The 110,412-nt window shown below is 62.3% G+C and carries 118 protein-coding genes, 2 tRNA genes, 2 pseudogenes and 1 riboswitch (2 of these 123 only partly in view); of the genes and pseudogenes, 40 read left to right on the plus strand and 82 right to left on the minus strand.

Going from position 1 to position 110,412, the window contains the following annotated elements; genetic code table 11:
• Positions 1 to 1,073, plus strand: partial view of a selenoneine synthase SenA gene (gene senA / locus ACTG4K_RS03220; RefSeq protein WP_439112759.1) — the 3' portion only. 166 nt of this gene lie to the left of the window's left edge; the window shows 1,073 of its 1,239 coding nt (coding positions 167-1,239); its start codon lies beyond the left edge, outside the window; its stop codon occupies positions 1,071 to 1,073.
• A gap of 44 nt (positions 1,074 to 1,117) precedes the next feature.
• On the opposite strand, the gene egtD is transcribed toward senA, so the two are convergent.
• On the minus strand, positions 1,118 to 2,119 hold the full coding sequence (gene egtD, locus ACTG4K_RS03225) for an L-histidine N(alpha)-methyltransferase (RefSeq protein ID WP_439112760.1): 1,002 nt from the start codon (positions 2,117 to 2,119) through the stop codon (positions 1,118 to 1,120).
• Positions 2,120 to 2,300: 181 nt separating this feature from the next.
• Between egtD and ACTG4K_RS03230 the strand changes: the two genes are divergently transcribed.
• Genes ACTG4K_RS03230 through ACTG4K_RS03250 form a run of 5 tightly spaced genes read left to right on the plus strand, consistent with a single transcriptional unit; the run spans position 2,301 to position 6,106 of the window.
• Positions 2,301 to 3,176, plus strand: coding sequence for a putative selenate ABC transporter substrate-binding protein (locus ACTG4K_RS03230; protein ID WP_439112761.1), 876 nt, complete (start codon positions 2,301 to 2,303; stop codon positions 3,174 to 3,176).
• A gap of 25 nt (positions 3,177 to 3,201) precedes the next feature.
• Complete coding sequence (locus ACTG4K_RS03235; RefSeq protein WP_439112762.1) at positions 3,202 to 4,035, plus strand: phosphonate ABC transporter ATP-binding protein; 834 nt, start codon at positions 3,202 to 3,204, stop codon at positions 4,033 to 4,035.
• Between the two features lie 23 nt (positions 4,036 to 4,058).
• Entirely contained in the window at positions 4,059 to 4,901 is an 843-nt protein-coding gene (locus ACTG4K_RS03240; protein ID WP_439112763.1) for a PhnE/PtxC family ABC transporter permease, read from the plus strand.
• Positions 4,898 to 5,728 carry a phosphonate ABC transporter, permease protein PhnE gene (gene phnE / locus ACTG4K_RS03245; RefSeq protein WP_439112764.1) on the plus strand — a complete coding sequence of 277 codons (831 nt, stop codon included), beginning with the start codon at positions 4,898 to 4,900 and terminating at the stop codon, positions 5,726 to 5,728. The genes ACTG4K_RS03240 and phnE overlap by 4 nt, the downstream gene beginning before the upstream one ends.
• Before the next feature lie 21 nt (positions 5,729 to 5,749).
• The gene (locus ACTG4K_RS03250; protein ID WP_439112765.1) at positions 5,750 to 6,106 is read left to right on the plus strand and encodes a DMT family transporter; all 357 of its coding nucleotides are present in this window, start codon (positions 5,750 to 5,752) and stop codon (positions 6,104 to 6,106) included.
• Positions 6,107 to 6,196: 90 nt separating this feature from the next.
• Here ACTG4K_RS03250 and ACTG4K_RS03255 read toward each other — a convergent pair whose 3' ends face one another.
• From ACTG4K_RS03255 to ACTG4K_RS03275, 5 genes are all read right to left on the minus strand, one after another.
• Positions 6,197 to 7,075 (minus strand): patatin-like phospholipase family protein, encoded by an 879-nt coding sequence (locus ACTG4K_RS03255; protein WP_439112766.1) that lies wholly within the window; start codon positions 7,073 to 7,075, stop codon positions 6,197 to 6,199.
• 23 nt (positions 7,076 to 7,098) lie between these two features.
• Entirely contained in the window at positions 7,099 to 7,716 is a 618-nt protein-coding gene (locus ACTG4K_RS03260) for a YHS domain-containing (seleno)protein (protein ID WP_439112767.1), read from the minus strand.
• Positions 7,713 to 9,098 (minus strand): ATP-grasp domain-containing protein, encoded by a 1,386-nt coding sequence (locus ACTG4K_RS03265; RefSeq protein ID WP_439112768.1) that lies wholly within the window; start codon positions 9,096 to 9,098, stop codon positions 7,713 to 7,715. The genes ACTG4K_RS03260 and ACTG4K_RS03265 overlap by 4 nt, the downstream gene beginning before the upstream one ends.
• Positions 9,099 to 9,225: 127 nt before the next feature.
• Positions 9,226 to 10,401 carry a PQQ-dependent sugar dehydrogenase gene (locus ACTG4K_RS03270; RefSeq protein ID WP_439112769.1) on the minus strand — a complete coding sequence of 392 codons (1,176 nt, stop codon included), beginning with the start codon at positions 10,399 to 10,401 and terminating at the stop codon, positions 9,226 to 9,228.
• A 425-nt stretch (positions 10,402 to 10,826) separates the two neighbouring features.
• On the minus strand, positions 10,827 to 11,708 hold the full coding sequence (locus ACTG4K_RS03275; RefSeq protein ID WP_439112770.1) for an NUDIX hydrolase: 882 nt from the start codon (positions 11,706 to 11,708) through the stop codon (positions 10,827 to 10,829).
• 164 nt (positions 11,709 to 11,872) lie between these two features.
• On the opposite strand from ACTG4K_RS03275, the gene ACTG4K_RS03280 reads away from it, so the two are divergent.
• The 7 genes and pseudogenes from ACTG4K_RS03280 to ACTG4K_RS03310 all read left to right on the plus strand — a co-directional run bounded on the left by ACTG4K_RS03280 (position 11,873) and on the right by ACTG4K_RS03310 (position 17,856).
• Positions 11,873 to 12,109, plus strand: coding sequence for a hypothetical protein (locus ACTG4K_RS03280; protein WP_439112771.1), 237 nt, complete (start codon positions 11,873 to 11,875; stop codon positions 12,107 to 12,109).
• Positions 12,110 to 12,202: 93 nt separating this feature from the next.
• A riboswitch (TPP riboswitch) is annotated at positions 12,203 to 12,300 on the plus strand.
• Between the two features lie 55 nt (positions 12,301 to 12,355).
• Entirely contained in the window at positions 12,356 to 13,222 is an 867-nt protein-coding gene (gene thiM, locus ACTG4K_RS03285; protein WP_439112772.1) for a hydroxyethylthiazole kinase, read from the plus strand.
• A pseudogene (thiE, locus tag ACTG4K_RS03290) lies at positions 13,219 to 13,821 on the plus strand (thiamine phosphate synthase); the annotation flags it as partial. The gene thiM and the pseudogene thiE, both read left to right, overlap by 4 nt.
• A gap of 105 nt (positions 13,822 to 13,926) precedes the next feature.
• Entirely contained in the window at positions 13,927 to 14,757 is an 831-nt protein-coding gene (gene thiD / locus ACTG4K_RS03295) for a bifunctional hydroxymethylpyrimidine kinase/phosphomethylpyrimidine kinase (protein WP_439113130.1), read from the plus strand.
• The gene (locus ACTG4K_RS03300; RefSeq protein ID WP_439112773.1) at positions 14,747 to 15,508 is read left to right on the plus strand and encodes a 3-oxoacyl-ACP reductase; all 762 of its coding nucleotides are present in this window, start codon (positions 14,747 to 14,749) and stop codon (positions 15,506 to 15,508) included. Before thiD ends, ACTG4K_RS03300 begins: the two co-directional genes overlap by 11 nt.
• Positions 15,509 to 15,633: 125 nt before the next feature.
• Positions 15,634 to 16,656: a methionine synthase gene (locus ACTG4K_RS03305; RefSeq protein WP_439112774.1), complete on the plus strand. Its 1,023-nt coding sequence runs from the start codon at positions 15,634 to 15,636 to the stop codon at positions 16,654 to 16,656.
• 3 nt (positions 16,657 to 16,659) lie between these two features.
• Positions 16,660 to 17,856 carry a serine hydrolase domain-containing protein gene (locus tag ACTG4K_RS03310; RefSeq protein WP_439112775.1) on the plus strand — a complete coding sequence of 399 codons (1,197 nt, stop codon included), beginning with the start codon at positions 16,660 to 16,662 and terminating at the stop codon, positions 17,854 to 17,856.
• Here ACTG4K_RS03310 and ACTG4K_RS03315 read toward each other — a convergent pair.
• The 3 genes from ACTG4K_RS03315 to nadC form a co-directional block, all read right to left on the minus strand.
• Positions 17,835 to 18,374, minus strand: a complete 540-nt coding sequence (locus ACTG4K_RS03315) for a DUF2889 domain-containing protein (protein WP_439112776.1) — start codon at positions 18,372 to 18,374, stop codon at positions 17,835 to 17,837. The genes ACTG4K_RS03310 and ACTG4K_RS03315 overlap by 22 nt on opposite strands.
• Before the next feature lie 606 nt (positions 18,375 to 18,980).
• Positions 18,981 to 20,108 carry a quinolinate synthase NadA gene (nadA, locus tag ACTG4K_RS03320; RefSeq protein ID WP_439112777.1) on the minus strand — a complete coding sequence of 376 codons (1,128 nt, stop codon included), beginning with the start codon at positions 20,106 to 20,108 and terminating at the stop codon, positions 18,981 to 18,983.
• Positions 20,109 to 20,150: 42 nt separating this feature from the next.
• Complete coding sequence (gene nadC / locus ACTG4K_RS03325; protein WP_439112778.1) at positions 20,151 to 21,014, minus strand: carboxylating nicotinate-nucleotide diphosphorylase; 864 nt, start codon at positions 21,012 to 21,014, stop codon at positions 20,151 to 20,153.
• Between the two features lie 75 nt (positions 21,015 to 21,089).
• On the opposite strand from nadC, the gene panB reads away from it, so the two are divergent.
• Together panB and panC are read left to right on the plus strand one after the other, a co-directional pair.
• Positions 21,090 to 21,977: a 3-methyl-2-oxobutanoate hydroxymethyltransferase gene (gene panB / locus ACTG4K_RS03330; RefSeq protein WP_439112779.1), complete on the plus strand. Its 888-nt coding sequence runs from the start codon at positions 21,090 to 21,092 to the stop codon at positions 21,975 to 21,977.
• Positions 21,978 to 22,085: 108 nt separating this feature from the next.
• Positions 22,086 to 22,952 carry a pantoate--beta-alanine ligase gene (gene panC, locus ACTG4K_RS03335; RefSeq protein ID WP_439112780.1) on the plus strand — a complete coding sequence of 289 codons (867 nt, stop codon included), beginning with the start codon at positions 22,086 to 22,088 and terminating at the stop codon, positions 22,950 to 22,952.
• Positions 22,953 to 22,978: 26 nt separating this feature from the next.
• On the opposite strand, the gene ACTG4K_RS03340 is transcribed toward panC, so the two are convergent.
• From ACTG4K_RS03340 to ACTG4K_RS03355, 4 genes are all read right to left on the minus strand, one after another.
• Entirely contained in the window at positions 22,979 to 24,001 is a 1,023-nt protein-coding gene (locus ACTG4K_RS03340; RefSeq protein ID WP_439113131.1) for an NAD(P)H-dependent glycerol-3-phosphate dehydrogenase, read from the minus strand.
• Positions 24,002 to 24,030: 29 nt separating this feature from the next.
• Positions 24,031 to 24,489: a protein-export chaperone SecB gene (secB, locus tag ACTG4K_RS03345; protein WP_305335644.1), complete on the minus strand. Its 459-nt coding sequence runs from the start codon at positions 24,487 to 24,489 to the stop codon at positions 24,031 to 24,033.
• Between the two features lie 117 nt (positions 24,490 to 24,606).
• Positions 24,607 to 24,864 (minus strand): glutaredoxin 3, encoded by a 258-nt coding sequence (gene grxC, locus ACTG4K_RS03350; protein ID WP_439112781.1) that lies wholly within the window; start codon positions 24,862 to 24,864, stop codon positions 24,607 to 24,609.
• A gap of 46 nt (positions 24,865 to 24,910) precedes the next feature.
• On the minus strand, positions 24,911 to 25,321 hold the full coding sequence (locus ACTG4K_RS03355) for a rhodanese-like domain-containing protein (RefSeq protein WP_439112782.1): 411 nt from the start codon (positions 25,319 to 25,321) through the stop codon (positions 24,911 to 24,913).
• A 141-nt stretch (positions 25,322 to 25,462) separates the two neighbouring features.
• Between ACTG4K_RS03355 and gpmA the strand changes: the two genes are divergently transcribed.
• The 3 genes from gpmA (at position 25,463) to ACTG4K_RS03370 (ending at position 28,604) form a co-directional block, all read left to right on the plus strand.
• Entirely contained in the window at positions 25,463 to 26,206 is a 744-nt protein-coding gene (gene gpmA, locus ACTG4K_RS03360; protein ID WP_439112783.1) for a 2,3-diphosphoglycerate-dependent phosphoglycerate mutase, read from the plus strand.
• A 132-nt stretch (positions 26,207 to 26,338) separates the two neighbouring features.
• A complete protein-coding gene (locus ACTG4K_RS03365; protein WP_439113132.1) occupies positions 26,339 to 27,814 on the plus strand; it encodes a S41 family peptidase in 1,476 nt (491 codons plus the stop codon).
• Positions 27,815 to 27,848: 34 nt separating this feature from the next.
• Positions 27,849 to 28,604 (plus strand): HesA/MoeB/ThiF family protein, encoded by a 756-nt coding sequence (locus ACTG4K_RS03370; RefSeq protein ID WP_439112784.1) that lies wholly within the window; start codon positions 27,849 to 27,851, stop codon positions 28,602 to 28,604.
• A gap of 18 nt (positions 28,605 to 28,622) precedes the next feature.
• Here ACTG4K_RS03370 and ACTG4K_RS03375 read toward each other — a convergent pair whose 3' ends face one another.
• From ACTG4K_RS03375 to ACTG4K_RS03465, 19 genes are all read right to left on the minus strand, one after another.
• Complete coding sequence (locus ACTG4K_RS03375) at positions 28,623 to 29,204, minus strand: thermonuclease family protein (RefSeq protein WP_439112785.1); 582 nt, start codon at positions 29,202 to 29,204, stop codon at positions 28,623 to 28,625.
• 71 nt (positions 29,205 to 29,275) lie between these two features.
• Positions 29,276 to 29,929 carry a YitT family protein gene (locus ACTG4K_RS03380; RefSeq protein ID WP_439112786.1) on the minus strand — a complete coding sequence of 218 codons (654 nt, stop codon included), beginning with the start codon at positions 29,927 to 29,929 and terminating at the stop codon, positions 29,276 to 29,278.
• Positions 29,930 to 30,045: 116 nt separating this feature from the next.
• Positions 30,046 to 30,267, minus strand: a complete 222-nt coding sequence (locus tag ACTG4K_RS03385; RefSeq protein ID WP_439112787.1) for a hypothetical protein — start codon at positions 30,265 to 30,267, stop codon at positions 30,046 to 30,048.
• 90 nt (positions 30,268 to 30,357) lie between these two features.
• On the minus strand, positions 30,358 to 31,191 hold the full coding sequence (locus tag ACTG4K_RS03390) for a DUF429 domain-containing protein (RefSeq protein WP_439112788.1): 834 nt from the start codon (positions 31,189 to 31,191) through the stop codon (positions 30,358 to 30,360).
• A 61-nt stretch (positions 31,192 to 31,252) separates the two neighbouring features.
• A complete protein-coding gene (locus ACTG4K_RS03395) occupies positions 31,253 to 31,678 on the minus strand; it encodes a BLUF domain-containing protein (protein ID WP_439112789.1) in 426 nt (141 codons plus the stop codon).
• Between the two features lie 42 nt (positions 31,679 to 31,720).
• Entirely contained in the window at positions 31,721 to 32,449 is a 729-nt protein-coding gene (gene folE / locus ACTG4K_RS03400) for a GTP cyclohydrolase I (RefSeq protein WP_439112790.1), read from the minus strand.
• Positions 32,450 to 32,565: 116 nt separating this feature from the next.
• Positions 32,566 to 33,831 (minus strand): cardiolipin synthase ClsB, encoded by a 1,266-nt coding sequence (clsB, locus tag ACTG4K_RS03405; RefSeq protein WP_439112791.1) that lies wholly within the window; start codon positions 33,829 to 33,831, stop codon positions 32,566 to 32,568.
• 53 nt (positions 33,832 to 33,884) lie between these two features.
• Positions 33,885 to 34,613, minus strand: coding sequence for an endonuclease/exonuclease/phosphatase family protein (locus ACTG4K_RS03410; RefSeq protein WP_439112792.1), 729 nt, complete (start codon positions 34,611 to 34,613; stop codon positions 33,885 to 33,887).
• A gap of 55 nt (positions 34,614 to 34,668) precedes the next feature.
• On the minus strand, positions 34,669 to 35,127 hold the full coding sequence (gene nudB, locus ACTG4K_RS03415; protein WP_439112793.1) for a dihydroneopterin triphosphate diphosphatase: 459 nt from the start codon (positions 35,125 to 35,127) through the stop codon (positions 34,669 to 34,671).
• Positions 35,124 to 35,405 (minus strand): restriction endonuclease, encoded by a 282-nt coding sequence (locus tag ACTG4K_RS03420; RefSeq protein WP_439112794.1) that lies wholly within the window; start codon positions 35,403 to 35,405, stop codon positions 35,124 to 35,126. Before ACTG4K_RS03420 ends, nudB begins: the two co-directional genes overlap by 4 nt.
• Before the next feature lie 145 nt (positions 35,406 to 35,550).
• Entirely contained in the window at positions 35,551 to 37,353 is a 1,803-nt protein-coding gene (gene aspS, locus ACTG4K_RS03425; protein WP_439112795.1) for an aspartate--tRNA ligase, read from the minus strand.
• 48 nt (positions 37,354 to 37,401) lie between these two features.
• Positions 37,402 to 38,091 (minus strand): DUF502 domain-containing protein, encoded by a 690-nt coding sequence (locus ACTG4K_RS03430; protein ID WP_439112796.1) that lies wholly within the window; start codon positions 38,089 to 38,091, stop codon positions 37,402 to 37,404.
• Between the two features lie 10 nt (positions 38,092 to 38,101).
• Entirely contained in the window at positions 38,102 to 38,449 is a 348-nt protein-coding gene (locus tag ACTG4K_RS03435; RefSeq protein ID WP_439112797.1) for an FmdB family zinc ribbon protein, read from the minus strand.
• A 223-nt stretch (positions 38,450 to 38,672) separates the two neighbouring features.
• A complete protein-coding gene (ubiB, locus tag ACTG4K_RS03440) occupies positions 38,673 to 40,238 on the minus strand; it encodes a ubiquinone biosynthesis regulatory protein kinase UbiB (RefSeq protein ID WP_439112798.1) in 1,566 nt (521 codons plus the stop codon).
• Positions 40,235 to 40,882 carry a ubiquinone biosynthesis accessory factor UbiJ gene (locus ACTG4K_RS03445; protein WP_439112799.1) on the minus strand — a complete coding sequence of 216 codons (648 nt, stop codon included), beginning with the start codon at positions 40,880 to 40,882 and terminating at the stop codon, positions 40,235 to 40,237. The genes ubiB and ACTG4K_RS03445 overlap by 4 nt, the downstream gene beginning before the upstream one ends.
• A 68-nt stretch (positions 40,883 to 40,950) precedes the next feature.
• The gene (locus ACTG4K_RS03450) at positions 40,951 to 41,940 is read right to left on the minus strand and encodes a Tim44 domain-containing protein (protein ID WP_439112800.1); all 990 of its coding nucleotides are present in this window, start codon (positions 41,938 to 41,940) and stop codon (positions 40,951 to 40,953) included.
• 33 nt (positions 41,941 to 41,973) lie between these two features.
• Positions 41,974 to 42,705 carry a bifunctional demethylmenaquinone methyltransferase/2-methoxy-6-polyprenyl-1,4-benzoquinol methylase UbiE gene (gene ubiE / locus ACTG4K_RS03455; protein WP_439112801.1) on the minus strand — a complete coding sequence of 244 codons (732 nt, stop codon included), beginning with the start codon at positions 42,703 to 42,705 and terminating at the stop codon, positions 41,974 to 41,976.
• A 17-nt stretch (positions 42,706 to 42,722) separates the two neighbouring features.
• Entirely contained in the window at positions 42,723 to 43,136 is a 414-nt protein-coding gene (locus ACTG4K_RS03460; protein WP_439112802.1) for a gamma-butyrobetaine hydroxylase-like domain-containing protein, read from the minus strand.
• 131 nt (positions 43,137 to 43,267) lie between these two features.
• Positions 43,268 to 47,161: a DUF3683 domain-containing protein gene (locus tag ACTG4K_RS03465; RefSeq protein WP_439112803.1), complete on the minus strand. Its 3,894-nt coding sequence runs from the start codon at positions 47,159 to 47,161 to the stop codon at positions 43,268 to 43,270.
• A gap of 115 nt (positions 47,162 to 47,276) precedes the next feature.
• Between ACTG4K_RS03465 and ugpQ the strand changes: the two genes are divergently transcribed.
• Positions 47,277 to 48,047 (plus strand): glycerophosphodiester phosphodiesterase, encoded by a 771-nt coding sequence (gene ugpQ, locus ACTG4K_RS03470; RefSeq protein WP_439112804.1) that lies wholly within the window; start codon positions 47,277 to 47,279, stop codon positions 48,045 to 48,047.
• A 6-nt stretch (positions 48,048 to 48,053) separates the two neighbouring features.
• On the opposite strand, the gene ACTG4K_RS03475 is transcribed toward ugpQ, so the two are convergent.
• Entirely contained in the window at positions 48,054 to 48,323 is a 270-nt protein-coding gene (locus ACTG4K_RS03475; RefSeq protein WP_439112805.1) for a hypothetical protein, read from the minus strand.
• A gap of 48 nt (positions 48,324 to 48,371) precedes the next feature.
• Here ACTG4K_RS03475 and hemA point away from each other — a divergent pair, with 48 nt between their 5' ends.
• The 5 genes from hemA to ACTG4K_RS03500 all read left to right on the plus strand — a co-directional run bounded on the left by hemA (position 48,372) and on the right by ACTG4K_RS03500 (position 53,241).
• A complete protein-coding gene (gene hemA / locus ACTG4K_RS03480) occupies positions 48,372 to 49,643 on the plus strand; it encodes a glutamyl-tRNA reductase (protein ID WP_439112806.1) in 1,272 nt (423 codons plus the stop codon).
• Positions 49,644 to 49,728: 85 nt separating this feature from the next.
• Positions 49,729 to 50,817 (plus strand): peptide chain release factor 1, encoded by a 1,089-nt coding sequence (gene prfA, locus ACTG4K_RS03485; RefSeq protein WP_439112807.1) that lies wholly within the window; start codon positions 49,729 to 49,731, stop codon positions 50,815 to 50,817.
• A 10-nt stretch (positions 50,818 to 50,827) separates the two neighbouring features.
• Positions 50,828 to 51,676, plus strand: a complete 849-nt coding sequence (gene prmC, locus ACTG4K_RS03490) for a peptide chain release factor N(5)-glutamine methyltransferase (RefSeq protein WP_439112808.1) — start codon at positions 50,828 to 50,830, stop codon at positions 51,674 to 51,676.
• Positions 51,677 to 51,728: 52 nt separating this feature from the next.
• The gene (grxD, locus tag ACTG4K_RS03495; protein WP_439112809.1) at positions 51,729 to 52,052 is read left to right on the plus strand and encodes a Grx4 family monothiol glutaredoxin; all 324 of its coding nucleotides are present in this window, start codon (positions 51,729 to 51,731) and stop codon (positions 52,050 to 52,052) included.
• A 184-nt stretch (positions 52,053 to 52,236) separates the two neighbouring features.
• Positions 52,237 to 53,241, plus strand: a complete 1,005-nt coding sequence (locus ACTG4K_RS03500; protein ID WP_439112810.1) for an AAA family ATPase — start codon at positions 52,237 to 52,239, stop codon at positions 53,239 to 53,241.
• A 21-nt stretch (positions 53,242 to 53,262) separates the two neighbouring features.
• Here ACTG4K_RS03500 and ACTG4K_RS03505 read toward each other — a convergent pair whose 3' ends face one another.
• Positions 53,263 to 53,943 carry a lytic transglycosylase domain-containing protein gene (locus ACTG4K_RS03505; RefSeq protein ID WP_439112811.1) on the minus strand — a complete coding sequence of 227 codons (681 nt, stop codon included), beginning with the start codon at positions 53,941 to 53,943 and terminating at the stop codon, positions 53,263 to 53,265.
• The gene (locus ACTG4K_RS03510; protein WP_439112812.1) at positions 53,940 to 55,685 is read right to left on the minus strand and encodes a proline--tRNA ligase; all 1,746 of its coding nucleotides are present in this window, start codon (positions 55,683 to 55,685) and stop codon (positions 53,940 to 53,942) included. The genes ACTG4K_RS03505 and ACTG4K_RS03510 overlap by 4 nt, the downstream gene beginning before the upstream one ends.
• Positions 55,686 to 55,873: 188 nt before the next feature.
• On the opposite strand from ACTG4K_RS03510, the gene ACTG4K_RS03515 reads away from it, so the two are divergent.
• A complete protein-coding gene (locus tag ACTG4K_RS03515) occupies positions 55,874 to 56,500 on the plus strand; it encodes an RNA pyrophosphohydrolase (protein WP_439112813.1) in 627 nt (208 codons plus the stop codon).
• 92 nt (positions 56,501 to 56,592) lie between these two features.
• Positions 56,593 to 57,470, plus strand: a pseudogene (locus ACTG4K_RS03520) (IS630 family transposase).
• Positions 57,471 to 57,702: 232 nt separating this feature from the next.
• On the opposite strand, the gene proB reads toward ACTG4K_RS03520, so the two are convergent.
• The 4 genes from proB to rplU all read right to left on the minus strand — a co-directional run bounded on the left by proB (position 57,703) and on the right by rplU (position 60,708).
• Positions 57,703 to 58,869, minus strand: coding sequence for a glutamate 5-kinase (proB, locus tag ACTG4K_RS03525; protein WP_439112814.1), 1,167 nt, complete (start codon positions 58,867 to 58,869; stop codon positions 57,703 to 57,705).
• Between the two features lie 43 nt (positions 58,870 to 58,912).
• Positions 58,913 to 59,983: an Obg family GTPase CgtA gene (gene cgtA, locus ACTG4K_RS03530; RefSeq protein ID WP_439112815.1), complete on the minus strand. Its 1,071-nt coding sequence runs from the start codon at positions 59,981 to 59,983 to the stop codon at positions 58,913 to 58,915.
• Between the two features lie 142 nt (positions 59,984 to 60,125).
• Positions 60,126 to 60,383 carry a 50S ribosomal protein L27 gene (rpmA, locus tag ACTG4K_RS03535; protein WP_439112816.1) on the minus strand — a complete coding sequence of 86 codons (258 nt, stop codon included), beginning with the start codon at positions 60,381 to 60,383 and terminating at the stop codon, positions 60,126 to 60,128.
• A gap of 13 nt (positions 60,384 to 60,396) precedes the next feature.
• Positions 60,397 to 60,708, minus strand: a complete 312-nt coding sequence (rplU, locus tag ACTG4K_RS03540) for a 50S ribosomal protein L21 (protein ID WP_304831029.1) — start codon at positions 60,706 to 60,708, stop codon at positions 60,397 to 60,399.
• 279 nt (positions 60,709 to 60,987) lie between these two features.
• Between rplU and ACTG4K_RS03545 the strand changes: the two genes are divergently transcribed.
• Positions 60,988 to 61,917, plus strand: coding sequence for a polyprenyl synthetase family protein (locus ACTG4K_RS03545; protein ID WP_439113133.1), 930 nt, complete (start codon positions 60,988 to 60,990; stop codon positions 61,915 to 61,917).
• A gap of 875 nt (positions 61,918 to 62,792) precedes the next feature.
• Positions 62,793 to 62,972, plus strand: a complete 180-nt coding sequence (locus tag ACTG4K_RS03550; protein WP_439112817.1) for a hypothetical protein — start codon at positions 62,793 to 62,795, stop codon at positions 62,970 to 62,972.
• 225 nt (positions 62,973 to 63,197) lie between these two features.
• On the opposite strand, the gene ACTG4K_RS03555 is transcribed toward ACTG4K_RS03550, so the two are convergent.
• Positions 63,198 to 63,770 (minus strand): hypothetical protein, encoded by a 573-nt coding sequence (locus ACTG4K_RS03555; RefSeq protein WP_439112818.1) that lies wholly within the window; start codon positions 63,768 to 63,770, stop codon positions 63,198 to 63,200.
• 37 nt (positions 63,771 to 63,807) lie between these two features.
• Here ACTG4K_RS03555 and ACTG4K_RS03560 point away from each other — a divergent pair, with 37 nt between their 5' ends.
• Entirely contained in the window at positions 63,808 to 64,179 is a 372-nt protein-coding gene (locus ACTG4K_RS03560; protein ID WP_439112819.1) for a hypothetical protein, read from the plus strand.
• Between the two features lie 78 nt (positions 64,180 to 64,257).
• On the opposite strand, the gene ACTG4K_RS03565 is transcribed toward ACTG4K_RS03560, so the two are convergent.
• Positions 64,258 to 64,413, minus strand: a complete 156-nt coding sequence (locus ACTG4K_RS03565) for a hypothetical protein (RefSeq protein ID WP_439112820.1) — start codon at positions 64,411 to 64,413, stop codon at positions 64,258 to 64,260.
• Between the two features lie 188 nt (positions 64,414 to 64,601).
• Between ACTG4K_RS03565 and ACTG4K_RS03570 the strand changes: the two genes are divergently transcribed.
• From ACTG4K_RS03570 to ACTG4K_RS03600, 7 genes are all read left to right on the plus strand, one after another.
• Positions 64,602 to 64,678, plus strand: a tRNA-Pro gene (locus ACTG4K_RS03570).
• Positions 64,679 to 64,848: 170 nt separating this feature from the next.
• A complete protein-coding gene (gene pilB / locus ACTG4K_RS03575) occupies positions 64,849 to 66,582 on the plus strand; it encodes a type IV-A pilus assembly ATPase PilB (protein WP_439112821.1) in 1,734 nt (577 codons plus the stop codon).
• 32 nt (positions 66,583 to 66,614) lie between these two features.
• Entirely contained in the window at positions 66,615 to 67,832 is a 1,218-nt protein-coding gene (locus tag ACTG4K_RS03580; protein WP_439112822.1) for a type II secretion system F family protein, read from the plus strand.
• Entirely contained in the window at positions 67,832 to 68,692 is an 861-nt protein-coding gene (locus tag ACTG4K_RS03585; protein WP_439112823.1) for a prepilin peptidase, read from the plus strand. The genes ACTG4K_RS03580 and ACTG4K_RS03585 overlap by 1 nt, the downstream gene beginning before the upstream one ends.
• 8 nt (positions 68,693 to 68,700) lie before the next feature.
• Positions 68,701 to 69,306 (plus strand): dephospho-CoA kinase, encoded by a 606-nt coding sequence (gene coaE / locus ACTG4K_RS03590; RefSeq protein ID WP_439112824.1) that lies wholly within the window; start codon positions 68,701 to 68,703, stop codon positions 69,304 to 69,306.
• A gap of 55 nt (positions 69,307 to 69,361) precedes the next feature.
• The gene (zapD, locus tag ACTG4K_RS03595) at positions 69,362 to 70,117 is read left to right on the plus strand and encodes a cell division protein ZapD (protein ID WP_439112825.1); all 756 of its coding nucleotides are present in this window, start codon (positions 69,362 to 69,364) and stop codon (positions 70,115 to 70,117) included.
• Positions 70,118 to 70,125: 8 nt separating this feature from the next.
• On the plus strand, positions 70,126 to 70,329 hold the full coding sequence (locus ACTG4K_RS03600) for a DNA gyrase inhibitor YacG (RefSeq protein ID WP_439112826.1): 204 nt from the start codon (positions 70,126 to 70,128) through the stop codon (positions 70,327 to 70,329).
• A 49-nt stretch (positions 70,330 to 70,378) separates the two neighbouring features.
• Here the strand turns inward: ACTG4K_RS03600 and ACTG4K_RS03605 are convergent, their stop codons facing one another.
• The 5 genes from ACTG4K_RS03605 to ACTG4K_RS03625 all read right to left on the minus strand — a co-directional run bounded on the left by ACTG4K_RS03605 (position 70,379) and on the right by ACTG4K_RS03625 (position 76,921).
• Positions 70,379 to 70,831, minus strand: a complete 453-nt coding sequence (locus tag ACTG4K_RS03605; RefSeq protein WP_439112827.1) for an NUDIX domain-containing protein — start codon at positions 70,829 to 70,831, stop codon at positions 70,379 to 70,381.
• A gap of 24 nt (positions 70,832 to 70,855) precedes the next feature.
• Complete coding sequence (locus tag ACTG4K_RS03610) at positions 70,856 to 71,734, minus strand: ATP-binding protein (protein WP_439112828.1); 879 nt, start codon at positions 71,732 to 71,734, stop codon at positions 70,856 to 70,858.
• Positions 71,731 to 72,978 carry a bifunctional glutamate N-acetyltransferase/amino-acid acetyltransferase ArgJ gene (gene argJ, locus ACTG4K_RS03615; RefSeq protein WP_439112829.1) on the minus strand — a complete coding sequence of 416 codons (1,248 nt, stop codon included), beginning with the start codon at positions 72,976 to 72,978 and terminating at the stop codon, positions 71,731 to 71,733. The genes ACTG4K_RS03610 and argJ overlap by 4 nt, the downstream gene beginning before the upstream one ends.
• Before the next feature lie 63 nt (positions 72,979 to 73,041).
• Entirely contained in the window at positions 73,042 to 75,801 is a 2,760-nt protein-coding gene (gene secA, locus ACTG4K_RS03620) for a preprotein translocase subunit SecA (RefSeq protein WP_439112830.1), read from the minus strand.
• Between the two features lie 169 nt (positions 75,802 to 75,970).
• Positions 75,971 to 76,921 carry a M23 family metallopeptidase gene (locus ACTG4K_RS03625; RefSeq protein ID WP_439112831.1) on the minus strand — a complete coding sequence of 317 codons (951 nt, stop codon included), beginning with the start codon at positions 76,919 to 76,921 and terminating at the stop codon, positions 75,971 to 75,973.
• Between ACTG4K_RS03625 and ACTG4K_RS03630 the strand changes: the two genes are divergently transcribed.
• A complete protein-coding gene (locus tag ACTG4K_RS03630) occupies positions 76,916 to 77,290 on the plus strand; it encodes a DciA family protein (protein WP_439112832.1) in 375 nt (124 codons plus the stop codon). The genes ACTG4K_RS03625 and ACTG4K_RS03630 overlap by 6 nt on opposite strands.
• A gap of 39 nt (positions 77,291 to 77,329) precedes the next feature.
• Here ACTG4K_RS03630 and ACTG4K_RS03635 read toward each other — a convergent pair.
• The 6 genes from ACTG4K_RS03635 to petA all read right to left on the minus strand — a co-directional run bounded on the left by ACTG4K_RS03635 (position 77,330) and on the right by petA (position 81,625).
• Positions 77,330 to 77,405: transfer RNA gene (locus ACTG4K_RS03635), tRNA-Thr, on the minus strand.
• A 14-nt stretch (positions 77,406 to 77,419) separates the two neighbouring features.
• On the minus strand, positions 77,420 to 77,965 hold the full coding sequence (locus ACTG4K_RS03640; protein WP_439112833.1) for a ClpXP protease specificity-enhancing factor: 546 nt from the start codon (positions 77,963 to 77,965) through the stop codon (positions 77,420 to 77,422).
• A gap of 56 nt (positions 77,966 to 78,021) precedes the next feature.
• Positions 78,022 to 78,633 carry a glutathione S-transferase N-terminal domain-containing protein gene (locus tag ACTG4K_RS03645; RefSeq protein WP_159607845.1) on the minus strand — a complete coding sequence of 204 codons (612 nt, stop codon included), beginning with the start codon at positions 78,631 to 78,633 and terminating at the stop codon, positions 78,022 to 78,024.
• A gap of 115 nt (positions 78,634 to 78,748) precedes the next feature.
• Complete coding sequence (locus tag ACTG4K_RS03650; RefSeq protein WP_439112834.1) at positions 78,749 to 79,504, minus strand: cytochrome c1; 756 nt, start codon at positions 79,502 to 79,504, stop codon at positions 78,749 to 78,751.
• Between the two features lie 32 nt (positions 79,505 to 79,536).
• On the minus strand, positions 79,537 to 80,970 hold the full coding sequence (locus ACTG4K_RS03655; protein ID WP_439113134.1) for a cytochrome b: 1,434 nt from the start codon (positions 80,968 to 80,970) through the stop codon (positions 79,537 to 79,539).
• A gap of 46 nt (positions 80,971 to 81,016) precedes the next feature.
• Complete coding sequence (petA, locus tag ACTG4K_RS03660) at positions 81,017 to 81,625, minus strand: ubiquinol-cytochrome c reductase iron-sulfur subunit (RefSeq protein ID WP_439112835.1); 609 nt, start codon at positions 81,623 to 81,625, stop codon at positions 81,017 to 81,019.
• 271 nt (positions 81,626 to 81,896) lie between these two features.
• Here petA and mscL point away from each other — a divergent pair, with 271 nt between their 5' ends.
• The gene (gene mscL / locus ACTG4K_RS03665) at positions 81,897 to 82,325 is read left to right on the plus strand and encodes a large conductance mechanosensitive channel protein MscL (protein WP_439112836.1); all 429 of its coding nucleotides are present in this window, start codon (positions 81,897 to 81,899) and stop codon (positions 82,323 to 82,325) included.
• 53 nt (positions 82,326 to 82,378) lie between these two features.
• Here mscL and pdxA read toward each other — a convergent pair whose 3' ends face one another.
• The 3 genes from pdxA to ACTG4K_RS03680 all read right to left on the minus strand — a co-directional run bounded on the left by pdxA (position 82,379) and on the right by ACTG4K_RS03680 (position 84,510).
• Positions 82,379 to 83,386, minus strand: a complete 1,008-nt coding sequence (pdxA, locus tag ACTG4K_RS03670) for a 4-hydroxythreonine-4-phosphate dehydrogenase PdxA (protein ID WP_439112837.1) — start codon at positions 83,384 to 83,386, stop codon at positions 82,379 to 82,381.
• A 61-nt stretch (positions 83,387 to 83,447) separates the two neighbouring features.
• Positions 83,448 to 84,224, minus strand: coding sequence for a Nif3-like dinuclear metal center hexameric protein (locus ACTG4K_RS03675; protein ID WP_439112838.1), 777 nt, complete (start codon positions 84,222 to 84,224; stop codon positions 83,448 to 83,450).
• A gap of 145 nt (positions 84,225 to 84,369) precedes the next feature.
• A complete protein-coding gene (locus ACTG4K_RS03680) occupies positions 84,370 to 84,510 on the minus strand; it encodes a DUF3149 domain-containing protein (RefSeq protein ID WP_439112839.1) in 141 nt (46 codons plus the stop codon).
• 164 nt (positions 84,511 to 84,674) lie between these two features.
• Between ACTG4K_RS03680 and ACTG4K_RS03685 the strand changes: the two genes are divergently transcribed.
• Positions 84,675 to 85,823 (plus strand): trypsin-like peptidase domain-containing protein, encoded by a 1,149-nt coding sequence (locus ACTG4K_RS03685; protein ID WP_439112840.1) that lies wholly within the window; start codon positions 84,675 to 84,677, stop codon positions 85,821 to 85,823.
• 34 nt (positions 85,824 to 85,857) lie between these two features.
• Here the strand turns inward: ACTG4K_RS03685 and tatC are convergent, their stop codons facing one another.
• The 7 genes from tatC to hisI all read right to left on the minus strand — a co-directional run bounded on the left by tatC (position 85,858) and on the right by hisI (position 89,164).
• Positions 85,858 to 86,652, minus strand: a complete 795-nt coding sequence (gene tatC / locus ACTG4K_RS03690; RefSeq protein ID WP_439112841.1) for a twin-arginine translocase subunit TatC — start codon at positions 86,650 to 86,652, stop codon at positions 85,858 to 85,860.
• Entirely contained in the window at positions 86,652 to 87,149 is a 498-nt protein-coding gene (gene tatB / locus ACTG4K_RS03695) for a Sec-independent protein translocase protein TatB (protein ID WP_439112842.1), read from the minus strand. The genes tatC and tatB overlap by 1 nt, the downstream gene beginning before the upstream one ends.
• Positions 87,150 to 87,255: 106 nt before the next feature.
• Complete coding sequence (tatA, locus tag ACTG4K_RS03700; RefSeq protein WP_439112843.1) at positions 87,256 to 87,498, minus strand: Sec-independent protein translocase subunit TatA; 243 nt, start codon at positions 87,496 to 87,498, stop codon at positions 87,256 to 87,258.
• A 123-nt stretch (positions 87,499 to 87,621) separates the two neighbouring features.
• Positions 87,622 to 87,984 (minus strand): histidine triad nucleotide-binding protein, encoded by a 363-nt coding sequence (locus ACTG4K_RS03705; protein WP_439112844.1) that lies wholly within the window; start codon positions 87,982 to 87,984, stop codon positions 87,622 to 87,624.
• A 7-nt stretch (positions 87,985 to 87,991) separates the two neighbouring features.
• Positions 87,992 to 88,378, minus strand: a complete 387-nt coding sequence (locus ACTG4K_RS03710) for a DUF4870 family protein (RefSeq protein ID WP_439112845.1) — start codon at positions 88,376 to 88,378, stop codon at positions 87,992 to 87,994.
• The gene (locus ACTG4K_RS03715) at positions 88,375 to 88,761 is read right to left on the minus strand and encodes a phosphoribosyl-ATP diphosphatase (RefSeq protein ID WP_439112846.1); all 387 of its coding nucleotides are present in this window, start codon (positions 88,759 to 88,761) and stop codon (positions 88,375 to 88,377) included. The genes ACTG4K_RS03710 and ACTG4K_RS03715 overlap by 4 nt, the downstream gene beginning before the upstream one ends.
• 4 nt (positions 88,762 to 88,765) lie before the next feature.
• Positions 88,766 to 89,164: a phosphoribosyl-AMP cyclohydrolase gene (gene hisI, locus ACTG4K_RS03720; RefSeq protein ID WP_439113135.1), complete on the minus strand. Its 399-nt coding sequence runs from the start codon at positions 89,162 to 89,164 to the stop codon at positions 88,766 to 88,768.
• A gap of 109 nt (positions 89,165 to 89,273) precedes the next feature.
• Between hisI and ACTG4K_RS03725 the strand changes: the two genes are divergently transcribed.
• Positions 89,274 to 89,768, plus strand: coding sequence for a LapA family protein (locus ACTG4K_RS03725; RefSeq protein ID WP_439112847.1), 495 nt, complete (start codon positions 89,274 to 89,276; stop codon positions 89,766 to 89,768).
• Positions 89,769 to 89,809: 41 nt separating this feature from the next.
• On the opposite strand, the gene hisF is transcribed toward ACTG4K_RS03725, so the two are convergent.
• The 20 genes from hisF to ACTG4K_RS03825 all read right to left on the minus strand — a co-directional run.
• The gene (gene hisF / locus ACTG4K_RS03730; RefSeq protein ID WP_439113136.1) at positions 89,810 to 90,589 is read right to left on the minus strand and encodes an imidazole glycerol phosphate synthase subunit HisF; all 780 of its coding nucleotides are present in this window, start codon (positions 90,587 to 90,589) and stop codon (positions 89,810 to 89,812) included.
• A gap of 11 nt (positions 90,590 to 90,600) precedes the next feature.
• On the minus strand, positions 90,601 to 91,341 hold the full coding sequence (gene hisA, locus ACTG4K_RS03735; RefSeq protein ID WP_439112848.1) for a 1-(5-phosphoribosyl)-5-[(5-phosphoribosylamino)methylideneamino]imidazole-4-carboxamide isomerase: 741 nt from the start codon (positions 91,339 to 91,341) through the stop codon (positions 90,601 to 90,603).
• 33 nt (positions 91,342 to 91,374) lie between these two features.
• A complete protein-coding gene (hisH, locus tag ACTG4K_RS03740; RefSeq protein WP_439112849.1) occupies positions 91,375 to 92,037 on the minus strand; it encodes an imidazole glycerol phosphate synthase subunit HisH in 663 nt (220 codons plus the stop codon).
• A gap of 13 nt (positions 92,038 to 92,050) precedes the next feature.
• A complete protein-coding gene (hisB, locus tag ACTG4K_RS03745) occupies positions 92,051 to 92,662 on the minus strand; it encodes an imidazoleglycerol-phosphate dehydratase HisB (RefSeq protein WP_439112850.1) in 612 nt (203 codons plus the stop codon).
• A 5-nt stretch (positions 92,663 to 92,667) separates the two neighbouring features.
• Positions 92,668 to 93,768, minus strand: coding sequence for a histidinol-phosphate transaminase (hisC, locus tag ACTG4K_RS03750; RefSeq protein WP_439112851.1), 1,101 nt, complete (start codon positions 93,766 to 93,768; stop codon positions 92,668 to 92,670).
• A complete protein-coding gene (hisD, locus tag ACTG4K_RS03755) occupies positions 93,765 to 95,108 on the minus strand; it encodes a histidinol dehydrogenase (protein WP_439112852.1) in 1,344 nt (447 codons plus the stop codon). Before hisD ends, hisC begins: the two co-directional genes overlap by 4 nt.
• Positions 95,105 to 95,758, minus strand: a complete 654-nt coding sequence (gene hisG, locus ACTG4K_RS03760; RefSeq protein WP_439112853.1) for an ATP phosphoribosyltransferase — start codon at positions 95,756 to 95,758, stop codon at positions 95,105 to 95,107. The genes hisD and hisG overlap by 4 nt, the downstream gene beginning before the upstream one ends.
• Positions 95,755 to 97,035: a UDP-N-acetylglucosamine 1-carboxyvinyltransferase gene (gene murA / locus ACTG4K_RS03765; RefSeq protein WP_439112854.1), complete on the minus strand. Its 1,281-nt coding sequence runs from the start codon at positions 97,033 to 97,035 to the stop codon at positions 95,755 to 95,757. The genes hisG and murA overlap by 4 nt, the downstream gene beginning before the upstream one ends.
• A 20-nt stretch (positions 97,036 to 97,055) precedes the next feature.
• A complete protein-coding gene (locus tag ACTG4K_RS03770) occupies positions 97,056 to 97,295 on the minus strand; it encodes a BolA family protein (RefSeq protein ID WP_439112855.1) in 240 nt (79 codons plus the stop codon).
• A gap of 52 nt (positions 97,296 to 97,347) precedes the next feature.
• Positions 97,348 to 98,103, minus strand: a complete 756-nt coding sequence (locus ACTG4K_RS03775; RefSeq protein ID WP_439112856.1) for an ABC transporter permease — start codon at positions 98,101 to 98,103, stop codon at positions 97,348 to 97,350.
• Complete coding sequence (locus tag ACTG4K_RS03780) at positions 98,100 to 99,047, minus strand: ABC transporter ATP-binding protein (protein WP_439112857.1); 948 nt, start codon at positions 99,045 to 99,047, stop codon at positions 98,100 to 98,102. The genes ACTG4K_RS03775 and ACTG4K_RS03780 overlap by 4 nt, the downstream gene beginning before the upstream one ends.
• A 182-nt stretch (positions 99,048 to 99,229) precedes the next feature.
• Positions 99,230 to 99,535 (minus strand): STAS domain-containing protein, encoded by a 306-nt coding sequence (locus ACTG4K_RS03785; protein ID WP_439112858.1) that lies wholly within the window; start codon positions 99,533 to 99,535, stop codon positions 99,230 to 99,232.
• On the minus strand, positions 99,535 to 100,158 hold the full coding sequence (locus tag ACTG4K_RS03790) for an MlaC/ttg2D family ABC transporter substrate-binding protein (protein ID WP_439113137.1): 624 nt from the start codon (positions 100,156 to 100,158) through the stop codon (positions 99,535 to 99,537). Before ACTG4K_RS03790 ends, ACTG4K_RS03785 begins: the two co-directional genes overlap by 1 nt.
• Before the next feature lie 112 nt (positions 100,159 to 100,270).
• The gene (locus tag ACTG4K_RS03795) at positions 100,271 to 101,014 is read right to left on the minus strand and encodes an MlaA family lipoprotein (protein WP_439112859.1); all 744 of its coding nucleotides are present in this window, start codon (positions 101,012 to 101,014) and stop codon (positions 100,271 to 100,273) included.
• A gap of 91 nt (positions 101,015 to 101,105) precedes the next feature.
• Positions 101,106 to 101,585, minus strand: coding sequence for an outer membrane lipid asymmetry maintenance protein MlaD (mlaD, locus tag ACTG4K_RS03800; protein WP_439112860.1), 480 nt, complete (start codon positions 101,583 to 101,585; stop codon positions 101,106 to 101,108).
• Positions 101,586 to 101,603: 18 nt separating this feature from the next.
• Positions 101,604 to 102,383: a lipid asymmetry maintenance ABC transporter permease subunit MlaE gene (mlaE, locus tag ACTG4K_RS03805; protein ID WP_439112861.1), complete on the minus strand. Its 780-nt coding sequence runs from the start codon at positions 102,381 to 102,383 to the stop codon at positions 101,604 to 101,606.
• On the minus strand, positions 102,380 to 103,195 hold the full coding sequence (locus tag ACTG4K_RS03810; protein WP_439112862.1) for an ABC transporter ATP-binding protein: 816 nt from the start codon (positions 103,193 to 103,195) through the stop codon (positions 102,380 to 102,382). Before ACTG4K_RS03810 ends, mlaE begins: the two co-directional genes overlap by 4 nt.
• Before the next feature lie 243 nt (positions 103,196 to 103,438).
• Complete coding sequence (locus ACTG4K_RS03815) at positions 103,439 to 104,905, minus strand: glutamate synthase subunit beta (RefSeq protein WP_439112863.1); 1,467 nt, start codon at positions 104,903 to 104,905, stop codon at positions 103,439 to 103,441.
• A 33-nt stretch (positions 104,906 to 104,938) separates the two neighbouring features.
• Complete coding sequence (locus ACTG4K_RS03820) at positions 104,939 to 109,693, minus strand: glutamate synthase-related protein (RefSeq protein WP_439112864.1); 4,755 nt, start codon at positions 109,691 to 109,693, stop codon at positions 104,939 to 104,941.
• A 192-nt stretch (positions 109,694 to 109,885) separates the two neighbouring features.
• Positions 109,886 to 110,412: the 3' portion of a transposase gene (locus ACTG4K_RS03825; protein ID WP_439112865.1), read on the minus strand. The gene runs 175 nt beyond the window's last position; only the last 527 of its 702 coding nucleotides appear in the window; its start codon lies off the right edge, out of view; its stop codon occupies positions 109,886 to 109,888.

Below are 110,412 nucleotides of genomic sequence, written 5' to 3' on the forward strand. Positions count from 1 at the left end.
AGCTGAACCTGCCGCTGTGGGAGCTGGGCCATGTGGGTTGGTTTGCCGACTGGTGGTTGGCCCGCAACCCCGAGCGCCCGCGCGGCTTGCAAGCCAACCCCGACGCACCGCGCCACCCGGCCCGGCAAGCGCTGCGCGGGCTGGACGCGGACGGCCTGTTCAATTCCAGCACGGTGGCCCATGACCTGCGCTGGACCTTGAACCTGCCCAGCGCCGACGAACTGCGCGCCGACCTGGCTGAGAGCCTGAAACACACGCTGGCGCTGCTGCAAGACGCAGAAGCCACCGACACCGGCCTGTATTTCTTTCGCCTGGCCCTGTTTCACGAAGACATGCACGCCGAAGCGGCGGTGTACATGGCCCAAAACCTGGGCTTTGACCCCCTGCCCGGTGCTGTCGCGGCAACAACCACAGCGCACCCGCCGCGCACGCTGCAGGTGCCCGCCACCGCCTGGCAGCTGGGCCGCAGCAGACCGGGTTTTGCGTTTGACAACGAGCTGGGCGCCCACCCGGTGGGCGTGGCCGCGTTTGAGATCGACGCGCAGGCTGTGACCTGGGCGCAGTACCTGCCGTTCATTGAGAGCGGCAGCGCAGCGCAGCGCCGGTTTTGGAGCGATGCCGGCTGGGCCTGGCGCAGCCGCACGCAGCCCGCCTGGCCGCGTTATGTGCGCCCGTCCGGCTCCGGCTGGGAACAGCTGCGCCACGGCCGGTGGCAGCCGCTGGACCTGGCCGCCAAAGCCTGCCACCTCACGGCCCATGAAGCCCAGGCCTGGTGCGCCTGGGCCGGGCGGCGCCTGCCCACCGAGGCCGAATGGGAAGTGGCCGCGCACACGCTGCCCGGCTTTGCCTGGGGCGATGTGTGGGAATGGACGGCCAGCCCGTTTGTGCCCTTCCCCGGCTTCGCGCCGCATCCGTATGTGGACTATTCAGCGCCTTGGTTTGACGGCCGCCCGGTGCTCAAAGGCGCCAGTCCTGCCACGGTGCCGCGCATGCGCCACCCCAAGTACCGCAACTTCTTCACGCCCGAACGCAACGACATCGTGGCGGGGTTTCGCAGTGTGGTGATGGCCTGACGCGCTGGGGAAAGGGACCCGGCCAGGGACGGGGCCGTCTTCGTTCAGGCTGGTGCCCAGAACACACTGAACCAGCCGCGCGCATCCGTCCAGTGGGTGGGCGCACCAAAGCCTGCTTTGCGCAGCAGCGCCTCGAAATCTTCCGGCTGCCATTTGTAGGAATTTTCCGTGTGCACCTGCTCGCCGTCGGCAAACTGGCGCTCACCACCGGGCCAGCGCACGGTTTGCGCGCCCTCGGACTGCAAATGCATTTCAATGCGCGAATCGGCCTCGTTGAAAAAGGCCACATGGCGCCAGCGGGCGGGGGCAAAGTCGGTGCCCAGCAAGGCGTTGGTGTGCAGCAGCAGGTTGCGGTTGAAGGCGGCGGTCACGCCCAGCGGGTCGTCGTAAGCGGGCTCCACAACCGCCTTGGGTTTCACGCGGTCCACGCCAATGAGCAGCCCGCCGCCGGGCCCGCCCCCGGCGCACACGGCATGGGCCTGGCGCAGCAGCGCCAGCGCCTCGGCGGGGTTGAAGTTGCCAATGCTGGAACCAGGGTAAAACACGCAGCGCGGCGCGCCGGCTGCGCCCTGCCCGCCCAGCCAGTCGTTGGCCGCAGCCGGCAGGGCCAGCTGGGCAGAAAAGTCCAGCCCCAAGCCCAGCATGGGCAAGCTCGGGTGGCGCTGCTGCAGCTGGCCCATGGCGTGGCGCAGGTAGTCCACCGAAATGTCCACCGCCACATAAGCGGCCGGGCTCAGCGCCGAAAACAGGCCAGCGGCTTTGGCACAGCTGCCCGCGCCCAAGTCCACCAGCACCGCACCCGGCGGCACCTGCTGCGCCATGGCGCTGGCTTGCGCCTGGAAGATGGCCGCTTCGGTGCGCGTGGGGTAGTACTCGGCCAGCTCGGTGATGGCGTCAAACAGGCGCGAGCCCAAAGCGTCGTAAAAAAACTTGGGCGCCACATGCGCCGGCTGGGCGTGCAGCCCAGCGGCCAGCTCAGCGCGCACGGCGGCTTGGTCGGCCTGGTGCAGCTGAATGAAATGGGGCGCGGCGGTGGGGTGGTGCATGGTGCGGGGTGGGTTTGCTTGGGTGCGAAACGCTGTCGGCTTTATAAACCAGCGCACCATCACGGCGTGGCCGCAGGGGCCGGGTATTTCTTACAGGGACATGCCCCAAGGCCCCTCAAAACCAAAACGGACCTTTGGCGCGGTTTAATACGGGTCCCCCATCCTTTTTTATCGGATAACCATGCAAGCCACCTTTTCCCGCACCAAACGCGCACTCTTGACCTGCGCTGTGCTCGCCGCAGGTACCGCCTTCACCGGCCTGGCCCAGGCGCAAAGCGTCTTCCGCGTCACCACCATCCCCGAAGAAGCGGCCACCGAGCAGGTGCGCAAATTCACCCCACTGGCCAACTACCTGGAAAAAGCACTGGGCGTGAAGGTGGAATTCACACCAGTGAGCGACTACCCCGCCGCCGTGGAAACGCTGGTGAACAAAAAGGTGGACCTGGTGTGGTTTGGCGGCTTCACCTTTGTGCAGGCCAATCTGCGCTCAGGCGGCAAGGTGGTGCCTCTGGCGCAACGCGAAGAAGACACGAAATTCCAATCGGTGTTCATTGCCAAGACGGATTCGGGCATCAAAACCCTGGCCGACATGAAGGGCAAGCAGGTGTCGTTTGGCTCGCAAAGCAGCACCTCGGGCCACCTCATGCCCCGCAGCTTTTTGCTGCAAGCCAACATCAACCCAGAAAAAGATTTCCGCCGCATCGCCTACAGCGGCGCGCACGACGCCACCATCGCCTCGGTGGTGAGCGGCAAGGTGGACGCGGCCGCGCTGGACATCACGGTGTGGAAAAAGTTTGTGAACGAAAACAAGGTGGACACCCAGGCGGTGAATGTGTTCTTCACCACGCCGGGTTACTTCAACTACAACTGGTCGGTGCACGCCGACATGCCGGCCACCATGCAGACCAAGGTGAAAGCCGCTCTGCTGGCGCTGGACCCGGCCAACCCCGAGCACGCCGAAATCCTGCGGCTCAACCGCGCCACACGCTACATCGCCACTACACCCGACAACTACAAAGGCCTGGAAACCGCTGCCCGCAGTGCCGGCCTGCTGTGATCGGATCTGAAAGCGGAACCCCGTTTTGAAGATTGAACTGCTGGGCGTCAGCGCGCGCCACCCGGCCGCCCGCCCAGGGGCCGCACACGCGCTCAAAGGCTTGAATCTGCATTTCTCGCCTGGCGAACAGGTGGCTGTGATCGGTCCCTCGGGGGCGGGCAAAACCACGCTGCTGCAGGTGCTGGCCTGCGCCATGCCACCCGTGGCGGGCACGCTGGCCCTGGGCGGCACCAACCCGTGGCAGCTGCCGCGCAGCGCTTTGCAACGCCTGCGCGGCGGTTTGTTTCTAGCGCCCCAGGTGCCGCCGCTGCCGCCGCGCCAGCGCGTGGTCACCGCGGTGCTGGCCGGGCGCTTGCCGGCCATGAGCCTGCTGGCCAGCCTGCGCTCGCTGTTTTACCCAACCGACATTCCGGCCGCGTTTGACGCGCTGGACCGCTTTGACCTGGCCGACAAGCTGTTCGAACGGGTCGACCGCCTCTCGGGCGGCGAACGCCAACGCGTGGGCCTGGCGCGGGCGCTGCTGGCGCCAGCCCGGCTCTGGCTGATCGACGAGCCTTTGTCGGCCCTGGACCCCACCCGCTCGCAACAAGCCATCACCACCTTGCTGGCGGGTGCCCAGGAACGCAGCGCCACCCTGGTGGCCACGCTGCACCAGGTGGACGTGGCGCTGGCGCACTTTCCGCGCATCATTGGCCTGCGCGACGGCGCGCTGGCCTTTGACCTGCCCGCGGCCGAAGTCACCCGAGAACGGCTGGCCCAGCTGTACGACCAGTTTGAACACGAGCTGCGCGGCGAGGTACCTGTGGAACCGCTGGCGCCGCCCATGGGGCCGCAACCAGTTGTCATGCATTGCCGCTGAAACCGTCGCTTGACACGTCGCCCATGAACACCACCGCCTTGCCTGGCCCCCGTGCGCCCGACCGCGACCCAGCCTGGCTGGGTCGCGTGTTCTGGTCGGGCCTGTGCCTGGTGCTGCTGTGGCCGCTGGGTGTGGCCACCGAGTTCAAGCCCTGGGTGCTGCTGGAGCCCGAAAACGTCAAGATCAGTGCGCAGTTCATCGGCAGCTTCTGGCCGCTGGTGTTTGACGCCGAGTTTTTGGCCATGGTGGCCCGCGAGACCTGGCGCACAGTGGCCATGGCCACCGCGGGCGTCACGCTGGCGCTGGTGCTGGCGGTGCCGCTCACGCTGCTCAACACGCGGGTGTTGTCCATCTCGGCGCTCTCGGGCCGCATGGCGCGCGGGCCTTACTGGCTGCGCCAGAGCGTGCGCTGGCTGTTGATTTTTTTGCGCAGCATCCCCGAGCTGGTGTGGGCGCTGGTGTTTGTGCGGGTGGTGGGCCTGGGGCCCACGGCCGGTGTGCTCGCCATTGCACTCACCTACGGCGGCATGCTGGGCAAGGTATATGGCGAGATTCTGGAAAGTGGCGAAACCCACGCAACTGAGACGCTGCTGCGCAACGGGAGCGGGCGCCTGCAAGCCTTCTTTTACGGCCTGCTGCCCACCAGCGCGGCCGAGCTCACGAGCTACACCGTGTACCGCTGGGAATGCGCCATTCGCAGTTCGGTGGTGCTGGGGTTTGTGGGTGCCGGTGGGCTGGGCCAGCAGCTGGACAACTCCATGAAAATGTTTGAAGGCGGTGAAGTGGCCAGCATGCTGCTTGTGTTCATGGCGCTGGTGGCGCTGGCCGACCGGGTGAGCGCGTGGCTCAGGAAAGCACTCGGATGACCACCAGAACGCGCGCCGCCAACGACACCCACAAACTGCCACCGCCGCTGTTTGACGCGCGGTGCAAAGCCTGCTGGTTCACGGCCGCCCTGCTGGTCTTGGTGGTGGCCAGCTTCTGGTCGCTCGACCTGCAGTGGGGCCAGTTCTTTTCGCTGGAAGCCGCGCACAGCATGGGCCGCTTTCTGGCCGAGTTTTTCCCGCCCGACACCTCGCCCGAGTTTCTGAGCAAAGTGGCGCTGGGTGCCTGGGAAACGCTGGCCATGTCGGCCCTGGGCACGGTGCTGGCCGCTGTGGCGGGGCTGGCGCTGGCGCTGCCGGCCAGCCGTCTGCACCAGGACGACACCGCCTGGGCCCGCGCGCCCACCCGCCTGGTACTGAACGCGCTGCGCAGCATCCCCGAGCTGGTGTGGGCGGCGCTGCTGCTCATATCCGCCGGGCTGGGCCCGTTTGCCGGCACACTGGCGCTGGCCTTTCACACCACGGGCGTGCTGGGCAGGCTGTTTGCCGAAGCCATTGAAAACACACCGCCTGGGCCGGGCGCGGCGCTGCGGGTGCAAGGTGTGGGCAATTTCAGGGTGTTCGTTTACGCCACGCTGCCGCAGGTGCTGCCCCAGCTCATGAGCTACGCGCTGTACCGCTGGGAAAACAACATACGCGCCGCCGCCGTGCTGGGCGTGGTGGGCGCGGGCGGCCTGGGGCAGTTGCTGGCATTTCACATGGGCTTGTTTCAAATGAACAAGACCGCCACCATCTTGGGCGCCATGCTGCTCATGGTGGCGGTGGTGGACGCCGCCAGCCACACCTCGCGCCGCCTGCTCACGCGCTGAACCCTCGCCTCACACGCCCCCATGGCCCTGCCGCTGCTCACCCACAGCCAAGCCTGGGCCTTGCTCGGCCTGGCTATTTTGATGGAGGTGGCCGGCACCACGTCGATGCGCCTGGCCGAAGGTTTCACACGGCTCACCCCTTCGGTGATGATCTTTGTGTTTTATGGCATCTCGTTTGGCCTGAACACCATGATCATCCGCACGCTGGGCCTGAGCGTGGTGTACGGCGTGTGGTCGGGTGTGGGCACGGTGCTCACCGCGCTGATCGGCATCTACTACTTCAAAGAACCGGCCACGGCCATCAAGATGGTGAGCATCGGGTTCATCGTCATCGGCGTGATGGGGCTGCACTCGGCCTCGCGGCTGCCTGCCGCATAAGCCCGCCATTCGAGGGCCACACCCAAGGGCCGTGGTTGCAAGCCGCAAACGACCGAGCCAGGCGGTGTTATGTATTGGCGACGGCCCGCATCAGACAGCGTGCAAAGCCCGTAGCGCCGTGGCCTGGGCCAGGGTGTGCCGGTAGCCCGCTTCGATGGTGCGCTTGCGAAATTCGACCGACATACCAGCCCAGTAACCAAAGTCGGGTTTGAGCACGAGGTCGGCCAAGGCGCCGTCGGCGTTCACCAGCGCTTGTTTGCGCAGGTCGTCGGCGTGGTAGCGCTCGGCGCCCTGTGGCGTGTCGGTGGTGTGTGCCGACGCGTCCACCGCCAGCACGCGCTGGGCGCCGAGCGCGCGCGCCACGCGCACCGGTAGCGGGTTGATCCAGTCGGCGTCCATGTATTGATGGCCGCGGATGCGCACGGGCACAAAATGGCCTTCGATGGCGGCCGAGGCCTGCACGGCCAGGCCGACGTCGCCCGCAGTGAAGGCCACCGCCACACGGCCAAAGCGCTGCGACGCAACGCAGGCCATGGGCACCGGCATGGCTTCGAGCCGCTGCACCGGGCAGCGCTCACGCATCAGCCCGGCAATGGCGCTGCCGCTGAGGTAGGCGCCGCCCCCCAGCGCCAGGCGCAGCAAGCGCCAGGGCTGCAGCGCCAGCGCCAGCGCTTCGATCTCGCGGGCACGCAGACCGGCCGCAAACAGGCTGCCCAAGAGCGCGCCGACCGAGGCGCCGGCGATGAGATCGGGCACCAAGCCGAGTTCTTCGAGTGCCTTGAGCACGCCCACATGCACAAATCCGCGTGGCCCGCCGGAGCTGAACACCCAGGCGGTGCGCACCGGCTGGCGCAGGGGTTCGGCGCGCGGTGCGTCGGGGCCGTTGTGGTCTTGGTCAGGCCTGAAACTGCAGCCGGCCAGGCCAGCCGCCCCAGCGGCCAGCAAGACGCTGCGGCGCGGCAAACCCATGGTGGTGCCTGGGTGGCGGGGGGTCAGGGCTGGCGCGCCTTGGCTTCGGCCACCGCCTTGGCCAGGGCTTCGCCGCTTTGGTAGTGCGGCACGCGCACCACCATGCGCTTGGCGCGTTGCGCAAAACTGTTGCTGCCTTTGATTTCTTCGTTCCAGTATTTTTCGGCCAAGGCGAGGTTGGCTTTTTCGTCGAGTTCAAAGCCGTCTTTGCTGGCCTGGCCGCCAAAGATGTAGAGCTTGCCGCCGATCAGCTTCCAGGTGTCGGCGTCGCCCCCCCATGGGATACCGTAGACCACGCCATTGGCGCAGTAGCCACCGTACTGCGGCAGATAGCGTGCGGGTGCCTGGTCAAACGCGGCCTTGTGCTCGGCACTGGCGAAATAAAAACCCACGCCCTCGTAGCTGCTTTTGAAGGCGGGGTTGCCCTGCACAAAGGCGTTTTGGGTGAAGTACGCCACCACGTCCGCACCCTTGAGCATGACGCGCGCGTCGGGCGGCATCTCGACGGCATTGACGGGTTTGAGCGTGGACGACGGGTTTTGGGCCGACATGGCACCGCAGCCCGCCAGCATGAGCAGGCCCAGCGACAGCGCGGTGGCCGCGAGCGGGCGTTGCAGGTGGTGAAGCGCAGAGGTTTTCATGGGGAGATCTCGTGGTTGGACATAGCGGGAAGCGGCGGGTGCAAGGGAGCTGGCGCCGCCAGAGCGGTGAGAGCCAGCCAGTGATGCACAGGTTCCCCGCAGGGCGCGGGCCAACCGAGCAGCGCGCTTGCGACCTTGCAGCGTTCGTGCAGTTCGGCCAGGTCGCGCCCGCCCAGGTGCAAGATGCCGTAACGGTAGCTGCCCAGCCATTTGAAGTCGCGCGCCATGGAACCGCGCGGCTTGGGGTAGGCAAACAGCAGCGCGTCGGGAAACGCCTCAGCCAGGGCTTGCCGGCGGTGGGCGTCGGGCATGGCCACGGGCTGCTGGGCATCGAACACACGGTAGACAAAGCTGGCGGCCGCACCGGCCGTGGGCGCTGTGCGCGGCACGCTGGCCGGGTCTTGTCCGTGGGCCAGCGCCAGCGAAACGGCGTGCAGGTCGAGGCCTTGTGTGCGCAGGTAGAGGTCAGAAAACTGAGCGGCCATGCGCGGGTTGAATTCGATCACGGTGAGCCGCTCGGTGGCTGCATCGAAGAAAAATTCCATGTTGAACAGGCCGTGCGTGAAGCCCACGGCCTGCAAGAAGCGGTGAGCGACGTCCAGCGCCCGGGCCTGCACGCTGGCTGGCAGCTTGCTGGGCAGTTCAAAGCGCATAAAGGCCTGGGTGTTCGGGTACATCACCGCGTCCACCACGCCAATGGCGTGTACGTCGCCATTGAAAACGTAACCGTCCAGATTGAACTGATCGGCTTGCACCGGCGCTTCGAGCAACATGCGGTGGGCGCTGGGCAGCCCTGGCCCCAGGCGCTGCTGCGCCATGCGTTCAAACGGTTCCACCAGGCGCCGGATCACCCACAGCTCCCAGGCGCCAAAGCGGGTGTGGCGGTGCAGCTCGGCGTGGTTGCGCACCTCGCGCGCCAGCACGGAAAAAGCGGCCTTCACCGGCTTGACGAACTGCGGGTAAGCAATGCCCGACGGAATGGACGCGCCGTATTCGGCGTGCAACAAAACGAAGTCGAGGTTGGCCTCGGGCGCCACGCGCTGCAGCACCTGGCGCGCGTGCAGCTTGTGCTGACAGGCCAGCACGGCAGCCACCGGCGTGCCGGGCCAGCCCATGCGCTCGGCCAGCAAGGCAGCCGCCAGGGCACCAAACTGCTCGTGGTTGGAGGTCACTGCCGTCCAGCCCTTGGACTGTGCCTGGCCGGCCAGGCGCCGCACGAAGCGGGCCATGTCAAACCAGGCCAGGCGCGCGTTGCTGGGAAACGAAAACAGGTCAAACCCTGCCTCGTCAAACGCCATGCCCCGCGCTGCGCCAGCGCGTTGGTGGCCCACAGCGTCCCAGTCGTAATTGAAAAGCAGCAGCGTGCGTTGGCTTGAGGACATGCGGTCAGCGAAAGGGGATGGATACGCCAAGGCGTAGTTTAGTCAGGTGACTGACCGCCCTGCTCCACCGGCACACCCCCGTGTGTCGCGCGACCGGCGTTTTTCTTACACGGTGGACCTGAAGGCCTTACCGGGGCACCAAGCGCAGCAGTTGGCCGTTTCGGTCATCGGTCAACAGGTACACGAAGCCGTCGGGGCCTTCGCGCACATCGCGCACACGTTGGCCCAGGTCGGGCAGCAGCTTGTCTTCCTTCACCACGCGGGTGCCGTCCAGCTCCAGGCGCGCGAGGTAGCGGAATTTGAGCGAACCCACCAGCAGGCTGCCCTGCCAGGCTTTGCCATAACGCTCGCTTGTCAAAAACGCCATGCCCGACGGCGCAATCGACGGCGTCCATTGGTGCAGTGGCTGTTCCATGCCGGCTTTTTCGGTCAGGCCCTGGCCAATGGTGCCGCCGCCGTAGTTTTCACCGTAGGTGATGACGGGCCAGCCGTAGTTTTTGCCGGCCTCGGGGCGGTTGATTTCGTCGCCGCCCTGCGGGCCGTGCTCACTGACCCACAAGCGGCCATCAGTGCCGAGCGTGGCGCCTTGCGGGTTGCGGTGGCCCACGCTCCAAATGTGGGGCAAGGCGCCGGAGCGGCTGCGAAACGGGTTGTCGGGGTGAGCGCTGCCATCGGGCAGCACCCGCACCACTTTCCCGTGGTGGTTGTCCAGCGTCTGGGCGTCGTTCATGCGCTGGTAGCGGTCGCCCAGGGCAAGAAACAGGCTGCCATCGGTGGCCTGCACGATGCGGCAGCCAAAGTGCAGCCGGCTGCTGACCTTGGGCTGCTGGCTGAAGATGACCTTGAGGTTTTCAAGCCGGCTGGCGTCGGCAGACAGGCGGGCCGAGGCCAGTGCGGTGGAATTGCCGCTGCCCTGCACCGCCGGCTCGCTGTAGCAAAAGTACAGCACGCGGTTGCGGACAAAGTCGCGGTCGGTGATGAGATCGAGCAAGCCGCCCTGCCCCACCGCATCCACCGTGGGCACACCGGCCACGGGCTCGCTCAGCGTGCCGTTGGGCGCCACCACGCGCATGCGCCCGGGCCGCTCGGTCACCAGCATGCGACCGTCGCCCAGAAAGGCCACGGCCCAGGGGTTTTGCAGGCCAATGGCTACCACCTCGGTGCTCACGCTGCGGGGCTGGGCCAGTGCAGCCCCGCAGCTGAACAAGCCAGCGCACACCGCCACAGCGGCAAAGAGCTGGCCTGTGCAGGCAGCGGGCAGGGGCAGGGGCAAGGATTCAGAGCGGATGAGGCGTTTCAACATGGTGGTCTCCGTGGGGTGCACTTGAACAGCTTACCCATGGAGGCGCACGCGGGCGCCGGGTTCCCCGAAGACCCCCACAGGGCCGAATCGCCGCCGGCGGCGATGACGGTGTCTTCCACCGGGTGACCACGTTGATGGCAGGCACCACAGCGGGCGGTTTTCAACGTCTTTGCTGCAACCCGCGGCGAGGCCGACAGTGGGCAAAAAAAGGGGCGCGTGCTTTCATCGTTGTCCCTGGTGTGCAGAAAAAAGAGCTGAAAGGCACGCGGCCAGCGCGCTCGGCCACGCGGGCGGGTTGCGGTGCCTGCAATACGCCATGCGCCGTGGCGATCAGTTTGAACACACTTTGGCCCGGCAGGCCGTTCACGTCTGTGCGGCAGCCGACCCAAGCCCTGCGCTGCTGCGGTGTGAGCGCTCGGACGCTGTCAGCCCAGCAAGGCCGCCAGCCCGCCGTCGGCCTCAAACCGCTGGTTGCGGTAGGTCAGCCGCGTGGGCCCCGGCCACACCCGTTCGGGAATGCTGTGGCGCGGGTCGCCGGGGTAACAGATCACGCGACAACCGGCCTCGTCAAACGGTTCGGGTGCGATCAGCGCGGGTCGTCGGCTGCGGGCGGCGGCCAGCACCTGGTCCACACTGCCCAGCCGGCTGAAGTGGCTCAGCGTCATGATCTGCGGCGGCGCCAAATCGATCTCGCCGGCCCAGTAGCGTTCCAGTCCGGTGCGCGGCGCCAGCCACACGGCTTCAGTGGCTTCGAAGGTGCAATGTTCGGCGGCCTGCCCCTGCGGTGCAGCGGCCACAAAAAAGCGGGTGTCAAAGCGCTTGTTGGTGACCGAGGGCACACGCGGCGTGATCCAGCGCGACCAAGGCACCAGACTGGAAGCCGCCAGCGGCAGGCCCAGCTGCTGCAGCGCGCCGGCAAACCCCAGGCCAGCGAGCGTGTGCGAGCGAATCTGCTGCACCAGGCCCGGCGCCGCGCGCCCCTGGCCCAGCAACAGGCCGCACTCTTCAAAGGTTTCGCGCAGCGCGGCCACATGCAGGCCCAGGGCGGTGGGCAGGTCCAAGCCGGGCTCACCCAAGGCGTGCAGCAAGGCCTGCGCGGGCAGGTCAAGCGCAGCGGCGTCCACCTGCTGGTCGGCCACATCGAGCTTGCCGCCAGGGAACACGTGCACCCCGCCCAGCACTCCCGAATTGCCGTGCCGGCGCACCAGCAGCACCTCCAGCCCGCTGGGGCTATCGCGCACCACCATCACGGTGGCTGAGGGCACGGGCGGTGTGTGAACGGTGTCGGAATTGATCGGTATGGCCATGCGCGCATTGTCGTTCGGCACCTCCTGCGGCTGTGGCACGCGCAAGACAGGTCACCCGCATTCACCCCCGTACCACAGGGGACAATTGCCAGGCCGTGGCGCCCATTGCGGCAACTGGAAACAATGCACAGGCCAGTATGTCCTGGCCGAGTTGGAGTTTTGTCATGAAAAAGTTGTTGTTGTCTTGCGCGCTGGTGTTTTCAGGCGCGGCCATGGCACACGGTTGCCCCGGCGAAATGAAAGCCATCGATGCCAAGCTGCTGACCAAGCCCGCCCTGGCTGCTGCAGACCAGGAAAAAGTGGCCGCGTTGCGCAGCGACGGTGAGCGCCTGCACAAAGCGGGCGAGCACACCGCGTCCATGAAAGCACTGGCCGACGCCAAGAAGATCCTGGGTCTGTAAACTTCCGTGGCCTGGCTGATGCACGACGCGCATCACGTCGGGAAACTGTCAATGAAAACCTGAAAAAACGCGTCCAGTGGGTTGAAAGACCCACGCCATTGCTAGGGGTGCCCCGCTTGTTTCGGGGCTGAGAAATACCCTTTAAACCTGATCTGGGTCATGCCAGCGTAGGGAAGCAAACACCGCCTCACGGCGCGTGCCCGCATCACCGCACCTGACATGCCCGCTTTTTTGCAAAGCTGATGTATGTCATTGCCCGCTGATTGCGCCGCGCCCGCACACCCTTCTCTCCTTTCCCCGGCCGACCTGTGGGCCGACGTGCAAGCCGTGCGCCAGCAGGCGCCGCTGGTGCACAGCGTGACCAACTTCGTGGTGATGAATTTCAACGCCAACATGCTGTTGGCCGCGGGCGCCTCGCCCATCATGGCCCACGCGGTGGAAGAAGTGCCCGACATGGTGGGCATCGCCCAGGCCGTGGCGGTCAACATTGGCACGCTGGACGCGCAGTGGGTACCGGCCATGGCGCTGGCGCTGCAAACCGCACGCTCGCTGGGCAAACCCGCCGTGCTGGACCCGGTAGGCGCTGGCGCTTCGGCCTACCGCAACCGCACCCTGGCTGACCTGCTGGCCCAAGGCCGACCCAGCATCATTCGGGGCAACGCCTCGGAAATTTTGAGTCTGGCCGGCGTGGCGGGTGCGTCGCGCGGCGTGGACAGCGCGGCAGCATCGGGTGACGCGTTGCACAGCGCACGCGCCTTGAGCGAGCAGTTCAACTGCGTGGTGTGCGTGTCGGGCGAAAAAGACTACGTGCTCGGGCCAGCGGGCGCCTGCGCCGTGCTGGCCAATGGCCACCCCTGGATGACCCGGGTGACCGGCGTGGGCTGCTCGGCCACCGCGCTGGTGGCGGCTTTTGCGGCGGTGCAGCCCAACGCCTGGCGGGCTTGCACGTCGGCCATGGGCTTTCTCGGTGTGGCGGGCCAGCTGGCTGCGCACCGGTTGGCGGCACAGGGCGGCGGCGTGGGCAGCTATGCAGTGGCCCTGCTGGACGCCGTGGACCAGCTCAGCGAAGCCGATTTTCTGGCCACCCTGAGTCTGCGGGAGGGCCAGGCATGACAGCCCATGCGCTGCGCGCGCAACTGGCGCTGTATTGGGTGACCGACCCCGCAGGAATGGATGAAGCCACTTGGCTGCAACAGGTGCACGCCGCCGTGCGCGGGGGCGTGAGCTGCGTCCAGCTGCGCAGCAAAACCGCCAGCACCCGCGAGCTGGTGCGCTGGGGCCATGCGCTCAAGACGCTGCTGGCCCCGCACGGTGTGCCGCTGGTCATCAACGACCGGCTGGACGTGGCCCTGGCGGTGAACGCCGAGGGCCTGCACCTGGGCCAGAGCGACCTGCTGCCCGCCGACGCGCGGCGCCTGATGCCCGCCGGCATGTGGCTGGGCTGGTCCATTGAGCGGCTGGAGCAGCTCCAACTGGCGCAGGCACAACCGGTGGACTACCTGGCCATCAGCCCGGTGTTTGCCACCCCCACCAAGGGCGACGCCGCCGAGCCACTGGGGCTGGCGGGTGTGCGCTGGGCGCGCCAACACACCGCTTTGCCTTTGGTGGCCATTGGCGGCATGCACGTCGGCTGCCTGGCCGAGGTGGTGGCTGCCGGCGCCGACAGCGTGGCCGTGGTGCGCGCCATCAGCGAAGCGCTCGACCCCCAGCACGCGGCGCAAGTGCTGCGCGGGCTGCTGGACAGCGCGCTGGCGGCCCGGGTGGCCCCGGCCGAAGCGCGCACCGACCGTGAAAGCCCCCCACAGCCCCGTCTCACCGTGCCGCGCGTCCTGTCCATCGCGGGTTCCGACTCGGGTGGCGGCGCGGGCATTCAGGCCGACCTGAAAACCATCGCCGCGCTGGGTTGCTTTGGCACCACCGCCATCACCGCCGTCACCGCGCAAAACACCCTGGGCGTGAGCGGCATCCACGCGCTGCCCGCCGCGTTTCTGGCGCGCCAGATCGACGCCGTGCTGAGCGACATCGGTGCCGACGCGGTCAAGATCGGCATGCTGCACGACGCGGCCGTGGTGTCGGTGGTGGCGCAGGCGCTGGGCCGCCATGCGGTGCGCCATGTGGTGCTGGACCCGGTGATGGTGGCCACCAGCGGCGACGTGTTGATGGCGCCCGACACCATGGGCGTGCTGGTGGAAACGCTGCTGCCCCAGGTGAGCCTGGTCACCCCCAACCTGGACGAACTCGGCCTGCTGTGCGGGCAAACCATCACCACCGAAGCACAGGCGCTGGACTGCGCACAACAGTTGCTGCGCCGGGGTGCCCGCGCCGTGCTGGTGAAGGGTGGGCACCTGCCCGGCGACACCGTGGTGGACACCCTGGTGGACACCCAGGGCGTGCGCCTGCGGCTGGCTGCCCCGCGCATTGCCACCACCAACTTGCACGGCACGGGCTGCACGCTGTCTTCGGCGATCGCTTCGTTTCTGGCCCGCGGCTGCACGCTGGACAAGGCCGTCACCCGTGCCCACGCCTACGTGCGCGCGGCTTTGCACGCCTCGCGCCAAATTCACTGGGGCCAGGGCCATGGCCCGCTCAACCACACCCACGCCCCCGTGGCGCTCATCACCCAACCGGAACCCCACCATGCTGCTTGATTCTTCCCCCATCCTCGTCACTGGCGGCGCGCGCGGCCTGGGCGCTGCCATTGCCCGCAGCCTGCACCGCCACGGCGCGTCGGTCGTTATCAACTACCACCAAAGTGAGCAGGCCGCCCACGCGCTGGTGGCCGAGCTGGGTGAACGCGCCTGGGCCTTGCGGGCCGATGTGCGCGACGCAGCCCAGGTGCAGGCCCTGGTGGCGCAGGCCCAGCGCCTGGCAGGCCAGCCGCTGGCGGGCGTGGTCAACAACGCGCTGGTGGGCTTCTCGTTCAACGGCGACGCCCGCGACAAGCTCGACACCATCCGCTGGGAAGCGTTTGATGCCCAGCTCAGGGGCGCGCTGCAAGGCGCGTTGAACACCCTGCAAGCCTGCTTGCCGGGCTGGCAGGCACGCGGCGGCGGCAGCGTGGTCAACGTGGGCACCAACCTGTTTCAGAACCCAGTGGTGCCCTACCACGACTACACCGCGTCCAAGGCCGCGCTGCTCGCCCTCACCCGCACCGCTGCCCACGAGTGGGGCCCGCACGGCATCCGGGTCAACATGGTGTCCGGCGGGCTGCTGCGCACCACCGACGCCAGCCGCGCCACGCCCGACTTTGTGTTTGACCTGATTGCCAGCGAGACGCCGCTGCGCCAGGTGAGCACGCCCGAAGACTTTGCCGACGCGGTGGTGTTTTTCATGAGCGGCCTGAGCCGCGCCGTGACGGGCCAAAACCTGGTGGTCGATGGCGGGCTGGTGATGAACTGAGCCTGCTCAGCCCAGGGCGGGGAATACCACCCGGGCCACAAGCCCGACGCGCAGGCGTCAAGCACAACTGCGCCCCGCTGATTAAGATGCGGGCAAACCGACCCACCTACACAGGAGACACCCCCATGTTTGACACCGCCATTGCTGGCAGCCTGCCCAAACCCGCCTGGCTGGCCGAGACCGAAAAACTCTGGCCACAGTGGAAGGCGCAAGGCGCCGAGCTGCAGCAAGCCAAGGCCGACGCCACGCTCTTGTGGATCAAGGCGCAGGAAGACGCCGGGCTGGACGTGGTGGGCGACGGCGAGCAGGCGCGTCAGCACTTTGTGCACGGCTTTCTGGAGCAGGTAGAAGGCATCGACTTTGAGAACAAGGTCAAGATGGGCATTCGCAACAACCGCTACGACGCCATGGTGCCGCAGGTGGTGGCGCCGCTGCGCCTGAAGGGCCGGGTGCACGCCTTTGAAGCCCAGCTGGCCCGCGCCCACACCAAGAAGAAACTCAAGTTCACCCTGCCCGGCCCCATGACGATTGTGGACACCGTCGCCGACCGCTTTTATGGCGACAAGGTGAAGATGGCCATGGCCTTTGCTGAGCTGCTGAACCAGGAAGCGCTGGCGCTGCAGGCCGACGGGGTGGACATCATCCAGTTCGACGAACCAGCCTTCAACGTCTACATGGCCGAGGCGGCCGAGTGGGGTGTAAAGGCGCTGGAACGCGCCGCACAAGGCCTCACCTGCACCACCGCTGTGCACATTTGTTATGGCTACGGCATCCAGGCCAACGTGGACTGGAAGCAAACGCTGGGCGAAGAGTGGCGCCAATACGAACAGGTGTTTCCGGCGCTGGCCAAGAGCAGCATCCAGCAGGTGAGCCTGGAGTGTTTTCACTCGCACGTGCCGCCCGACCTGATGAAGCTGCTGGAAGGCAAAGACGTGATGGTGGGCGTGATCGACGTGGCCAGCGACGTGATTGAAACACCCGAACAGGTGGCCGACACCATTGGCCTGGCGCTCCAATACGTGCCCAGAAAGCACCTGATCGCCTGCACCAACTGCGGCCTGGCCCCCATGAGCCGCGAAGTGGCCCTGGCCAAGCTGGACGCCCTGGCCAAAGGCGCTGCCCTGGCCCGCCAGCGCTACGGAGACTGACCCATGCCCACCCCGCTGCCTGGCCCGCTGCCACGGGCCGAACCGGCCGACCTGGGTCTGTGCCCAGACCGCACTCAGCGCCTGCTGCAGGCGCTGCAAGCCGAGGTGGACCGCAACCGACTGCCCGGTGCTGTGGTGCTGTTGGCGCGACACGGCCGCGTGGCCTTGTTTGAAGGCCTGGGTCTGCGCGACCCGGCCAGCGGTGCGGCCATGGCGCGCGACGCGGTATTCCGCATCTATTCCATGACCAAACCCGTGGTGTCGGTGGCGGCCATGATGCTGGTGGAGCAAGGCCGCCTGCTGCTGAGCGACCCGGTGGCCAAGCACCTGCCCGAGTTCAGCGACCAGCGGGTGGCGGTGGAAACCGCCGACGGGCTGCAACTGCAACCGGTGGCGCAGCCGGCCACCGTGCAAGATCTGCTGCGCCACACCGCCGGGCTCACCTACGAGTTTCTGGGCGAAGCCCACGCCCAGCAGCGTTACGCAGAGGTGCACATTGCCTCCCGAGAGCGCAGCAACGCCGAGTTCAGCCGCACCCTGGCGGCGCTGCCCTTGTACCGGCAACCCGGCACCGAATGGGCCTACAGCCGCGCCACCGACGTGCTGGGGCGTCTGCTGGAAGCGGTCACCGGGCAGACGCTGGGCCAACACCTGCGCGAAACCATTTTTGAGCCGCTGGGCATGGTGGACACCGCGTTTGTGGTGCCCGAGGCCGACCACGGCCGACTGGCCGAACCCTTCGCCCACGACCCCGACGGGGGCGTGCCGCTGCGCGTGCTCGACCCGCGCCAAGTGCCCGCCCTGGAAAGCGGAGGCGGCGGGCTGATGTCCACCACCGCAGACTACGCTCGGTTTTTGCAATGCCTGCTGAACGGCGGCACACTGGGCGGCATGCGCCTGCTGGGGCCGCGCACGGTCGAATTTATGACCGCCGACCACCTGGGCACCATCCCCAGCCACGACCCGCTGCTGCCGCCCGGCCACGGCTTTGGCCTGGGCTTTGCGGTGCGCACGGCCGCCGGCCTGGCCAGCATGCCCGGCTCGGTGGGCACTTACCACTGGGGCGGCATTGCGGGCACCACCTTTTTTGTGGACCCGGCAGAAGACTTCTTTGGCATCCTCATGACCCAAGCGCCCAACCAGCGCGACCACTACCGCCTGCTGTTTCGCACGCTGGCTTACGCGGCGTTGGTGGACTGAGCGGGCTTTGCTGGCGGCTGCCAGCGAAAAAACATGGGGTACACCTTTTCCACCACCGGACCGTTGAAGTCCCAGGCCAGGCACTGACCCAGGTGCATGGGCGGTCGGCCATCAGCCGGTGGGGCAAACGAAGCCGAACGGGTTTGAAACGCCGCCGTGGCCAAATTGAACAGCAGTTCGCGCAGGTGGGTGCAACCCTGCACGCCGCCCAAGTGGCGTTCAATGGTTTTGCGCCAGCCGCGGCCCAGCGTCTCACCCACCAGCTCCTGCATGGGCGGCACCGCCTGCGGGCAGGGGTCGTGCGGGTGGGCATCCATGGCCACAGCAATATCGCGGATCACCATCTCGTCGTCCAGCGTGACGCGGATGTGCATGTGATGGATGGCTTCGTGCGGCGCCCACTCGCCCTCGCCTTCGATCTCGAACGCATGGGGCTTGCTGTCATGCATTTCGCCTTCAATGTCCCACAAACCATCGTCGCGCTGAAACCCCCGGTATTCGACGCGGCGGGTGTGCATGGGTTGGCGGGACTGGGGGGTGGGCAATGGCAAAACGGAACCTCAATGAAACAACGTAAACGTTGATTTTCCTCGATTCAGCATGGGGGCGTACACCACGGATTCCCAAGACGCCTGTCGGAATGGGGACGCGAAGAACATGAAATACCGGTTGCGCGCCTACCTGGCGAGCCGATTTCTGGCGATCCATGCGTCAACGTGGTAACGGCTGAAAAAATGCCCCCCACGCCACGGTTTGGCACCCACAAAGGTGGTCGACTGCATGGCTGGCGCTTTGAACGCACACACCAGACCAAGGACGAAGTCTGGGTCTAGCTCTGGCACAACAAGGTCTACACACACCCGACGCTGTCTTGCGTCAGCCCGATGCTGTTTGAGAAAAACAGGCCTGCCGCCCACTCCAGACAAGCCAGCTCATGAGGTCGGTCACGGAATATGCAGCCGAGGCACAGGGTGACTGGAGCGGATAAAAAGCCCGATAGCGGGATAGCGGGATAGCGGGATAGCGGGAGGGGACGTTGGCACAAGACCGGGCCAGATCCACCGCCCACCCTGGCGCACACCAAGCTCGGGCACCTGCGCTGCTGTGGCGCAGGGGCTCGCTATTCAAGCCGCGCCGATGTTGGGCACCAAGGCGCCAGCGTCTTGCCCGCCACGCAAGGCAGCGGTGAAGGCCAGCATGCGGTCAATGGGCTGGCGGGCGCGGGGAATCAGGGCGGGGTCCACGTGGATCTGGTTCAGGCCGTGTTCCAGCACCTGGGCCACGCCAGCCAGGCCGTTCATGGCCATCCAGGGGCAGTGCGCGCAGCTTTTGCAAGTGGCGCTGTTGCCGGCGGTGGGCGCTTCCAGAAACACCTTGCCGGGGTTTTGCTGGCGCAGCATGTGCATCATGCCGTTGTCGGTGGCCACAATGAACTCGGGCGCATCCATCTCGCGGGCGGCCTGCAAAATGCCCGAGGTGGACCCCACGGCGTCGGCCAGGGCAATCACATCGGCCGGGCTTTCGGGGTGCACCAGCACCTTCGCCAGGGGGTGCTGCTTTTTCATAGCCTCCAGCTCGAAGGCTTTGAACTCGTCGTGCACGATGCACGAGCCCGTCCACATCACCATGTCGGCGCCGGTTTCGCGCTGGATGTAGCTGCCCAGGTGCTTGTCGGGCGCCCACAAAATCTTGTGGCCTTTGTCTTTGAGCGCGCGCACGATGTCCAGCGCGCAGCTGCTGGTGACGAGCCAGTCTGAGCGCGCCTTCACCGCCGCGCTGGTGTTGGCGTACACCACCACGGTGCGGTCGGGGTGGGCGTCGCAAAACGCGCTGAATTCGTCAATGGGGCAGCCCAGGTCGAGCGAGCAGTTGGCGTCCAGGTCGGGCATGAGCACGGTTTTTTCCGGGCTCAAGATTTTGGCGGTCTCGCCCATGAAGCGCACACCCGACACCACCAGGGTTTGCGCGGCGTGGTCGCGGCCAAAACGGGCCATTTCCAGCGAATCGCTGACGATGCCCCCAGTCTCGATGGCCAGGTCTTGCAGGTCGGGGTGCACGTAGTAGTGCGACACCATCACCGCATTGCGTTCTTTCAGCAGCCGCTTGATGCGCTCCTTCAGCTCGGCGCGCTGCTTGGGGCCAGGCTCCACCGGCACGCGGGCCCAGGCGTGTTGGGTTGGGCAAGCGGGTTGTTCGTATTCGACGTCGATCACGGCGGCTGAGGCGTCGGCGGTGGTGTCTGAGGTGTTCATGGCTGTCTGTTTCAAAGCTGCGGCGGGCGCTTGGCTGAAGTGTTAGAGGGCTTCAAAGCGCATGGAAAAGTCAACGGCCTTCACGTCTTTCGTCAAGGCACCAATGGAGATGCGGTCAACCCCGGTTTCTGCAAGCGCGCGCACGGTCTGCAAGTTCACGCCGCCCGAAATTTCCAGCACGGCGCGACCTGCGTTGCTGAGCACGGCGGCCTGCAGGGTCGGAATGTCCATGTTGTCCAGCAGCACCATGGTGGCGCCACAGGCCAGCGCTTCGTTGAGCTGGGACAAGGTTTCCACTTCAATTTCCACAAAGCGCGCCTGGGGCGCGGTGTCTTTTACCCGCTGCAGCACCGCTGCCACGCCACCGGCGGCGGCGATATGGTTTTCCTTGATCAGCACAGCGTCGTACAAACCAATGCGGTGGTTCACGCCGCCACCGGTGGTGACCGCGTATTTCTGCGCCAGCCGCAGGCCGGGCAAGGTTTTGCGCGTGTCCACAATCTGCGCCCGGGTGCCCGCCACCGCAGCCACGTAAACGGCGGTTTTCGTGGCCACGGCCGACAACAGTTGCAAAAAGTTCAGCGCGGTGCGCTCGGCCGTCAGCAGTGGCTGGGCCAGGCCCTCAATCTCGAGTACCACCTGGTCGGCACTGCAGCGCTGGCCCTCGGCGACATGCCAAGTCAGCCGCGCTTGCGGGTCCAGCGCCCGCACCGCGGCCTCGACCCAAGGGGTGCCACACATCACGGCATCTTCGCGTGCCAGGATGCGCGCCCGGGTGCGCCGGGTCGCATCGACCAGGGCGGCCGTGAGGTCACCGGTGCCCACGTCTTCAGCCAACGCGCGCGCCACATCGGCGCTGGCCAATGCGGCCAGATCGGAGGGAGTAAATTCAGACAGGTGTTTCATGGGACGCAAGCATAACGGGATCGAATATAGTGCCCCCATTCTGAAAGCCATGCCACCAACCCGAGGGACACCGACATGAGCACCCCCCCATCTGCCGCCCCCATGGCCACGCCTTACGGCACCTTGCCAGCTGCTTCGCCGCTACCGCAGCGCAAGCCGGTGAGCCTGCCCAGGATGATGGAAATGCGCGAGCGAGGCGAAAAAATCACCATGCTCACCGCCTACGACGCCACCTTTGCGGCGGTCGCCGACGCCGCTGGCGTGGAATGCATCCTGGTGGGCGATTCGCTTGGCATGGTGTGCCAAGGCCTCTCCAGCACCGTGGGCGTGACGCTGGATACCATGCGCTACCACACAGAAAGCGTGGTGCGCGGCCTGCAGCGCGTGCAAGCCACGGCCTGGGTGATTGCCGACCTGCCCTTTGGCAGCTACCACGAAAGCAAAGAGCAGGCGCTGCGCAGCGCGGCCGACCTCATGCGCGCTGGCGCCCATATGGTGAAGCTGGAAGGTGGCGGCTGGACAGCGCCGACTGTGCACTTTCTGGTGGAACGCGGCATTCCGGTGTGCGCCCACCTGGGCCTCACGCCACAAACCGTGCACGCACTGGGCGGCTACCGGGTACAGGGTCGCGGCGACGCCGCCGCGCTCACACTCAGGCGCCAGGCCTTCGAGCTGCAAGACGCCGGCGCCGCCATGCTGGTGCTGGAAATGGTGCCGGCCGTGGTGGCCACCGAAATCACCGCCGAACTCAAGACCTGCCACACCATCGGCATTGGTGCCGGCAAAGGCACCGCAGGTCAGGTGCTGGTGATGCACGACATGCTGGGCATCAACCTGGGGAAAAATCCCAAGTTTGTGCGCAACTTCATGGACGGTGCAACCAGCGTGCGCGAGGCCATGGCGGCTTATGTGGCTGCGGTGAAAAACGGCAGCTTTCCGGACGACCAACTCCACGCCTGGTGAACAGGACCACCACCGCCGTGCTGCGCGCGACCCCCTCAAGGGGGCAACAGCTGCCGCCTGGCAAAGCCAGCCCGGCAGTGTTTCTTGGCAACCTCCCCTCTGTCTGATATGAAACTCGTTCACACCATTGAAGACCTGCGCGCGGCGCTGAAACCCTTCAACTCCCCCGTTTTTGTGCCCACCATGGGCAACCTGCACGACGGGCATCTGGCGCTGGTGCGCACCGGCAAGCCCCTGGGCGACGTGACGGTTTCGAGCATTTTCGTCAACCGCTTGCAGTTCGCCCCACACGAAGATTTCGACACCTATCCGCGCACCCTGCAGGCCGATTGCGCACGGCTGGAGCAAGCCGGTTGCGACGTGGTGTTTGCGCCTTCCGAAAAGGAGCTGTATCCCGAGCCGCAGGGCTTCAAGATCCATCCGCCCGCCGAGCTGGCCGACATCCTGGAGGGGCACTTCCGCCCTGGGTTCTTCATCGGCGTCAGCACGGTGGTGATGAAGCTCTTCAACTGCGTGTTTTCAGAAGCCAAGGGTTCGCGCCACGCACTGTTTGGAAAGAAGGATTACCAGCAACAAATGGTGATCCGGCGCATGGTGCAGCAGTTCGCGCTGCCCGTCACCATCGTGGCCGGTGAGACCCAGCGCGCGCCCGATGGGCTGGCACTGAGCTCGCGCAACGGCTACCTGAGCGAAGCCGAACGCGCCGAGGCGGTGCAGCTCTCGATGGCGCTGCGCGCCTTGGCCCGCGACGCGCTCGCAGCGGCCGGATCCTTGCCCGACAAGCGCGAATCGCTAGAGGCGCAGGCCATGCGCGCAATGGCTTTGCGTGGATGGGGGCCTGACTACCTGACGGTGCGCCGCCGGGTAGACCTGCAGCCTCCGCGGGCCGAAGACGCGATCACCCCGCAATCTCTGGTGGTACTGGGCGCCGCGCGCCTGGGCAGCACGCGCCTGATTGATAACTTCGAGATTTAAAGCCCCCGCGCCGCCTGCGGCGTTGGCTAGACCGTCTCGTCTTTGGGGTCGCGCCCCATCAGCGCGGCCACCGCTTGCGCGGGTTTCAACTGGCCGTCGAGCAAGGCCACCACCGCTTCGCTGATCGGCATGTCCACGCCGAGCATGCGAGCGCGCTGCACCACCGTGCGGGCGCTGTAAACGCCTTCGGCCACATGGCCGAGCGAATCCACGGCCTGTTGCAGGCTCAGCCCCTGCGCCAGCAACTGGCCCACCTTGCGGTTGCGCGACAAATCGCCAGTGGCGGTCAGCACCAAGTCGCCCAGGCCCGACAGGCCCATAAACGTATCCACCCGCGCGCCGAGCGCAACGCCTAAACGGGTCATTTCGGACAATCCACGGGTGATCAACGCCGCCCGGGCGTTCAGGCCCAAATCCAGCCCGTCGCACAGCCCAGTGGCAATGGCCAGCACGTTTTTCACCGCGCCACCCACCTCGACGCCCACGATGTCTTCGTTGGCATAGACGCGCAGCGCAGGACTGTGAAAGGCCGCCACCAGCGCGGCGCGCACACTGGCGTGTTCGCTGGCTGCGACCAAGGCGGTGGGCTGTCCACGGGCCACCTCTTGCGCAAAACTGGGGCCACTGAGCACACCGGCATGCAGGTGGGGCGCCACTTGGGCCCGAATCTCGTGGCCCATAAGCCCCATGGCGCCGGCGTTGCCGCGAGGCGCCTCAAAGCCTTTGCACAACCAGGCGACCGGTGCTTCATGCTCACGCAAACGTTCCAGCATGCCACGCAGCCCCGCCATGGGCGTGGCCACGATCACCAAGTCGGCGCCCTGCGTGGGGGCGTCCGGACCACCCAGCGGCGCGTGTGAAACCTGCAAGCCTTCAGGCAAGGCAAAGCCCGGCAGGTAGCGCCGGTTTTCCCGCTGCGCCTGCAGGTCGGCGGCTTGCGCAGCGTCACGCGCCCATAGCGTCACGCGATGCGCCCGCCCGGTCGGCCCCGCCGCGCTAACGGCCAGCGCCGTGCCCCAGGCACCGGCACCGAGCACGGCGATGTTCAGCGGTGCTGCTGCGCCCACAAGCCGCACGCTTATTGGGTGACGATGCGGGGCGCGTCTTCAGCGGCCTGCGCCTGCTGCTGTTCGTACATGGCCTGGAAATTGATCTCGGCCAGGTGCACAGGCGGGAAGCCGCCACGCTGGATCAGGTCGGCCACGTTGCTGCGCAGGTAGGGGTACACGATCTGCGGGCAAGCGATGCCCATGATCGGGCCCATTTGCTCTTGGGGCAGGTTGCGGATTTCAAAAATGCCGGCCTGCTTGGCTTCGACCAGAAAAACGGTTTTGTCTTTGATCTTGGTCTGCACGGTGGCGGTGACACAAATCTCGTACACGCCATCGGCCACCGGGTTGGCTTCCACGCCCAGCTGGATGTCCACCGAAGGCTGCTCTTGCTCCAGCAAGATGGCGGGCGAATTGGGTTGCTCCAGAGAGGCCTCTTTCAAGTAGACGCGCTGTATCTGGAAAATGGGTTCTTGGGTGTCGGCCATGGTGGAGTCTCGAATAGTCGGAAAAAAACGAAACCCGCCCGGGAAAAGCGTTCCCGCAGCGGGCACCGGTCGTGATTATGTCAGTCCCGTCAACCGGGGCTGAACAGGCTCAGCCTTTCAGGCTTGCAACATGGGCACCAGGGCGCCCTGGGCGTCTAGCGCATGCAGATCGTCGCAGCCGCCCACATGGGTTTCCCCAATGAAGATCTGCGGCACGCTGGTGCGCCCGGTCAAGCCTTTCATGTGCGCGCGCAGTTCAGGCTGCCCGTCGACAAACACCTCTTCAAGCTGGGTCACGCCACGGGCTTGCAGCAGGGCTTTGGCGCGGCTGCAGTAAGGGCAATACGCGCTGGTGTACATCTTGACGGTGGTCATGCGGAATCCTGAAAAAAGTTATGGGGGAGAAAGTTGGCCCGGATGATCAGGCTTTTTCAACCGGCAGGCTGGCCGAGCGCCAGGCACCCATGCCACCCGACAGGGAATGGCTGTTCTCGTAGCCCAGCTTTTTCGCAATGGCCACCGCACGCTTGGAGCGCATGCCCGACGCACACACCAGAATCACCGGCGTGGCCTTGTTCTTCACCGCGCCCGCCAGTTTGGCTTCCAGGTCGGCCAGGGGAATGTTCTTGGCACCCACCACATGCCCGGACGCAAACTCGTCGGCACCACACACATCGATCACCGCTGCCTTGTCGCGGTTCATCAACTGCACCGCCTGCGCGGGATTGAGCGAGTTGGCACCGCCCCCGGCGGTCAGGGCCGGGAACATCAACATGGCACCCGCGCTGAACGCTACGGCAATCAAAATCCAGTTTTCAATAAAAAAACTCACGGGGACACCTTTCAGTTAAGCCCGCGATTTTAGAATGTCTGGCTGGACTGTGTAGGCCTTGGTGCGCCACAGTTCCGCCCAGTCCCGCTTTGCGCAGTGCTGTCACCCTGGTTTTGCGCGCATCAATGCCCTTTTCTATCCATGTACAAACTCGTTCTGATCCGCCACGGAGAATCCACCTGGAACCTTGAAAACCGATTCACCGGCTGGACCGATGTGGACCTGACGCCCACCGGCGTGTCCCAAGCCATGTCGGCCGGCAAGTTGCTCAAGGCCGAAGGCTACGACTTCGATATTGCCTACACCAGCGTGCTCAAGCGGGCCATTCACACCCTGTGGTACACCCTGGACGAGATGGACCGCACCTGGCTGCCCGTGGTGAAGAGCTGGCGCCTGAACGAACGCCACTACGGCGCACTGCAAGGGCTGAACAAGGCCGACATGGCCAAGCAATACGGCGACGAGCAGGTGCTGATCTGGCGCCGCAGCTACGACACGCCGCCACCTGCCCTGGAAGCCACCGACCCCCGAAGCGAGCGCAGCGACCGCCGCTACGCCTTGCTGCAACCCGACCAGGTTCCCCTGACCGAGTGCCTCAAAGACACCGTGGCACGTGTCATGCCGTTCTGGAACGAGGCCCTGGCGCCCGCCATCAAGGCCGGCAAGCGCATTGTGGTGGCGGCCCATGGCAACAGCATCCGAGCACTGGTGATGTACCTGGAGGGCATCAGCGAGGCCGACATCGTCGGCGTGAACATCCCCAACGGCATCCCGCTGGTCTACGAACTCGACGCCGATCTCCAACTCATCAAGCGCTACTACCTGGGTGACGCCGCAGCCGCCGCTGCAGCTGCCGCTGCCGTGGCCGCGCAAGGCAAGGGTTGAAGCGGCCCGCCGTAGTGCCAAAGGCTTTACGGAACTGAAATACCCGGCCCTGCTCCAAGGTGTATATTGCTCCGCAGCAGGGGCTTCCGGCACCGCTCGGGTTTGTTTTGAGGTATTTCCATGGGTAAATTTGTGGGTCAAAAGCTGAAAATTGCAGGTTGGGTTGCCATTGGGGCTGTGGCGGGTGCGCTCACCACCGTGCAACTTCAGGCAGTGGCTCGGGGCACGCTGGCACCGCTGCCACTGGAAGAGCTGCAACAGCTCGCTGCGGTGTTCGGCATGGTCAAAAGCGACTACGTCGAGCCGGTGGACGAGAAAAAGCTCATTTCCGAGGCCATATCGGGCATGGTGGCCAGCCTGGACCCGCATTCCCAGTATTTCGACAAAAAGTCTTTCAAGGAATTCCGCGAAGGCACCAGCGGCCGGTTCGTGGGCGTGGGCATTGAAATCACCATGGAAGACGGCCTGGTCAAGGTGGTTTCGCCCATCGAAGACTCCCCGGCTTTCCGCGCTGGACTCAAAACCGGCGACTTGATCACCAAGATCGACGACACGGCGGTGAAGGGTCTGTCAATCAACGACGCCGTCAAGCTCATGCGGGGCGAGCCGCGCACCAAGGTGCTGCTCACCATCTTCCGCAAGGACGAAAACCGAAGCTTCCCGGTGACGATCACACGCGAAGAGATCAAGACCCAGAGCGTGAAATCCAAGGTGGTTGAGCCCGGCTACGCCTGGGTTCGGGTGTCGCAGTTTCAGGAGCGCACCATTGAAGACTTTGCCCGCAAAGTGGAAGACATCTACAAGGCAGACCCCAAGTTGAAAGGCTTGGTGCTGGACCTGCGCAACGATCCGGGCGGTTTGTTGGACGCGGCCGTGGCCCTGTCTGCGGCCTTCCTGCCTGAAAACGTGACGGTGGTGTCAACCAACGGCCAGCTGGAAGACAGCAAGTTTGTCTACAAGGCCATTCCGCAGCACTACCTGCGCCGCGGCGGCCCGGACCCGATCAAACGCCTGACCGACGCCACGCAAGGCGCACTGAAAACAGTGCCACTGGTGGTGCTGGTGAACGAGGGCTCTGCATCGGCCAGCGAAATCGTGGCCGGCGCCTTGCAAGACCACAAACGCGCCACCATTCTGGGCAGCCAGACATTTGGCAAGGGCTCGGTACAAACCGTGCGCCCTCTGGGGCCAGAGACCGGTTTGAAGCTGACCACCGCGCGTTACTACACACCGTCGGGCAACTCCATTCAGGCCAAAGGCATCGTGCCCGACGTGATGGTGGACGAAACCCTGGAAGGCAATGTGTTTGCCGCCTTGCGTACCCGCGAGGCCGACCTGCAAAAGCACCTGGGTAACGGCAAAGACCCCGAACCGCCCATGACCGACGCGCGCCGTGCCGAAGAGCAGCAGCGCGAAGAAGCCCGTGAGCAAGCCCGCAAACGCCTGGAAGAAGAAGCCAAGAAGAACCCAGGCCAACGCTTGGTGCCCGAATTTGGCAGTGACAAAGACTTTCAGCTGCAACAGGCACTCAACCAGCTCAAGGGCCAGCCGGTGGTGGTGAGCAAAACGCTGACCGTGCGCACCGCCGAAGAGAAAAAAGAAAACTGATCGGGCCGCGGCCCCTCCGCACCAGCGACCGACCTTGAACGACGCACAGCTCCTGCGCTATTCGCGCCACATTCTGCTCAACGAACTCGGCGTCGAAGGGCAGGAACAGCTGCTCACGTCGCACGCGCTGGTGATCGGTGCAGGCGGCTTGGGCTCGCCGGTGGCCTTGTACCTGGGCAGTGCGGGTGTGGGCCGCATCACGGTGGTAGACCACGATGTGGTGGACGAAACCAACCTGCAACGCCAGATTGCTCACAACCTGGCCCGGGTGGGCATGCCGAAGGCCTTGTCGGTGCAGCAGGCCATTGCTGCCATCAACCCCGATGTGGTGGTAACGCCGGTGGTGCAACGGGCTGATGAAACCCTGCTGGATACGCTGGTGGCCCAAGCGGATGTGGTGCTGGACTGCACCGACAACTTCGCCACCCGACATGCCATCAACCGGGCCTGTGTCCAACACAGCAAGCCGCTGGTGTCGGGCGCCGCTATTCGCATGGATGGCCAGCTCAGTGTGTTTGACCCCCGCGTGCCGGGCAACCCTTGCTACGCCTGCGTATTTCCCGAGGACAGCGGTGTGGAAGAAACCCGCTGCGCGACCATGGGCGTGTTTGCGCCGCTGGTGGGCATTGTGGGCACCATGCAGGCCGCTGAAGCACTGAAGCTGCTGACAGGGCTGTGCTCGCGCTTGACCGGGCGCCTGCTGATGCTGGATGGCCGCGACATGGCGTTCAACGAAATCGCCCTGCCCCAGAACCCGCACTGTGCGGTGTGCGGCCAGCCGCACGCCTGAAGCCGCAAGCCGCGCGCCTCAAGGCAGCGAACACGGTCCGTGGCGGCGCCGAAATTCGCGCGGTGTTTCAGCGCCCTCCACACCAAACACCCCTTTGCGTTCTGCACGCGCTTGCGATTCTTCGTCCGCGTAAGGCCCGAGGCTGCGCCGCCAGCGGGAAGACCAGGCATGGCCGCCACGCACCAGCACGGCGGCCATGTCGTCGCCACCGGCAGTGACTTGCGCCAAGCTGCGGCCATAGGTGTCGAACGCGCGTACGTGCACCGTCACCACCTGGTCAAGCACGCGCACGGCCAGTGCATCACGGGCGGCTGGGCCACCGCTCTGGCAAATCTCTGGGGCATCCACGCCGTCCAGCCGCAACTTGCGGTAGCGGCCACCGGCCAGCGGCTTGACCCACAGCGTGTCGCCATCAAACACCCGGGTGACGCGGCCGGTAAAGGTGAAAGGCAATGGCTGCCTGGCCTGGCTGGGGGCTGCGCCGGCAGCTGCATCCGACTGAGCCCAACCAGTGGCTGGGCCAGCCAGCGCAGCGGCCACCAGCAGGGTAAGCAACCAACGTGGCGCACACCAAAGGCTCGCGTATTTGTAAAGCGTCATGCAGGTAGTCTGCCAGCTTCAAGACCCACCCCAAGTCGGTGGCGCACGACACGGGCCGTTTGTCACACCGATCAAACGGCCATGTAGCGCCCCGGACGGTGGTTGATGGCCAGCGTCATGTTGAGCACTACCGCACCCAGCACGGACCACAGAATTTGCGCCCAGTCCACCACGGCTATGGCGGCCAGCACAATGGCGCAATCAAAAGCCATTTGTACATGGCCGGCACGCCAGCCAAAACGCTCCTGCAGGTACAGCACCAGAACGTTGAAACCACCCAGACTGGCGCGGTGGCGAAACAGCATCAACATGCCAGCCCCCATAAGCAAGCCACCCGTTACTGCGGCAAAACCGGTGGACAACACACCAAAAGTGATGCCCTGCGGCACCCATTGCGCGAAGACAGCGAGCAAGGCCACAGCAGCAAAGGTTTTGAGCGTGAACACCCAGCCCATGCGCTGGAAAGCCAGCCCGTAAAACGGCAGGTTGATGGCGAAAAACACCAGGCTGAAGTTCCAGCCGGTGGCGTAGTGCAGCAGAAATGCCAGCCCCGCCGTGCCGCCGGTGATCAGGCCCGTGTGGCGAAACATGACCACACCCAGCGCCACGAACAACGTGCCCGTGAGCAGGGCCTGTATGTCTTCATGCGGCTTGTGGCGGCTGGGCGGCACAGTGGCCGGCCCCGCAACGGGCAAGGAACGAAAGCGAGACAACCAAGTGGACACAGACAAGCACCAAAAAAAGGGCCCGCGCAACGCAGCCACAGCGCCGCAGTGTCGCCGATGGCTGCCGCTGCGGGCTTGACGCAGGTCAGACCCTGCGTGCACCAACCGGCATTTGATCAGCCCTTTTTACCGCCGGCCAGCAGCAAAGCGCCACCCACCACGATCGCGCCCACGCCCACCCACATCGGTACGTTGACCGTTTCCTTCTCTTTCACAGACAGCTCCACCGGCCCCAGCTTGATAACCTCGGTGTCTTTGGTGTAGCTGAAGCTGCCGTACAGCAGCCCGGCCACACCAGCCGCAATACACAGGATGCCGGCCAGTTTGATGACATTCATGAGACAGTCCATTCCATCAACGAAAGTGCAACCCGAGCCCGAAAAGACCCAGGTGCCCTTCCTTGGGCCATGATGCACCCATGCGGCGGATCAGGCTGTAACGATCCACCCTTCCAGGGGATCGAACGGGGGAAGTCCCCAGCACGGGTGCCCGGCACTGTGCTGGGTCTGAGCCCAGGCCGCCTGTAGCAGGCAGAGCACCGCATCCAGTGTGTCGCCACTGGCATCGTCGGCCAGTGCGTCGCGCTGTGCATGGCTGAGCTTGAGACGCAGCTGGGCCGCCTGAAGCAGCGGCGCCAGACCACTTTCCAGCGCGTTGATCAGCGTCTTGCGGGCGATCAGGCGCTCGGGCGTCTGCCGCGCCTTGTCGTCGCTTTTGTAAGAGGTGCTGCCCAGCACGCTGCGCGCGAGCAGGGCGGGATAGGCCTCCAGGGCCGTGCGGCTCGGGTCACCCAGGTGCAAACCCGGCAGGGTAACGCCCGCATCGACCAAGCGCGGCACGCCCGCATGCAGCATGAAAGCCACCGGCGGGTTGACCCATTTCATGCTCGGGCTTGAACCCGCGGGACCGTCGGTAGCACGGTGGGCAAATTTGCCGCCTGCCGGGCGCGCGTTGCAAAAGTCAGCGAATGCGTGGCGAATGGTGGCTCGGTCCAGGCTGGCGTAATGCGCCATGCAGGCGCGCCAGTCAATGGGCCAGCCCAGCGTGGTCACCAGTTCGCGCGGCAGGCCAAAGGGCAGATCAAACCCACCCACCCACGCCTCTGGGCGGCTCAGCCGCTCGCGCCAGGCGTCCAGCGTCTCCAGGCGCTCAACACGGCCTAGCAGCACGCGGCCACGGTCCAGAGCGCCAACGGCGAGGGTGATGGGTTTGCGGCGGCTGGGGGCGCTGGTGAAATCGCACCCCAACAGGGTGGTGGTCACGCCGAGCGGGGGGCCGAGAGCCTGGGCACTGGATGAAAAAGAGCGGGCAAACCGGCTGCGCTCAAGCGCGGCCAATGATGCTGGCCGTGGCCATCAGTTCTTCCAGCAGCGCCAGCGAGACCTTGCCGGATACGGCGTAGGGGTCAAACTCGGGCCGCTCAGAATACTTCAACACGATCGAGGTGTTGAGCTTGGACAGGTTGACCTGGCCCATCGTCCAGCCACCAAAGCGCCGCTCGCTGATTTCTTCGTAGTGCAGCAGCACGACGTCGGTGTGGCGCTCATCGGCCACGATATGGTTGTAGAGCGTGTTGACCGCTGTGCGCCCACCCTCAATGGCCTGCAAAAACACACCGCCGCCGTAGCACAGCACGCCGGTAATGCCGTTGCCGATGTTGTGCGAGCGGGAGGCTTCGAGGATGGACTCGATCAGGCGAGCGCTGTCTTTATCGACCGCGCGGCTGACGTAAAGCAGGCGTACTAGCATGGGAACCTTCAAATAAAACGGGGTGGCAACGCTGGGCTGAGGTCAGCGTGGAATCAACGAAAGAAATTCGCGCCGGAGGTTGGGGTCTTTGAGGAACACGCCGCGCATAACCGAGTTGATCATCTTGCTGTCCATGTCCTTCACGCCACGCCACGCCATGCAATAGTGGCTGGCTTCCATCACCAAAGCCAAGCCGTCGGGCTGCGTTTTTTCCTGGATCAGGTCGGCCAACTGCACCACGGCCTCTTCCTGAATCTGCGGGCGGCCCATGATCCATTCGGCCAGGCGCGCGTACTTGGACAGACCGATCACATTGGTGTGCTCGTTGGGCATGATGCCGATCCAGATCTTTCCGATCACCGGGCAGAAGTGGTGGCTGCAGGCGCTGCGTACCGTGATCGGGCCCACGATCATGAGTTCGTTGAGGTGCTCGGCGTTGGGAAACTCGGTGACCGCAGGGCCTTTCACGTAGCGGCCATTGAACACCTCTTTGATGTACATCTTGGCCACACGGCGCGCGGTGTCACCGGTGTTGTGGTCGTTGTCAAGGTCAATGACCAGACTCTCCAGCACGCCTTGCATCTTGCCGGCCACTTCGTCGAGCAGCTTTTCCAGCTCGCCCGGCTGGATGAACTCAGCGATGTTGTCGTTGGAGTGAAAGCGTTGCCGTGCGGCCTTGACGCGCTCTCGGATCTTGACAGACACAGGCACGCCCTGGTCGTCGTCTTCGGGGTGGGCTGGGGTCATGTCAGGTTCGGTTTTCATGAGCATGGGGGATGCTAACACCGGCCCCCCGTGCGCACCGGGCAGCCTGAATAACTCGAAAAAACCTGGGGTTTTGTGCCCGTCAAGCACACCCTCACCGCAACCCTGAGCACTGCCGGCGTTCAGTACCGGTGCCCGGTGACGAACAGCACGGCACGCATGATGCCAAAAGCAATACGGTCCAGCACGCGCTGGTACCAAGGGCGCCGGCTCAGGCTGTCGGCTTGCAGCGGTTGTCCGCTGCGGTGGACGTGGTCGTCCAGACAGTCGTGCAGCAGCGCGGCAAAGCGCCGGTCGGTGGTCATCACATTGGCCTCACGCGCCAGCAGCAGCGACAAGGGGTCCAGGTTGGTCGAGCCCACTGTGGCCCAGCGGCGGTCCATTACGGCCACCTTGGCGTGCAGGGCACTGGGTGCGTATTCGTGGATCTCGATGCCCGCGTTCAACAGGGTTTGGTACACCGGGCGGGCCGCACGGTACTGAAAAAAATGCTCGTATTTGCCCTGCAGCAGCAAGCGCACACGCACGCCGCGCCCCACCGCCAGCAAGAGCGCACGACGCAGCCTGCGCCCAGGAATGAAATAGGCGTTGGCAATCACGATGTCGTGGCGGGCCTCGCCAATGGCTTTCAGGTACGCGCGCTCGATATCGTGCCGGTGGCTGACGTTGTCGCGCAGCAACAGCGCGGCGCGGGCTGCGTCAACCCCCAAGGGCGCGGGCACGGTCTCCCCAGCATCGAATGCCGATGCACCGGGCAAATTCAGGCCGGTTTGGACCTCAATGTTCGCCAGCAGCCGAGAAAAGTCGCCCACCGGGCGGGTGGCACGCAAAGCCTGCCAGGCGGCCCGAAACTCGCGCTGACGGGCCTTGCGCACCGCTTGCAGGCGCCACCACAACTGCTCCATGGTTTCCACCATGTCGTCCACCAGCGGGCCGGCCACACGCAATGAAAAGTCCAGCCGGGGCGCTAGCAAGCGGCCCAGCGCCACATCGTCCTGGTCGTCAATGATGTTGATGCCACCACAGAACCCGACCGTACCGTCCACCACACACAGCTTGCGGTGCAAGCGCCGCCAGCGGCTGGGCAGCAGCAGGCCCAGCCGGCCCAGTGGCGCATACACCCGCCAGCGCACACCAGCCTTGGCAAAGCGCTGCGCCCATTCGGCAGGCATGCGGGGCGTGCCCACGCCGTCGATCACCAGCCGCACCTCTACGCCGCGCAAGGCAGCCCGCTCCAGCGCCTCGGCCACGCTCAGCGCCGAGCCTGCAAACTCAAAAATGTAGGTTTCCAGGTGCACCACCGAACGGGCGGCATCCATGGCCTCGACCAGGGCGGGAAACAGCGCCGAGCCGTTTTGCAGCAAGAGCAGCTGGTGCCCCCCCTTCATGGCTCCGGTGCCACGCCGCCCAGGGGCATTGGCGTGCTGCAGCGGACCTTGGCTCACAGCTCCAGCTCGGCAATGAGCGGCAGGTGATCGGACATGCGTGTCCAGGCGCGCCCGTGGGGAACATGGGCCGACACGGGTTTAAGCCCCCGCACAAAAATGCGGTCCAGATGCAGCAGCGGCAGGCGCGATGGGTAAGTAGGCAGTCGAATGCCGTCGAACGTGCGCAGGTCCAAGTCGGCCATGGGCTTGAGCAGCTGGGCGCCCCAGTCGTTGAAGTCCCCGGCCACGATCAGCGGCGCATCGGGCGGCAACTCAGTGGCAATGTACTGCCCCAGGCGCTGCACCTGGCGTTCGCGGCTGGCGTGAATCAGGCCCAGGTGCACCACCACCACATGCACAGCAACCTCTTCCACCAGCAACTGCACATGCAGCAAACCACGCTGCTCGAAGCGGTGGTCAGACACATCGGAGTGTTTGCTCTCCAGCACCGGCCAGCGCGAGAGCAGCGCGTTGCCATGCTCACCGTGTCGCGTCACCGCGTTGGTGCGGTAGACCGCCTCGTAGCCGTCCGGCGTCAGGTAGTTCGCCTGGTCCAGGTCGGGCCAGCGGGTGAAGTGCTTCTCCAGCTTGCGGTTGTGGCTGCGCACCTCTTGCAGGCACACAATGTCGGCGTCAAATTGCTCCACCGCATGCGCCAGGTTGTGAATTTCCAGCCGGCGCCCCGGCCCCAGGCCCTGCACGCCTTTGTGGATGTTGTAAGTGGCGACACGAACGATGCTCATGTGCAAATCATGCCACCAATGGGCTCGGATCTGCTGCCCACGGCAGCGGGCGCATTCAGCGGCCGTGCCGGCGCGGGAGCTGCAAAACAGCCTCCGCATTGGACGGCGAGAAACAGCGCTCAGCCGCCTCGGCCCAGGGCAGCCAGATTTGCGCCCGGTGTTCACGGGGACTCAAGGTCACGGGCACCGGTTTCGGAATGCTCAGACCAAACAGCCGCTCGGTGTTGCGGGTCACGCCAGGTTCATAGCGGTGGCGCCACTGAGGGTAAATCTCGTACACATTTTCCAGGCCCCAGTCGGTCAACAGATGACCGGGTGCGTGAGCGTCCAGCCCGGTTTCTTCCCACACCTCGCGCACGGCGGTGGCCTCAAACGCTTCGTCCTCGGCATCCTTCGAACCCGTTACCGACTGCCAGAAACCTGGCGCATCGGCGCGCTCGATCAGCAGGACGTCCAGCGCCGGGGTGTGGATCACCACCAGCACCGATTGGGGAATTTTGAACGGAGCGCTCATTCGTCAGCGAAGAAGTCGGCGTCGATGCGCTTGAGCTCGTAGGTGGCAGCCACCGAGACACCGATATCGTGTTGGATCATCAGATCGGCGAGGCGGACGCCGTCGATCCGAACGATGCGATACGGGCGGCTATTTCGAGCGACTGCCATCGCAGCAGGCGTGAACGAACTGGTGGTGATGAAAACGCCCTTTTCAGCGCCCTTGAAGTCGCGAATAGGTCCCCCCCTCACCGAACCTCCCCAGCGTTTGGCCTGAAGATACATGGCGTCCAGACCCAAAGTATCATCCGCCCACGCCGAGCCAGCAGAGCCACCAACGGAGCCATTGCCGACGCATAGTTTGGGATCGCCAAGATTGTTCTCTCCCTGAAATGAAAAAAAGGGCGCTGAACCAGCGCCCTTTCATCCTAGCCGAAGCCTGTGATCAGGCGGTCTTGGCCAAATCCACATTGCGCAGGCGGATGTGCAGCTCGCGCAATTGCTTCTCGTCCACCAGGCTCGGCGCTTGTGTCAGCAAACACTGGGCGCGCTGGGTTTTCGGGAAGGCGATCACGTCGCGGATCGAGTCGGCGCCGGTCATCAGCGTGACGATACGGTCCAGGCCGAAGGCCAGACCACCGTGGGGCGGCGCGCCGTATTGCAGCGCGTCGAGCAGGAAGCCAAACTTGACTTGCGCTTCCTCGGGTGTGATCTTGAGCGCGTCAAACACCTTTTGCTGCACCGCCGCAGTGTGGATACGCACCGAGCCGCCGCCAATTTCCCAGCCGTTGAGCACCATGTCGTAGCCCTTGGCAATGCACTTCTCGGGCGCGGTGACCATCCAGTCTTCGTGGCCGTCTTTCGGCGCGGTGAAGGGGTGGTGCACGGCGGTCCAGCGGTCGGCTTCTTCGTCGTGTTCGAACATCGGGAAGTCCACCACCCACATCGGCGCCCAACGGGCTTCAAACAGGCCGTTTTTCTTGCCCAGCTCGCTGTGGCCAATTTTGATGCGCAATGCGCCGATGGCGTCGTTCACCACCTTGGCCTTGTCGGCGCCAAAGAAGATGATGTCGCCGTCCTGCGCGCCGGTGCGCTTCAAGATCTCGGCCACGGCGGCGTCGTGCAGGTTCTTCACGATGGGGCTTTGCAGGCCGTCGCGGCCCTTGGCCACTTCGTTGACCTTGATCCAGGCCAGGCCCTTGGCACCGTAGATCTTGACGAACTCGGTGTACGCGTCAATTTCGCTGCGGCTGATCTCGGCGCCGCCGCGCACGCACAGGGAAACCACGCGGCCGTTCTTCATGGTGGCGGGAGCGCTGAACACTTTGAAGTCCACGTCGGCCATCACGTCGGTCAGCTCGGTGAATTCGAGCTTGACGCGCAAATCCGGCTTGTCGGAGCCGAAGCGGTGCATGGCTTCGCTGTAGGCCATGACCGGAAACTCACCCAGGTCCACGCCCAGGGTGTTCTGGAACACGGTTTTGATCATGCCCTGGAACATGTCGCGGATGTCTTCCTCGGTCAGGAACGAGGTTTCAATATCGATCTGGGTGAACTCGGGCTGGCGATCAGCGCGCAGGTCTTCGTCGCGGAAGCACTTGGTGATCTGGTAGTAGCGGTCGAAGCCGGCCACCATCAGCAGCTGCTTGAACAGCTGGGGCGACTGCGGCAGCGCGAAGAAGTGGCCATCGTGCACACGGCTGGGCACCAGGTAATCGCGCGCACCTTCGGGCGTGCTCTTGGTCAGCATCGGGGTTTCAATGTCGATGAAGCCGTTGGCGTCGAGAAACTTGCGCACCTCCATGGCCACGCGGTAGCGCAGCATCAGGTTGTTTTGCATGTACGAGCGGCGAAGATCAAGCACGCGGTGCGTGAGGCGGGTGGTCTCGCTCAGGTTGTCGTCATCCAGCTGGAACGGCGGCGTGACGGAGGGGTTGAGCACCTTGAGTTCGTGGCACAAGAGCTCGACCTTGCCACTCTTGAGGTTGTCGTTGGTGGTGCCTTCGGGCCGCGCGCGCACCAGACCGGTGATCTGCACACAATATTCGTTGCGCACGTCTTCGGCCACCTTGAACATGTCGGCGCGGTCGGGGTCGCACACCACTTGCACATAGCCTTCACGGTCGCGCAGGTCGACAAAAATGACGCCACCGTGGTCGCGTCGGCGGTTGACCCAGCCGCACAGGGTCACGGTCTGGCCCAGCAGGGCTTCGGTCACGAGACCGCAATAGTGGGAACGCATAGCCATGGCAATTTTTCTTTCAACAGTGTCGCCAACGAAGTGGCGGGGAAACATTCAGGACGGGGTGTTCGTGGCGCTGGACGCAGCCGCTTGAGCAACCTGGATTTGGGCATTGTTCGGCCCGCCGGGCACGATCACCCCCATGGAGACGATGTAGGTCAGTGCAGCGTCGACGGTCATTTGCAGTTCGACGCAGGCGCTTTTGCGAACCATCACAAAATAGCCGCCGGTAGGGTTGGGCGTGGTGGGCACAAACACGCTATGAAACTCGTCGTGTGCGGTGGCACCGCCTGGCTGGGCCTGCAATTGGCGCAGAACGTCGCCGGCGGGGGCGCCGGTCAGAAAGGCAATGGTCCACATGCCTTCGTGCGGCCACTGCACCAGCAGCGCCTTGCGAAAGGCGTTGCCTTTTTCAGAAAACAGCGTGTCCGAGATCTGCTTGACACCGGAATAAATGGAGCGCACCACCGGAATGCGGTGCAGCAGTGCGTGCCACCAATGCACCAGCTTGTTGCCAATGATGTTGGATGCCAGCGCACCAATGGACAGCACCACCACCAACGCAAACACCACGCCCAGCCCCGGCACGTGCATGCCCAGCAACTGATCGGGCTGCCAGTTGACGGGCAATATGTGCAGCGTCTGGTCCAGTGTGGTGACGACCCAGTCCAGCACCCACAGGGTGATGATCAGGGGCACCAGCACCAGCAGACCGGCCAGCAGCCATTTGCGCAAAGAGGGCATCCGGGCGGTCTCAGTTGGAAGGCGTGGAGCCGGAAGACGGCGCTGGCGATGCAGCCGGTGCGGGCGCAGCAGCAGGTGCCGATGCCGGAGCAGCAGGCTCGCTGGCGGGCTTGGCAGCGCCGCCGGCAGCGGGTGCAGCGCCCTCGGCGGCCACGGCGGGCGGAGTGGCGGTGTTGCCGCCCCGGAAATCGGTGACGTACCAGCCAGAGCCCTTGAGCTGGAAGCCGGCAGCGGTCAGTTGCTTGCGAAAACTGGGCTGACCGCAGGCTGGGCAAACGCTCAGCGGGTCATCGGACATTTTTTGCAACACGTCCTTGGCATGGCCGCAGGACTCGCACTTGTAGGCATAGATGGGCATGACGTGAACCTGTAAGTGGACTCGGGTCGCTCCGAAGAACGCTGGGGCCACAGGCCCGACAGCCATCCCCAGGAGGGAAATTGAACAAAACCCGTCATTATAAATTGGGGTGCGCCCTTAGCTTGACCCGTTGAGCGGTGGTGGGTGCAAGACGCTCAACGGCTTAGCAGCCAGCTGCCAAGTGTTTTTCAAGCGACACGAAGCACGCTCAACCTCGGGCTACTCACCACAGGCGCACGCGCGCCAGCAGCTGCATGACGAGCAAACCCAGCAAGAAGCCCAATCCGCCATACAAAATGGCTTGCAACAGGCGGTTGGTGCGGCGTTGCTCGGTCAACAGGCTGTCGAGTTCGCGGCGCAATTCGTGGGGCTTGTGTTGCAGGTAATCGTGCAGCAGCCGCGGCAGCGCGGGCAGCAGCTTGGCGTACTGCGGGGCTTCGGCCTTAAGCTGCTCCAGCAGTTTCTTGGGACCCAACTGGTCCACCATCCAGGTTTCCAGGAAAGGCTTGGCGGTGTTCCACAGGTCCAGTTCGGGGTCCAGGTCGCGGCCCAGGCCTTCAATGTTGAGCAGCGTTTTCTGCAACAGCACCAGCTGCGGCTGGATTTCCACCTGAAACCGGCGGGAGGTCTGGAACAGGCGCATCAGCACCATGCCTAGCGAAATTTCTTTCAGGGGGCGGTCGAAATACGGTTCACACACAGCACGGATGGCCGACTCCAGCTCGTCCACCCGCGTGTCGCCAGGCACCCAGCCCGATTCGATGTGCAGCTCGGCCACCCGCTTGTAGTCGCGTCGGAAAAAGGCGGTGAAGTTTTGCGCCAGGTATTCCTTGTCGAACTCGGTGAGCGTGCCGACGATGCCGAAATCGAGCGAGATATAGCGCCCAAACGTGGCCGGGTCCACACTGACCTGGATGTTGCCCGGGTGCATGTCGGCATGAAAGAAGCCGTCTCGGAACACCTGGGTGAAAAACAGGGTCACACCATCGCGCGCCAGCTTGGGAATATCGACACCCAACCGGCGTAACTCGTCCACCTTGTTGATGGGAAGACCATGCATGCGTTCCATCACCATCACCTCGGTGTGGCAATAGTCCCAGAGCATTTCCGGAATGAGCACCAGGTCCAGTCCCTGCATGTTGCGGCGCAGCTGGGCAGCATTGGCGGCTTCACGCACCAGGTCCAGTTCATCGTGCAGGTATTTGTCAAATTCGGCCACCACCTCTTTGGGTTTCAGGCGCTTGCCGTCGGCCGACAACGCATCCACCCAGCCGGCCATCATGCGCATCAGGCTCAGGTCTTTGTCGATGACCGGCAGCATGTTGGGCCGCAACACCTTGACAGCGACTTCGCGCCCACCGTGGCGGCCATCGCGCAAGGTGGCAAAGTGAACTTGTGCGATGGACGCACTGGCTACCGGCACCTGCTCGAAGTGCGAAAACACCGCGTCAAGCGGCTTGCCAAACGCACGCTCGATGGTGGCCACCGCCACGGCGCTGGGAAACGGCGGCACGCGGTCTTGCAGGCGGGCCAGCTCGTCGGCAATGTCCGGGGGCAGCAGGTCGCGGCGGGTGGACAGCACCTGCCCAAACTTCACAAAAATAGGGCCCAGCCGCTCCAGCGCCTCGCGCAGGCGCTGGCCGCGCGGAGCGTCCAGGTTGCGGCCGATGGAAACCATGCGCGTCAGCAGCCGGATGCCCCGGCCCCGAAAGCTGGAGAGCACCAGCTCGTCCAACCCATAGCGCAACACCACCCAAACGATGAATGCGCCGCGAAACAGGCGACTCATGCGGCGGTTCCGTCAGCACCCGGGGCGGTTGCAGCCGGCGCAGCCTCGGCTCGTGCGGGTGAGGCGCCTGCTGAAGCAAAAGGCGACCGGGGAAAGCCTTCGGGCTTGCGTGCCACGAACGACTTGACCGCCTGCGCCGCCGAACGGGCAAACCGCGTCAAGGTGTGGGCTGGGGCATCGCCCACGAAGCGCGACAGGTCTTCTTCTGGGTCCCAACGCACGTTGTCCACCAGCCAGGCTACTTCGGCCGCCAATTGCACGTCGCCCTGGATGTCCACCCCCGGCTTGTCACCGGCCAGCACCGTTTGCGCGAGCGCCAGAGGCGAGGTCTGGATAAGCGTAACGCGGAGTTCGGGCTGGGCGTCGGGCGCTGCACGTTCCAGCAGACCCGCTGCGGTGGGCGTGAGCGTGAGGTGAAATTCACCCCACTGCATCTTCACCGGTTTGCCTTTCTGGCGCCGCAAGCGGTCTTGTGCGGCTTTTTCCTGCATCAGCACATGGTTGAGGAACAGAACGATGCGGTTCTGCAACTCATCCACCACCCAGTCGGGCGGCCGGATGGCGCCTAACAGGGATTGCAGGAAGTTGGGAAGGGCGCCGCCAGCGGACGGTCCAGACGAAAAAACGGGGGATTCATTTTTCATGACCCCCCGATTTTGACGGATAAAGCCCGGCGCTACGGCTGCACGGGGCTCTTGTTTGCGCCGGTGGTCTACTGCAACGCTTGAACGCCCGCCACCAACCAGCCGCCCGACCCGCTCTTGGGACGGGTGATGTTCCAGACTTCACGGAACGGATTGGGCCCGGCCGACACGTCTTCGCGGATCAAGCCAGAGAATTCGACGCTGGCCATGTAGCTCGCATCCGTTTCTTCAATGCCCAGCAAGTGGGCGTCCAGCATCACCACCTCGGTCTTGTTGACCGTGCTGCCGCCCGAGCGCTCACGCTCCGACAGCTGGCTCTGGATCTGCTCCAGCATGCCGTCGGTCATCATGGCGCGCAGGCTCGGAATATCGGAGCGGTCCCAGGCTTCTTGCAGGCTGAGAAAGTTGGCTTTGGATGCCTTGAGAAAACCCTCTGCATCAAAATCTGCCGGCACACCCCAGCCCTGCGACCCGGACAAGGAAGAGCCAATGCTTGAGCCACCTGCGGCTGCTTCAGAGGCGCCGGCATGGCTCTCCCACGGACGGGCCGACGCGTCGTTACCGACATTTTTCGGGCTGTAACCCCGCGGGGTAGCGGGATCAAACTGGGAGTTGCCGCCACCATCAGCCGCCTGGTAGGCGAGCCCCGAAGGCGCGGCGCTGGAGCGGCGGCGCATCAGCATGCCCACAACGGCAATCACCACGGCAGCGAGCAGAGCGAACATGAGGAACTGGGCAAAACCCTCACCCAGTCCCAGGCTGGACGCGAGCCAGGCCAGCCCCAAGCCAGCAGCAAAACCGCCCAGCATGCCGCCCCAGGCGCGCTTCGGTGCAGCCGCAGCCGGAGCCGCAGTGCCGGCGGCAGCGGGGCGGACGGCTGCGGTTTGAGCGGGTGCAGGTGCGGCCTGCTGCGCCGGCAGCGTGCTGCTGCGCTGGGTCACATTGCCCGACTGTTTCCCAAACGACAGGCCACCACCGAGGCGCTTGGCCCAGACATCCTGCGAGCCCAAAACCATGGCGCAGACCAGCACCACCGACCACAACTTGTTGTTCACCATTTTTGTCCCCCCAAATCAAAAACCACCGTCAGATCAACATTTGATCCCCAAATGCAGCGCCACCACGCCAGCCGACAGGTTGTGCACATCCACATGGCCAAACCCGGCGCTCTTCATCAACTCCCGCAAGGCTTCCTGCCCAGGGTGCATGCGAATGGATTCGGCCAGGTAACGGTAACTGTCCTCGTCGTTGGCCACCAGACGGCCCAGCTTGGGCAGGATGTTGAACGAATACCAGTCATAAGCTTTTTCAAGCGGTTTGGCCACCCGTGAAAACTCCAACACCAGCAATTTGCCGCCAGGCTTCAGCACCCGCTGCATCTCGGCCAGTGCACGGTCTTTGTGCGTCATGTTGCGCAAACCAAACGCCACCGAAACCAAGTCAAACGAGTTGCTTTCAAAAGGCAGTTGCTCGGCATCGCATACCAGCGTGGGCAACACCACACCCAGATCGAGCAGGCGGTTGCGCCCTTCGCGCAGCATCGCCTCATTGATATCGGTATGAACCACACGGCCTGTAGGGCCCACCTTTTTGGCAAAGGCCAGCGAAAGGTCGCCGGTGCCGCCCGCGATGTCCAGCACCTGGTCGCCGGGCTGCGGGTTGGCCACCGTCAACGTGTAGCGCTTCCAGACGCGGTGCAGGCCAGCCGACATAAGATCGTTCATCACGTCGTAGCTGGGGGCTACCGAATCGAACACGCTGCGCACGTGTTGCGCTTTTTCGCGCTCGTCAACCGACTTGAAACCGAAGTGTGTAGATGCCATCAGGTGATCCTAAACGGTTAATGGCTGCCGCAAGCACTCCCGCCCTTCGGGGCCATGGGCGCATCGCGTTCCATGCCGGCTGCTTGCAGCCGAGCGTTGTAATCGGCCCACAGCTCGGTCTGCTTGGAGCCCAGAAAGTACAGGTAGTCCCAGGAAAAGATGCCACTGTCGTGACCGTCAGAAAACGTGGGTTGCACCGCGTAATTGCCCACCGGCTCCAGCGCGATGATGCCGACCTCGCGCTTGCCGGTCTGCAGCACCTCTTGCCCCGGACCGTGGCCCTGCACTTCGGCCGACGGCGAGTAGACGCGCATCAATTCAAACGGCACGTGAAACTCGCTGCCGTCAGAGAAACCAATCTCCAGCACCCGAGACTGCTGGTGCAGGGTGATGGATTGTGGCGTGGGGGTGGTTTTGTCAAGTCCGGCCATGGGTTTACTCCAATTTCATGGTTCGAGAGGGAGCGCCTGCACACAGGGCACCGCCGAGCCAGCATTGCTGGACGGCCAGTGCCGCACCCTTGAGGGGGTTGCGCTGAAAGCGGCGCGGGAGTGATTCAAAGTCACACCAACACGCGTTCGATGCCGCCTTGGTTGGCCTTGGCAACGTATTCGGGCAGCCAGTCCTTGCCCAGAATCTGGTTGGCCATTTCGACCACGATGTAGTCTGCCTCCAGCAAGCCGTTGTTCAGGTCATCGCCGTAGCGCGTCAGGCCTTGCAGGCAGCTCGGGCACGAGGTCAGCATCTTGATGTTGGCGGTTTCGCCCACCGTGCCGGCTGCGCGCAATTGTGCTTCGCCCTTCTTGATCTCTTCTTCCTTGCGGAAGCGGATCTGCGTGGAAATGTCGGGCCGCGTCACGCCCAGCGTGCCGCTTTCGCCGCAGCAGCGCTTGCTCTCCAGCACGTTGTCCCCCACCAGCGCTTTCACCGTCTTCATCGGATCCTGCAGCTTCATCGGGCTGTGGCAAGGGTCGTGGTAGAGGTAACCGCCCTGCCCGGCTGGCAAGGTAATGCCTTTTTCCAACAGGTATTCGTGGATATCGATGATGCGGCAGCCTGGGAATATCTTGTCGAATTCGTAGCCTTGCAGCTGGTCGTAGCAGGTGCCGCAGCTCACCACCACGGTCTTGATGTCGAGGTAGTTCAGTGTGTTGGCCACGCGGTGGAACAGCACCCGGTTGTCGGTGATGATCTTTTCAGCCTTATCGAACTGGCCCGAGCCGCGCTGCGGGTAACCGCAACACAAATAGCCCGGCGGCAACACGGTTTGCACACCCGCATGCCACAGCATGGCCTGCGTAGCCAGCCCCACCTGGCTGAACAAGCGCTCAGAACCGCAACCAGGGAAGTAAAACACCGCCTCGGTCTCACTCGTGGTGCCCACAGGGTTGCGGATGATGGGCACGTAGTCCTTGTCCTCGATGTCCAGCAAGGCACGCGCCGTTTTCTTCGGCAGGCCGCCGGGCATCTTCTTGTTGATGAAGTGGATCACCTGCTCTTTGATGGGTGCTGGGCCCAGCGTAGCCCGTGGCGCGCTCGTCTGCTTGCGCGCGGCAATCTTCAGCACCTTGTTGGCCAGCCGCTGGGCTTTGAATCCCACGTCCACCATGGCCGAGCGCATGAACTTGATGGTCTCGGGGTTGGTGGCGTTCAGGAAAAACATGGCCGCCGCATTCCCTGGCCGGAAACTTTTCTTGCCCATCTTGCGCAACAGGTTGCGCATGTTCATGGTCACGTCACCAAAGTCGATCTTCACCGGGCACGGCGAGAGGCACTTGTGGCACACGGTGCAGTGGTCGGCCACGTCTTCAAACTCTTCCCAGTGCTTGATGCTGATGCCGCGCCGGGTCTGCTCTTCGTACAGAAAGGCCTCCACCAGCAACGAGGTGGCCAAGATTTTGTTGCGAGGGCTGTAGAGCAGGTTGGCGCGCGGCACATGGGTCGCGCACACCGGTTTGCACTTGCCGCAGCGCAGGCAGTCTTTCACGCTGTCGGCAATGGCGCCAATGTCGCTCTGCTGCATGATCAGCGACTCGTGACCCATCAAACCGAAACTCGGCGTGTAGGCATGGCTCAGGTCGGCGCTGCGCAGGTTGGCGTCCACAGCCAGGCCTTTCACGCCGGCCATGTCGCGCAGCAGCTTGCCCTTGTTGAAGCGGCCTTCCGGGTCGACCTTGGCCTTGTATTCGGCGAAAGGCCGCAGTTCGTCGTCGGTCAAAAACTCCAGCTTGGTGATGCCAATGCCGTGTTCGCCCGAGATCACGCCGTCCAGGCTGCGCGCCAGCACCATGATGCGGCCCACCGCTTCGTGCGCGGCCTGCAGCATCTCGTAATCGTCGCTGTTGACGGGGATGTTGGTGTGCACATTGCCGTCGCCAGCGTGCATGTGCAGCGCCACCCACACACGGCCTTTGAGCACATGCTGGTGGATGGCGGTGCACTCGGCCAGGATGGCGCTAAACGCCGCCCCCGTAAAAATTTGCTGCAGCGGCGCGCGGATCTGGCTTTTCCAGCTCGCGCGCAGCGTGTGGTCTTGCAGTTGCGGGAACAGTGCATCCACATCGCGCAACCAAGTGGCCCAGAGCGAGCGCACTTCGCGCACCAGCGCCAGCGCCTGCTGCACGCGGTCTTCCAGCAGCTCGGCGCTGGGAATGTCGTTGGCGTCGTCGGTCTTGCCCAGCGGCAGGCTGCCCTTTTCGAAGAAGGTTTCCAGCGCTTCGCACAGCTTGAGCTTGTTGCGCAGCGAGAGCTCGATGTTGATGCGCTCAATGCCCTCGGTGTATTCGCCCATGCGCGGCAGCGGGATCACCACATCTTCGTTCACCTTGAAGGCGTTGGTGTGCTTGCTGATGGCCGCGGTGCGCTTGCGGTCGAGCCAGAATTTCTTGCGCGCCTCGGCGCTGATGGCCACAAAGCCTTCGCCGCTGCGGCCGTTGGCCAGGCGGATCACCTCGCTGGTCGCGCGTGCCACGGCGTCGGCGTCGTCGCCCACGATGTCGCCCACCAGCACCATCTTGGGCAAGGTGCCGCGCTTGCTCTTGGTGGCGTAGCCCACGGCCTTGAGGTAGCGGTCGTCCAGGTGCTCCAGCCCGGCAAGGATGGCGCCGCCCGGGCGCTTCATCTCGGCAAACATGAAGTCCTTGATGTCCACGATGGAGGGCACGCAGTCCTTGGGGTTGCCAAAGAATTCCAGGCACACGGTGCGCACATGCTCGGGCATGCGGTGCACCAGCCAGCGCGCGCTGGTGATCAGGCCGTCGCAGCCTTCTTTCTGGATACCCGGCAAACCGGCCAGGAACTTGTCGGTCACGTCCTTGCCCAGGCCTTCCTTGCGGAAGGTCGAGCCCGGGATCACCAGCTGTTCGGTGCGGACGTGCGTCTTGCCGTTGGCTTCGAAATACTTCAGTTCAAAGGTGGCGACCGCAGCGTCGTGGATCTTGCCGCGGTTGTGGTCCAGGCGCGTGACTTCCAGCCACTGCGCCTGCGGCGTCACCATGCGCCAGCTCACCAGGTTGTCCAGCGCCGTGCCCCAGAGCACGGCCTTTTTGCCGCCGGCATTCATGGCGATGTTGCCGCCCACGCACGAGGCTTCGGCCGAGGTCGGGTCCACCGCAAACACATGGCCCGCGCGCTCGGCCGCATCGGCCACGCGCTGCGTCACCACGCCAGCTTCGGTCCAGATCGTCGGCAGCGGCTCGGTGTGGCCGGGCACAGCCACAAACTCCACCTCGGTCATGGCTTCGAGCTTTTCGGTGTTGATCACCGCGCTCTTCCAGGTCAGCGGGATCGCACCGCCGGTGTAGCCGGTGCCGCCGCCGCGCGGCACGATGGTCAGGCCCAGCTCGAAACAGCCGCGCACCAGCTCGGCCATCTCGGCCTCGGTGTCGGGGGTGAGCACCACAAACGGGTATTCCACGCGCCAGTCGGTCGCGTCGGTCACGTGGCTGACGCGCGAGAGGCCGTCGAACTTGATGTTGTCGTGGGCGGTGAGCTTGCGCAGGGCCTTGGTGGCGCGCTGGCGCAGCGCGGCCATGTCTTCAAACGAGCGGGCAAACGCATCAACCGCGCCACGGGCCGCCGTGAGGAGTTCGCCCACCAAGGCATCGCGGACCGGGTCGTCTTGCGGGGTGCGGCGCTTGGACACCTCGCCCAGGCGGTGGTGCAAAGCATCCACCAGCTGCCGGCGGCGCTTGGGCGTGTCCAGCAGATCGTCTTGCAAGTACGGGTTGCGCTGCACCACCCAGATGTCGCCCAGCACTTCGTACAACATGCGGGCCGAACGCCCCGTGTGGCGCTCGCCACGCAGTTCGTTCAGCAAGGCCCAGGCGCGTGCACCGAGCAGCCGCATCACAATTTCACGGTCCGAGAAAGACGTGTAGTTGTAGGGAATTTCGCGCAGACGCGGCGCGTCGTCGGTAGCGTTTTCGAGGAGCGAAAGCGGGGTGAGAGCGTTCATGGGGAGTGGGCTACCAGCAGAAAGAGCTGAACAGGCAATGGTACCGCAGGGCCACATACACATACCTGGTCGCTGGGTACTGGCACACTCTGAAAACACCTGTTTCAACCCGCCCATGCAGCCAGACGCCCCGACCCTTTCCGCCCCGACACCACCCTGGCCCTACCCGCGCTGGATCGCCCACCGCGGCGCCGGTCTGCTGGCGCCAGAAAACACCCTGGCCGCGCTGCGGCTGGGCGCCAGCCACGGCTACCGCATGTTCGAATGCGACGCCAAACTGAGTGCCGATGGCGTGGCCTTCTTGCTGCACGACAGCACGTTGGAGCGGACCACCAGCGGCCAAGGCGTTGCGAGCAATCTGGACTGGGCGGCGCTCAGCCAGCTTGATGCCGGCGCCTGGCACTCAGCCGTCCATGCCGGGGAGCCACTGCCCACGCTGGCGGCCGTGGCGCGTTGGTGCATGGCCAACGGCCACTGGCTCAATATCGAGATCAAGCCCACGCCGGGAACCGAAGAACTCACCGGACGGCGGGTGGCCCTGGCCGCTGCGCAGCTCTGGGCGGGCCATGCACAGGCGCCACTACTCACCTCGTTCCGGCCCGAAGCCCTGGCCGGCGCCCAGGAAACCGCCCCGGCTTTGCCCCGCGGCCTGTTGCTGGAAACCCTGTGGCCAGGCTGGCAAAACGCCGCCCAGGCCCTGGGCTGCCAGGCTGTGGTGTGCGAGCAAGGGCTGTGGAGCGAAGCGCTCATGCACCAGGTGCACGGCTTTGGTTGGCACGGACTGGCCTACACCGTGAACGACTCCGGCGCCGCGCAGCGGCTGCTGGCGCTGGGCCTGGACGGCATCATCACCGACCGGGTGGACCGGTTTGCCCCCGACCGCTGAACCGGCTCAGCGCCGCCGCATCCACCAGCCCAGCGTGCCTTGCACCAGCACCAGCGCCGCGTAGGTGGCCATTTTTCCGTCACGGCCAAAAAACACCAGCCCAGCCAGCAGCACAGCCACGCCGGCCGCCATCAACACCGTCAGATCGATCACGCGGCTCCAGCGCGCCAAGCGTCCTTTGCTCGACCACTGGGGTGCCAGCCACAAGACAAAGCCGACCACCAGTGCGGGTGCGATGAAGCCCGCAACATGCGCCAGGAAGGCAAAGAAATTCATTGTGTGTGGGCCGGGACGTGCATAAGCGATCAATTTTATAATCTGCACATGTCTGTCTGGGCGCTCGGCATCAACCACCACACGGCTCCGCTTGATCTGCGGGGCCGGTTTGCGTTCGCGCTCGACCAAATTCAGCCCACGCTGCACGGCTACCGCCAAAGCCTGGCGCGCCAGCCCGAGGCCACCCTGCTCTCCACCTGCAACCGCACCGAGCTGTATGGCGCGGGCGACCAGGCCGCCGTCGAGCCCACGCTGGAGTGGCTGGCCCAGACGGGTGGCGTCAGCACCCATGTGTTGCGCGACCACGCCTATGTGCTGCGCGAAGACGAAGCCGCACGCCATGCGTTTCGCGTGGCCAGCGGCCTGGACAGCATGGTGCTGGGTGAGCCTCAGATCCTCGGTCAGATGAAGGACGCGGTGCGTGCCGCCAGCGACGCCGGCGCCCTAGGCTCCACGCTGCACCAGCTGTTCCAGCGCTCGTTCGCGGTGGCCAAGCAGGTGCGCACCTCCACAGAAATCGGCGCGCATTCCATCAGCATGACCGCCGCCGCCGTGCGCCTGGCGGGCCAGTTGTTTGAAGACCTGCAAGACATCAAGGTGCTGTTTGTGGGCGCTGGCGAGATGATTGAGCTTGCCGCCACCCACTTCGCGGCCAAGTCCCCCAAGAGCATGGCCATCGCCAACCGCACCCTGGAGCGCGGTGAAAAGCTGGCCAGCCGCTTTGGCGCCGAGGTGATGCGACTGGCCGATGTGCCCGACCGCCTGCACGAATTCGACGCTGTGATCAGCTGCACCGCCAGCACGCTGCCCATCATCGGCCTGGGCGCCGTGGAACGGGCTTTGAAAAAGCGCCGCCACCGCCCGATGTTCATGGTGGACCTGGCCGTTCCGCGCGACATTGAAGTGGATGTAAAAGGCCTGAACGACGTCTACCTGTACACGGTGGACGACCTTGCCGCCGTGGTCCAGACCGGCAAGGAAAGCCGGCAGGCCGCGGTGGCGCAGGCCGAAGTCATCATCGACGCGGGCGTACTCAGCTTCATGCACTGGCTGGAACAACGCGATCCGGCCAACGGCGTGGTGCCCCTGATCCAGCAGCTTCATGCCCAGGCCGATGAATGGCGTGCCGCCGAGCTGGCCCGAGCGCGCAAGCTGCTGGCCAAAGGTGAGCCGGTGGAAGCCGTGCTTGAAGCCCTTTCGCGTGGCTTGACGCAAAAAATGCTGCATGGCACCTTGGCCGAGTTGCACACCGGCGACAGCGCCGCACGCGCCGCCACCGCGCAAACGGTGTCGCGCCTTTTTCTGCGCGAAAAATCCTAGCGGCGCGTGGCCACACCCTACGGGCTCGTTGCATGCCAACGCCCCGTGGCGGTGCGGCCCCCGAACGCCCAACACACCTGGATGCATGAAACCTTTTGTCCGTAACACCCTGATGCGCCAGCGCGTGCGCCTGCACGAACTGGATGCCCTGCTCTCGGCCTCCGATGTGGTGGACAACATGGACCGGTTTCGCGCCCTCAGCCGCGAGCATGCCGACGCTTCACTGATTGTGGCCGTCTTCAACCGCTACCTGCAGCGCGAAACCGACCGAGCAGGCGCTGAGGACATGCTGCAAGACCCCGACATGGCCGAGATGGCAGAAGAAGAAATTCAGAGCGCTGACGCCGAGCTGAGCCTGCTGGATGCCGAGCTGCAGCAACTGCTGTTGCCCAAAGACCCCGACGACGAGCGCAACGCCTTCATGGAAATACGGGCCGGCACGGGCGGTGACGAGTCCGCCCTGTTTGCCGGTGATCTGGCGCGCCTGTACACCCGCTACGCCGAACGCCAGGGCTGGCAAGTGGAGGTGGTGAGCGAATCGGCGAGCGAGCTGGGTGGCTACAAAGAAGTGGTGTTGCGCATGGCCGGGCACGGTGCCTACGGCAAGCTGCGCTTTGAGTCGGGCGGCCACCGCGTGCAGCGTGTGCCGGTCACCGAAACGCAAGGCCGCATCCACACCAGCGCCGCCACCGTGGCCGTAATGCCCGAGCCGGACGAAACCGAGGCAGTCAAACTCAACCCAACCGAGCTGCGCATCGACACCTACCGCGCGAGCGGCGCCGGCGGCCAGCACATCAACAAGACCGACTCCGCCGTGCGCGTCACCCACCTGCCCACCGGCATCACCGCCGAATGCCAGGACGGCCGCAGCCAACACAGCAACAAAGCCAAGGCGCTGCAGGTGCTGACCGCGCGCCTACAAGAAAAAGACCGCAGCGAGCGCGCCGCCAAAGAGGCAGCCACCCGCAAAGGCCTGATCGGCAGCGGCGACCGCAGCGACCGCATCCGCACCTACAACTTTCCCCAGGGCCGCCTGACCGACCACCGCATCAACCTCACGCTGTACAAGTTGCTGATGGTGATGGAGGGCGACTTGGACGAGGTGATACACGCCCTGCAGGTGGCGCGCGGCACCGAGTTGTTGGCCGAACTGGAACAGCGCAACAGCCTGTGAGCACCCACCGATGAACGCCACAACCCTGCGTGACACGCTGCAACAAGCCCAACTGCACGGGCTGGAACGCCTGGACGCCCAGATGCTGCTGCTGCACGCCCTGGGCCGCTCGCCACACGACCGCGCCTGGCTGATGGCCCACGACGGCGACGCGCTGCCCGAGGCAGCAGCGGCCGACTGGCAGGCGCTGCTGCAGCGCCGCCAGACGGGCGAGCCCGTGGCTTACCTGCTGGGCGAAAAAGCCTTCTTTGGCCTGAACCTGGCCGTGGACGCCCGGGTGCTGGTGCCGCGTCCAGACACCGAGGTGTTGGTGGAATGGGCGCTGGACGTGCTGCCCGCCGCTGGTGGTCCCACACCACCCCGCGTGGCCGATCTCGGCACGGGCAGTGGCGCCATTGCGCTGGCCCTGGCACAGCAGCGGCCCGAGGCGCAGGTCAGCGCCACCGACGCCAGCGCCGACGCCCTGGCCGTGGCCCAGTCCAATGCGGCCCAGCTCGGCCTGGCGGTGGCCTTCCACTGCGGCCACTGGCTGGACGCGGTGCCAGGCCAACTGTTTAACGTGATTGCCAGCAACCCGCCCTACATTGCCGAGGGCGACCCGCACCTGCCCGCGCTGCAGTTCGAGCCCCGTTCTGCGCTAGCGGCTGGCCCCGACGGCCTGGACGACATCCGAACCATCATCGACCAGGCGGGCGACGCCTTGCTGCCCGGCGGGTGGCTGCTGCTGGAGCACGGGCACAACCAGGCAGAAGCGGTGCGAACGCTGCTGCTGCAAGCCGGATTCAAACACGTCAGCAGCCGCAACGACCTTGCGGGCATTGAACGCTGCAGTGGCGGGCACTGGCCCCAGCAGCGATAATTGACCATTTTTACGGGTCATTGTTGACCCATCCGCAAAAGGACCCTCTGTCATGAGCGACGCCCAAATCCGAATCGACCAACTGGTCAAATCCAACGACATCGTGCTGTTCATGAAGGGCAACGCGAGCTTCCCCATGTGTGGCTTTTCAGGCCGCGCCATTCAGATCTTGAAAGCCTGCGGTGTGGACCCAAAAGCAGTGAAGACCGTGAACGTGCTGGAAGACGACGGCGTGCGCCAGGGCATCAAGGAATACAGCAACTGGCCCACCATCCCGCAGCTCTACGTCAAAGGCGAGTTCATCGGCGGCTCCGACATCATGATGGAGATGTACGAGTCGGGTGAGCTGCAGCAAGTGATCACCGGCGAAGCCTGAAGCTCCACAGGGGCACCCCACCAGCCACCTTCGGGTGGCTTTGTGCTTTCTGGCGGGGCGCAGAAGGTTCAGCATGGGTCCTATCCCCGGTGAAGCGCTGGTTTTGTGAGGCTTTTCCTGCATTGAGGTCAGGCACGTCTTGTGCTTGAATCAAAGCGTCACCGAACCTCACAAGGAGAACCGCATGAGCTCACGCAGCCTGGTCGCTTCACCCTCCCTCGGTCTGCCCATCGCCCAGATGCGCAGTGTGTTCAGCGCCGACGATGTCGAGCGCAAACTGGTCAAGCTGCAAAACAGCGGCGTTGAGCGCGAGTACGAAACCCTTCGCAACACCTACCAGCGCATGCTGGAGCGAGGCCCACAGCGCTTTGCCGTCAAACCCTCGGGCGTACCCGACATGGCACCGCTCTACGACCTGCTGCCCAATTTTGGGGAGGTGCTCGACGACGTGAAGCGCCACGTCGCGCTCAGCCAAGACAGCCGGGACAGCCTGGAAGTCACACCCATCCTGCTGCTCGGACCACCCGGTGTGGGAAAAACCCATTTCGCCCGCCAGATCGCGGACCTGCTGGGCACCAGCATGAGCCTGGTGCCTATGAGCTCCATGACCGCAGGCTGGCTGCTGTCGGGCTCATCGTCCCAATGGAAAGGCGCCAAACCTGGCAAGGTGTTTGAAGCCCTGGTGGATGGTCAGTACGCCAACCCGGTCATCGTGGTGGACGAGATCGACAAAGCCAGCGCCGACGCGCAATACGACCCGCTGGGCGCACTTTACAGCCTGCTGGAACACGACACCGCCCAGAGCTTTGTGGACGAGTTCGCTGAGGTGCCCATTGACGCGAGCCAAGTGATCTGGATCACCACCGCCAACGACGAGCGTGCCATTCCCGAACCCATACTCAATCGCATGAATGTGTTTGAAATTGCGCCGCCCTCACCCGATGCAGCGCGCAAAATTGCGGCCCATCTGTACCGGGGCATTCGCAGCGAACACGACTGGGGCCAACGCTTCGACCCAGAACCGGCAGACGATGTGCTGGGTCAACTGGCGAGCCTGGCGCCGCGCGAAATGCGCCGCGCGCTGGTCACCGCCTTTGGCAACGCGCGCCTGGACAACCGCTACAGCTTGGAAGCCGACGACCTGCCGCGCCAGGGTGCAGGCAAAAGCCGCATCGGCTTTCTGCAATAGGGCCAGGTCGTGGCGCCTAGTTCAGGCGTCGGCGTGGACCCAGTTCTTGGCTGCCGCGTACACCGCATTGGGGTATTCGGCACGCCCACGGCTGCCGTTGTAGCGGCCCAGCGCGAGAAAGGTGTCGCCGCGCTCACGGTCCAGGTAGTGGCGAAAAATCACACAGCCAAAGCGCAGGTTGGTCTGCATGTTGAACAATTTGCCCGGATCGCCGTCACCAATCAGCCGCGACCAGAAGGGCATGATCTGCATGTAACCGCGTGCCCCCACGCGTGAGATGGCGAACTTGCGAAACGCACTTTCCACCTGAATCAAGCCCAGCACCAGCGTCGTGTCCAAGCCAGCTCGGCGCGACTCGTACCAGACGGTCTGCAAAAACTCGATCCGCGTTTGAAAGTCGGTTTTTCTGCGGTGCAATCGGTCGCTCATGGCGCCAAGCCAACGCAGGTGCGCCAAACGCGCCTCCAGGCTGGCGAATTCGGGCACCGGCGGGGCGTGGTTGGCAATAGCAGCACTCAGGGCGCCCCGCACCGAATCGGCCAAAGGCTCCTCAAGCTGCCCACCAGCGGCCACCAGAGGCAGCACCGGCAACCCCAGCCCAACACTCCAGGAAGCCACGGAAATCAGACAGCTGCGGCGGCTCACCAGCAGCGTCTCCGCACCAGCCCAGGGCACGCTGGCGCGCTCAACCAACGCCGTCATTGCCCGAATTTGCCCTTCAGCACCGCGAGAATGTCAGCGGCCGCCACCTGGGTGGGAGCTGCGTCACGGCGGTGCTGGTATTCCACCTGGCCGGCCTTCAGCCCACGGTCGCCAATCGTCACGCGGTGCGGCACACCAATCAGCTCCCAGTCGGCAAACATGGCGCCGGGCCGCTCACCACGGTCGTCCAGTATCACGTCCACGCCGGCCGCCAGCAGCTGCTCGTGCAATTGCTCTGCAGCGGCCTTCACTTCGGGGCTGCGGTCCATGCCAATCGGACAGATCACCACCGTGAACGGTGCCAGCGCGTCGGGCCAGATGATGCCGCGCTCGTCGTGGTTCTGCTCAATCGCAGCCGCAGGCAAGCGGGTGATGCCGATGCCGTAGCAGCCCATTTCAAAGTGCGCAGGTTTGCCGTCTTCACCCAGAAACGTGGCGCCCATGGCGCGCGAGTATTTGGTGCCCAGATAAAACACATGGCCCACCTCAATGCCGCGTTCGATCGCCAACACGCCCAGGCCGTCTGGCGAAGCGTCACCCTCCACCACGTTGCGGATATCGGCCACCAGATCGGGCTCGGGCAGATCACGCCCCCAGTTGACGCCTGTCATGTGAAAGTCGGCCTCGTTGGCACCGCAGATCCAATCGGCCATCACCGCCACCTCGCGGTCAGCGATCACCTGCACCGGCTGCTTCAGGTTCACCGGGCCCAGGTAACCGGGCTTGCTGCCAAAGTGGGCCTCAATTTCCGGCACGGTGGCAAAGCGGAAGCCCAAATCGAGCCCCGGCAACTTGCCCACCTTCACCTCGTTCATATCGTGGTCGCCACGCAGCAGCAGCAACCAGATGCGCGACTTCACAATTTCGTCGCGCTCGTTGATGTCGTCGGTAGCCAACACCAGCGACTTCACCGTGCGGGCCAGCGGTACGCCCAGCAACTCGGCCACGTCGGCGCAGGTGCTCTTGCCCGGCGTGGGCGTTTTCACCATCGGGTTGGCCGCTGCCGAGCGCGCGCCGGCGGGCGCCAGCGCTTCGGCCTTCTCCATGTTGGCTGCGTAATCGCTCGTGGGGCAATACACGATCGCGTCTTCGCCAGTGGCGGCGATCACCTGGAATTCTTCACTCAGGTCGCCGCCAATGGCGCCGCTGTCTGCGGCCACCGCGCGGTAGCGCAAACCGAAGCGGTCAAAAATGCGCCGGTAGGCGGCTGCCATCGTCTGGTAGCTGGCCTGCGCGGCACCGCCGTCGCGGTCGAAGCTGTACGCATCTTTCATGATGAACTCACGCCCCCGCATCAGACCGAAACGCGGCCGTCTTTCGTCGCGGAATTTGGTTTGAATCTGGTACAGATTCTTGGGCAGCTGCTTGTAGCTGCGCAATTCCTGGCGGGCGATGTCCGTGATCACCTCCTCACTGGTGGGCTGCACCACAAAGTCGCGCCCATGGCGGTCCTTGATGCGCATCAGCTCCGGCCCCATCTTCTCGAAGCGCCCGGTTTCCTGCCAAAGCTCTGCGGGCTGAATCACCGGCATGGTGAGCTCAACCGCCCCGGAGCGGTTCATCTCCTCACGCACGATGGCCTCCACCTTGTGAATAACCCGCAAGCCCATGGGCATGTAACTGTAGATACCGGCACCCAGTTTCTTCACCATGCCGGCACGGGTCATGAGCTGGTGGCTGACAACCTCGGCATCCGCCGGGGCTTCCTTGAGGGTGGTGATCAGAAACTGGGAAGCTTTCATGGAATCGGCTGCCACGTTGGCAGAAGTAAAGTTGGCCGTTGGGGAGGGATCGCGCCACAGCCATGGCGGCATGCCCGGCAGACTAGGGCATACCCGCATGCGTTCGGGCGCAATACAGGTGGGTGATCACTTCGCAAGCCCCGGTTGGCGATGCATAATGAACACAGTTTAAAAATTTGGGGTTGATTATGCTTGACAGAGAAGGCTTCAGGCCCAATGTCGGCATCATTCTGCTCAACCAGAGAAACCAGGTGTTTTGGGGCAAGCGCATACGCTCCCATTCCTGGCAGTTTCCGCAGGGTGGTATCGACCGGGGCGAGACACCCGAACAGGCGATGTACCGCGAGCTGCACGAGGAAGTGGGTTTGATGCCCGAACACGTGAGCATTGTGGCCCGCACGCGGGACTGGTTGCGCTACGAGGTGCCTGACCGTTTCATCCGGCGCGATGCGCGTGGACATTACAAAGGACAAAAGCAGATCTGGTACCTGTTGCGCCTGGTTGCGCAGGACTGGAACCTGAATCTGCGCGCAACCAGCCACCCAGAGTTTGATGCCTGGCGCTGGCACGACTACTGGGTACCGCTGGACGTGGTGGTCGAGTTCAAACGCGGCGTTTACGAAATGGCGCTGACCGAACTGGCCCGCTACCTGCCGCGAAACGACACCCGCAACCGCTTTCTGCGGGGCGGCATGCGCCTGCGATTGGCCGAAGATGGTACATCCAACATGTCGTTCCCCAGCATGCCACCGGGGCTGGAACTTCCACCCGGTGCGAGCTTTGACCCCGACCCGCAGAGTGACAACCGGGCGTGAGAAACCGGTGCTCAACGACAAGACATCCAACAGACCGTCTCGGCGCTTGTAGATGACGCCCAATAAAGTCTGAATTTCGTGATCAGAGCATCATGGAGAAAGAAAGCGCAAGAAGTCAGACACTGGAGCAACTTCACGAACGCCGCAAGCAAGTTGTGAGGCTGTACATACAAGGCACCAAGATCATGCAGATCGTCACGATGACGGGACTGAGCTACCCGACCGTACGAACGGCTATCGATCTATTTGCCGCTGGCGGCTGGGGTGCGATACGTCCCGCTGTTCGTGGGCGAGCCAGAGGCGATGGCCGGGTGCTCAGTGCGGCGCAGGAAGAAACGATCCAGCGCCTGATCCTCGACAAACGTCCCGAGCAACTCAAGATGGATTTCAGCTTGTAGAGCCAGGCTGCAGTGGGTCAGCTCATCGAACAAAAATTTGGCATCAAGCTGCAAGTGAGCAGTGTTGGCAAGTGCCTCACCCGCGGGAGCTTCACACCGCAAAAGCCCAGCAAGCGCGCCTACGAGCAAAGCCCTGCTGCCGTGCAAGCTTGGCTGGAGGGCGAGCACCTGGACATCGAGCAACGCGCCAGGGCCGAGGGGGCTGAGATTCATTGGGGCGACGAGACGGCTTCGGTCAACACCGATGTACGCGGCAGAAACTTTGCACCAGCGGGCAAAACACCGGTGGCCATGGCCGTGGGCGGTACCCGTCAAAAGCTCTCCATGATTGCCAAGGTGACCAACCAGGGCAAGACGCGCTTGAGCTGTTCTACCTGCCCAGCTAATGCCCAAAAATCAACCCAGATGAGCGGCTCAACGCGGACTTGAAACAAGGGATGGGCAAACGCGTGCCAGTGCGAACCAAGGCCAAGCTAAGCGATACGGCCAACGATCACATGGCGATGCTGGAGCGAAACCCCAAGCGCGGCATGAGCGACCTCCAGGACCGGCACGTTCGCTATGCGGCTTAAGACTTCACAGGGCCGCAACAATATAGGCATTGGGATGGGCTGAGTGGGAGAAACTGCGAAGATCGCACAAGCTTCCTCGGCGAGCACCTGGCTCAGGCGATTCCCTTGCAAACATTTTGGTCACCCGCTGATGCTCTCTTCGCGTTATGAGGGCCGGGCTGCGTGCAAGACAGGCCGTCAAACGGCCGCCGGGCGTGCCAATAGCAGTGCAGCCGCTGACGGCGCAAGCGCGTCAGCCTCGCGTGAGCACCAAGTTGTCGCGGTGGATCATTTCGGGCTCGGCCGAATAGCCCAGCAGGCGCTCAAAGTCGCTTGAAGCCTTGCGGCAGATCAGCCGCGCTTCCGAGCTGGCGTAGTTGGCCAGACCGCGGGCAATTTCCAGACCATTGGCGTCTCGCACAGCAATCACGTCGCCGCGCGAAAAATCGCCCTCCACGGCGGTCATGCCGATCGGTAGCAGGCTCTTGCCGTCGCTCACGATTTTGCCCACTGCGCCAGCATCCACACACACCGAGCCACGCAATTGCAAATGGTCAGCCATCCAGCGCTTGCGGGCCTGGTTCTTGGGCGTCTGCGCCAGCAGGCAGGTACCGATGGCTTCCCCGCCGCACAGACGCATGAGCACCTGCGGCTCGCGCCCCCAGGCGATGACGGTCGAAGCACCCGAACCAGCAGCCCGTTTGGCCGCCAAAATTTTGGTGATCATCCCGCCCTTACCAATGCCCGAGCCAGCCCCACCAGCCATCGTTTCAAGCTGAGGGTCACCCGCACGGGCAACATGAACGAACTTTGCAGACGGGTCTCGCCGCGGGTCCGCGGTGTAAAGACCTTTTTGGTCGGTCAAAATGACCAAGGCATCGGCTTCCACCAAGTTGGCCACGAGCGCACCAAGGGTGTCGTTATCACCAAACTTGATTTCATCGTTGACCACGGTGTCGTTTTCATTGATCACCGGCACCACGCCCAATTGCAACAGCGTGAGCAATGTTGATCGTGCATTGAGATAGCGTTCTCGATCGGCCAGATCAGCGTGCGTCAGCAACACTTGGGCGCTGCCCACGCCGCACTCTCGCAGCTTGGTCTCGTACATCTGTACCAAACCCATTTGCCCCACGGCAGCCGCCGCCTGCAGCTCATTGATTTCCCTCGGCCGAACGGTCCAGCCCAGGCGCTTCATGCCTTCGGCAACGGCGCCGCTGCTCACCATGATCAGTTCCCGACCATCTTTGACCAAAGCCGCCAGCTGCTGGCTCCATTGCCCGATGGCCTCTTCGTCCAGACCCCTGCCTTCGTTCGTGACCAGGCTAGAACCCACCTTGACCACGATGCGGCGGGCGTTCTTCAAAAGGGCCGCGGAGGCAGCCTGTTGCTGGGTGTTGAGGGAAACATCTAGCGTCATGTTGGTTCAAACGTGGTCAACATCGGGAGTTCGCATGGGCAAATCAAGTCGGGTCTGGCGCCGCTGCAAAACGAGGGTCAACCTCGACCGGCTGCTGAGCCTGGTGCACTTGCGCGATGTGCTGGTACACCTTTTGAACCAGCAACTCGCAACCCTCACGCGTTAACGCGGAGATCTCGAACACCGGCCCTTTGTATTTCAAGCGTTTCACAATGTCCTTCACCCGAGCCTCGCGCTCATCGGTTGGCACCATGTCCAGCTTGTTCAACACCAGCCAGCGCGGCTTGTCGTACAGCGACTGATCGAATTTTTTCAGTTCGGCCACGATCGCTTTGGCCTGCGCGACCGGGTCAACCCCTTCGTCGAAAGGCGCCACATCCACAAGATGCAGCAGCAGGCGGGTGCGCTGCAGGTGGCGCAAAAACTGGTGACCCAGACCCGCACCTTCCGAGGCGCCTTCGATCAAGCCAGGCACATCGGCCACGACAAAGCTCTTTTCAGGCGCCACGCGAACCACGCCCAGATTGGGGTGCAGCGTGGTGAAAGGATAGTCGGCAATCTTGGGACGGGCATTGGAAATGGCAGAGATCAGGGTGGACTTGCCGGCATTGGGCATACCCAGCAGACCCACATCGGCCAGCACCTTCAGTTCCAGCTTGAGCGTGCGCCGCTCACCCGCCCAGCCCATCGTCTTCTGACGCGGTGCACGGTTCGTCGAGCTCTTGTAGTGCATGTTGCCGAAGCCTCCATCACCACCCTTGGCGATGGTGATCTGCTCACCGGGCTGCAGCAGCTCGTGCAAGACCTCACCCGTTTCGGCATCCGCAATGATGGTGCCCACCGGCATCTTGAGCACGATGTCGTCGCCCTTTACACCAAACATGTCCGAGCCTTTGCCGTGCTCGCCCCGGTGTGCTTCAAACCGGCGTGTGTAGCGAAAATCAACCAACGTATTCAAGCTGGCATCGGCCACCGCGTAAATGTTGCCACCGCGACCGCCATCGCCCCCATCGGGGCCGCCAAACTCCTTGTACTTTTCATGCCGGAACGATGCGCAGCCGTTGCCGCCATCGCCCGCAGCGACATCGATCGTAGCTTCGTCCACAAATTTCATGACATCTCTTCCCAGGAACAACTGACACAACAATGACCAATACAAAAAGCCCGCACAGGCGGGCCTTTTGTATTCAGGACATCACCAGCGCCGGCAGACTGCGAGGTTTTCACAAACCCGGCAGCCACACCGGCAGGCCCCATCACAAAGGTGTGATGTTGACCGTCTGGCGGTTCAGCGCGCCTTTGATGGCGAAGCTGACACGGCCATCGACCGTCGCAAAAATGGTGTGATCCTTGCCCAAACCGACGTTCATGCCGGGATGGAACTTGGTACCACGCTGGCGCACGATGATCGAACCTGCGCTGACCACTTCACCGCCAAACGCTTTCACGCCGAGCATCTTGGGCTTGGAATCGCGCCCGTTTCGCGTTGAGCCGCCGCCTTTTTTCTGTGCCATGTTGACTTACTCCTCAGGCTGCGATCGACGAAATCTGCAGTTCGGTGAAATTTTGACGGTGACCTTGGCGCTTCTGGTAGTGCTTGCGACGACGCATCTTGAAGATGTGTACCTTGTCGTGCCTGCCATGCGACAAAACCGTGACTGTGACCGTTGCGCCGGAAACCAAGGGAGTGCCTACCTTGATCTCGCTGCCGTTACCGACAGCCAGAACCTGGTCAAACACGATCTCTTGGCCCACATCCGCAGCAATCTGTTCTACTTTAATTTTTTCGCCAGCAGCAACACGATACTGTTTGCCGCCGGTTTTTATGACCGCGTACATATGAACCTCTTGTAAAAAATCCACGAATGGATATTCGGCAGACCAAATTCCACCGAACTCGAAATTATAGCACGGGTTAACGAGCAAATCAAGCACAGCCCTGAAAGACAACGCCTCGCGTCCCGGCATGCAGCACACTGCCCGGTTGCACAGCCCGTGGAGAGCCGCTCCCGTTTCTATAATCTGGCACTGCTTTTCGAAAAGCCCACCAGCCGCAGACCCACCTTGACCAATCCTTCCAGCCCTCCAGCCAACCCGTTGGACCTCATCGAACCCGACATGCATAGGGTTGACCAAGTCATCAGCGAACGGCTCACCACCGAAGTGCCCTTGGTGCGCGAGGTGGCGCAGTACATCATTTCAGCCGGTGGCAAAAGGCTGCGCCCCGCCCTGCTGCTGCTCATGAGTGGCGCACTGAACAATCACAATACCCACCGCCACACCCTGGCCGCAGTGGTGGAGTTCATACACACAGCCACACTGCTTCACGACGACGTGGTGGACGAGTCGACACTGCGCCGTGGACGCGAAACGGCGAATGAGCGCTTTGGCAACGCCGCCAGCGTGCTAGTGGGTGACTTTTTGTATTCCCGTGCGTTTCAGATGATGGTGGACGTGAACAACATGCGCGTGATGCAGGTGCTCTCAGACGCGACCAATGTGATCGCCGAAGGCGAGGTGCTGCAGCTCATGAACATGCGCGATGCCTCGCTAAGCGAGGCAAATTATCTGCGTGTAATCCGCTCCAAAACCGCGAAACTGTTTGAAGCCAGCGCTAGGCTTGCTCCCATCTTGGCAGGCGCCGACGTCCAGACCGAGGAGGTGTGCGCCACCTATGGCCAGGCGCTGGGCACAGCGTTTCAGGTGATTGACGACGTGCTTGACTACGAGGGCAAGGCCGAAGAGCTTGGAAAAAATCTGGGAGACGACCTGCGCGAAGGCAAAGTGACTCTGCCCATCATCTGCGCCCTCAAAACTGCTTCAGCTCCGCAGCAACGGCTAATCCGCCATGCCATTGAGCGGGGTGATTCAGCCCACCTGGACGACATCTTGGCCATCATTCTTGAGACCGGCGCACTGGACACTGCTCGGGCAAGCGCCATGGCTGAAGCGCAGCGCGCCGCCGATGCGGCCAGACAGCTTCCCAACAACGAATACAGTGCGGCTTTGCTAGCGTTGGCAACCGGGTTAATGGGTCGCCGCTCCTGAGAAGGATCCGTCGATCGCGCTTGCCAGCAAACCACGTGGGAAGCTTCAACAGCAGCGAATACCGCGGACAGGTCTGCACAGTTCGAGGAGAAACAGCTGACTGAAAGCGGAGCCATCGAAAGCACTGCACGCAGCCGCAAATGTCAAGACGGCGTGAACCGTTTCGCACCGACCACCCTGGCTTGGCTGAGTTGCTTTCTGGTCCACCGCCTTGAGCGGCTCAGCAACATCAAGATCAAGGGCGCTATAGTGCGAGCACGCAACCCTAGTACGCAGCCAATTCCTCGACCTGCGACTGAACTCACCCGAGAGCAAGTTGCGCGACAAACCCATCGTTGCGTTTCGGCCTGCAATTGCTTTCTGCGAAGAATTTTCCGCAATAGCAGCAGAGAATAGAACTGGCAGAAGACAGCGTTAACGTGTGAACGCCAGACCTACCCAACAGAACCAAAGCCTTGCGGTTTTTAGGGTTGCCGTTTAAATACTGCCAAGACATGGCCGCGGTAGGAAACAACAAATCCAATACCACAACACAAACCCTGTGCTGCACACGTCACGCCCCTGAACTTGCGCCCGCCCAACAGACGAAATTTCAACTGGAACGGGATGACCTTGGTCCGTATCGCACACACCAGCCCACGACATATCAAAATCAGACGTATCGGACTTGACAGCCAAAATGAACGTCGAATTTTGGCAGTGCAAGCCGCGTGAAAAGCAAGCATGCGGCGCATGCCTTGAGCCGCCACGAACAGCCTATCGCCATTCAAAAGCCTTGCATATTTTATTTATTCAAATATTGATCAATTATTAAATTGATATTTAAGTTACCAGACAAACACGCAATAACCAGCACAACAATTGCGAAGCAAACCATGGACCAAAATAAAAAACTCGAAAATCCAATCGATGCCACTTTCAGCGCCAAAGCGAATGAGCAGAATTCCAAGGAGGACCGGCCAATTGGAACCAAGGACCTCGGCGATTATGGATGCGTGGCGCGGCCCAAGGGAACTGATGTTGAGCTCGATACGATGCCGGCATGTGCGAGTTGATCAACGTTAATACAACAGAGATCTTCAGCGCATCCTCCATTAAAAAACGACTGTCCATCCAGCATTGCACCGTCTATTCCATAAAAGAGCCCGGCAATACGTATCAAGAATTGATACGAACGCTCGCAAAGCGGTGGGCATGCATGCAATCTATGCAGGGCCTACGTAGCAGGGCGAATGCGGTTTAGCCTACAGTTTTTGCTGCTACAAGCCGCATACTGGCCGTCATGACCTCCGCCGTGCCAGCAGGCCGACTCCCACAGTCAATCCCACCACGATGCCTACTCCAACAAAGTCACCGAAGGCCATGGCAAGCATGCTTGTTTGCAAAATCTCAGCATCACTGTTATAAACCATCACAGCATGTAGGCGCGTGGTTACTGCCCCTACCGAAGTGAAAACCAAAGTTAACACCAGCAAGCGTGGATAGGTTAGCTCAGCAAGATCGGCACTGACACCCCACTTAAATAGCAGCATCTTGATCGCCATATAAGGCAGGATTAACCAAGCAACTATGTGGGTGATGTTATCAAACACCGATGAATGATTCCAGACTTCAATCGCCAACACATAAGCAGCCAGCGCGACTCCTACAAGACCCCACACGCCACCCAACAGTATTGCAAGCAGCTTGACACCAGCTGGCAAAAATACCAAAGAAACACCCTGTGTATATTCGAGTTCGGTACTGATCACGTTCTGCAGCTTAAATGCAGACCAGTAAGCAATAAAAAATAGGGCGGATATTAATACTTTCTCTGTTAAGTAGCGCGACCACTCATTTCCCATTTTAGACATCCCACATTTTAAAAATTATTCTTGAAATCATAAAATTATGAGCCCCACCTCTTTAGCGTACTTAAGATTTTTAAATCTGATTGAGAACATCAAGGACTCCTTACCTGAGCTTGAAGGATCTGAACAGCGACTGCTGAACTTGGTGGCACTAGCATGGCACAGCCGAGAAACATTGACGGTGACGCAGGCTATGAATAATTGCAAAGACCTTTCAGCCGCCACTGTTCACCGGCGCATTCAAACCCTTGCCTCAAAGGGCATGCTCTCGATAAGAAATGCCGAAGGCGATCAAAGAATTAAGTATATTGAACCTACCGTCAAAGCAATTGCGTATATGGAACGGCTCAGCAAGCTTATTAAACAAGCCGGTGCTCAGCCCGCTTCTGCAAAGGCTGGCTACAATGAATAGAGCCCTGTTACCGCGGATTCTACTGACTAAAAAATTTTTTGACAGAATTATGCATAATTTTTCAGAAAAATGAAAATGTCAGTTTAATGTAACCTTTGGCGTACTGTGCGCTGCAGTTGGCGAACCCTTTGCCTGCATGCGGGTGCGTCCCTCAAACAACGTCAGCTTGCCTTGGGTTTCACGCAGGCTGTCGTGCGGCACAGTGTTGATGTTGATCGGATCGATGCGACTCATGTAACCCTTGAAATCCCCACAAGACTGTTGATTTTCGTGGGCCCTAGGGAGACTCAACAAAAGCGCCTGGCGCTAGACGACAAATGCAATGAGGCCTTGCTAAAATTGTTGCTCGGGTGGAACACATCGTCGATCCCGACAAGGTGTTCTTCTCAAGAGCAGATAGAGGAGCTTTTGAGACAGGCGATCGGGGTGTAGCTCAGCCAGGTAGAGCGCTACGTTCGGGACGTAGAGGCCGGAGGTTCGAACCCTCTCTCCCCGACCACCATCTTCACACCCTATGCAATGCAGTTACCATTGCGCCTGCCCAGAGCGTGTGGGCATGGCACCTTCTCAAAACCCACACAACGCCTAAAGCAGTGGTTTCCGCGATTCCAACACAATTCGCTTGAATAAACACGTGCAAGTCGTTGATATACGTTAGATTACGGCTTTATGGCGTCTGTTGATACGGTTATCCAAGAGAGTTCCACCATGGCATTGCCTGGCTTGGGACGAGCACTCGTGGCTGCTGGCAAGCTAGGGCAAAGAGCGGCTGAAGAGCTGTACAAAAAAGCGCAGAGCAGCCGCACGAGCTTCATTGCAGAGCTGACAGGTTCTGGTGCAGTTTCCGCTGCGGACATGGCGCACACCATGTCAACTGCCTACGCGGCTCCACTGCTGGACTTGGATGCCATAGATGTCACCCGCTTGCCCAAAGGCCTGCTCGACAGCAAAATTTGTGCAGATTACCGAATTGTTGTGCTCAGCAAGCGCAGCAACCGCTTGATGGTCGCCACGGCAGACCCTGCTGATCAGCAGGCTGCAGAAAAAATCAAATTTGCCACACAGATGGGTGTGGACTGGGTCATTGCTGAATATGACAAGCTGAGCAAGCTGGTCAGCAGCCAGGCCACAAGCGCCAACGAAGCGATGGACAACATCGTCGGCGGCGACTTCGAGTTTGACGACATTGCCACGGAAGCGGTGGTCACAGACACCGCAGAGAAAGCCACCGAAGTGGACGACGCTCCTGTGGTGAAGTTTTTGCACAAGATGTTGATCGACGCGTTCAACATGCGCGCATCGGACTTGCATTTTGAACCCTACGAACACAACTACCGTGTGCGCTTCCGAGTTGATGGTGAGCTGCGTGAAATCGCGGCCCCGCCGATTGCTATCAAAGACAAGTTGGCGTCGCGTATCAAGGTGATTTCCCGCATGGACATCTCCGAGAAGCGGGTGCCACAAGACGGGCGGATGAAACTCAAGATAGGCCCAGACCGGGTGATCGATTTTCGGGTCAGCACGCTGCCCACGCTGTTTGGCGAAAAGATCGTCATCCGCATCCTGGATCCAAGCAGTGCCAAAGTGGGTATTGATGCACTGGGCTACGAGCCGGAAGAAAAAGAGCGCCTAATGAAAGCGATCGTGCGCCCCTATGGCATGGTGCTCGTGACCGGGCCAACCGGCTCAGGAAAGACGGTGTCGCTCTATACCTGCCTGAACATTCTGAACCAGCCAGGTATCAACATCTCCACGGCCGAAGACCCTTCAGAAATCAACTTGCCCGGTGTGAATCAGGTCAACGTGAATGAGAAGGCGGGCCTGACTTTTGCCGCCGCGCTCAAAGCGTTCCTGCGTCAGGATCCCGATGTCATCATGGTCGGTGAGATTCGCGATTTGGAAACGGCCGACATTTCGATCAAGGCCGCGCAAACGGGACACATGGTGCTGTCCACCCTGCACACCAACGACGCACCCACCACGCTCACCCGTATGATGAATATGGGAATTCCCACGTTCAACATCGCGTCCAGTGTGATCCTAATCACGGCCCAGCGCCTGGCCCGGCGCCTGTGCCCGAACTGCAAGGTGCCACTCGATGTGCCTCGCAAGGCGTTAATGGATGCTGGCTACAAAAGCGAAGATCTTGACGGTACCTGGACACCTTACAAACCTGTGGGCTGTTCCGCTTGCAACAATGGCTACAAGGGCCGTGTTGGCATCTATCAGGTGATGCCAATCTCGGAGGAGATTCAACGAATCATCCTGCGCGGAGGCAGTGCGCTTGATATTGCTAAACAGGCCGGCGCGGAAGGCGTTCGCACGCTGCGAGAATCGGGCCTGCTCAAGGTCCAACAGGGCATGACGTCGCTCGAAGAAGTACTCAGCGTGACCAACGAGTGACCTGGCACTAGACACCCGAACCCGAGGAACCCATGGCAACCGCTGCATCCAAAAGTATCAAAGACTTTGTTTTCGAATGGGAAGGCAAAGACCGCAACGGAAAAGCTGTTCGCGGTGAGACACGCGCAGTGGGCGAAAACCAGGTGCTGGCTGCCTTGCGCCGCCAAGGTATTGTGCCGGGCAAGGTGAAAAAGCGGCGCATGACCTCGGGCAAGCGCATCAGGCCCAAAGACATTGCCATCTTCACCCGCCAGCTGGCCACGATGATGAAAGCGGGCGTACCGCTGTTGCAGGCTTTTGACATCGTAGGCCGGGGCAACCCCAATCCCAGTGTGACCAAGCTGTTGAATGACATTCGGACCGACGTCGAAACGGGCACCTCACTGAGTGCTGCGTTTCGAAAAAACCCCCTCTATTTCGACAGCCTGTACTGCAATTTGGTGGAAGCGGGTGAGGCGGCCGGTATTCTCGAAGAATTGCTCGACCGCCTGGCTGTGTACATGGAGAAAACCGAAGCTATCAAGTCCAAGATCAAGTCGGCCTTGATGTACCCCATTTCGGTGGTCATCGTCGCCTTCGTGGTCGTGGCGGTGATCATGATTTTCGTGATCCCCTCGTTCAAAGAGGTGTTCAGTTCATTCGGCGCGGACCTGCCCGGACCCACGCTTTTCGTCATCGCCATCAGCGAGTTCTTCACCGAATTCTGGTGGTTAATCTTTGGCGGTTTGGGTGGCGGCATTTACTTTTTCATGCAAGCCTGGAAACGCAATGAAAAGGTGCAACGGGTAATGGACCGCTTCATGCTAAAAATGCCAATTTTTGGTACTTTGGTGGAGAAATCAGTTATCGCTCGCTGGACGAGGACGCTATCGACCATGTTCGCGGCGGGCGTACCGCTGGTAGAGGCACTCGATTCGGTGGGAGGCGCTTCGGGCAACTCGGTCTATGCATCAGCCACAGAGAAAATTCAGCAGGAAGTTTCGACCGGCACCAGCCTGACCAACGCGATGACCAACGCCAACATCTTTCCATCCATGGTGCTGCAGATGTGTGCGATTGGCGAAGAGTCGGGCTCCATTGACCACATGCTGGGCAAAGCCGCCGACTTTTATGAGGCTGAGGTGGACGATATGGTCGCAGGTCTCTCGAGCCTGATGGAGCCCATCATCATCGTCCTGCTGGGTACCATCATTGGCGGTATCGTGGTGTCGATGTACCTTCCGATTTTCAAGTTGGGTCAGGTGGTTTGATGCTGGGCTTCAGTGCGGTAGACACAGCGATGCTGGGTCTTTTCGGTCTAATGGTTGGCAGTTTTTTAAATGTGGTGATACACCGCCTGCCCAAGATGATGGAGTTGCGTTGGGCAGCCGAATGCGCCGAACTGCAGTGCGGCGACACCCAGACCAGCGAAGCCACTGCAGAACACGTCACCTTCAACCTCATGGTGCCCCGCTCCCGATGTCCGCATTGCGGCCATCAAATTCGTTGGTTTGAAAACATCCCTGTCGTCAGCTACCTGGCCTTGCGTGGCCAGTGTGGCCACTGCGCGGCACCCATAGGTGCGCGTTACCCTGCTGTTGAGCTGATCTGTGGCGCGCTGTTTGCTTGGTGCGGCTGGAATTGGGGCTTGACCTGGGAAGCCCTGGCTTGGTGCGGTTTTTCTGCGTCTGTGCTGGCGCTGGCCTGTATTGACTGGGACACCACACTGCTTCCCGACGACATCACGCTGCCGCTGCTCTGGGCAGGGTTGTGCGCTGCCGGACTGGGCCTGATCAACACCAACCTACCGCACGCATTGTGGGGTGCGGTCGCCGGCTACCTGTCCTTGTGGCTGGTCTATTGGGTGTTCAAGCTGATCACGGGCAAAGAAGGCATGGGCTACGGCGACTTCAAGCTCTTTGCCGCTTTTGGCGCTTGGTTTGGCTGGCAAGCACTGATTCCTGTGATCCTCATGGCGTCGGTCATTGGCGCTGTGGTGGGCATGGTCATCAAAGTCTGGGGACAGTTGCGCGAAGGCGGCTATGTGCCCTTCGGCCCGTTTCTCGCCATAGCGGGACTGACAGCAATGGTTTTTGGCCCGTCTGCCATGCTGGCATTCATCGGTCTGTGAGCGGGGTGATGCACACCCGTCCCGCGCTGAGGCTTGGGCTTACAGGCGGCATAGGGAGTGGCAAAAGCACCGTAGCTTCGCTGCTGGCCCAACGAGGTGCGTTCGTCATCGACGCAGACGCCATATCCCGTGCTTGCACCCTCAGTGGCGGCAGCGCGATGCCATCTATTGCTAGCACCTTTGGCCAAGATTTTGTCGGTTCCGATGGTGAGCTGGACCGGCAGCGCATGCGCGAGCATGTGTTTGCCCATCCTGAAGCGCGGCACACGCTGGAAGCTATCATCCACCCGCTGGTGGGCGCAGAAATTCGTCGCTTGGCAGCTACGTCAAACGCGCGTTGCCTGGTCTTTGATATCCCGTTGCTCGTCGAGTCACCCCACTGGCGCCACCAGGTAGACCGCGTGGTGGTCGTGGACTGCTCGCACACCACGCAAGTGCGCCGGGTCGGCCAGCGCAATGGGTGGGATGCACAGACCATTGCGGCGGTCATAGGCAGCCAGAGCCCACGCGCGTTGCGCCTGACTGCCGCTGACGTGGTGCTCTTCAACGACACAGACAAGATCGAACACGTGCAGGAGCTGGTGAGCGGGTTGGCCCAATGGTTCGGGCTATGATGAAAGCCCTGTTTGCCCTGGCCTCCTGGGCCCGTCTCCACGAAGCTACGCCGCTGTGATCCTGTACGAATATCCTTTCAACGAACGTATCCGCACGTACTTGCGGCTGGAACAGCTCTTTCTGCGCTTGTCTGAGTTGGTACCACGCAGCCATTCGCTCGACCACCACTACGCGATCCAGACCATTTTCGAAATCATGGACGTGGCTTCTCGTGCCGACATGAAATCGGATGTGCTCAAGGATATTGACCGGCAAAAGCTTCAACTCAACAGCTACCGAGGCAACCCGGCCATTTCAGAGCAGGTGCTTGACGGGGTCATTGCGCAGCTGGACGACTGCTTCACCCAGCTGAGCCAGTTGAACGGAAAGACCGGTCAGTCGCTGACAGAAAACGACTGGCTCATGAGCATTCGCAGCCGCATTGGCATTCCGGGTGGCACGTGTGAATTCGACCTACCCGCCTACTTTCACTGGCAGCACCACTGCGTCGAACAGCGCCATGCCGATTTGCAGGGCTGGGTGGCCCCGTTGGCGCCGCTCGCGGCATCCATCGGCCTGCTGATGAAAATGTTGCGCGACTCAGGATCGGCACAAAAAGTGGTAGCACCCAACGGGCAGTTTCAACAGAACCTGCCACAGGGCCGGACGTTTCAGTTGTTGCGCCTGCGCATGGACCCTTCCGCTGGCCTCATACCCGAGATCAGCGGCAACCGGTTGATGCTGTCCGTGCGTCTGATGCGCCAGGGCGATGACGAGCGCCTGCATCCGGCACAAGAAGACGCTGCATTCGAACTCACGCTTTGCGCCTAAGGCCACACATGCTGGATCAAGACACAGACATCCCCGTCAAAATCGTTAGCTGCCCGGCCTGTGCCGGCCCGAGCGTTTACGCAGCCAGCAACCCTTACAGACCGTTCTGCAGCCAGCGCTGCAAAAACATGGACTTTGGCGCCTGGGCCAGCGAAACATTCAAACTGCCGGCAACGCTGACCGATCACGACACGGCGTTTGAACATAGCTGAGCTGAACTGACCTGACCTGAGCTGAGCTGCCAGCAGGGCAGCATGGGCTTCAAACCGCTTGCTCGGCGGCTAGCCAGTCCAGCACAGGCAAGGTACCAGGCAACACAGGCGCACAACGCACGGGCAACCGTTCCCAGCTGAAGGTCTGGCCTTCGTGCATCTGCAGCGTTCCGGTCCATTCATACACCTTGCAGAAGTGCAATCGCACCAGGGCGTGAGGATAGTCCACCAGCTTCTCTTTCCACGCCTGCACCGGACCGATGTGCACGCCAATTTCCTCTTGCAACTCGCGCCGCAAAGCCATCTCCACCGACTCACCCGCCTCCAGCTTGCCACCGGGGAACTCCCAATAACCGGCATACACCTTGCCTTCGGGCCGGGATGTCAGCAAAAAATCACCGTTCGGTGCGATCAACAGGCCCACGGCTACGTCCACAATCGGGCGTGCGGGCCCCTCGCTGCGACGGAGATCACCGTCAACCACCAAGACGGGATCGCTCACAGCGAGTCCTTGCAAGACAACGCTTCAGCCTCGGACCGCATGGGTGCCCGCGTAATCACGGGAAAACTGATAGGCCACGCGACCACTGCGTGAACCGCGTTCAAGAGCCCATACCAATGCAGCGGGGCGCGCCGACTCAATAGCCTGGGCAGACACGCCGAAAGATGCAAGCCATTGCGCCACGATGGTCAGGTACTCGTCTTGGCTGAAGGGATAGAAGCTCACCCAAAGGCCAAAGCGCTCCGACAGAGAAATTTTTTCTTCCACCACCTCACCTGGGTGCACTTCACCATCTGTCGTATGGGTGTAGCTGAGGTTTTCCTTCATGTATTCCGGCAGCAGGTGGCGCCGGTTGCTGGTGGCGTAAATCAGCACGTTTTGCCCAGCGGCAGACACCGACCCGTCTAGGATCGACTTCAAAGCCTTGTAACCGGGCTCGCCGTCTTCAAAACTCAGGTCGTCACAGAACACCACAAAACGTTCGGGGCGGTCGGACACCACATCGACAATATCGGGCAGATCCACCAAGTCGGCTTTGTCCACCTCGATCAGGCGCAGCCCTTCTGGCGCGTACTCGTTCAGGCAGGCTTTAACCAGGGACGACTTGCCGGTGCCACGGGCGCCTGTCAGCAGCACATTGTTGGCGGGCAGACCCTGCACAAACTGCAGCGTGTTGCGCTGGATCTTCTCTTTTTGTCCATCAATTTCCTTCAAGTCGGCCAACTGCATGTACGCGACCTGGCGCACAGGCTCCAGCACGCCGTGGCCACTGCTGCGTTTGCGGTAGCGAAAAGCCACCGAGGCCGACCAGTCGGGAGCGCCCAGGGGCTGGGGCAACACCGACTCAATGCGCGCCATCAGCTGCTCGGCACGCTCCAGCAGGCGTTCGAAGTTCGCGTTCATGAACGGTAATCGGCGTTGATGGTGACGTAGTCGTGGCTGAAATCGCAAGTCCATACCGTTTCGGTCACATCGCCGCGGCCCAGGCCGATGCGCACCAGAATCTCGGCGTCCTTCATGACACGCTGGCCGTCTTCCTCACGGTAGTCGGGATGCCGGCCCCCGGCAGTCACCACATGCACGTCGCCCAGGTGCAACTCAATTTTTGTGGCATCTAGATCCGCAATGCCCGCATAGCCCACGGCTGCCAGGATGCGGCCCAGGTTCGGGTCGCTGGCAAAGAATGCGGTTTTTACCAAAGGCGAGTGCGCCACCGCGTAGGCTGCCTGAAGGCATTCGGCCGCCGTCTGGCCTCCCTCAACCCGGATAGTGATGAATTTGGTGGCGCCCTCACCGTCGCGCACGATGGCGTGCGCCAGGTGTTGCGCGAGTGGCGTCAATGCGGCCAGCAAGGCCTGACCGTCAGGGCTGCTGAGATCGGTGATGAGAGCGTGCCCAGCTCGGCACGTGGCGACCACCACAAACGAGTCGTTGGTGGACGTATCGCCATCCACCGTGACGCGGTTGAAGGATATATCTGCCAGGCGACGGGCCACTGTGCTCATCAGCTCAGAAGCCACGTTGGCGTCGGTCGCCAGAAAACCCAGCATGGTGGCCATGTTGGGGCGGATCATGCCGGCGCCCTTGGCAATGCCAGTGGCGCTCACCGTGGAACCACCCAGTAAGAACTGGCGGCTAGCGGCCTTGGGCAGCGTGTCGGTGGTCATCACGCCTTCGGCGGCAGAGAGCCATTGCGCACCGGAAGCCACAGGCGACTGAGCGGCCTGCTCTAGCGCCTGCGGCAATCCCGCCAGCAACCGATCCAAAGGCAAGGGCTCCATGATCACACCGGTGGAGAACGGCAGCACCTGCTCGTGACTCAAGCCGAGTGCGCGCGCCACGGCGGTGCAAGTCTGGCGTGCAGCGGCCAAACCCGGCTCGCCGGTTCCTGCATTGGCGTTGCCAGTGTTGATGACCATAGCGCGAATATCCGCACCTGAGGCCAGGTGCTCACGGCACACCTGCACCGGTGCCGCAGCGTAGCGGTTCTGAGTAAACACGGCGCCCACCGCACTGCCTTCGTCCAGCAGAAAAACCGTCAGGTCTTTGCGATTGGCCTTGCGAATACCCGCCTGCGCCACACCAATGCGCACACCAGGAATGGCCAGCAAGTCAGCCGCCAGCGGGGTATTGAGTTGAACAGGCATGAGAACTCCGTAAAAAATACGTGGATGGCGGTATGGCGACCCGGAGGGGTTGACCGCCGAATATCAGTCCAGCTTGCCGTGGCAATGTTTGTATTTTTTGCCGCTGCCGCAAGGGCAAGCGTCGTTGCGCCCCACACGGGGAATGGCATCTGCACCGGAGGCAGCACCTATCCCACCAGCGCTGTTGATGACTTCAACCTCACCAGTTTCGGTGGGTGCGGTGTAGGTCACGTTGGCAATCTGCTCGGCCCGCTCTTCCAGCTGCTCCGCCGCCTGAGCAATTTGCTCTGCGGATTGAACGCGAACGTTCATCAAAATCCGCGACACATCGTTTTTCACGCTGTCAAGCAATTGCCCGAACAACACGAAGGCTTCGCGCTTGTATTCCTGCTTGGGCTGCTTCTGAGCGTAGCCGCGCAAGTGGATGCCTTGGCGCAAATAGTCCAGCGCCGATAGATGCTCACGCCACTGGCTGTCAATAGTCTGCAACAGCACCACACGCTCGAACTGGGTGAAGTTCTCTTCACCGACCACCTGAACCTTGCCGTTAAAGACATCCTTGGCAGCAACCAGAACACGCTCCACGATGTCGTCCACATCAATCGCCTCAGCGTCCGACACCCAGCTGGACACCGGCACTTCCACAGCCCACTCTTCGCGCAAATTGCGCTCCAGACCCGGCAGGTCCCACTGCTCTTCCACGCTGCCTGCGGGCACATATTGGTGCACGACGTCGGTGAAGCAGCCATCGCGCAGGGAGTCGATCTGCCCGCGCAGGTTGCTGGCGTCCAGAATGTCGTTGCGCTGCTGGTAGATCACTTTGCGCTGGTCATTGGACACATCGTCATATTCCAGCAGCTGCTTGCGAATGTCGAAGTTGCGTGCCTCAACTTTGCGCTGAGCGCTCTCAATGCTGCGGGTCACAATGCCGGCTTCGATGGCCTCGCCCTCGGGCATCTTCAAGCGGTCCATGATGGCGCGCACACGGTCACCCGCAAAAATGCGCATGAGCGAGTCGTCCAGGCTCAAATAGAAACGCGACGAACCCGGATCGCCCTGGCGACCCGATCGGCCGCGCAACTGGTTGTCAATGCGGCGCGACTCGTGGCGCTCGGTCGCAATGATGCGCAAACCGCCCAGCGCTCGCACCTTCTCATGGTCCAGCTTCCACTGCTCGCGCACCGCCTCGATGCGTGCCGCCTTGGTGGCATCGTCAAGCGAAGCATCGGCCTGCACCGCTTCGACCATTTTTTCTAGGTTGCCGCCCAACACAATGTCGGTCCCGCGACCCGCCATGTTGGTGGCGATGGTGATGGCGCCCGGACGTCCGGCCTGGATGATGATGTCGGCCTCGCGAGCATGCTGTTTCGCGTTCAACACCTCGTGGGGGAGGTTTTCGGTCTGCAGCAGCGTGGCGATGATTTCAGAGTTTTCAATCGACGAGGTACCTACCAGCACCGGCTGGCCGCGCTCATGGCATTCGCGAATGTCTTCGATCGCCGCGACGTATTTCTCTTTCGTCGTTTTGTACACCCGATCCAGCTGATCGGTGCGCGAGCTGGGGCGGTTCGGCGGAATCACCACCGTTTCCAGACCATAAATTTCCTGGAATTCGTAGGCTTCGGTGTCGGCCGTGCCGGTCATGCCGGAGAGCTTGCCGTACAGGCGGAAGTAATTCTGGAAGGTAATGGACGCCAGCGTCTGGTTTTCCGGCTGAATGGTCACACCCTCTTTGGCCTCCACGGCCTGGTGCAGGCCATCGCTCCAGCGGCGACCCGACATAAGGCGGCCTGTGAATTCGTCCACGATGACAATTTCACCGTTCTGGCTCACGTAGTGCTGGTCGCGGTGGTATAGGTGGTGCGCCTTGAGCGACGTCACCAAGTGGTGCAGCAAAGCGATGTTGGACGGGTCGTACAGCGAGGCACCTTCAGGCAACAAGCCGGCTTGGCTGAGCAAACGCTCCGCGTTTTCGTGGCCTTGCTCGGTCATGTGGATCGAATGCGCCTTCTCGTCCATGGTGAAGTCGCCTGGCTTGATGACGCCTTCACCCGTGCGCGGATCGGCTTCACCCTCTTGCCGCACCAGCTGCGGAATCAGCTGGTTGATGGCCAGGTACAGCGGGGTCTGGTCTTCGGCCTGACCACTGATGATCAACGGTGTACGTGCCTCGTCGATCAGGATCGAGTCCACCTCGTCAACGATGGCGTAATTCAGAGCCCGCTGCACACGGTCAGCGGCTTCGTAGACCATGTTGTCACGCAGGTAGTCGAAACCGTACTCGTTGTTGGTCCCGTAGGTGATGTCGGCACGGTAGGCGGCCTGCTTCTCCTCGCGCGGTGCCTGCGGCAAGTTGATGCCCACCGTCAAACCCAGAAAGTTGTACAGCCGTCCCATCCACTGCGCATCTCGGCTCGCCAGGTAGTCGTTCACCGTCACCACGTGCACACCCTTGCCGGTCAGGGCATTCAGGTATACAGGCAGTGTGGCGGTCAGTGTCTTGCCCTCACCTGTGCGCATTTCGGCCACCTTGCCATGGTGCAACGCCAAGCCACCAACCATCTGCACATCGAAATGGCGCATCTTCATGACGCGCTTGCTGGCCTCGCGCACCACCGCAAATGCCTCGGGCAACACCGACTCCAATGACTCACCGTCGGCCACGCGGCGTTTGAAGATCTCGGTCTGAGCCTTCAACTCCTCATCGCTGAGCTTTTCAAACTGCGCTTCCAGACCATTGATGCGCTCCACGGTTTTGCGGTAGGTCTTGAGCAAGCGGTCGTTGCGGCTACCGAAAATTTTGGTAAGGAAGTTTGTGGCCATACGTACAGGCCTGCACCGGCTACCGGAGGGTCACCGTTCAGGCAAAAAGGAATCGGAAGGTTCTTACGAACGCGGGTGGCAAAAGACACCAACGGCTTGCCGTCAGTTTTTGCCGAACGCTCATTTTTCAAGAGCAACACAGCATTTTACCTGCCGCCTCAGGGCACTTTCAGGGCTTGCTGGATCGGCCCTGTTGCAGTTGTGCGGTGGCCATCGATTCACCAGCAGCGAGGAAGCGCTGGGGGTCTTGTGGCACACCCGACACCCACACCTCAAAATGCAGGTGAGGGCCTGTTGAACGCCCCGTCGAACCCACATCTGCGATCTTCTGACCGCGTTTCACGATGTCACCCTTCTTCACATACACCTGGGAGGCGTGGGCATAGCGGGTGATCAGCTCATTGCCATGATCGACTTCGATCATGTTGCCATAGGCCGGGTGGTATTCCTGCACCACGACCACACCGCCCGCCGCAGCCAAGATGGGCGTGCCCGTGTCGGCCGGAAAGTCCAAGCCTGTGTGCAAAGCAGATCGTCCAGTGATGGGATCCACGCGAAAGCCAAAGGGCGACCCTACACGCACGCCTGCAACAGGTTGCTCCGTAGGAACCATGGTGCGTTGAATCTTCTGGTCAAACAGACGAGACTCCACCACGGTCAACCAATCGACACGCGACCCACTCGAACGATCAAGCTGCTCCATCGCAGCCATCAACTCGGGTACCGAAAGCTCCCGACCGGCCACCAAGGCCCCCCCTGCACCGGGAACCGCCTTGAAATCGGCTGGACTCAGACCCGCCAACCCGGCCACCCGCTCGCCCAAAGACTCCATTTGCATCATCCGGGCCTGCATCTCACCCAACTTTTTAGCCATGGCATCCAGGTTTTCACGCATAAAGACCTCTTGGGTCTCTACCTCGCTCTGGTGCACCATGCGACCCACCGATGCGAAACCCGGCCACCCTTGCCGCACCCCTTCAAGAAATACGCCGTGGTATGCCACCACGGAGCCCAGCATCAACAACACCGACGCGAGTAACCCGGCGCCGATCAATTTGTAGCCACTGAGGTGCAGGGCCCTACTTTTCGCCAACCAGGCGTCCGTGATAATGATGTGCAAAATTCAACCTTTTTGAACAGTCTCGGCGTCGAGCCGAAGCACCCCAAACGCATGCGAACAGCCCCACAACGACACACCATGCTCAGCCTGGAGCAGGCGGTCGGCGAGGCTCCAAGCCTGGCCGCGCTCCAGGAACGGATTCAAGCATCACAGCACTGCCTGCAGCTCGTGCGACCCTTGGTTCCAGCGGCCTTGCGCCAGCACATCAGAGCCGGCCCCATTCAAGACAACGAATGGTGCATATTGGTAGGCAGCGCAGCGGCCTCGACCAAGCTGCGCCAGCTGCTACCGGCAATGCTTCAGGTTTTGAACCAAAATGGTGCCCAGGTCAACGCCATTCGGATCAAAGTTCACATGGCGCCCAGCTGAAGGACACTCCGCTGGGCTCACATCACCTCAGAAAATAGGTGGTGCCGCTTGTCTGACTCGAACAGACGACCTATCGCTTACAAGGCGATTGCTCTACCAACTGAGCTAAAGCGGCGTACGGAACATATTTTACTTGACGCGGGTGAGCTGAGGCCGACCGCCGCCGCGCGCAGGTCCATCGGGTGGGAACGGTGACGGGTCGGAACCATCGTCGGCACCCTCATTCATCGGCACAGCGCGCAGTGCACCGCGAACAGATGGCTCGACTTCGGCATCTGCCACACTCGCGCGATCCGATGCAGGCACAACCCCATGGGGCGCTTCACCAGGGCCAGCCGCCAAGGCTACGGGTGGTGCAGGAAAGGCCATGCCTTGCCCGTTTTCTCGGGCGTAAATCGCAATCACGTGGCTCACGGGCACGATGATTTCGCGTGCCACGCCACCAAAACGGGCCTTGAACTCGATGAAATCGTTGCCCAGACGCAAGGCGCTGGTGGCGTCGACACCCACATTCAGAACAATCTCACCGTTCTTGACGAACTCCATGGGCACCTTCACCGATGCATCCACCTGCACAGCGATATAAGGAGAAAAACCATTGTCCACACACCATTCGTGCAGAGCGCGAATGAGATAAGGGCGTGTGGATGGGGTCTCTGACTCAAAAGGATTCATGGGGGACTGTCCGTAGGCAAGAACTGGTGCCAGACCCAAAGGGGTCTGACCAACCGTTATTTGCGCATGACCTTTTCGGAAGGCGTCAGCGCTTCGATGTAAGCAGGGCGCGAGAAGATGCGTTCGGCGTACTTCAGCAGCGGCGCAGCATTCTTGCTGAGTTCGATGCCATAGAAATCCAGGCGCCACAACAGCGGAGCAATAGCCACGTCCAGCATGGAAAAATTGTCACCGAGCATGAACTTGTTTTTCAGGAACACGGGTGCCAATTGCGTCAGACGGTCACGGATGTGCGCGCGCGCTTTCTCCAAAGCCTTTTCATTGCCTTTGGTGCTGCGCGATTCCAGCATGGACACGTGTGTGAACAGCTCTTTTTCGAAGTTCAGCAAAAACAGACGCACGCGCGCACGGTCCACCGGGTCGCCGGGCATCAACTGGGGATGCGGAAAGCGCTCATCAATATACTCGTTGATGATGTTCGACTCGTACAGGATCAGATCGCGCTCGACCAGAATGGGGACCTGGCCGTAGGGATTCATCACACTGATGTCTTCGGGCTTGTTGTACAAGTCCACGTCGCGAATCTCGAAATCCATGCCTTTTTCAAACAGGACAAAACGGCAGCGGTGGGAGTAAGGACAGGTGGTGCCCGAATACAAGACCATCATGAGGGAGTCTCCTTAAAACAAAAACAGTGGGTTGCATAAACACCGTGCGGTGCTGCAAACCACTGTGGAACGGAAGGTCCGCCGCCCGAGGGCGTGGGACCCAACGCGGATCAGATTATTTGATGTCTTTCCAGAACGCAGCGTTCAGGCGCCAGGCAATGACGGTGAACACCGACAAGAACAGCAATACCCACACGCCGATGCGCACACGGTTGTTTTGCTCCGGCTCAGCCATCCATTGCATGTAGGCCACCAAATCGCCCACATTTTGGTCGTATACGGAAGTACTCATGGTGCCAGCCTTCACAGGCTCCCAACCTTTGTGTACTTCAACCTCGTGACCATGGCTGGTAACTTTGTCGAAGGTGGGCTTTCGCTCACCCTGCAGCTCCCACAGCGGGTTGGGCATGCCGATGTTGGGGAACACCAGGTTGTTCCAGCCCGTGGGCTTGGTGTCATCGCGGTAGTAAGTGCGCAGCAACGTATAGATGTAGTCAGGTCCAGAACCTTGCTTGCTGGCGCGGGAACGCGCCACCAGGGTCAGGTCGGGGGGATTCACGCCAAACCACTTTTTGGCCATCGCCGGATCCATGTTCGACTTCATCGTGTCACCGATTTTGTCGGTGGTGAAGGTCATATTTTCTGCGATCTGCTTGTCGTTCAGACCGATATCGCGCAGGCGGTTGTACCGCATGAACGAGGCCGAATGGCAGCTGAGGCAGTAGTTGACAAACAGCTTGGCTCCGTTTTGCAGCGCTGCCATGTCATTGGTCCGCTGCGGGGCTTTGTCCAACGGGAAGCCCGCGCCTGCAGCCAGCGCAGCACCCGACAAACCCAAGGCCATCATGAAGCCCAGAAGAATTTTTTTCATTTGCTTGACTCTCCGGAATCGCTGGTTGGGGCTCAGTGAGGCGTAAACGTGACGCGGGTCGGGACGGGCTTGAATTCACCAATCCGGCTCCACCAAGGCATCAGCAGGAAGAAGCCAAAGTAGAACAAGGTGCCCACCTGGGAGACACGCTCACCAATAGGCGATGGCGGCAGCACACCCAGATAGCCCAAGATCAGGAAATTGATCACAAACACGGTGTACAGCCACTTGTTCCAGCTGGGACGGTAGCGAATGGACTTGACCGGACTGTTGTCCAGCCATGGCAGGGCAAACAGGATAACCACTGCGCCACCCATGGCGACCACACCCCAGAATTTGGCGTCGATAGCCAGCATCAGGGCCACTACCACCACAGCGCCACCCACGACAGCGGCCTTCATGGCGCTGCCGATCTTGGCCTTGGTCACACCCAGTATCGCACCGAGCAACACGCAGGCAATCAGGGCGTACATCATCTCGTTGGTGATGGCACGCAGCATGGAATAGAACGGCGTGAAGTACCAAACGGGCGCAATATGCAACGGCGTCACCAGTGGGTCGGCCGGGATAAAGTTGTTGTACTCAAGGAAGTAGCCACCCAATTCAGGCGCGAAGAACACGATGGCAGAGAACGCCATCAGAAACACGGACACGCCTAGAACATCGTGCACGCTGTAGTACGGGTGAAACGGGATGCCGTCCAGCGGATGACCATTGGCGTCCTTGGGCGCACCAGGACCCTTGATTTCAACGCCGTCAGGGTTGTTGGAGCCCACTTCATGCAGGGCAATGATGTGCGCCACGACCAGACCCAGCAGCACCAGCGGCACAGCAATGACGTGGAAGCTGAAGAAACGGTTCAAGGTGGCATCGCCCACCACGAAATCACCACGGATGAGCAACGCCAGGTCAGGGCCCACAAACGGAATTGCAGAGAACAGGTTGACGATCACCTGGGCGCCCCAGTAGGACATCTGACCCCAAGGCAACAAATATCCCATAAATGCTTCAGCCATCAGCACCAGGAAGATGGCACACCCAAACACCCACACCAGCTCGCGCGGTTTGCGGTAGGAACCGTAGATCAAGCCACGGAACATGTGCATGTACACCACCACAAAGAAGGCCGAGGCGCCCGTGGAGTGCATGTAGCGAATGAGCCAGCCCCAAGGCACGTCGCGCATGATGTATTCGACCGACGCGAAGGCCACCGGAACGCCTGCGGCATTGAGGTTGGCATCGGGCTTGTAATGCATGACCAGAAAAATGCCGGTCACGATCTGAATCACCAGCACCAACAGCGCAAGCGACCCGAAGAAGTACCAGAAGTTGAAGTTCTTCGGTGCGTAGTACTCAGCCAGGTGCTCGTTGTAGAGCTTGGACAACGGAAACCGGTTGTCGACCCAATTGAGTGCTTTTTGGCCCAAGGGGGCGTCGGGGGAAATTTCTTTGAATTCAGCCATTATTTGCCTCTGAGGTCAGGTGTCTGCTTGCACTGCGAAGTACGGCAGCTCAGGCTTTCTTCTCTTCGCCGACCAACAGGGTCGTCTCGGACAGGTAGTAGTGCGGTGGCACTTCGAGGTTGTCAGGCGCCGGCTTGTTCTTGAACACACGCCCGGCCACGTCGAACGTGGAACCATGGCAAGCACACAGGAAACCACCCTGCCAGTCGTCGGGCAGCGAAGGCTGCGGACCGGGGGAGAGCTTGTCGCTGGGAGAGCATCCGAGGTGGGTACAGATGCCCACGGCCACCAGCACATCGGGCTTGATGGAACGGTGGCGGTTTTTCGCGTATTCGGGAGTGGGGTAAGCCTTGCGATCCGAATTGGGATCGGCGAGCTGGTCTTCCTGCTTTTCAAGTGCCGCCAACTGCTCAGGCGTGCGGCGCATGATCCACACGGGCTTGCCACGCCACTCAACCACACGCTTCTCGCCGGGTGCGAGCGTGGAAATGTCGACTTCGATGGCTGCGCCAGCTGCCTTGGCCCGCTCGGACGGCTGAAAACTGCTAACGAAGGGGACAGCGACAGCGGCTGCACCTACGCCACCCATGGCGCAGGATGTGATCAGCCAAGTTCGGCGGCTGCTATCCACAGTCGCATCGACGGTTGCTTCACTCATGGGGATCTTTCAAACTGGTTCGAGAGGACACTAGGGACAACCCGGGATTGTACTGGACCCAACGGCCCGCACTGTGGCTTGCCGGGGTACGGGACTGGGCTATTGTCACGATGCAAAAGCACAACAGCTGCCCGGCCTGTCAGCAGCTTGTAATGCGTTGGTTTGCGGTGGCAAAATTAGCGCCAGGTTTGAACACTGGCTGAGTATCCAAACGTGTTTTGCGTGCCAACAGTGCCGACCCATCTCAATAACTTATCGGAAGGAAGATGCCATGAGCATGATGCAGGAATTTAGGGAGTTTGCCATCAAGGGCAATGTGATCGACTTGGCTGTGGGTGTGATCATTGGCGGCGCATTCGGCAAGATCGTGGGCTCCCTGGTGGACGACGTGATCATGCCCGTGGTGGGCTCGATCTTCGGTAGCCTCGATTTTTCCAATCTCTATCTGGCGCTGGGCACCGTACCCGAGGGCACAGCTCCTACGCTAGCAGCTATGAAGGCAGCCGGCGTTCCAACCTTGGCCTACGGCAATTTTGTGAGTGTGGCGATCAACTTCCTGATTCTGGCGTTCATCATTTTCATGATGGTCAAGCAGATCAACCGCATGAAACGCGCTGAAGCGCCCTCAACGGCGGCACCGCCTGCGACGCCTGAAGACGTGATACTGCTGCGCGAAATTCGCGACAGCCTTCGCAAATAAACCCGCGCAACCCAATCAAAGCGGCTGTCGCCACCCAGGCGCAGCGGCTTTTTTTACGGGGCCGCAGTGGTCTCCAGTGCGGCATCCAGCGCTGCCAGCAAACTGGCTGCACTGGCTCTCCCGGTGCCAGCGAGGTCGAAGGCGGTACCGTGGTCCGGGCTGGTGCGGACAAAGGGCAAGCCCAGCGTGGTGTTGACCCCATGCTCAAGGCCCAGCAGCTTCACAGGAATCAAGCCCTGGTCGTGGTACATCGCGACCACCACATCAAACGCCCCCTGGCGAGCGCGCATGAAAACCGTATCGGGCGCATACGGGCCGCTGCAATCCATGCCTTCAGCCCTGGCCTGCGCTACCGCTGGGGCAATGGCATCTATCTCTTCACGCCCAAACAATCCGCCCTCACCCGCATGCGGGTTGAGACCCGCCACCGCTACGCGAGGCTGCTCCAGACCGCAAAGACGAAAGTGGGCTTGTGTGATACGCAGGGTTTGCAAGACCTGCTCTGGCGTAACCGCGTCGAGCGCTTGGCGCAACGACACATGGATGCTCACCAAAACCGTGCGCAGACCCGGACAGCTGAGCATCATGCGTACGGGCAAGGCCGAGACGGCGATACCCAGGTGCTCAGCTGCGAGCGCTTGCAAGAGCTCGGTATGCCCTGGAAAAGCCACACCCGCAGCAGCCAGCGCCTCTTTGTGGATGGGTGCAGTCACCACAGCACGCGCCTGCCCCGACAAAGCAGCCCCTGCAGCAAACCGGATGCAGTCGGCAGCGGCTTGGCCCGCGTCGGCGCTGACCTGCCCCAAAGGTACGGGTTGATGCAGTGAACACGCTTGAACAACGGCCATACAGCCGGGCGGAACCTGGCTGAAATTTTCGAGACCATTCAATTCAGCCAACATGGGAGGTGGCAGGGACTGCGCAGATGCACCCACCACGCACTGGATGGCACGTCGCAAGGTCGACACGTCCCCCGCCACCACCACCTGCCGCATCAGGCCGGGTCGCTCATGAAACGCCTGAGCGATGATTTCAGGGCCAATTCCAGCAGGATCGCCCATGCTTATCACCACGGGCTTATTCAACGGGGTCTTATCCACAGCGGGCTTCATGAGGTAGGCCTCAGGCGGGGTTGTCGATGTCAATGAACTGGTGAAAAAGGCCAAGCGCCTGCGCCACATGGGCACCCACTGCCTGCACGCCATAGCGCTCTGAAGCATGGTGCCCGCAGGCAATGTAGGCCACACCGCACTCGCGCGCGTAATGCGCCTGAGGCTCCGAAATTTCACCGGTGATGAACGCGTCGGCACCGGCGGTAATAGCGGCTTCAAAGTAAGACTGTGCACCACCCGTGCACAGCGCCACGCGCTCGATGGGTCGGTCGGGTTCGACCACCAAGGTCACGGCACGCCCCAGTGACTGCGCCACATGGGCCGCAAGTTCGGCCGCAGACGCTGACTTCCGCCGCCCCATCAGCCCCAACGATTGGGCGCCGAAACGGCCCGCCGGTCCATCAAACGCAACCACACCAAGGCGCAGCGCCAGCTGGGCGTTGTTGCCGAATATGGGGTGAGCATCCAGCGGCAGGTGGTAGGCCAGCAGGTTGATGTCGTGGGCAAGCAAGCGCGCCAGCCGCTGCTTCATCCAGCCGGTGACGCATCCATCCTGACCCCGCCAAAAAAGGCCATGGTGAACGAGGATGGCATCGGCTCCTTCAGCGATCGCTGCGTCGATCAGGGCCCGACTGGCCGTGACGCCGGTGACCAACTTGTGGATGTGCTGGCGCCCTTCCACCTGCAACCCATTCGGGCCATAGTCAGTGAAAAGGGCTGGCTGCAGCAAACCGTTCAACGTTTCCAGCAACGTGGTGCGTGAAACCGGGTGACTGGGTGTCTTCATGGAAAGGCCTGTCTTGAAAAAAGTGGTGCAGGACTGGTCTAGTTACAAACCAACCCACTTGTTCATTTTGACAGCCTGCGCAGACCAGACCGCGTGCATCAACACAGCCTGTATCGCTCGCGGCACGAACCCACCTTGAAAAGGATCAGCGCTGCGCCCGTTCCGACTCCAGCATCTTGCGTGTAAAAAACCGGTAAAACCAAATCGCCATGCCGATCATGAAAATAATGCCAGAAATACTGAACAGGCCGTAATCGGTCGAAAAGAGATCCGCGATGGCTTTCATTTTTTACTCCATTCCTCTAACAAAGGTTTCATTGCACCGCGTCCACTGCCCGCGCGCCTTGACATGGGTCAAGCCGCTTGAACTCAGAGCCTCGGCAACCATATGCAGGACAATCCCATGAGCGGCGCCGGCCTGCCCACAACACATTTGTCTCAAAAACACCCATGAAACGACTCTGGCTTGTCTTCGCCCAATCCGTCACCGTGCTGCTGGCTGCCTTTTTTATCGTGGCCACACTCAAGCCGCAATGGCTGGACCGCCGTCCTCATCTGACCACCGTGGTGCCGGTGCTGGAATCGGCTGCACCCGCCCACTCGGCCGGCAACACCAGCGGTTTCAGTGGTGCAGCCCGTGTCGCCTCGCCGGCGGTGGTGAGCATCAACACGAGCAAGTCCGCCGTGAACAACATGCACAGCGGTGACCCATGGTTCCGGTTCTTCTTTGGTGACCAGCCTCAGGCTCAGCCGCAAACGGGCCTGGGCTCGGGCGTCATCGTGAGCCCTGCGGGTTACATCCTCACCAACAACCATGTCATCGAAGAAGCCGACGAGATTGAAGTGATGCTGAACGACGGCCGCAAAAGCATTGCCCAGGTGATCGGTACCGACCCGGAAACAGACCTTGCCATTCTCAAAATCGAGTTGACGGAGCTGCCTGTGATCACGCTGGGCAACTCGGACGCTCTGTCCATTGGCGACCAGGTGCTGGCCATTGGCAACCCCTTTGGCGTAGGGCAAACCGTCACAGGCGGCATCGTCAGTGCGCTGGGTCGCACCCAGCTGGGCATCAACACCTTTGAAAACTTTATCCAGACCGATGCGGCCATCAACCCCGGCAACTCAGGCGGGGCGCTGGTAGACGTGAATGGTCACCTGATGGGCATCAACACCGCCATTTACTCCCGGTCGGGCGGCTCCATGGGTATTGGTTTTGCCATTCCCACCTCTACCGCGCGCAGCGTCATGGAAGCGATCGTGCGCGACGGCCAGGTAACCCGCGGTTGGATCGGTGTGGAGCCACAAGAGCTCAGCCCAGAACTCGCCGAGAGCTTTGGCATCCCAACCGGCGGGGGTGTGATCATCACCGGCGTGCTGCAAAACGGCCCCGCAGCCCTGGCCGGCGTGCGCCCGGGCGATGTCATCACACGCGTGGCAGGGCGTGAAGTCGGCACAGTGGCCCAGCTGCTGTCCGCGGTGGCGGCACTGCCGCCCGGTTCACCGGCCGCCATGGATGTGGTGCGGCGCGACGGCAAAACGCAAGTAACAGTCACCCCTGGTCGCCGAACAGCGCCATCACAGCCGCTGAATCGCTAAGCACTAAAAGCGCTGCACGACTCCAGCGTGCAGCTTACTTGGCGCTGTCCTCGGCGGCTGCATCTGATGGCCGCGCAGACTGTTTGATGAACCACTGGGAACCGAAAATACCCAGTTCGTACAACAAACACATGGGTATTGCCAACGCCAACTGAGAGATCACGTCGGGCGGCGTGACCACGGCCGCAATGACAAACGCCACCACAATGAAGTAGCCGCGAAAATCGCGCAGCTGCTTCACCGTGACCATGTTCATCTTCACCAGCAGCACCACCACAATCGGCACCTGAAAGGCCAGGCCGAAGGCGAGGTACAGCGACAAGATGGCTTCTACATAAGAGGCAATGTCTGGCGTGGCGGCCACACTGTCGGGTGTGAACTGCTGAATGAAGCCAAACATTTTGTCGAGCACAAAAAACTGCACAAAAGCGATGCCAACGTAAGCCAGCAAACTGCCCAGCAAAATCAGTGGAATCGCAAAACGTTTTTCGTGGCTGTACAAACCCGGCGCCACAAAGGCCCAGACCTGGTACATCCACCAAGGCAAGGACAGCAAGAGCGCCGCCATGGCCAGCACCTTGATGGGCACAAAAAACGGTGAAAAAACACCCACGGCGATGAGCTTGGCGTCTGGCGGCATGTGCGCACGGATGGGCACAGCAATCAGATCGATCAACCCGCTCGGACCCGGCCAAAACGCCAGCAAAGCCATACAAATGGCCAGCCCGACAACGCCGTACAGGAGGCGGTCGCGCAGCTCCATCAGGTGCTGGACAAACGGCTGCTCGGAACCGGCGAGCTCGTCGGTGGAATCTTTGGGGTCGGACATCAGCGGGGCGCAGAAGAAGAACGGGGCCGAAAGCGCGCCACACGGGCGGCTCCAGACTGGGTACGGGTACGCACACCGGTGCGAGCCTTGTACCACTGGGGCATGGCCTTTTGCTTGATGCGCCAGTTCTTTTTGGGGTGTTTGTAATGGGGGTGCAGGTCCGAGCCGATGCTGTGGTGCGCGTCCGGCCCATAAGAAGATGACGATCCGTCCAAACCGGCGGTGGCCTCAGACCAGGATTTTTCGAAGTCGCTGGCACCGCTTTGCATGGACGATTCCACATCGCGGGCAGCGCTCTCCACCGAGTCCTTCATCTTCTTGAGCTCTTCGAGCTCCATCGAACGGCTGACCTCCGCTTTCACGTCCGAGACGTAACGCTGAGCCTTACCCAGCAACGCACCCACGGTGCGGGCCACGCGCGGCAGTTTCTCTGGCCCGATGACGATCAACGCCACCGCCCCAATGAGAGCAATCTTTGAAATGCCCAGATCAATCATGTATCAGCCATCCTGCGGGCAATGCGGAGCCTTGAAGCAAGGCCCTGAACCTGGCTCGACCACGCACACAAGCGCGGTCAACCGGGTGAAGATCGACGTGGGGAAGTCAGCTTTTTTGCTTGGCTTCGACGTCGATCGCGTTTTTGTCGGTGCGGGTGTCTTGCGTCACCTGGCCAGCGGGGGCCGACTCGGCGTCAGCCGCGCTTTGACCGCCGTCTTTCATGCCGTCCTTGAAGCCTTTGACAGCACCGCCCAAGTCAGAGCCCATGTTTTTCAGCTTCTTGGTGCCAAAGACCATGACCACGATCAAGAGCACGATCAACCAGTGCCAGATTGAAAAGGAACCCATCGTATTCTCCAAATATAAAAGTAACGCGTTGAACGCTTCGGGTGGGATTCTAAGCCGGCACAAGAGTTCAGTACGGGCTCGGCCAAAAAACCGGACCTTGGTGCCAAACGTACTTTCGGGCGTTCAGCCCCGCAGCCAGGGGCGCGGGCCGCCCATCACGTGGATGTGCAGGTGGTGCACCTCCTGCCCGCCCTCGGTACCGGTGTTGCAAACCATGCGGAAACCGCCGTCCGGGTAAGGGTTGCAGCCTTGCTCCATGGCCAGTTTGGGGGCCAAGAGCATCATGCGCCCCACCAGCTGTTCGTGCTGGGCTGTCAGATGCGCCATAGAAGGAATGTGCAGCTTGGGCACCATGAGAAAGTGCACCGGTGCCCAGGGATGGATGTCGTGAAAGGCGAAGATGTCTTCGTCTTCAAAGACTTTTTTGGACGGGATCTGGCCGGCGATGATTTTGCAAAAAATGCAGTTGGGATCGTGTGCGCTCATGGATATGTCAGTCAATGGACTGGCTTGCGTTCATGCGCACCATGCCCTTGACGATGCGGTAGAGAAACCAAATAGAAATTAGAGCCCAGGCAATCATGCCGGGCAACACCAGGAGAAACCAGAGCGGAATGGTGACGACGTACAGCACCCCAGCCCAGATCACGGTACGGATGCGCCACGAAAAATGGCTGGCCTGCCAGGTACCTTCCGCGTCTGATTTTTTCACCAGGTCAATCACCAGCGCCACGATGAGCAAGCCAGCGCCCACTTGCGCGCCGGGCACCACAGCGGCAACCGCCACGATCAGGTGCAGGATGTAGCTCACCCAGCCCACGCTTTTCAGCGACTGGGCTTTTTCACTGTCGGTGGCTTTGACGTCAATGAAGTCGCTCATGAATGGCCTGCCGAAGACAAGGTATCGGATTCGCGCGCCAGGACTTTCCTCATCGCCTTTTCTTCCAGGCCACTCAAACCCTCGCGGCGCACCAGTTCGTTCACCACGTCGGCCGGTGTTTTGCCATAGTGGGCCAGCGCAATCATGCTGTGAAACCAGAGGTCGGCAATTTCGTTGACGAGTTTCTGGCTATCACCGCCGTGGTCGCAGTCTTTGGCCGCCATGACGGCCTCGGTCGCCTCTTCGCCAATTTTCTTGAGGAAGGCGTCAGGGCCTTTGTGGAGCAATCGGGCGACGTAGCTTTTTTCGGGATCGCCGCCATTGGCCGGCTTGCGGCTTTCGATCACGGCCGCCAGGCGCGCCAGGTCATCGGTGTTGGACATAAGGTTATTTGTAAATGGATTCGGGGTCTTTGAGCACCGGATCAACCGCTTGCCAGGCACCACCTGCATAGCGCTGGAAAAAGCAGCTGTGGCGCCCGGTGTGGCAGGCAATGCCAGGCTCGTGCCCCAGCTGGGTCACCTTTAGCAAGACCACATCGTTGTCGCAGTCCAGGCGGATGTCGTGCACCGTTTGCACATGCCCAGACGCTTCGCCTTTGAACCAGAGCTTGCCCCGCGACCGGCTGAAGTACACCGCACGACCCAGCTCGGCTGTTTTTTCAAGCGCCTCACGGTTCATCCAGGCAAACATCAGCACGTCGCCGGTGGCGGCTTCCTGCGCAATCACGGGGACCAAGCCTTGGGCGTCCCACTTCACTTCTTCAAGCCAATTCATGCCATGAATCTACCATGCGCGTTACACACTTTGGCTGGCGCATCCGGGTTGCGCGTACGATGGCCTTTGCATTCACCGCCCAGCCCTCGCTGACGCAGCCTGCACCGGGAGGATTCCTATGAAATTTCGCACCCTTTTTCTGATCGTCTTCATTTTGCTGGTAGCCGGGTTTGTCGCGCTCAACTTGGAAGCCATCTTGACACCGACCACACTCAACTTCGCCCTGTCCGAGGTGCAGGCCCCGTTGGGTCTTGTGCTGCTGGGCATGCTGGTCTTGGTGCTGGTGGTGTTTTTGCTCACTCTTGTGTACCACCAGACGGTGCACCTCATGGAGGTGCGGCGCATCACACGCGAAGTGACCGAACAGCGCATATTGGCAGACAACGCCGAGGCATCCAGGTTCACCGAACTGCGCCAATTTTTGCAGGCTGAGCTGCAGGCCACCGCCGTCCGCGAGCAGGCATTGTCTGAGAAGACACACCAGAAGATGGACAGCCTGCAAACGGCGCTGACGGAGGTGATTGAGCAGACCGGGAACGGCCTGGGCGCCAGCATTGGTGAGATGGAAGACCGTCTGGAGCGCCAACTGCAGCAGCGCCTCAGCGGACAGTAGAGTCGCTTCAGCCTCGCTGAACAGCGAGGCGAGCCTCCCGCTTACAGACGCACCGGGATACCGCGCTCAGCCATGCGCGCCTTGGCTTGTCCCACGGTGTATTCCCCGTAGTGAAAGATGCTGGCCGCCAGCACCGCGTCAGCCCCACCCTGTTGCACCCCGTCGGCCAGGTGGTCCAGGTTGCCCACACCGCCAGAGGCTATCACGGGAACGTCCACCGCATCGGCCACGGCCCGCGTCAGGGCCAGGTCAAAACCGCTCTTGGTGCCGTCGCGGTCCATGCTGGTGAGCAGAATTTCGCCGGCACCGTGTTCGGCCATCTGGCGGGCCCAGGTCACGGCATCGAGTCCGGTGTTTTTGCGACCACCATGGCTATACACGTCCCAGCCTGCGCCCCGGGCCAGCAGGTCTTCACCCAGGCGGCGCTTGGCGTCGATAGCTACCACGATGCACTGGGCACCGTATTTGTCGGAAGCATCGCGGATGACTTGCGGGTTGGCCAGTGCGGCTGAATTGAAACTGGTTTTGTCGGCCCCGGCGTTGAGCAGGCGGCGCACATCGTCCACTGTGCGCACGCCGCCACCCACGGTGAGCGGAATGAACACCTGGGAAGCCACGGCTTCGATGATGTGCAGGATCAGGTCGCGGCCGTCGCTGGTGGCGGTGATGTCCAGGAAGGTGAGCTCGTCGGCTCCCTGGTCGTTGTAGCGGGCCGCAATTTCGACGGGGTCGCCAGCGTCGCGCAGCTCGACAAAGTTGACGCCCTTGACCACGCGGCCTCCGGTGACGTCCAAGCAGGGAATGATGCGTTTGGCGAGCATGGCGGGCCGATTCATCCGTTGAGTTCGTCGGCCAGCTGCTGGGCGGCTTCAAAGTCCAGGTCGCCACTGTAGATGGAGCGACCACAAATCACGCCTTCAACGCCCTCATCTTCCACGCCGCAGAGCGCGCGAATGTCGTCCAAGTTGGACAGGCCACCCGAGGCGATCACAGGAATGGACAGGGCTTGCGCCAGCTTGACGGTGGCGTCAATGTTGATGCCGGACAGCATACCGTCTCGGCCAATGTCGGTGTAAATGATGGATTCGACGCCGTAGTCTTCGAATTTTTTGCCCAGATCAACGACCTCATGGCCGGTGAGCTTGCTCCAACCGTCGGTGGCCACCTTGCCGTCTTTGGCGTCCAGACCCACAATGATGTGACCACCAAAGGCGGTGCAGGCGTCTTGCAGGAAACCAGGGTTCTTCACGGCTGCGGTGCCGATGATGACGTAGCGCAAGCCGGCATCGAGGTAGCGCTCGATGGTATCGAGATCGCGAATACCGCCACCAAGCTGCACATCCACCTCGGAGCCAATCTCTTTCAAGATAGCGCGAATGGCCTGTTCATTTTTCGGCTTGCCGGCAAATGCGCCGTTCAGATCCACCAAGTGCACACGGCGCGCGCCTTTGTCAACCCAGCTGCGAGCGATGGCGGCAGGGTCTTCACCAAACACCGTGGATTGGTCCATGTCGCCTTGTTTGAGGCGAACGCACTGGCCGTCTTTCAGATCAATGGCAGGAATCAGCAGCATGATGGTGTCGGTATCAGAAGGAAACGGTTGGAGTCAGGGCTTCCAGTGGAGGAAGTTGCGGTACAGCGCCAAACCCTGATCGGCGCTTTTCTCGGGGTGAAACTGGGTGGCAAAAATGTTGTCGCGGGCAATGGCTGCCGAAAAGCGACCGCCGTAGTCGGCCTCGCCCACGCTGTGCTGCGGGTTGGCCGGCTTGGCGTAGTAGCTGTGGACAAAATAAAAGTAAGCGCCGTCGGCAATGCCATCCCACAACGGGTGGGCTGGACCGCGGCCCAGGTCGTGAAAAACCTGGTTCCAGCCCATCTGAGGCACCTTGAAACGGCTGCCGTCGGCCTGCAGTCGGCCAGCGAGCTGAAAACGCACCACCTCGCCCGGGATCAATCCCAGACCATCGGTGGGCCCCTCTTCGCTGCGATCGAGCAGCATTTGCATGCCGACACACACACCAAACAGCGGTTTGTTGGCGGCCGCGTGCAACACCGCTTCCATCAGGCCCGAAGCGGCCAGTTCGCTCATGCAATCGGCCATGTGCCCCTGGCCTGGCAACACCACGCGGTCGGCGTCCAACACCTCTTGGGCACGGGCGGTGACCAGCACTTCCACGTCGCTGGCGAGCGCCACGTGCTTCACGGCCTGCGACACCGAGCGCAGGTTGCCACTGCCGTAGTCCACCACGGCGACTGTCTTGCGTTTCATCAGATGGACCCGCTCAGAGGGAGCCTTTGGTGGAGGGAATCACATCGCCCATGCGGGCATCGCGTTCCAGTGCCATGCGCAAGGCGCGGGCAAAGGCTTTGAACACGGTTTCGGCCTGGTGGTGGGCGTTTTCGCCGTGCAAGTTGTCAATGTGCAGCGTGACGCCGGCATGGTTGACAAAACCCTGAAAAAATTCAAAGGCCAGCTGGGTGTCAAACCCACCCACCATGCCGCTTTTGAACGGCACGCGCATGTGCAGGCCTGGGCGGCCCGAAAAGTCGATGACCACGCGCGAGAGCGCTTCGTCCAGCGGCACGTAGGCGTGACCGTAGCGGCGAATGCCTTTTTTGTCGCCCACTGCCTGCGCAAAGGCCTGGCCGAGCGTGATGCCAACGTCTTCCACCGTGTGGTGGCCGTCAATGTGCAGGTCGCCCTTGGCCTGGATGTCGAGATCGATCAGCCCGTGGCGGGCGATCTGGTCGAGCATGTGGTCGAAAAAACCAATGCCGGTGGACAGGCTGGCCGCACCGGTGCCGTCCAGGTTGACGCGGATGCTGATTTGCGTTTCCGCGGTGTTGCGCTGCACTTGAGCGACACGGTCGGCCACGGGGGTTGCGGAAGGCATCTGGGTCATAGGGAAGTTTGAAGGGCGTCGATCAACTGCGCGTTTTCAGCCGGTGTTCCCACCGTCAAGCGCAAACAATTGTTCAACAAAGGATGCATTTTAGAAACATTCTTGACCAGCACGCCGTGCGCCTTGAGGCCGTCGAAGCTTCGCCCGGCATCGGGCACCCGCACCAGCACCATGTTGGCATCGCTCGGGAAGGGCGTCACACCCGCCATGTTGGCCAGCGCCTGCATCAGCAGCGCACGCTGTGCACAAATTTGGCTGGCCTGTTGTGCAAACACCTCGGCATGTTCTAACGCAAACAGGGCACATTCGGCATTGAGCACGCTCACGTTGTAGGGCGGGCGCAGTTTGTCCACCTCTTGCACCAACGCCTGCGGGCCCAGCATGTAGCCCAAGCGCACGCCAGCCAAGCCGAATTTGGACAACGTGCGCATCAACAACACATTGGCATTGGCTGCGGGATTGGCACGAATTTCGTCGAGCCAGCTGCGGCTGGAAAACGGCTGATACGCCTCGTCCATGACCACCAGGCCGCCAAAGGTGGCAGCCTCGGCGATCAATCGGCGGATCACGGCCGGGTCCCACAGGTTGGCGGTGGGGTTGTTGGGGTAGGCGATGTAGGTGATGGCGGGCTGGTGCTCGCGAAGCGCGGCCAGCATGGCGGCCTCATCCAGCTCAAAGTCGGCCGTGAGCGGCACACCGTGGAAGGCCAGGCCCTGCAATTGCGCACCCATGGCGTACATCACAAAACCGGGCAGCGGTGCGACGATGGACGCGCCGGACACGTCGCACGCCATGGCCAGCAAGGAAATCAGTTCATCGGAGCCATTACCCAACATCAGGCTGCAGCCGTCTGGCAAGTCCACATAGCGGACCAGCGCCAGCTTCAGATCGTCAATGCGGGCACCGGGGTATCGGTTGATGGCCACGGCGCCCAGGCGCTGGCCAAGCTCGGCTTGCAGCTCGGGCGGCAAGGCAAAGGGATTTTCCATCGCATCGAGCTTGACCATACCGGTCGCGTCCTGGATGGCGTAAGCGTGCATGGACTGAATGTCCTGACGGATAAAGCGCAAGGGGTTCGGGGTATTCATGGCAGTCATTTCGTTGCCCGCATCGGCGGCACCACATCCAAGCGCAGCTCAGCGGCGCGGGCGTGAGCCTGCAGACCTTCGCCATAGGCCAGCTCGGCAGCAATAGCGCCGAGCGTTTGGGCGCCTGCGGCGCTCACTTCAATCAGGCTACTGCGTTTCTGGAAGTCGTACACACCCAGCGGGGAAGAAAAACGGGCCGTGCCGCTGGTGGGCAGCACGTGGTTGGGGCCGGCGCAGTAGTCACCCAGGCTCTCGCTGGTGTAGGCACCTAGGAAGATGGCGCCAGCGTGCTTGAGCAGCGGTTCCCAGCGGTGCGGTTCGCTGCTGCTCACTTCCAGGTGTTCGGGCGCGATGCGGTTGCTCATAGTGCAGGCCTCTTCCATGTCGCGGGTGAGGATCAGCGCACCGCGGTCGTTCAGGCTTTTGGCGATGATGGCCGCGCGCGGCATGTCGGGCAGCAGGCGGTCAATGGCTGCCTGAACCGCGTCGAGGTAGGCCGCGTCCGGGCACAGCAAGATGCTTTGCGCCAGTTCGTCATGTTCGGCCTGGCTGAACAGGTCCATCGCCACCCAGTCGGCCGGCGTGCTGCCGTCGGCGAGCACCAGGATCTCGCTCGGGCCGGCGATCATGTCAATGCCCACGGTACCAAACACGCGTTTCTTGGCGCTGGCCACGTACGCGTTGCCGGGGCCGGTGATTTTGTCGACCTTGGGCACGGTGGCCGTGCCGTAGGCCAGTGCGGCCACCGCTTGCGCGCCACCGATGGTGAAAGCGCGGGTAACGCCGGCCACAAAGGCGGCGGCGAGCACCAGTGCGTTTTTTTCACCGCGCGGCGTGGGCACCACCATGATGATTTCGGCCACGCCGGCCACATGGGCGGGAATGGCGTTCATCAGCACACTGGACGGATATGCGGCCTTGCCACCCGGCACATAAATGCCCACGCGGTCCAGCGGTGTGACCTTCTGTCCCAGCAGCGTGCCGTCTTCGTCGCGGTAGCTCCAGCTCTCGCCACTGGCCTTCTTCTGGGCTTCGTGGTAGCTGCGCACACGGCGTGCCGCCGACTCCAGCGCGCTGCGTTGGGCATCGGGTAGGCCGTCAAAGGCAGCCTTCAACTCGGCTTGGGTCAGCTCCAGTGCGCTCAGGTCAGCCGCCTCCAAACCATCAAACCGGGCCGTGTATTGCAGCACCGCACCGTCACCGCGCTGTTTCACATCGGCCAGGATATCAGCCACCCGCTGCTCAATGGCGCTGTCGGTGTCGGCCGACCAATGCAGGCGCGCAGCAAACTGCGCCTCGAAATCGGACGACTGGGTAGACAGGCGAAGCGGGGCGGCGGTGAGGGTCATGACGGAACGGCGTTGCTTTCAATGGCTTGTGAAAAGGCGTTGATGATGGGGCGAATAGCCGCCTGCTTGAGCTTGAGCGCCGCCTGGTTGACCACCAGGCGCGAGCTGATGTCCATGATGTGCTCGACCTCGATCAGGTGGTTGGCCTTGAGCGTGTTGCCGGTCGACACGAGGTCAACGATGGCGTCGGCCAGGCCGGTCAGCGGGGCCAGCTCCATGCTGCCGTAGAGCTTGATCAGGTCCACGTGCACGCCTTTGCTGGCAAAGAACTCGCGCGCAATTGCTGTGTACTTGGTCGCCACTTTCAGGCGCGAGCCTTGGCGCACGGCGCTGGCGTAATCAAAGTCGGCCCGCACCGCCACACTCATGCGGCAAGCGGCAATCTTCAGGTCCAACGGCTGGTACAGGCCCTGGCCACCGTGCTCAATCAGCGTGTCCTTGCCGGTCACACCGATGTCAGCGCCACCGTATTCCACGTAGGTGGGCACGTCGGTGGCGCGCACCAGCACCACCCGCACGCCAGGCTGGTTGGTGGGCAAAATCAGCTTGCGTGACGTGTCGGGGTTTTCCAGCACCTCAATACCGGCGGCCGCCAGCAGCGGCAGGGTTTCGTCGAATATGCGGCCTTTGGACAGGGCGAGGGTGATCATTTCACTCTTTCAATGTCAGCGCCAATGCCGCGCAGCTTTTCTTCCATCTGGTCGTAGCCCCGGTCCAGGTGGTAAATGCGGTCCACGATGGTTTCGCCCTGGGCCACCAAGCCGGCAATCACCAGGCTGGCAGAGGCGCGCAGGTCGGTCGCCATCACGGTGGCGCCCGACAGCTTTTCAATACCCTCCACTACCGCCACCTTGCCGTCGGTCTGGATGCGTGCGCCCAGGCGCACCATCTCATTGACATGCATGAACCGGTTTTCAAAGATGGTTTCGGTGACTTTGGCCGTGCCGTGCGAAATGCAGTTGAGCGCCATGAACTGGGCCTGCATGTCGGTCGGGAATCCCGGGTATTCGGTGGTACGAAAGCTTTGCGCCTTCAGGCGACCCGATGCCCGGACCCGGATGAAATCGCCGCCCGAGTCTTTACCGGCTTCAATTTCAGCACCGGCTTCGATCAGCTTGTCGATCACGGCGTCGAGATGGTCGGCGCGGCCGTGGCGCAGCACCACGTCGCCACCAGTGGCCGCCACCACACACAAAAAGGTACCGGCCTCAATGCGGTCGGCCACCACTTGGTGCGTGCAGCCGTGCAGCCGCTCCACCCCCTGAATGTGGATGCGGCTGGTGCCATGGCCTTCAATCTTGGCGCCCATGGCGATCAGCATTTCGGCCAGATCGGCAATCTCAGGCTCCTGGGCAGCGTTTTCCAGCAGGGTTTCGCCCTCGGCCAGGGCAGCAGCCATCAGGAAGTTTTCGGTGCCGGTGACCGTGACCATGTCGGTGGCAATGCGGGCGCCATGCAGGCGCTTTTTGCCCCCGGCCAGCTGGGCCACCATGTAGCCGTGCTCCACCGCAATCTCGGCACCCATGGCTTGCATGCCTTTGATGTGCTGGTCCACCGGCCGCGAACCAATGGCGCAACCACCCGGCAACGACACGCGGGCACGACCAAAGCGCGCCAGCAGCGGGCCCAGCACCAGAACCGAGGCCCGCATGGTCTTGACCAGTTCGTAGGGCGCTTCGGGGTTGATCGGGTCGGCCGCGTGCAGCGTCATGCCACCACGCTCGCCGTGCGTCTGGGTTTTCACGCCCATGTTGTCCAGCAGGTGGCGCATGGTGGCCACGTCGCGCAAGCGCGGCACGTTGGTCAGCGTGACCGGATCGCCCGTGAGCAGCGTGGCGCACAGTTCGGGCAGCGCAGCGTTTTTGGCGCCAGAAATGTTGACTTCGCCGTGCAGCGCGCGGCCACCGGTGATTCGCAGTTTGTCCATGGGGTCGGCTCAGGCTGGTTTCAGGGTTGTTTGGCCCATTCGGCGGGCGTATAGGTTTTCATAGACAGCGCGTGAACCTCGTCGTTCTGGATGCGCACACCCAAGGTGGCATACACCCGCTTGTGGCGCGCAATGGCACGCATGCCCTCGAATTCGGGGGACACCACCACAGCCGCCCAGTGGCGGCCATCGCCGGTGACTTCAAGGTGCTCGCACGGCAAGCCGGCGGCGATCAGTTGTTGCAGTTGGTCAGCGGTCATGTGGGCGTTAAAACGAAAAAGAGGTCGGGAGACGGCGGACCGAGGGTTTCCCTCAGTGCCGGATTTTGTAGCCGATGCGCAGCAGGTGCAGCGCCAGGGCACTGACACAGGCCAGCGCCATGCCCACAATGCCCAGGCTGAGCCAGGGCGACACATCGCTCATGCCGAAGAACCCATAGCGAAAGCCGTCAATCATGTAGAAAAACGGGTTGAGATGGCTGACTTTTTGCCAAAAATCGGGCAGCGAATGGATGGAGTAGAACACGCCCGAGAGGAAGGTCATGGGCATGATGATGAAGTTCTGGAAGGCGGCCATCTGGTCGAATTTTTCGGCCCACAGGCCCGCAATCAAACCCAGAGCGCCCAGCAACGCGGCGCCCATGACGGCAAACACCACAATCCACAGCGGCGCAACCATGGACGGCTGGGCAAACCACCAGGTGGCGAGCATGACGCCCGAACCGACCGCCAGGCCCCGCACCACCGACGACCCGACATAGGCCACGAACCAGGCGCGGTGTGACAGCGGCGTCAGCAACAAAAACACCAGGTTGCCCATGACCTTGCTTTGCACCATGGACGACGAACTGTTGGCGAAGGCGTTTTGCAACACGCTCATCATCACCAGGCCCGGCAGCAAAAAGGCGGTGTAGCCGACCGTGTCGTACACCTGCACGCGGCCCTCAAGCACATGGCCGAAGATCATGAGATACAGAATGGCGGTGATGACCGGCGCGGCGACGGTCTGAAAGCCCACCTTCCAGAACCGCAGAATTTCCTTGTAGAACAAGGCTTGCCAACCGCTCATGCCGCCACCTCGCTCACAGCGGCTGGCACAGCAGGCCGGGGTTGCGCACCGGTCAGATCCAGGAACACGTCTTCCAGGTCGGCCTTGCGAATCTCGATATCTTCCGGCACCACACCCAGCTCGCGCAGGCGCGCCAGCACGCGCTCGACAGCATGCGCATCGCTGGCAGGCAACTGCACCACCCGCCCGGTGATGCGCGCTTGCGCCGCCAGCTCGGGCGGCAGGGTGGCATCGGTTTTGAAGCGCAACACATTGGACGCAGCGCGCGCAAGCAGCGCCGACGTGGACTCAAGCGCCACCACCTGGCCTTGCTTGAGCATGGCGATGCGGCCACACAGGGCCTCGGCCTCTTCGAGGTAATGCGTCGTCAGCAGCACGGTGCTGCCCAGGCGCTTGTTCAAGTCTGAAATGAACTGCCACAGCGTCTGGCGCAGCTCCACGTCCACACCGGCGGTGGGCTCGTCCAGCACGATCACCGGCGGCTTGTGCACCAGCGCCTGTGCAATCAGGACGCGGCGCTTCATACCGCCCGAGAGCTGGCGCATGTTGGAACCCGCCTTGTCTGCCAAACCCAGTCCGTCCAGCAGTTCGTTGATCCAGGCCTCGTTGTGGCGGATGCCGAAGTAGCCCGACTGAAACCGCAGCGCTTCGCGCACGTTGAAAAAGGGGTCAAAGACCAGCTCCTGGGGCACCACACCCAGCTGGCGGCGGGCAGCCTGGTAGTCGGCCTGCACGTCTTTGCCGTGCACCAGTACACGCCCGCTGCTGGCCCGGGTCAGGCCCGCCAAGATGCTGATGAGTGTGGTCTTGCCCGCGCCATTGGGGCCCAGCAAACCAAAAAACTCGCCGGGCATTACGTCAAACGACACGTCTTTGAGGGCGTGCAGGTCACCGCGCGGCGAGGGAAATATTTTGGAAACGTGTTGGAAAGAGACAGCGGGCATTGTGGAGACGGCACCCCAGGGGACAGACACGGCACACAGGACATCTGTAGCCAACAAGTCAACCCGTGATTTTAAGCCCCAGGGGGACTGCAGGCTTTGCTGGGCGATCAAGACATGCTGGAGAGGCGGGTGTTCGCCGCCGGGAAGCGCTGTGGGTGCGCCACGGGTGTCCAGGCCAAGTTTCAGGCTGGCAGCAACTCGCCCACGCCGTACAGCGTCACCAACTGTTGCAGCCGGGTGGGCGTGTGGGCGAGCTGAAGCGTCTTGCCACGGGCCGCGAGCTGGCGCCGCAGTTCGAGCAAGACCGCCACCGCCGACGAGTCAAAGACGCGCAGCGCCTGCGCATCCAGAACCACCGTTTGCGCGGGCTGCTGGGCCAGGGCACCGCTCAGTTGGTCCAACACCTGAGCCGCCACGTGCATCGTCAGTTGCTCAGGCAGCGCGGACACAGCCACGGGCGCGACAGCAGTGGGCAACGGCGCAGCCATCACCCGGCCTTGGCGGTGTTGCTCTTGTTGCGCTGCGCCAGCGTCGCGATCAGGCCATCAATGCCCTTGGCATTGATTTCCTGGGCAAACTGCGTGCGGTAGGTTTCCACCAGCCAGACGCCCAACACGTTCAGATCGTAAATTTTCCAGCCGGTGGGTGTTTTTTCGAGCCTATAGTCGAGTTGGATCGGCTCACCCCGGCCGCGCACTTCGGAACGCACCACCACGTCGGTGTCGTCGGGACGCGCCCGCAGTGGACGGAAGGTGACCGTCTGGTCTTTGACTTCACCGAGCGCGCCCGCGTAGGTGCGCACCAGCAGGGTCTTGAACTCGTCCTGCAGCTGCTTTTGCTGCTCAGGCGTGGCCTGGCGCCAATAGCGGCCCACGGCAGACGACGTCATGCGGGCGAAATTGACGCTGGGCATGATTTTGGTGTCGACCAGCGTGATGATGCGGTTCACATCACCGGCCTGGATCGCAGGGTCGGCTTTCACAGCGGTCATCACTTCGCCCGAAATGCGCTTGACCAGCGCGTCGGGGGCTTCTTCGGTCGCCTGCACAGGCAGCGCCAGCAGGGCCGCCACTGAGACCATCCATCCGCTCAGCCAGGTACGTCGATTCAACATGGTTTGCCTTTCCGGGCCATCGGCCCTCTTATATCCACTGCACGCGAGAGCATGCAGCGCTGCGAATTGGAGCAGACCCCAAGGGCCCCGGTTCCACCGCAGCGGTGTTTCATTTGCTGTTTTCTGTATCTTCCGTGCCGTTGCGCACACCAATGCCCAGATCAATCAGGTCTTCAATTTGGCTTTGGCGCCGCCGCAGGTACACGTCACGCGTGAAGCTGTATTTGTCCAGCGCAGCGCCCTCAAGCATGGAGGTAGCACGCAGCAGGTTGGCCCGGGTTTCAATGGCTCTCAACACCGTCAGCGAGTTGCGGGTGGACACGCTCTCCAGGCCCTGGATGAGGTCGCCCCGCGTTTCCACGCCAAACCCCGCTGCATCGCGGAACGAAGATGGGCCGAAAATCGGCAGCACCAGGTATGGGCCCGGCGGCACGCCCCAGCGGCCGAGGGTTTGGCCAAAGTCCAGACGGGTGCGCTCAATGCCCATTTCCGAGGCAATGTCCAGCACGCCGCCCAACCCAAATGCGGTGTTGACACCAAAACGCAGGAAATTCTCGCTCGCCTCACGCGGGCGCAACTGCAACGTGGCGTTGATGAACGACCAGACATCACCCAGGTTGGAGAAAAAATTGCTGACACCGGTACGCACCAAATCGGGTGTCACATCGCGGTAGACGGTGGCCACAGGCTTCAGCACCATCGAATCCACCGATTCATTGAAAGCAGACACATCCCGGTTGAACGGCTCCAGCGGGTCTTGCGGGTTGGCATGAGGACCGCTAGCGCAGCCCGCCATGAGCGCGACCGCCACCAAACTCCCCATGCAACGACCGAGGATCAATTGCGTCGACATGTTGAAACTCCCTGGGCTTGGTGCCCTTTGTTGTTGATGCGGACGAACCCGGCCCGGCACGCACGCCCACCGGGACGGCGTGGGTATAGCCTTAGTTGGCGCTGCCCGTTCCACTGTCCGCTGCCTTGTTGAACAGGAACTGACCGATCAGGTTTTCCAGCACCATGGCCGACTGGGTTTGGGTGATCACGTCACCCGCAGCCAGGTTGCGCTCGTCGCCGCCGGGCTCAATACCAATGTATTGGTCGCCCAGCAAGCCGGCTGTGAGAATCTTGGCCGACGAGTCTTTGGGAAACAAGATGCCCTGGTTCACTTCCATCGTCACCAAACCTTGAAAGGTCTGTGCGTCCAGCGTGACGCTGGTGACGCGGCCCACATTGACCCCGGCAGAGCGCACCGGCGCCCGGGCTTTCAGGCCGCCGATGTTGTCAAAGCGCGCTTGCACCGTGTAGGTGGTACCACCGTTGGTGAAACTGCCCAGGTTAGCGGCCTTGAGTGCCAGAAAGAGAAGCCCCGCCGCGCCCAACACGACAAACAGGCCAACAAGGATTTCAGTGGTTCTTTTGTTCATACGTCAGCGGCTCGGTGATCAGGGGGTCGAAAACATCAGGGCAGTGAGGATGAAGTCCATCGCCAGCACGCCCAGCGAAGCGGTCACGACGGTGCGCGTGGTGGCGTAGGCCACGCCTTCGGGTGTGGCCTCGGTCTCGTAGCCCTGGTACAAGGCCACAGCGGTGCAGATGACGCCAAACACAGCGCTCTTCACCACACCGTTGCCCACATCGCGCCAGACATCCACACCGTTTTGCTGGATGGACCAGAAGTTGCCTGCGTCAATGCCGATCAGGCCCACCGCGACCACCCAGGCGCCCAGAATGCCAATGGCCGAAAACAGCGCCGCCAGCAACGGCATGGCGATGACGCCAGCAATGAAGCGCGGCGCGAGCACGCGCTTGCGCGGGTCAATGGCCATCAGCTCCATGGCGGCAATCTGTTCGCCGGCTTTCATGAGGCCAATCTCGGCCGTCAGCGAGGTGCCGGCACGGCCCGCAAACAGCAGCGCCGTCACGACGGGACCCAGCTCTCGCACCAGCGACAAATTAACCACCAGCCCCAGTGACTCGGCGGCACCAAAATTGATGAGCGTGTTGTAGAGCTGTAAGGCCAGCACGAAACCCACCGCCAGACCCGAGGCCAGGATGATGACCAGCGAACGGTTTCCAATAGCGTGGATCTGCGTCACCACCAGCCCAAAACGGGTCAGTCCGGCCGGCACGGCCTTGAGCAGCTCCAGGAAAAACAGCGCTCCGTGGCCCCAGGCCGCAAACACATCCAGGGCGCGGCGGCCCAGCTGCTGCAGCAGGTTCATCGCGAAGCCTCCAGACCAAAGTCGACCGCCACGGGCGGGGCCGGGTAATGGAATTTCACCGGGCCATCGGGCTCACCGCGGACAAACTGCCGCACCTCGGGCTCGTCGCTCGCCATCAACTCGGCCGGCGTGCCCTGGGCCACAACACGCCCGCCGGTGGCCATGAGCACCACCCAGTCGCTGATGGCCATGCACTGCGGCACGTCGTGTGAAATCAGCAGCGTGGTGGCACCGGTCACGTCGGTGAGGGTGCGAATGAGCTTGGCGGCCACCCCCATGGACACCAGATCGAGTCCGGCAAAGGGCTCGTCGTACATGATGAGCTCGGGGTCCAGCGCGATGGCGCGGGCCAGCGCAATGCGCCGCGCCATGCCACCCGACACCTCGCTGATACGCAGCCCCGCGGCGCCGCGCAGGCCCACGGCGTTGAGCTTCATGAGCACGATGTCGCGGATCAGCGACTCGGGCAGGTCGGTCATCTCACGCAGCGGGAAGGCGACGTTGTCGAACACGGACAGGTCGGTGAACAGCGCGCCGAACTGAAAAAGCATGCCGAGGCGGCGGCGCAAGCGAAAGAGCTGGGCTTTGTTGCGGGTGTCGATGACCTCGCCATCGAACACCACGCGCCCGCTGTTGGGGGCGTGCACCCCACCAATCAGGCGCAGCAACGTGGTCTTGCCGCAACCCGAACCGCCCAGCACCGCCGTGACTTTGCCACGCGCAAAGCTCAGCGAGATGTCGCTGAGGATCGTGCGCCGGCTGTCGTAGCCGAACGTGACGTGGTCAATTTCGATGAAAGGGGTTTCGCTCATGGGGCCGGTCATATAAGCCGAGATTGTCGCATGAGGGTAAATCCTAGGTGGGGCCACGGTGCACCCCACCCAAAGCATCGCGAAACCAATTCAACCGGGCCGCCGGTGCCACCGCACGTTCAGTGAATCAACAACGGCTCCGGCCGGAGCGTCACGCCTTCACGTTGGTGCCCAGCGGCGCCGCCGGGCGCAGTGCAGCGCCCCTTGAGGGGGTCGCGCACAGCGCGGCGGGTGTGATTCATGTCAACGTGGCAGGTCGGAAAAACCCATCAGGAACTCATCCACCGAGCGCGCGGCCTGGCGGCCTTCACGAATCGCCCAGACCACCAACGACTGGCCGCGGCGCATGTCACCAGCTGCAAACACCTTGGCCACATTGGTGGCGTAGCCGCCGGTGAAGTCGGTGGTCGCTTTGGCGTTGCCGCGGCCGTCTTTGTCCACACCGAAGGCGTCGAGCACGGTGGGCACCGGGTTCACAAAGCCCATGGCCAGCAGCACGAGGTCGGCCTTGTATTCCTTTTCGGTGCCTGGAATTTCGACCAGCTTGCCGTCCTTCATCTCCACATGCACGGTCGTGAGGCCGGTAACCTTGCCCTTTTCGCCCTTGAAGGCCTTGGTGGACACCGCGAACTCGCGGGTGCAGCCTTCTTCGTGGCTGGAGCTGGTGCGCAGCTTGAGCGGCCAGTAGGGCCACACCAGCGGCTTGTTTTCTTCTTCGGGTGGCTGCGGCATCACCTCGAACTGGGTCACGCTGACGGCACCATGGCGGTTGCTGGTGCCCACGCAGTCGCTCCCGGTGTCGCCGCCGCCAATCACGATCACGTGCTTGCCGTCGGCGCGCAACTGGCCTTTGAGCTTGTCGCCCGCATTGACCTTGTTTTGCTGGGGCAGAAATTCCATGGCGAAGTGGATGCCTTCCAGGTCGCGGCCCGGCACCGGCAGGTCGCGGCTCTGCTCGGAGCCGCCGGTGAGCAGCACGGCGTCAAAGTCTTGCTGCAGCTGCTCGGGGCTGATGGTTTCCTTGGCCCAGTTGGTGACCTTGCTGTCTTTGGGCAGCGCGCCAACCATGACGCCGGTGCGGAACACCACGCCTTCAGCCTGCATCTGCGCCACGCGGCGGTCGATGTGCGACTTCTCCATCTTGAAGTCGGGAATGCCGTAGCGCAGCAAACCGCCCACGCGGTCGTTCTTTTCGAACAGGGTCACGTCGTGCCCCACGCGCGCCAGCTGCTGGGCCGCCGCCATGCCGGCAGGGCCGGAGCCCACCACAGCCACTTTTTTGCCGGTCTTGTGCTTGGGCACCTGCGGCACCACCCAGCCTTCAGCCCAGGCGCGGTCGATGATGGCGTGCTCAATCGACTTGATGCCTACGGCATCGTCGTTCACGTTCAGCGTGCAGGCCGCCTCGCAAGGTGCGGGGCAGATGCGGCCGGTGAACTCAGGGAAGTTGTTGGTGCTGTGCAGCACCGTGATCGCGTTCTTCCAATCACCGGTAAACACCAGGTCGTTGAAGTCCGGAATGATGTTGTTGACCGGGCAACCGTTGTTGCAAAACGGCGTGCCGCAGTCCATGCAGCGCGCGGCTTGCACCTTGGCCTGGTCGGCGGTGAGGCCGACCACAAACTCTTTGTAGTGCTTCAGGCGCTCAGGAACGGGCTTGTAGCCCTCTTCCAGGCGCTCAAATTCCATGAAGCCAGTGACTTTTCCCATGATGTGTGTCCTTCGTGTGCGTGCGTTCCAGGCTTACTTGGCGGCGGCAGCAACCTGCTTGGCCGTGTCCTGTGCTTTGGTGGTGGCCGCAGCGGCTGATTTGCGGGCATTGATCTCGCCCAGGGCGCGCTTGTATTCGTTAGGGAACACCTTCACGAACTTGCCGCGCGACTCGGCCCAGGTGTCCAGCAACTCGCGCGCGCGCTTGCTGCCGGTCCAGCGGTTGTGGTCTTCCAGCAGCTTTTTCAGCTGCGCTTCGTCGGTTTGGTCGCGGTGCCAGATAGCGCGGTCCGTGGTGGCTTCCTGCTCGGCCGCGCTCAGCACCTTGTCCATGCTGACCATGGCGGTGTTGCAGCGTTTGGCGAACTGACCGTCTTCGTCGTAAACGTAAGCCACACCGCCGCTCATGCCAGCCGCGAAGTTGCGCCCGGTTTTGCCCAGCACGGCCACGGTGCCGCCGGTCATGTATTCGCAACCGTGGTCGCCCGTGCCTTCCACCACCGCGGTGGCGCCCGACAGCCGCACCGCAAAGCGCTCACCTGCCACGCCACTGAAGAACGCTTCACCGGTGGTGGCGCCGTACATGACGGTGTTGCCCACAATAATGTTGCGCGATGCTTCACCCCGGAAGTCGATGCTGGGGCGCACGACCACGCGGCCACCGGAAAGGCCTTTGCCGGTGTAATCGTTCGCGTCACCAATCAGGTACAGCGTGATGCCGCGCGTGAGGAACGCACCGAACGACTGGCCGCCCGTACCTTCGAGCTGGATGCGGATGGTGTCGTCGGGCAGGCCTTCGGGGTGCACCTGGGTGACCGCGCCCGAGAGCATGGCACCCACCGAGCGGTTGACGTTGCGCGCCACTTCGATGAACTGCACACGCTCGCCCTTGTCAATAGCAGGACGCGACTTGGCGATCAGGATGTTGTCCAGCGACTTCTCCAGACCGTGTTCTTGCGTTTGGGTGTGGAAACGGGGAACGTCGGCGGGCACGGCGGGCATGGCCAGCAGGCGGCTGAAGTCCAGACCGCGCGCTTTCCAGTGCTCAATGCCTTGCTTGGTGTCGAGCAGATCGGCGCGGCCTACGAGGTCGTCGAACTTGCGGATACCCAGCTGCGCCATGATCTGTCGCGCTTCTTCGGCGATGAAGAAGAAATAGTTGACCACGTGCTCGGGCTTGCCGCTGAATTTCTTGCGCAGCGCCGGGTCTTGCGTGGCCACGCCCACCGGGCAGGTGTTCAGGTGGCACTTGCGCATCATGATGCAGCCCTCGACCACCAGCGGTGCGGTGGCAAAGCCAAACTCGTCGGCACCCAGCAGGGCACCGATGACCACGTCGCGGCCGGTCTTCATCTGGCCATCGGCCTGCACGCGGATGCGGCTGCGCAGGCGGTTGAGCACCAGGGTTTGCTGGGTCTCGGCCAAGCCAATTTCCCAAGGGCTGCCTGCGTGCTTGATGGACGACCAGGGCGATGCGCCCGTACCGCCGTCGTGGCCGGCAATGACCACATGGTCGGCCTTGCACTTGGCCACCCCGGCGGCAATGGTGCCCACGCCGATTTCAGACACCAGCTTGACGCTGATGTCGCTGTGCGGGGCCACGTTTTTCAGGTCGTGAATCAGCTGCGCCAGGTCTTCAATGGAATAGATGTCGTGGTGCGGCGGCGGCGAAATGAGGCCCACGCCCGGCACACTGTGGCGCAGCTTGCCGATGTAATCAGACACCTTTCCACCGGGCAGCTGGCCGCCCTCGCCGGGCTTGGCACCTTGGGCCATCTTGATCTGGATCTGGTCGGCGCTGTTGAGGTATTCGGCGGTGACGCCGAAACGGCCCGAGGCCACCTGCTTGATCTTGGAGCGCATCGAGTCGCCGTCTTGCAGCGTGTAGTCCACCTCAAACACGTCCTTGCCCAGCAGGTCGGACATGGTCTGGCCCTGCTTGATAGGGATGCCTTTGAGCTCGTTGCGGTAGCGCAGCGCGTCTTCGCCACCTTCACCGGTGTTGCTCTTGCCGCCGATGCGGTTCATCGCCACGGCCAGCGTGGCGTGCGCCTCGGTGGAGATGGACCCCAGCGACATGGCGCCGGTGGCGAAGCGCTTGACGATCTCTTTGGCCGGCTCCACCTCGTCGATGGAAATGGCCTTGCTCGGGTCGATCTTGAATTCAAACAGCCCGCGCAGCGTCATGTGGCGCTTGCTCTGGTCGTTGATGATCTGGGCGTATTCCTTGTAGGTGGTCCAGTTGTTGGCGCGCGTGCTGTGCTGCAGCTTGGCAATGGCGTCGGGCGTCCACATGTGCTCTTCGCCACGGGCACGCCATGCGTATTCACCACCGGCGTCCAACATGGTTTCCAGCACCGGGTCGTCGCCAAACGCGGCCTTGTGCATGCGGATGGCTTCTTCGGCAATTTCAAACACGCCGATGCCGCCCACGCGGCTGGCGGTGCCTGTGAAATACTTGTTCACCGTGTCGGTGTTCAGGCCAATGGCTTCAAACAGCTGCGCGCCGCAGTAGCTCATGTAGGTGCTCACGCCCATTTTGGACATGATCTTGGAGAGACCCTTGCCGATCGCCTTGACGTAGTTGTAGATGGCCTTTTCAGCGCTCAGGTCGCCGGGCAGGTCTTTGTGCATGGCCGCCAGCGCTTCCATGGCGAGGTAGGGATGCACGGCTTCAGCGCCGTAACCCGCCAGCACCGCGAAGTGGTGCACTTCGCGGGCGGTACCGGTTTCCACCACCAGACCGGCGTTGGTGCGCAAGCCTTCCAGCACCAGGTGCTGGTGAATGGCAGACAAAGCGAGCAGCGCCGGAATGGCAATTTGCGTGGCGCTGACCGCACGGTCGCTGATGATCAGGATGTTTTTGCCACCCTTGATCGCGTCCACGGCAGAAGCGCACAACGAAGCCAGCTTGGCTTCAACACCTTCACGGCCCCAGGCCGCGGGGTAGGTGATGTCCAGCGTGGCGCTGCGGAACTTGCCCTGCGTCACCTCGTCGATGTTGCGCAGCTTGGCCATGTCGGCGAAGTCGAGCACCGGCTGGCTCACTTCCAGGCGCATCGGCGGGTTCACCTGGTTGATGTCGAGCAGGTTGGGCTTGGGGCCGATGAACGACACCAGCGACATCACGATCGCTTCGCGGATCGGGTCGATAGGCGGGTTCGTCACCTGCGCAAACAGCTGCTTGAAATAGTTGTAGAGCGGCTTGTTTTTGTCGGACAGCACGGCCAGCGGGCTGTCGTTGCCCATCGAACCCAGGGCTTCTTCGCCTGCGGCGGCCATGGGCGCCAGCAAAAACTTGATGTCTTCCTGCGTGGTGCCAAAGGCTTGCTGGCGGTCCAGCAAAGACACATCACAGGGCAGTGGCTCGGCCGTGGTGGGGCCCTCTACATCGTCCAGGCGAATGCGCAGGTTGTCGATCCACTGCTTGTAAGGCTTGCTGTTGACGAGGTTGGCTTTGAGCTCTTCGTCGTCGATCATGCGGCCTTGTTCCAGATCGATCAGGAACATCTTGCCAGGCTGCAGGCGCCATTTGCGCACGATCTTGTTCTCGGGCACGGGCAGTACGCCCGACTCAGAGCCCATGATGACGAAGTCGTCGTCGGTGATGCAGTAGCGAGAAGGGCGCAGGCCGTTGCGGTCCAGCGTGGCGCCAATCTGGCGGCCGTCGGTGAACACAATGGAAGCCGGGCCGTCCCACGGCTCCATCATGGCGGCGTGGTATTCGTAAAAGGCCTTGCGGCGCTCGTCCATGGTGGTGTGCTGTTCCCAAGGCTCGGGAATCATCATCATCACCGCCTGCGCCAACGGGTAGCCGGCCATGGTCAGCAGTTCCAGGCAGTTGTCAAACGTGGCCGTGTCGGACTGGCTGGCGAAGCTGATCGGGTACAGCTTTTTCAGGTCGGCGCCCAGCACCGGGGACGACATCACGCCCTCGCGTGCCTTCATCCAGTTGTAGTTGCCCTTGACGGTGTTGATCTCACCGTTGTGCGCCACGTAGCGGTAGGGGTGGGCCAGCGGCCACTCGGGGAAGGTGTTGGTTGAAAAACGCTGGTGCACCAGACCCAGGGCCGACACGCAGCGCTCGTCTTCCAAGTCTTTGAAATATGTGCCCACCTGGTCGGCCAGCAGCAGGCCTTTGTAGACCACCGTGCGGCTGCTCATGCTGACCACGTAATACTCTTTGCTGTGCGTGAGCTTGAGCGCCTGGATGTTGGCGCTGGCCGTCTTGCGGATCACGTACAGCTTGCGCTCCAGCGCGTCCTGCACGATCACGTCGTTGCCACGGCCAATGAACACCTGCCGGATCACCGGCTCTTTTTCACGCACGGTGGGCGACATGGGCATGTCCAGGTTCACCGGCACGTCACGCCAGCCCAGCAGCACTTGGCCTTCGGCGGCCACGGCGCGCTCCATTTCCTGCTCGCAGGCCAAGCGGCTAGCGTGCTCTTTGGGCATGAAGATCATGCCCACGCCGTATTCACCGGCGGGTGGGAGCGTGACACCCACGGAACCGTCAGGGGCCCTACCGGCCCGGGCCATTTCTTCGCGGTACAGCGCGTCGGGCAACTGGATCAGCAGGCCGGCACCGTCGCCCATGAGCTTGTCGGCGCCCACAGCACCCCGGTGGTCCAGGTTTTCCAGAATCTTCAGACCCTGCTGAACGATGGCATGGCTTTTGTGGCCCTTGATGTGCGCCACGAAGCCCACGCCACAGGCGTCGTGCTCGTTGGCCGGGTCGTACAGACCTTGTTGCTGGAGTTGCTGCTGTTCGGCTGCCGTGGTCATGGCGCTTCCTTTACGGTTCGAGGGCATGAAAACAAAATTCGCGGGTTGCAGAGCTTAGTGCAATGCAACAAAAATGCCAAGCCCAATAATTGGGGTCAGATTCCAATCAAAAATAGCCTTCATTGAGCTTCAATAAATAAGGGACAGATGAACTTCATTGAAAATAACTTTGATTTATATAGATTTTTTTAGTCAAGCTGGCGGATTTGAACGAGATACTGGCCGCCCGGGTCGGGCCTCAGCCACCCGACGGTGGGTTCTTTTTTGCAGTTCTGCAACAAAACCCGTGTCCCCGAGCGCCCAACCGTGCAGCGCAGCTCCCGTGATGCGCGCTTCTTGCGGGCCGCTCAAGCCGGCGCGCACCATTTCGGCGTATGCCGCTTCGCGGGCAAATGGCGTGTTGCCCATGCCCCAGTACAGCGCATGGGGTGTCAGACGGCGGTCTTGAGCCAACCCACTGTAGTGCCGGTGGCTTGACCAGGCAAAGTCCTGTGGCAGGGCCACCATGCCAGCACGTACCGGGTTCAGGTCGACATAGGCCATGCAGGCCAGCAGGTACTGCTCTGACTGGATCAGCGTGGACTTGTAGCGCCCCTCCCACAGCGTGCCGCTGCGGTGGTGCAAATCGTTGAAATAGCGCACGTAGCGCCGCCCCACAGCCTGCATCATCTGCGGCACACCGTGATCGGTCTCCGGGGTGAGCAGCAGGTGAAAGTGGT

This window comes from Hydrogenophaga sp., assembly GCF_965657535.1.
In the GTDB taxonomy this organism is placed as follows: Bacteria; Pseudomonadota; Gammaproteobacteria; order Burkholderiales; family Burkholderiaceae_C; genus Hydrogenophaga.

Coding starts and splice junctions, on each gene's coding strand:
- egtD (WP_439112760.1), bottom strand. CDS start 2,119: ATGCACCACCCCACCGCCGCGCCCCATTTCATTCAGCTGCACCAGGCC.
- ACTG4K_RS03230 (WP_439112761.1), top strand. CDS start 2,301: ATGCAAGCCACCTTTTCCCGCACCAAACGCGCACTCTTGACCTGCGCT.
- ACTG4K_RS03240 (WP_439112763.1), top strand. CDS start 4,059: ATGAACACCACCGCCTTGCCTGGCCCCCGTGCGCCCGACCGCGACCCA.
- phnE (WP_439112764.1), top strand. CDS start 4,898: ATGACCACCAGAACGCGCGCCGCCAACGACACCCACAAACTGCCACCG.
- ACTG4K_RS03250 (WP_439112765.1), top strand. CDS start 5,750: ATGGCCCTGCCGCTGCTCACCCACAGCCAAGCCTGGGCCTTGCTCGGC.
- ACTG4K_RS03255 (WP_439112766.1), bottom strand. CDS start 7,075: ATGGGTTTGCCGCGCCGCAGCGTCTTGCTGGCCGCTGGGGCGGCTGGC.
- ACTG4K_RS03260 (WP_439112767.1), bottom strand. CDS start 7,716: ATGAAAACCTCTGCGCTTCACCACCTGCAACGCCCGCTCGCGGCCACC.
- ACTG4K_RS03265 (WP_439112768.1), bottom strand. CDS start 9,098: ATGTCCTCAAGCCAACGCACGCTGCTGCTTTTCAATTACGACTGGGAC.
- ACTG4K_RS03270 (WP_439112769.1), bottom strand. CDS start 10,401: ATGTTGAAACGCCTCATCCGCTCTGAATCCTTGCCCCTGCCCCTGCCC.
- ACTG4K_RS03275 (WP_439112770.1), bottom strand. CDS start 11,708: ATGGCCATACCGATCAATTCCGACACCGTTCACACACCGCCCGTGCCC.
- ACTG4K_RS03280 (WP_439112771.1), top strand. CDS start 11,873: ATGAAAAAGTTGTTGTTGTCTTGCGCGCTGGTGTTTTCAGGCGCGGCC.
- thiM (WP_439112772.1), top strand. CDS start 12,356: ATGTCATTGCCCGCTGATTGCGCCGCGCCCGCACACCCTTCTCTCCTT.
- ACTG4K_RS03300 (WP_439112773.1), top strand. CDS start 14,747: ATGCTGCTTGATTCTTCCCCCATCCTCGTCACTGGCGGCGCGCGCGGC.
- ACTG4K_RS03305 (WP_439112774.1), top strand. CDS start 15,634: ATGTTTGACACCGCCATTGCTGGCAGCCTGCCCAAACCCGCCTGGCTG.
- ACTG4K_RS03310 (WP_439112775.1), top strand. CDS start 16,660: ATGCCCACCCCGCTGCCTGGCCCGCTGCCACGGGCCGAACCGGCCGAC.
- ACTG4K_RS03315 (WP_439112776.1), bottom strand. CDS start 18,374: ATGCACACCCGCCGCGTCGAATACCGGGGGTTTCAGCGCGACGATGGT.
- nadA (WP_439112777.1), bottom strand. CDS start 20,108: ATGAACACCTCAGACACCACCGCCGACGCCTCAGCCGCCGTGATCGAC.
- nadC (WP_439112778.1), bottom strand. CDS start 21,014: ATGAAACACCTGTCTGAATTTACTCCCTCCGATCTGGCCGCATTGGCC.
- panB (WP_439112779.1), top strand. CDS start 21,090: ATGAGCACCCCCCCATCTGCCGCCCCCATGGCCACGCCTTACGGCACC.
- panC (WP_439112780.1), top strand. CDS start 22,086: ATGAAACTCGTTCACACCATTGAAGACCTGCGCGCGGCGCTGAAACCC.
- secB (WP_305335644.1), bottom strand. CDS start 24,489: ATGGCCGACACCCAAGAACCCATTTTCCAGATACAGCGCGTCTACTTG.
- grxC (WP_439112781.1), bottom strand. CDS start 24,864: ATGACCACCGTCAAGATGTACACCAGCGCGTATTGCCCTTACTGCAGC.
- gpmA (WP_439112783.1), top strand. CDS start 25,463: ATGTACAAACTCGTTCTGATCCGCCACGGAGAATCCACCTGGAACCTT.
- ACTG4K_RS03375 (WP_439112785.1), bottom strand. CDS start 29,204: ATGACGCTTTACAAATACGCGAGCCTTTGGTGTGCGCCACGTTGGTTG.
- ACTG4K_RS03385 (WP_439112787.1), bottom strand. CDS start 30,267: ATGAATGTCATCAAACTGGCCGGCATCCTGTGTATTGCGGCTGGTGTG.
- ACTG4K_RS03395 (WP_439112789.1), bottom strand. CDS start 31,678: ATGCTAGTACGCCTGCTTTACGTCAGCCGCGCGGTCGATAAAGACAGC.
- folE (WP_439112790.1), bottom strand. CDS start 32,449: ATGCTCATGAAAACCGAACCTGACATGACCCCAGCCCACCCCGAAGAC.
- clsB (WP_439112791.1), bottom strand. CDS start 33,831: ATGAAGGGGGGGCACCAGCTGCTCTTGCTGCAAAACGGCTCGGCGCTG.
- ACTG4K_RS03410 (WP_439112792.1), bottom strand. CDS start 34,613: ATGAGCATCGTTCGTGTCGCCACTTACAACATCCACAAAGGCGTGCAG.
- nudB (WP_439112793.1), bottom strand. CDS start 35,127: ATGAGCGCTCCGTTCAAAATTCCCCAATCGGTGCTGGTGGTGATCCAC.
- aspS (WP_439112795.1), bottom strand. CDS start 37,353: ATGGCTATGCGTTCCCACTATTGCGGTCTCGTGACCGAAGCCCTGCTG.
- ACTG4K_RS03430 (WP_439112796.1), bottom strand. CDS start 38,091: ATGCCCTCTTTGCGCAAATGGCTGCTGGCCGGTCTGCTGGTGCTGGTG.
- ACTG4K_RS03435 (WP_439112797.1), bottom strand. CDS start 38,449: ATGCCCATCTATGCCTACAAGTGCGAGTCCTGCGGCCATGCCAAGGAC.
- ubiB (WP_439112798.1), bottom strand. CDS start 40,238: ATGAGTCGCCTGTTTCGCGGCGCATTCATCGTTTGGGTGGTGTTGCGC.
- ACTG4K_RS03445 (WP_439112799.1), bottom strand. CDS start 40,882: ATGAAAAATGAATCCCCCGTTTTTTCGTCTGGACCGTCCGCTGGCGGC.
- ACTG4K_RS03450 (WP_439112800.1), bottom strand. CDS start 41,940: ATGGTGAACAACAAGTTGTGGTCGGTGGTGCTGGTCTGCGCCATGGTT.
- ubiE (WP_439112801.1), bottom strand. CDS start 42,705: ATGGCATCTACACACTTCGGTTTCAAGTCGGTTGACGAGCGCGAAAAA.
- ACTG4K_RS03460 (WP_439112802.1), bottom strand. CDS start 43,136: ATGGCCGGACTTGACAAAACCACCCCCACGCCACAATCCATCACCCTG.
- ACTG4K_RS03465 (WP_439112803.1), bottom strand. CDS start 47,161: ATGAACGCTCTCACCCCGCTTTCGCTCCTCGAAAACGCTACCGACGAC.
- ugpQ (WP_439112804.1), top strand. CDS start 47,277: ATGCAGCCAGACGCCCCGACCCTTTCCGCCCCGACACCACCCTGGCCC.
- ACTG4K_RS03475 (WP_439112805.1), bottom strand. CDS start 48,323: ATGAATTTCTTTGCCTTCCTGGCGCATGTTGCGGGCTTCATCGCACCC.
- hemA (WP_439112806.1), top strand. CDS start 48,372: ATGTCTGTCTGGGCGCTCGGCATCAACCACCACACGGCTCCGCTTGAT.
- prfA (WP_439112807.1), top strand. CDS start 49,729: ATGAAACCTTTTGTCCGTAACACCCTGATGCGCCAGCGCGTGCGCCTG.
- prmC (WP_439112808.1), top strand. CDS start 50,828: ATGAACGCCACAACCCTGCGTGACACGCTGCAACAAGCCCAACTGCAC.
- grxD (WP_439112809.1), top strand. CDS start 51,729: ATGAGCGACGCCCAAATCCGAATCGACCAACTGGTCAAATCCAACGAC.
- ACTG4K_RS03500 (WP_439112810.1), top strand. CDS start 52,237: ATGAGCTCACGCAGCCTGGTCGCTTCACCCTCCCTCGGTCTGCCCATC.
- ACTG4K_RS03505 (WP_439112811.1), bottom strand. CDS start 53,943: ATGACGGCGTTGGTTGAGCGCGCCAGCGTGCCCTGGGCTGGTGCGGAG.
- ACTG4K_RS03510 (WP_439112812.1), bottom strand. CDS start 55,685: ATGAAAGCTTCCCAGTTTCTGATCACCACCCTCAAGGAAGCCCCGGCG.
- ACTG4K_RS03515 (WP_439112813.1), top strand. CDS start 55,874: ATGCTTGACAGAGAAGGCTTCAGGCCCAATGTCGGCATCATTCTGCTC.
- proB (WP_439112814.1), bottom strand. CDS start 58,869: ATGACGCTAGATGTTTCCCTCAACACCCAGCAACAGGCTGCCTCCGCG.
- cgtA (WP_439112815.1), bottom strand. CDS start 59,983: ATGAAATTTGTGGACGAAGCTACGATCGATGTCGCTGCGGGCGATGGC.
- rpmA (WP_439112816.1), bottom strand. CDS start 60,383: ATGGCACAGAAAAAAGGCGGCGGCTCAACGCGAAACGGGCGCGATTCC.
- rplU (WP_304831029.1), bottom strand. CDS start 60,708: ATGTACGCGGTCATAAAAACCGGCGGCAAACAGTATCGTGTTGCTGCT.
- ACTG4K_RS03545 (WP_439113133.1), top strand. CDS start 60,988: ATGCATAGGGTTGACCAAGTCATCAGCGAACGGCTCACCACCGAAGTG.
- ACTG4K_RS03550 (WP_439112817.1), top strand. CDS start 62,793: ATGGACCAAAATAAAAAACTCGAAAATCCAATCGATGCCACTTTCAGC.
- ACTG4K_RS03555 (WP_439112818.1), bottom strand. CDS start 63,770: ATGTCTAAAATGGGAAATGAGTGGTCGCGCTACTTAACAGAGAAAGTA.
- ACTG4K_RS03560 (WP_439112819.1), top strand. CDS start 63,808: ATGAGCCCCACCTCTTTAGCGTACTTAAGATTTTTAAATCTGATTGAG.
- ACTG4K_RS03565 (WP_439112820.1), bottom strand. CDS start 64,413: ATGAGTCGCATCGATCCGATCAACATCAACACTGTGCCGCACGACAGC.
- pilB (WP_439112821.1), top strand. CDS start 64,849: ATGGCGTCTGTTGATACGGTTATCCAAGAGAGTTCCACCATGGCATTG.
- ACTG4K_RS03580 (WP_439112822.1), top strand. CDS start 66,615: ATGGCAACCGCTGCATCCAAAAGTATCAAAGACTTTGTTTTCGAATGG.
- ACTG4K_RS03585 (WP_439112823.1), top strand. CDS start 67,832: ATGCTGGGCTTCAGTGCGGTAGACACAGCGATGCTGGGTCTTTTCGGT.
- coaE (WP_439112824.1), top strand. CDS start 68,701: ATGCACACCCGTCCCGCGCTGAGGCTTGGGCTTACAGGCGGCATAGGG.
- ACTG4K_RS03600 (WP_439112826.1), top strand. CDS start 70,126: ATGCTGGATCAAGACACAGACATCCCCGTCAAAATCGTTAGCTGCCCG.
- ACTG4K_RS03610 (WP_439112828.1), bottom strand. CDS start 71,734: ATGAACGCGAACTTCGAACGCCTGCTGGAGCGTGCCGAGCAGCTGATG.
- argJ (WP_439112829.1), bottom strand. CDS start 72,978: ATGCCTGTTCAACTCAATACCCCGCTGGCGGCTGACTTGCTGGCCATT.
- secA (WP_439112830.1), bottom strand. CDS start 75,801: ATGGCCACAAACTTCCTTACCAAAATTTTCGGTAGCCGCAACGACCGC.
- ACTG4K_RS03640 (WP_439112833.1), bottom strand. CDS start 77,965: ATGAATCCTTTTGAGTCAGAGACCCCATCCACACGCCCTTATCTCATT.
- ACTG4K_RS03645 (WP_159607845.1), bottom strand. CDS start 78,633: ATGATGGTCTTGTATTCGGGCACCACCTGTCCTTACTCCCACCGCTGC.
- ACTG4K_RS03650 (WP_439112834.1), bottom strand. CDS start 79,504: ATGAAAAAAATTCTTCTGGGCTTCATGATGGCCTTGGGTTTGTCGGGT.
- petA (WP_439112835.1), bottom strand. CDS start 81,625: ATGAGTGAAGCAACCGTCGATGCGACTGTGGATAGCAGCCGCCGAACT.
- mscL (WP_439112836.1), top strand. CDS start 81,897: ATGAGCATGATGCAGGAATTTAGGGAGTTTGCCATCAAGGGCAATGTG.
- pdxA (WP_439112837.1), bottom strand. CDS start 83,386: ATGGGCGATCCTGCTGGAATTGGCCCTGAAATCATCGCTCAGGCGTTT.
- ACTG4K_RS03675 (WP_439112838.1), bottom strand. CDS start 84,224: ATGAAGACACCCAGTCACCCGGTTTCACGCACCACGTTGCTGGAAACG.
- ACTG4K_RS03680 (WP_439112839.1), bottom strand. CDS start 84,510: ATGAAAGCCATCGCGGATCTCTTTTCGACCGATTACGGCCTGTTCAGT.
- ACTG4K_RS03685 (WP_439112840.1), top strand. CDS start 84,675: ATGAAACGACTCTGGCTTGTCTTCGCCCAATCCGTCACCGTGCTGCTG.
- tatC (WP_439112841.1), bottom strand. CDS start 86,652: ATGTCCGACCCCAAAGATTCCACCGACGAGCTCGCCGGTTCCGAGCAG.
- tatB (WP_439112842.1), bottom strand. CDS start 87,149: ATGATTGATCTGGGCATTTCAAAGATTGCTCTCATTGGGGCGGTGGCG.
- tatA (WP_439112843.1), bottom strand. CDS start 87,498: ATGGGTTCCTTTTCAATCTGGCACTGGTTGATCGTGCTCTTGATCGTG.
- ACTG4K_RS03705 (WP_439112844.1), bottom strand. CDS start 87,984: ATGAGCGCACACGATCCCAACTGCATTTTTTGCAAAATCATCGCCGGC.
- ACTG4K_RS03710 (WP_439112845.1), bottom strand. CDS start 88,378: ATGAGCGACTTCATTGACGTCAAAGCCACCGACAGTGAAAAAGCCCAG.
- ACTG4K_RS03715 (WP_439112846.1), bottom strand. CDS start 88,761: ATGTCCAACACCGATGACCTGGCGCGCCTGGCGGCCGTGATCGAAAGC.
- ACTG4K_RS03725 (WP_439112847.1), top strand. CDS start 89,274: ATGAAATTTCGCACCCTTTTTCTGATCGTCTTCATTTTGCTGGTAGCC.
- hisF (WP_439113136.1), bottom strand. CDS start 90,589: ATGCTCGCCAAACGCATCATTCCCTGCTTGGACGTCACCGGAGGCCGC.
- hisA (WP_439112848.1), bottom strand. CDS start 91,341: ATGCTGCTGATTCCTGCCATTGATCTGAAAGACGGCCAGTGCGTTCGC.
- hisH (WP_439112849.1), bottom strand. CDS start 92,037: ATGAAACGCAAGACAGTCGCCGTGGTGGACTACGGCAGTGGCAACCTG.
- hisB (WP_439112850.1), bottom strand. CDS start 92,662: ATGCCTTCCGCAACCCCCGTGGCCGACCGTGTCGCTCAAGTGCAGCGC.
- hisC (WP_439112851.1), bottom strand. CDS start 93,768: ATGACTGCCATGAATACCCCGAACCCCTTGCGCTTTATCCGTCAGGAC.
- hisD (WP_439112852.1), bottom strand. CDS start 95,108: ATGACCCTCACCGCCGCCCCGCTTCGCCTGTCTACCCAGTCGTCCGAT.
- hisG (WP_439112853.1), bottom strand. CDS start 95,758: ATGATCACCCTCGCCCTGTCCAAAGGCCGCATATTCGACGAAACCCTG.
- murA (WP_439112854.1), bottom strand. CDS start 97,035: ATGGACAAACTGCGAATCACCGGTGGCCGCGCGCTGCACGGCGAAGTC.
- ACTG4K_RS03770 (WP_439112855.1), bottom strand. CDS start 97,295: ATGACCGCTGACCAACTGCAACAACTGATCGCCGCCGGCTTGCCGTGC.
- ACTG4K_RS03775 (WP_439112856.1), bottom strand. CDS start 98,103: ATGAGCGGTTGGCAAGCCTTGTTCTACAAGGAAATTCTGCGGTTCTGG.
- ACTG4K_RS03780 (WP_439112857.1), bottom strand. CDS start 99,047: ATGCCCGCTGTCTCTTTCCAACACGTTTCCAAAATATTTCCCTCGCCG.
- ACTG4K_RS03785 (WP_439112858.1), bottom strand. CDS start 99,535: ATGGCTGCGCCGTTGCCCACTGCTGTCGCGCCCGTGGCTGTGTCCGCG.
- ACTG4K_RS03795 (WP_439112859.1), bottom strand. CDS start 101,014: ATGTCGACGCAATTGATCCTCGGTCGTTGCATGGGGAGTTTGGTGGCG.
- mlaD (WP_439112860.1), bottom strand. CDS start 101,585: ATGAACAAAAGAACCACTGAAATCCTTGTTGGCCTGTTTGTCGTGTTG.
- mlaE (WP_439112861.1), bottom strand. CDS start 102,383: ATGAACCTGCTGCAGCAGCTGGGCCGCCGCGCCCTGGATGTGTTTGCG.
- ACTG4K_RS03810 (WP_439112862.1), bottom strand. CDS start 103,195: ATGAGCGAAACCCCTTTCATCGAAATTGACCACGTCACGTTCGGCTAC.
- ACTG4K_RS03815 (WP_439112863.1), bottom strand. CDS start 104,905: ATGGGAAAAGTCACTGGCTTCATGGAATTTGAGCGCCTGGAAGAGGGC.
- ACTG4K_RS03820 (WP_439112864.1), bottom strand. CDS start 109,693: ATGACCACGGCAGCCGAACAGCAGCAACTCCAGCAACAAGGTCTGTAC.